Source organism: Variovorax sp. P4_B10 (assembly GCF_056402375.1).
Window position 1 is genome coordinate 1 of record NZ_JBFUHN010000014.1, and the last position, 105,386, is coordinate 105,386.

The following is a 105,386-nucleotide window of genomic DNA, read 5'->3' on the forward strand; positions in this document are numbered from 1 at the left end:
CGCCGATGGTGTGCTCTGCGCAGCGAAATAAAGGAGGAGGCCTGCGGCCCTAGGCCGCGCCGGGGGACATTCGCGGAGCAGAGCACACCGTCGGCGGGATCGCGCCCTGAACAACGCACGTCAAACACAACGCAACGACAAACAGAAAGAGCAAGGCGTCACTTCAGAAAAGTATCACCCATTCGCCACGCACGTACCGGTACTGGTAGCTGGGTCCCGAAAAGGTGGTGCTGCGACTGTAGCCAGCACCGAAACGAAATACCTGCGATCCCCTGACAGGACTTTGCACACTCAGGTCCAGCAATCTCGTCGGCTGGCTCAAATCGTGATTGATCGTCTCATTGCCAAGCCCCGCCGTTAAGGCGGCAGTCCATCCCTGGAAACGGTGCCGCCAGCTGACCGCCAGCATCGACTCGTTGTAGTTCTTCGGATTGAAATAGGCCCTGTCCACGTCCTCATGGGTGCTTCGGTACGTTCGATAGCGCGCTTGCAAGGTCAGGCCCAGATCGAGCGACGGTTGATAGATCAGCCGCAGGCGGCCATGGTCCCGCCGATTGCCGTCGGAAAAATACTGCTGCGCCAGCAGCCCCACCAGCGTCACATGGCTTCCGAGCCCTTGATCGACAGCAACCCCTACAAACGAAAAATCGATTCCGCGGTCCAGGGACTTTGGCGTTTCAACCCAGTCGCGCGTCACGAGAAACTCCACCGCCGTACTCTTGGTCGGCGACATGCGGTAGCTGCCGTCGAGTGTCAGCAGCGTATGCCCTCCCTGCTGAAAAAAACCGGCCTCCATGGCCCCGCCATCGCCGGTCCTGGTTTCGATGTCGCGGGCCAGAAATGAGATCTTCTGCCCAGCCCTTTGCCAGCTGTCTTGCTTGTATCGATAGTCACCGAGCCGGAATCCCAGAAAGCGATCGGCATTCTCGAAAGCAGGAAAAAACTCGACCGACACGCGCCGCGATTGAAAATGATCGCTGTCGTTGGTCAGGAAGAATTCCGTGCCGAAGGCCATGCCGGCTGTCTTTTCCTTGTCTTTCTCCTCTTCCCCTCTGCAGGGAGCGATCAGCGCCATGAATCCCGAAAGAGCGACGACAAGACATCTCCATGCGCCGGTCATTTCGTCCCCCAGGCCTTGGGCTTCCTGAACAATTCATCCAAATAGCCGAGAATGCTGGCGGGCTGCAGCAACAGGCTGTACAACAAAACGTAGACAAAGAATCCCTGGACATTTTTTCGCACGACCAGGCCTGTTTTCTTGAACATCCGGCGTTCGATCGAAAACATCAGAAAGCTCAATCCGAATGCAGCCGGTATCAGCGCAAGCGTCATTGGCCCCACGATCCAGTAATAACCGAAGATGGCAAGGATTATTCCCGGCATGAATCCGATGGTGTATGCCAGATCCAGCCATGGAAAAAACAGGTTCCAATAGACAAAAAATGTCGACAGCCGGGGTCTGAGGAGAATTCCCGGATGCTGGACAAAGGCTTCCGTCATGCCACGCGCCCATCGCTGGCGCTGCCTGACCAGTTGCTTGACGGTGGTGGGCACATTGGTAAACAGGCATGCATCTTCGCAATGGCCAATTCGATAGCCGGCGTTCAGCAAGGCCCAGGTCAGTACGATGTCTTCCCCCACGCACTCGGGCCATCCTCCGACTTCGATCAGCGCGGCCCGGTCGTAGACAGAAAATGCACCTTGCGCAACCAAGGTCCCCTGGAACAGCGATTGCACCCGCTTGATTGCAGAAATTCCATGGAAGTAATCCCATTCCTGGCAACGGGTGATCCAATTCTGTCGCGAATTCCGGACCAGAATTTTCCCGGCAACAGCCCGCGTATTGGGTGGATCGGCTCGATACCGCTCGACAATGCTGGTGAGCGCTCCCCGGTACAAGAAAGAGTCGGCATCCACCGTGACGACCAGATCGTGCACGACTTCTTTGAACCCGATGTTCAGCGCGCGGGCCTTGCCCCCGTTCTTTTTCAGATCGACGAAGGTGAGCCATGGATACTGCGCCCGAGCGCGCTGGACAACAAGAGAAGTGTTGTCCGTCGATCCGTCGTTGATCACGACGACCTGCAATTCGCCGGGGTAATTCTGCCGGCCAATGCTGACAAGCGTCTCCTCGATGGAAGCTTCCTCGTTGTACGCGGCAACCAGAATGGATATCGGGGGATAGACGGATAACGCGGGATGCGACGGCCTCTTGTCCAGCAGGAGGCTGATGGCCAGAAACGCATTCATGAAGCCCGGAATGATGGCGATGCCATACACCAGAAAAACCGCCAAAGCAGTACCGATGTAGTACTTCAAATCGGCCAGCCAGGGCCCCGCGGCCCATATTGAAAACCCCATCCAGGCGCTGGCGCCAATCAACGCGATAAGAAATTTACCTGACACCGGCAGGTAGATTATTGATTGCCGCGTTTTTTGGCTATCTTCGTTCATGTTGCCCTCGATAGTTCCATTGAATGTAACGTCCAAGGAACGCGCCGAACAGTCTGCTAACACCTGTAAGGTACGTTAAACAACAGTGAACCAAAGAGCCATGCCCAAAAGGGCCAGCCCTGCCGCCGGCAGATACGCTCTTGTGCCTCTTTTTTGCTTTTCAATGATGTCGGCGTGCGTGCCGATGATCCGCGGCAGGTGCTCCTGCGCAGCGCGCTAGATCAGCATGTCCTGCACGTCGTCGTCGAAGCCGGCCATCGGCTGAGCCTTGGCCAGCGCCAGCCAGACCGCGAACGGAATGCGGTCGAACGCGCGATGCACCGCCGCGCGGGCCACCACGAGACGCTCGCCTTCGAGCACCAGCACGCCGCACTCCGCCGGAATCTCGTCCGGCGTGGCAATGCAGCGGCCGCGCGCATCGTTGCCCAGCACGTACCAGCATTCGCCGCCCAGGTCGAGGTAGGCCGCGCGCTTGTCGGGCTTGCGCAGGTCGCCCAGCAGGTCGGCGCGGCTCACCTTCACCTCGTGCACGATCGGGTGCGCATAGGCCTCGACGCTGGTGTTCCGGATCGAGAACACATCGGGCCGCGCCATGCACCAGCGCGGCTTGCCGCCCTCTTCCAGCGGCGGCAGGCGCGCGCGCAGACCCAGGCCGCGCCATGCGATGCGGCCGCCGCGCGTCATCTCGCGCGCCACACGCTCGACCAATGCCTCGTGCGGCGTCAGCGCCGCGCGGTTGAGGGTGAGCGTGGTGGCGATGCGTGCAATGCCGGCGTCGGTCACGCGCAGCGTTTCGTGGCCATGCGCGGTGCGCATGCGTTCGAGGAACCCGCCGGCCAGCAACTCGACCTCGATGGTGTCGCAGCACGGCCAGCCTGCCGAGCGATAGATCTCGCGCAGGCGCCGCGCGTGCAGCTTTCCGAACGGCACCGCGCCGGCTCTCTGCATCGGCGGCGGGTCCACCACCGGTGGCGGAAAACCGGGTTCGGTGAATGGCGGCACGACCGGCGGCGGATCGCCCTCGGGCGGCGGCGGCGGTGGCGGAGCCACGGGGATCGGCACGTCGGGCGCGGGCGGCGGCGGACCGATCGGCATGTTGACGAGGGGGTCAAGGGCGAGTGCGGACATGAGACAAGCAGAGTAGCGAAAACTCGGGGGCGGCGCGAGGCATGGAACGATCGGTTGCATGGGTGCCAGGGCTGGCACTCAATGAAAGTCCCGGCTGGTGTTGCTCAGCGCGAGCCGCCCCATGAGCGGCGTCAGGTCCTTGAAGCCGGTGGCGATCAGGTGCTGCACCTTGCCGCCGCTGTCGTCGTCGCGCTGCCAGGTGCCCTGCACCGCGAGCAGGTGCGACTTCAGCAGCGGCTCGCGCCAGGCCTCGATGACATGGCTCCAGACGATCACATTGACGTTGCCGGTCTCGTCCTCGAGCGTGACGAAGATCGTGCCGTTGGCGGTCTGCGGACGCTGGCGCCCCTTGACGATGCCGCAGGCGCGCGCGGTCTGGCCGCTGGGCAGGGCGCGCAGCTGCTCCGCGCTCATGAGCTTCATGCGCGCGAGGCGCGGGCGCAGCAGCGCGAGCGGATGGCGGCGCAGCGTGAGGCCGAGCGCGGCGTAGTCGCCGACGATCTCCTCGCCCTCGGGTGCCGCGGGCAGCAGCAGGACCTGCTCGTTGATCGGCACGCCCTTGAGCAAGGCCGGCGAGCGGTGCTGCGCGGTGGCGTCCCACACCTGCTGCCGGCGGTGGCCCGAGAGCGACATCAGCGCATCGGCCGCGGCCAGCGCGGCCATGTCCTTGCCGTCGAGTTCGGCGCGCAGGGCGAGGTCTTCGGTGCTGGTGAAGGGAGCCTCGGCGCGGGCAGCCAGCAGGCGTTCGGCACCGGCCTTGCTGAGGCTGAGGATACGGCGCAAGCCCAGCCGCACGGCCGGCTGGTTCTCGTTGCCGAGGCGGCGCTCGACGTAGCGCGCGTCGGTGCCGGGTGGCGCGCGCGGCGCATCGGGCGCCCGGGCCTCGAGCGTCGTGTCCACGCCGCTCACCGTGACATCGACCGGCCGCACCTCGACACCATGGCGGCGCGCGTCCTGCACCAGTTGCGAGGGGCTGTAGAAGCCCATCGGCTGCGAATCGAGCAGCGCTGCGAGAAAGCAGGCGGGCTCGTAGTTCTTGAGCCAGCTGCTGATGGTGACCAGCAACGCGAAACTCGCGGCATGGCTTTCGGGAAAGCCGTAGTCGCCGAAGCCGAGGATCTGTTTGAAGATGGCTTCGGCGAACTCAGCCTTGTAGCCGTGGGCCTTCATGCCATCGACGAGCTTCTTGTGGAACTTTTCGAGCCCGCCCTTGCGCTTCCAGGCCGCCATGGCACGACGCAGTTGATCCGCTTCGTCGGCGGTGAAGTCGGCCGCGATCATGGCGATCTGCATCACCTGCTCCTGGAAGATCGGGATGCCCAGCGTGCGCTCCAGCGCGGGCCGGAGTTCTTCCTTCTCGTAGGTGATGGGCAACTTCTTGGCCACCCGCTCGCGCTGCTTGAGATAGGGATGCACCATGCCGCCCTGGATCGGCCCGGGCCGCACGATCGCGACCTCGATCACCAGGTCTTCGTAGGTGCGCGGCTTCAGGCGCGGCAGCATCGACATCTGCGCCCTGCTCTCGATCTGGAACACGCCGATGGTGTCGGCGTCGCAGATCATGTCGAACACCTTCTGGTCGTCGTTGGGGATGTGGTGCATCTCCACCATCGAGTTGCGCCAGTGGTTCATGTGGTCGAGCCCGCGCCGGATCGCGCTGAGCATGCCGAGCGCGAGCACGTCGACCTTGAGCATGCCCATGGCTTCGAGGTCGTCCTTCTCCCACTGGATGACGGAACGGTCTTTCATCGACGCCTTCTCGACCGGCACCAGCCGCGTGAGCTTGGTGTGCGTGAGCACGAAGCCGCCCACGTGCTGGCTCAGGTGGCGCGGGAAACCCTTGAGCTTTTGCGTGAACTCGATCCACTGGACCAGCTTGAGTTCGTCTTCCGCCACGCCGACGCGCGCCGCCGCTTGCCGCAGTTGCTCGCCCAGCACGGTGTCGTCGAACCAGTAGTGGTCCTTGGCGAATTCGTCGATCAGCCGCTCGTCGATGCCGAGCGCCTTGCCGACGTCGCGCAATGCGCTGCGTGCGCGATAGCAGATGACGACGGCGGCGATGGCGGCGCGTTCGCGGCCGTATTTCTCGTAGATGTACTGGATGACTTCTTCGCGGCGCTGGTGCTCGAAGTCGACGTCGATGTCGGGCGGCTCGCGGCGATGACGGCTCAGGAATCGCTCGAACAGCAGGTGGCCCTTTTCAGGATTGATTGCGGTGATGCCAAGGCAGTAGCAGACGGCGGAATTGGCCGAGGAGCCACGGCCTTGGCAGAGGATGTTCTGCGACTTGGCAAAGCGCACGATGTCTTCCACCGTGAGGAAGAACATCTCGTATTCAAGTTCGAGGATGAGGTTCAACTCCTTCTGTACCTGCCGACAAACGACTTCAGGAATGCCCGAGGCATACCGTTCGAGCGGATATTGTTTGAGTGCCCCCTCCCACGTCTTTCGCACCAATGTCTGCGCAGCCGTCTCGCTGCTGCCCACGGTTTCCAGCGGGTACTTGTAGTTCTCCCGAATCACCTCCGGATCGAACCTGCACCGCTCGGCCACCACCAGCGTGTTCGCCAGCATCCCGGGCAGATAGAGCTCGGCCAGCCGCACCCGCTGCCGCAGATGCCGCTCGGCATTGGACTGCAGCGCAAAGCCGCACTCGGCCACGGTCTTGCCTTCGCGCACCGCCGTCAGCACGTCGTGCAACGGTTTGCGGGCGCGCGCATGCATGTGCACATCGCCGGCCGCGACGAGCGGCACGCCGGTCTGCTCGCTCGCCTGCATCAGCGTGACAAACCACAGGTCGTCATCGAGCTCATTGAGCATTTCCACGGCCAGCCAGAGGTTGTCGCCATAGAGCGCCTTGGCGGCCAGCAGGTCTTCGTGCAGCGTGGCGGCATCCACCGCACCGCCGGGGCTACGCTGGGGCACGAAAAGAACCTGGCAGTCCTGCAGCGAGGCCACGTCGCTGCCCTCCCAGCTCACGCGGTACTCGCCCTTGGGCGCCTCGGTGTTGCGCGCGGCGGTGATGAACTCGCAGAGGTTGCCCCAACCTTCCGTGTCGTTCGCGATCACCACGAGCTTGAAGCGCTCGAACCGGAACTCGCTGCCGAACAGCAGCCGGAAATCGGGGTTGCGCGGAAGCGGCGGCTCGTCGGGGTGCTCGCGTTCGTGCTCGCTCAGCTTTGCAGGCAGATCGCGCAACGCGACATGCGCCCGCACGATGCCCGCCACCGAGCACTCGTCGGTGATCGCCAACGCCGCATACCCCAGCTGGTAGGCACGCTCCACCACTTCCTCGGGCATCGACGCGCCGCGCTGGAAGCTGAAGTTCGTGAGGCAATGCAGCTCCGCATAGCGCGGCAGCCCCGGTGCCGGCCGAGCCCGCTGCGGCAGCGCATGCACCTTGGCCGAATTGCGCCCTCGAAGCTGCTTGTCGCTCAGGTCAGGCATAGAACCCCTGCAGGTACCAGCGCACTTCACCCGAAGAAAACCGCGCCGAGGGCCGCTCGCGAAAGATCCACACCAGGCCGGCTTCGGGGCTTTCCGCGACGTAGTAGTCGCGCATCGCCGGCTGCCCGCCGTCTTCCTCGCCGCCCCACCAGCCCGCCTCGACGCGCTGCGGCCCGATCAGCCTGCTCAGCGGGCCGCGATAGCACGGGCGCTCGCCGTCCATCTCGAGCCGCAGGGGTTCGGGCAACAGCCATGGCGGGTAGATCGCATCGGGCTGCGAGGCCGCGGCCTTCGCCTCCTTGCGGACCTTGTCCGGCGGTGCCTTGTCTTTCTGCAGCGCGGGCCGCCATGCCTGCTTGCACTCGGGCCGGTGATCGGCCTGCGCCGACGGCACCAGCACCTGCTGCGGGCCGAGCCGCACGCTGAGCCGCTCGACCATCTCGTGCAGCTTGTCGCCCTTGCGGTTGTCCTCGGGCAGGAAGCTGGTGCTGGCGCCGGCCCACGGATCGGTTTCGAGCGTGCGCAGCCGGAGCCAGCTCACAGGCGCCGCGAGCGTGGTGAGGGCGAGCTTTTCCGACAGCAGGCGGCGCAGGTGCGCCATGTCCTGCGTGGGCTCGGCCGTGCGCACGGTGACCTGCTGGTGCGGCGGCAGGTTCACGCCGTTGAAGCGCCTGAGGTCGAGCGTCCACTGCAGCTCGAGCGCGCGGGCGCCGCGCTGGCGGGCACGCAGCCAGATCTGCAGCGCAGTGAGCAGGCGGTTGGCCGACCACATGAGTTCGGGCGCGGTCTCGGCCAGCGCGGGCAGCTCCAGCTTCTGTTCGAACACGTCGGGCAGCGTGAGCCAGCTGTGGCTTTCGGGGCGCAGGCCCCAGGCGGCGTCGAGCGCTTCGCGCAACCCCGCGCCGAAGCGCCGCGTGAGGCCGCCGCGCGGCAAGGCGGCCACCTCGCCCCAGGTGCGGCAACCGAGGCGCGCGAGCAGGTCGAGGTGTGGGCGTGCAGCGGTGAGCGTGTCCAGCGGCAGGCCGGCTGGCACGTCGTTGGGCCGGTTCTCGTTGCGCTCGAACAGGCGCAGCCGCGCCAGCGCGATCAGGCTCGTGGCGTCTTGCGCGCCCAGCATGCGCACATCGGGCGCGGGGTTCGCGGCGACCAGCTGGCGCATCAGTTGAAGCCGCCCGCCCCACAGGCGCTCGCAGGCCGAGACTTCGAGCATCAGCGCTTCGTCCTCCCAGGCGACGTGCGGCGTGTACTGCAGCGCCCACCAGCCCAGGGCTTCGGGCGTCGGCAGGAGCGGCGCGTCGGGGGCGTCGGATTCAAGCGACCACTGCAATGCGATCCAATGCATTGGGGCCTCCTCCTTTCCACGCGTCGATGCGCACCACCGTCGCCGACGATGCCGCTTCGCCGGCTGGCACCGTGCCCTGCTGCTGCAGGCGCAGCTTGCGACGCAGCCGCGCGGCCGCCAGCAATGCGGTCATGCGTTCGTTGCGCGCCGGCAACATCACCGGCGCGGCCAGCGGCGGGCCGCGGCGCTTGAGGATGCGGAGCTCGATCTGCGACGCATCGGCTTCGCAGCGTTCCATCTGAAGACGCAGGCGCGCAGGCGAAGCCCCCTGTGCGGCCGATCCGGGCCGGCACACGAAGAACAGCACGTCATGCTGGGCTGCGGCCAGCTGCAGCCGCCGCAATTCGCCCACCCGGGCCTGCGGCAGCCAGGCCAGCACGGCGGACACGTCCGCGCAGCGCAGCGCCTGCTCGCAGGCCCACAGCCGCACGGCCGACGCATCGCTCCTGACCCACATCAGCGCTTCCACCGGCAGGCCCTGCGCCGCCAACGACGGCCCGCAAGGCTCGTACGGCGGGCCGATCAGCACCACCGGCCCGCCGCGCGTCTCCACCGCCTGCGCCAGCGCGGGCAGCAGCAGCCGCCAGACATGGGCTTCGGGCGCGCCTTGCAGCAATTCCGTCATGGCGCCGACCGGCCAGCCGCCGCCCGGCAACTCCGCGTCGAGCGCGGCGTGGCCGGTGGCGACGACCTGCGCGTCGGCCATGCCAAGCTCATCGGCATGCCAGACGCCGCGGCCTGCGGCAGCGGAAAAGGAGTCGAGGAAAGGGAGGCCCATGATTGAACTGTTAACTGTATTTTTATACAGTATTCCGTGGGCCACAACAAGGAGGAAGGGTAAAGAGCGATTTACCCAGAGGGGGCTCGGCGCTTAAGATGATTCATTAACAATTTGTGACCATGAAACACACAAAGATTCATTTGCTGGCTTCGGCCCTGGCTGCCTTCGTACTGGGACTCTCGGCTACCGCACAGGCACAAACCAAGCCGCTCGTGATCGGGCAGACCTACGTGCAGACCGGGCCCCTGGCGTCCCTGTCGACCGAACCCCTGATCGGCATCCGTGCCATGTTCACCACGCTGAATGCGAACGGCGGCATCAACGGCAGGCCGGTCGAACTGCGCCAGCTCGACGATGCCTTCGACCCCGCCAAGGGCGCCGAGAACGTCAAGACCTTCGTGAAGGACGGCGCCGTCGGCGTGCTGATGCCCATCGGCACCTCGCCGGCGGTCGGTGCGCTGAAGGTGGCCAACGAACTCAGGATTCCCGTCGTCGGCCCGTACACCGGCGCGGGGCCGGTGGTGAAGTTTTCCGAATACAACTTCCCGGTGCGCATCAGCTACGACGAGGAGTACAGCCGGATCGTGAACCACCTCTTCACCATCGGCCTCTCGCGCATCGGCTTCGCGCACAACGACAACCCCGGCGCGCGCTCGGCGCTGGAAAGCACGCAGAAGTTCGTGGCCGAGCGCGGCGAGAAACTGGTCGGCAGCGTGGCGATCAAGAACGACGGCTCCGACGCCGCCGAGCGCGCCGTGGAGCTGGCCAAGCTCAAGCCCAAGGCGGTGGTGCTGTCGGTCACCAACGACGTGGCGRCAAAGTTCATCACGGCCTACCGCGCAGCCGGCGGCGAGACGGCCTTCTATTCGTTCTCGTTCCTGAACGGGCAGAAGCTGTTCCAGGACATCAAGAAGGACGCGGCCGGCGTGGTCATCTCGCAGGTCGTGCCCTACCCGTGGAACAGCGCGATGCCGGTGATTGCCGAGTACCAGGCGGCCATGAAGAAGATCGGCGCAACCGAGTTCAGCTACGCCAGCCTCGAGGGCTATGTGGCGGCCAAGGTCATGGTCGAAGGCCTGAAGCGTGCGGGGCCGAACCCGACGGCGGACTCGCTGCAGAAGGGTCTCGAGTCGTTCAAGACGCTCGACATCGGCGGGATCGCTGTGTCGTACCGGCCCGGCGAGCACCGCGGGCTGACGTTCTCCGAGCTGTCGATGCTCAAGGCTGACGGGCGCTATCTGCGTTAAGAGCCTGTCGTTCGGGGCGCGTGCACAGGACACCGGGTGCTCCCCTCCGCGAATGTCCCCCGCTTCGCTCCTCCTTTATTTCGCTGCGGGGAGCACCCGGTGCCCTGTGCACGAGAGGCGCGGCTGTTGTGCTGGCCGATCAACCACGGCGCTGACAGATCACGCCGATGGGGTGCCTTGCGCAGCGAAATAAAGGAGGAGGCCTGCGGCCATAGGCCGCGCCGGGGGACATTCGCGGAGCAAGGTACCCCATCGGCGTGAGCGCGCCCTGAATGGCGCAGAATTTCGTTCGTGACGCCCCCCACGAACGCACCGCAACAGCTCCCCGCTCTCACGCGCGCCCAGCTGCTCAGGCTCGGCGCAGCACTCTGCGCCGGTGCCGCGCTACCCTCCTTCGCACAGCAACAAGGCAGGCCTGCGATGACCATGAACACCCGCCCCATCCCCTCCACCCAGGAAGCCTTGCCGGTGATCGGCTGCGGCACCTGGATCGGCTTCGACCAGCGCCCCGGCAGCGAGGAATACAAACGCCTCCCCGGCGTGCTCGATGCCCTGTTCGCCGCAGGCGGCAAGGTGATCGACAGCTCGCCGATGTACGGCCGCTCCGAGGAAACCACCGGCGAACTGCTCGCCACGGCGAAGCAGCGCGGCAAGGCCTTTCTCGCCACCAAGGTCTGGACCTCGGGCCGCGACGCCGGCATCGCGCAGATGGAACAGTCTTTCGCGCGGCTGCGCACCGAGCGCATGGACCTGATGCAGGTGCACAACCTCGTCGACTGGCGCACGCACCTCTCCACCCTGCGCGGCTGGAAAGGCGAAGGCCGCGTGCGCTACATCGGCATCACGCACTACACCGCCTCGGCCTACGGCGAGGTCGAGGCCGTGCTGCGCGCCGAGAAGCTCGACTTTTTGCAGATCAACTACTCGCTCGATGCACGTGACGCCGAGCAGCGCCTGCTGCCGCTCGCGGCCGAGCGCGGCGTGGCGGTGATCGTCAACATGCCCTTCGGCGGCGGCGGCCTGCTGCGCCGCCTGCGCGACAAACCGCTGCCCGCGTGGGCGGGCGAGATCGGCTGCACGAGCTGGGCCCAGGTGCTGCTGAAATTCGTGCTGAGCCATCCGGCCGTGACCTGCACGATCCCGGGCACGGGCCGCGCCGAGCACATGGCGGACAACGCCGCGGCTGGCGCGGGCACATTCCCGGATGCGGCGTTCTGGCGCCGCGAAGCCGCCGCTATTCGAACTTGACGTTGTGCTCCCGCACGGTCGCGCCGAAGGCGTCGTACTGCGTGCGGAAGAACTCGCCGAACTTCGCGGGGCTCATGCCGTAGCCCTCGAAGCCCTGCTGCACCAGCTGCGCATGCACCTCGGGCCGCTTGAGCGTGTTCTGCAGCTCCAGCGAGAGCTTGTCGGTGATTTCCTTCGGCAGCCCCGGCGGCCCGAAGAAGCCGGCCCACGGCGTGATGGTGAGCTTGCCCAGCCCCAGTTCGCCGCCCGTCGGCACATCGGGCAGCAGCCCGCTGCGCTGCGGCAGCAGCGTCACCAGCGCGCGGATGCGCCCTTCCTTCACGAAACCCGGCGCCAGCGTGCCCGTGGTGAACATCATGTGGATCTGGCCGCCCAGCAGGTCGGTCATGGCCTGCATGTCGCCCTTGTAGCGCGCGTTGACCACCTTGCGGTCGCCCAGCAGCTGCAGCATCGCGAGCTCCGAGGCGCTGTTGCTCGACGCCGAGTTGTAGGCGCCCGGCTTGGCCGCCACCATCGCCAGCAGTTCGTTCACGCTCTTCGCCGGCAGGCTGGCCGGCACCACGAGGAACATCGAGAACTGCCCGGCCGAACTGATCGGCGTGAAGGCCTTGAACGGGTCGTAGGGCGGCGTCGGCCGCAGCGTGGGCGCAGCCACCATCGCGGTGTTGGTGCCCATCAGCAGCGTGTAGCCGTCCGGCTTTGCGGACGACGTGGCCTGCGCCGCCAGCACGCCGTCGGCGCCCGGGCGGTTCTCCACGATCACCTGCTGGCCGAGCTGCTTCGACAGCCCCTCCGCGATGATGCGGGTCAGCGCGTCGGCGCCGCCGCCGGGCGCGAAGCCGACGATCAGCCGCAGCGGCTTCTGCGGATACGCCTCGGCGCTCCATGCCGCCGCGCCGGGCAGCATCGTGGCCGCCAAAGCCGGGAGAGCCGCCAGAGTCAGGGTTCTGCGTTGCATGAAAGGCTCCTTGGTTCAGAAGGTCAGAAGAGATGCCGCACGCCGAACTCCCACCCCGACGAGCGCCGCCCGCCCGCCGGCGCGATGCCGCCGCTCACCACGTAGCGCGCCTGCCCGCTGTTCATCAGGCGCGCATAGGTGCCGTAGAGCGCAGTGCGCTTCGAGAGGTTGTGCACGTAGCCGATGCCGAACTGGCGCGCGTCGTCGCGGTTGCGCGGCATGCCGTTGGCGTTGCGCAGGCTCTCGTCGCTGCGGTCGTCGAGGTAGGCATAGCTCACGCGGATGCGGCCGACCTCGAAGGCCGGGATGTGCGCGCCGATCTCGGCGGTGTTCTTGCGCACCGTGCCGGCGGCGAGCTTCACCGTCACCTTGTTGTAGAGCGCGAAGAACTTCGCGAAGCCCGCGTCCCACGAACCGCCGATGTTGGCGTGCGTGTAGTTGCCGATGGTGGCGGTGGCGGTGGCGGTGGCGGTGGCATTGAAATGCGAACGCGTGACGGCCGCCGCGATGTCGAACGCGCCCGAGGCGAAGCCGAAGCGCGCACCGGCGAAGTTGCCGTCGTCGCGGTTCGGCGCGGTGGAGTCGTTTTCCCCGGTGCCGATCATCGCCATGCCGTAGAACCCGCCGAGCTTCGGCGGCAGCCAATAGCTCACCGTGTTGCTGCCGGTGATGGCCGTGGGCAGCGGCCCGGTGCCCGCGCCCGCGAACGTGAGGTTGCCCGCGCGCGCCACGCCGTTCGCGTTGAAGGGGTCGAAGTAGATGCTGTTGTAGTGCGTCGGAATGAAGTCGTGGCCGAGCCGCACTTCGCCCAGGCTGTCGGACGAAAGGCTCACGAAGGACATGCGGTCGAAGGTGATCGGCCCCGCGGTGCCCGCGCCGCTGGTCTGGTTGTTGCTGTTGCTCGGCCGGCCGGTGCCGAGGTCGGGGTTCAGGCTGCCCTCGAACCAGAAGCCCGCGCGCAGGCCGCCGCCCAGGTCTTCGGTGCCGCGGAATCCGAGCCGGCTGGTCGAGAGACCGCCGTTCGACAGCGCCTTGACTGACCCGCCGCCGACGCCGTTCGTGTACTGGATGCCGAGATCCATCACGCCGAACACCGTGACGCTGGACTGCGCCTGCGCTGCGCCGCCGCTGGCCAGCGCCAGTGCCGACCCCATCAAAAATCTCTTCATGGCTTCTTGTCTCCTGCTTCTTCTCTTGGGTTGAAAAACTCGGGAATCGCGCGCAGGGCTGCGCCACCGGTTGCGGACGGGGTCCGCGCCGGTTGGCGAAGGCCGGGGTGAAAAGGGGTCTAGCCCGAGGGCTCGGGGCGTTCGGTGCGCACGAGCACGGCGCCCTTCGAAAGCGGGCTCACGTTGCGCCGGTACTGCTGCAGCCAGCCGGTGTCGAAGGCCGGCGGTGGCGCCTGCCAGTCGGCGCGTCGTGCCTGGAGCTCGGCATCGCTCAGTGCGATGTCGAGGCGGCGCGCATCGAGGTCGATGGTGATCACGTCGCCGTCGCGCACCAGCCCGAGCGGCCCGCCGAGCGCCGCCTCGGGCGACACCTCGGCCACCACGAGCCCCTTGCAGACCAGGCCCGAGAGATGCCCGTCGGTCAGCAGCGCGACCTGGTCGCCCAGCCCCGCGCCATCGACCGCAAAGACCACCCGCGAGGCGCCACCGCCCATGGCCGGGCCGCCGCAGGCGCCAGCGCCGCGCATCACGACCACCTGGCCGGGAACGATCTCGCCGTTCTTCAGCGCCGCGATGGCGGCGTCCGAGGTCCAGAAGCACACGGCCGGGCCGGTGAAGCGGCGCACCTTGCGCTCGGCGATGCCGGTCTTGATGAGGCCCGACTCGGGCGCGAGGTTGCCGCGCAGGAGCACGATGGCCGGCAGCGGTGCGACCGGGCGGTCGATGGGACGGATCACCTCGGCGTCGGCCACCTCGGCGCCGCGCAGGTTGCAGTCCACGCTGCCGCCGGTCACGGTGAGTGCGCTCGTGTCGAGCAGGGGCGCGAGCTGCTTCATCAGCGCGCGACAGCCGCCCGCCGCCTCGAAGGCCTCGATCGAATGCTCGCCGATGGGCCGCACGCCGGCCAGCACCGGCGTGGTGGGGCCGAGGCTTTCGAACAGGCCGTACACGTCGACGCCGCACTCCCCCTCGGTCGACACGGCCTGCAGGTGCTTGGCCGTGTTGAGCGAACCGCCGACGGCCAGCACCGCGCGCACCGCGTTGGCGAAGGCGCCGGGCGAGAGGATATCGCGCGGCTTCAGGTCGTCCAGCACCATCTGCACGATGCGCGTGCCCGCGGCGCGCACGTCGTCCATCATCTTCGGGCTCAGTGCGGCCACCGGCGCGCTGCCGGGCAAGGCCATGCCGAGCGCTTCGCAGACGATGTGCATCGAGTTGGCCGTGCCCAGGCCCGAGCACACGCCCGGCCCGCGGATCGCCTCGCGGCTCATGCCCACGAGTTCTTCCACCGGCAGGTTGCCGGTGACCGCATGCATCGCGCCGATGAACACCTCCTCGATGTCCATGTGCCTGCCGTGGTACTCGCCGCTGGGCTGGTAGCCGCAGGGCACCAGCAGCGTCGGGATGTTGAGCCGCGCCGCCGCCATGAGCTGGCCCGGCACCGTCTTGTCGCAGGAAGTGAGGCACACCATGCCGTCGAGCTGCGCGCCTTCGACGGCCACCTCGATGTCGTTGGTCACGAGGTCGCGCGCACCCAGCATGTAGGCGCCGCGCGCGCCGGCGCCGGTGATGAAGTCGCTGGGCGCCGCGGTGCGGATCTCGAACGGCACGCCGCCGGCGGCGCGGATCGCGGCCTTCACCTCCACCGCCACGCGGTCGAGGTGGCTGAAGCAGGCGGCCAGCTCCGAGGAGCTGTTGACGATGGCGATCTTGGGCTTCTCGCAGTCCTCTTCCGGAATGCCGAGCGCGCGCCAGTGCGCATTGCGCACCGACCAGAGGTAGGAGCCGCGCGGGAAGTTGCTGCGCAGGGGGCGGGTCATGGGCGGTCTCCGGATGGCTTCCTGGTGATCTCGATCACGCCGCGGTCGGCGTCCACGCGCACCCAGTCGCCGGTTGCGATGCATTCGAGCGGATCGCGCTCGAAATCGGTCATCGAGGGCGAGTGCGTGACCACGGCGCCGAGCGCCATCTTGGTCGTCATCTCGTTGAACAGGAATGCCGCCGGCGCCGAGTTCATGAGCCGCGTCATGTGGAACATCGCCGACCAGCCCGAGGAGCCCTTGGCCCCCGGAAACACCAGCACCTTGCCCGCGAAGCTCTGGCCGCGCAGTTCGTGCCGCGTCTCGATGACGGTGCCGGTGCGCGGGTCGATGCCGCCCCAGCCCGAGATGCGGTCGCGCGTGACCAGGGCCTCGCCTTCGGCAATGCCGCCCACCACCTTGCGGCCGCGGATGACGATGGTCTGTGGTGTGATGGCGGCGGTGCTCATGCGTAGCCTCCGTTCCAGCGGCCGGTGCAAGCCGCGTCGACGCACTCGGCCGTGCTGCCGAACCACGCCTGCACGCCCAGGATGGCGGGCAGGTAATGCGCCTGCTTGGCCGAATCGAGCGCCACCGTCTTCGTGCCCTTGGGCACGGCGCGGCTCATGGCCGAGCAGCTGTCGGTCATGAGGATGCCGCCCGCGTCCTCGATGATCTTCGTGTAACCGTTGCGGTCGGCCAGCGACTTGATGGCGCGCGGCGTGAAGATCCACAGCTCGCAATCGGGGTGCACCTTGCGTCCCTCGATGAGCTGCGCGGCTTCCCAGATCTGCTCGATGGTGTAGTGCGGGCAGCCCAGCATCACGTACTGGACTTCGCTGTCCTTGCCCGTGACGTTGATCTTCTCGTAGGTGGCGCGGCGCTCGGCCTCGCCGTAGCGCAGCACCTCGACGGGCGCCCTTCCGCCGAGCGCCTGCTCCAGCGTCAGCGCCTCCGGCGTGATGCCGGCGATGTGGTACATCTCCACGCCGCCCGACGACGAAGCCGCGGCACCAAAGTGCTTGAGCCGTGGCAGGTTCGGCACGCGGCCGATGCCGCGCCGGCTGTGCACCACCGGCACGCGCTCCTGCACATGCTCGCCGATGTAGTAGCCGAGCAATCCCCAGTCCTGCACCGACTCGACCTCGATGTCGAGTTCGACCACGTGCGTGGCGCGGCGGTTCTCGTCGAGGTGGTAGCCCCAGTACGGAATGCGGCCCGTGAGCATGGCCGCGCCCGTGCTCTCGCGGCCCTCGGTGTTGGTCCGCGCGCCCAGCACCGAGTTGCAGTACACCACCGCCGACGATTCCATCCACGCGCAGTGCTCGCCGCGCGTCGGGATGTTGCCGACCTGGTAGGGCGTGCAGGTGTTCATGATCTGCGCGCCGAGGCTGGCCGCATGACGCTCGCTTTTGTTGTAGAACTGGACGATCTCCTCGCTCACGCCCATGCGCTCGGGCTGGCCGGGGTCGAAGCCCAGCTGCAGGTGGCTCGTGAAGACCTTGAACTTCGGGATCTCGACGGTCTCCTGGCTGTCGAGGCTGAATTCGGAGAACACCGCGTCCATGCCGCCGCCCTTGGCGAGCGCGAAGTCGCGCTGGAAGGGCGTGGTCGAGGTGATGGTGGCGCAGACGTTGCGCGTCTCGACCAAGCGCTCGGCGCCGAGGGCTTCGCCGTAGCGCATCAGGAGGTCCATCGCCTTCTGCACGGCCGGTCCATCGCGGCCGTCCATCATGGCTTTTTCATCGTTGCTCAGGTGCATGACCTGTGTCTCCGTTTTTCTGTTGTCGTGGGGATTGGCCCCGGCCGGGCCTGCTAGCCCGGCAGGGGTGTCGGCACATGGCCGCCGATGTCGCGCGCAATGGTCAGCGCGATGTCGTGCAGGCGTGGTGCGAGTTCGTTGCGCAGCCGGTCTTCCGTGAACACGAAGGCGGCGCCGCCGCCGTTGAGCGCCATCACCTCGCCGTCCGGGCCGATGAGCGGCACCGACACCGAGTTGATCTCGCGGTGGAATTCGCCGATCGAGAGGCAATAGCCGAGCTTCCTGGCTTCGCCGATGGCGCGCGTCATGGGCGGCGCGATGCTGTCCCACTCGGGGCCGCGCAAGAGGCGCATCGAGTCGATCAACTGGTTGCGCTGGGCCTCGGGCAAAGCCGAGAGGTAGGCGCGGCCCAGGGCCGAGTTCGGCAGCGGCGCACGCGAGCCCACATCGAGCCGCGCCGAAAGCATCGACGAGCGCGGGCGGCAGGCCTCGATCAGCACCATCTCCATGCCGTCGCGTATGGCGAGGTAGACCGAGGCACCCACCTCCTCGGCCATCGCCTGCATGCTGGGCCGCGCGGCGGCGCGCACGTCGAGGCTGCCGAGGAACACGCGCGACAGCGACACCACGCCCGGCCCGAGCATGAAGCGGTCGGCCGCCTGCGCGGCCTTGAGCATGCCCATGGAAAGCAGCGTCGCGACCAGCCGGTTGACGGTCGGGCGCGGAATGCCGGTCATGCGCGCCACGTCGGCGTGGCCCAGCACCGGCCGCTCTTCGCTGAAGCAGCGCAGCACCGAGATGCCGCGCTCCAGCGCACTCACGGTGTCGGAGCGTTCGCCGCGCGACTCGGCGGCTTCGGAGGCGGAAAGAGAGCTGTCGTTTTTGTCAGTGGACATGGAAGAACCCTTTGCAAGACTCTGCAATGTAGAGGCTGGCGAAAGCGCGTCGGTCGGGTTCATGGCGGCGCATTCAGACGCCGGCTTCGGCCGTGTCCGACACGCTGGCGTCCTGCCCGGCGCCGGTGCGCAGGTACACGCCCTGCGCCAGCAGCTCGGACTGCAGCGCGCCCACGTCGACGAAGCGCGGCGTGATGCCGCCTTGCGATGCCAGAGCCGCCGCCACACCCGCGGCTTGGCCGGTGATCCAGCACTGCGGAATCTCGCGCATGAAGCCGTGCGAGTTGCGGTCGCACGAGATGTGCCGGCCGCAGGCCAGCAAGCCGTCGAGCTGCTGCGGCACCAGCGCGCCGTAGGGAATGGAGATGTTGGGAAACTTCGGCGACACCGCGGGCGTCACGCCCACTTCGTCCGCCAGCGCCACGCCGTCGGGCCACTGGCTGCGCAGCACCGCGCCCACGCCGCTCAGGCGCCGCGCGTGGCGCACGCCGATCTGCGGCGCGCTCAGCATCAGGTAGGCATCCTCGAAGCCGGGCGCGTGCGCCTTGAAGTAGTCGAGGTGCGCGGCCATCGCGCGGTGCGAGCGCACCTCCACCGCGGTGAGGTCGTCCACGTCGAGCGCCGAATAACCCGACTGGCGCGGCCCCATGAAGAGCGCCACGTCGTTGCGCCACGAGACGAAGGGCCGTTCGAACAGGCCGAGCTGCTCGCGCCCGCGCGCCATGAAACCGGAGAAGGCTTCGGGCTGCCCGGCCTTGAATTCGATCCAGCGGTTCATGTCCACGCCGCCGAACAGCCACGAGGTGTTCATGCAGTGATGCACGTCCGCCTCCTCGATGTCGTTCACGTAGGCGGCACCGGCGCGGGCGAACAGGTCGCCGTCGCCGGTGGCGTCGACCACCACGTCGGCCATGATGGCCATGCGGCCTTCCTTGCTCTCGAACACCACGCCCTTCACGGCGCCGTCCTGCACGATCGGAATCGCGGCCCACGAGTGGTAGATGAGCTTGACCTTGCGCTCGAGCACGATCTCCTGCGAGAGCAGCTTGAGCCGCTCGGGGTCGATGGTGGGCGACCAGGTGACCACGCCGTGGTATGCGGCCGTGCGCTGCGACCAATGCGCGGCCTTGGCCGTGTCCTGCGAGCCCCAGTCTTCGCGCGCCGGGCCGGCGATGGCGTCGGCAGGCAGGCGGTCGAACAGCTCTTCGGCAAAGCCGCGGATCACCAGTTGGCCCTCCCAGTCGGTCATGCGGTCGATCCAGATCACGAGGCCGCCGGTCGAAAGGCCACCCAGGTGGTTGTAGCGCTCGAGCAGCGCCACGTCGGCGCCCGCGCGGGCCGCGGCGGCTGCGGCCGCCGTGCCCGAAGGACCGCCGCCGACCACCAGCACGCCGCAGCGGTGGTAGACCGGAATGTTCTTGCCGGGCTCGGCCCAACTGCCGTGGTCAGGGCGCTTGACGCGGCTGTCGCGGTCGAAGATGTCGGAGGACAGGATGCGCTCGTCGGTGCGGACGACAGTTTTCATGGATGGATGTCTTGGATGGGCTGTTTCGTCGTATTTTGATTTCAATGTTCATTTTGTCAAACATAAAAGCCAATAAATCCCATTTGTTCGGGGTATTCCCTAGTCAATGTGGATTTTTATGATTTTCTAAATCAATATAAGAAGAACATTCCAACGGAGACATCGATGAAAAAACTCGACGGCACCCGCCGTGCGTTCGGCGCGGCCCTCGGCGCCGCAGCCTTGCTGGGCCTGGCGCCGCTGGCCTTCGCGCAGGACTTTCCGGCGCGCAGCAAACCGATCCGCATCGTCGTGGGCTTCACGGCCGGCGGCGGCACCGATGCGCAGGCGCGCATCGTGGCGCAGAAGCTCGGCGAGGTGCTGGGCACCAGCGTCATCGTCGACAACAAGCCCGGCGCCAGCACCATGCTCGCGGCCAACGAGGTGTCGCGCGCGCTGCCCGACGGCTACACGCTGCTCTACGCGCCCTCCTCGACCATGGCGCAGAACCCGCATACCTTCGCGCAGGTGCCCTACGACCCGTTCAAAGACTTCACCGCCATCTCGATGGGCGGCCGCGGCCCGCTGGTGCTGTCGGTCAGCACCACCGTGCCCGCCAGCAACGTGAAGGAGCTCGTGGCCTACGTGAAGGCGAACCCCGGCAAGGTGAGCTACGCCTCGTTCGGCGCGGGCACCTCGTCGCACATCTACGGCGAGGCCTTCGTGAAGAAGACCGGCGTCGATGCGGTGCACATCCCCTACAAGGGCGGCTCGGACGCCGCCAAGGACCTGATCGGCGGTCGCGTGCAGTACATGTTCGACTCGGCCTCGTCGGCGGTCATCACCTCGGCCTCGGGCAAGGTGAAGATCCTCGCGATCGCGGCGAATGCGCGCATCTCCGCGCTGCCCGACGTTCCCACCTTCGCCGAGCAAGGCGTGAGCGGGCTCGACCTGCCGAGCTGGCTCGGCTTCTACGGGCCGGCGCACATGCCCGCACCGGTGGTCGCCAGGCTCAACGCGGCGCTGACGCAGGTGCTGGCGATGCCGCAGGTGCGCGAGTTCTACCGCACCGGCGGCTATGAAGCCGGTGCAACGACGCCTGAAGAGTTCGCCAGCATCACGCGCTCGACCTACGAGCGCTGGGGCGCGATGGTGCAGCAGGTGGGCCTGGCCAAGCAATGAGCCGTTCTTCCTTCGTCTCCAGACGCCGCGTCGCGGTCTGGCTCGCACTGGGCGCGGCCGCCGCGCCGCTGGCCGTGCGCGCGGCCCCGCCCGCCGACTTTCCGGAAAAGGGCCGCACGATCCGCATCGTGCTCGGCCTGGCAGCGGGCGGCGCCTCCGATGCGCAGGCGCGCTTCGTCGCCAACAAGCTCGGCGAGGTGCTGCAGACGCCGGTCATCGTCGAGAACCGGCCGGGCGCGAGCTTCATCCTGGCCACCGAGGAGGTGATCCGCGCGGCGCCCGACGGCTACACCTTCATGTACGCGCCCTCTTCCGTGGTGGCGCAGAACCCGCAGACGCTGGCGCAGGTCCGCTACGACCCGTTCAAGGACCTCACGCCCATCTCGCTCGGCGCGCGCGGGCCGCTGGTGCTGACGGTGCACACCAGCGTGCCGGCGCGCAATGTGCAGGAGCTGGTGGCCTACATCAAGGCCAACCCGGGAAAGATGAGCTACGCCTCGTTCGGCACCGGCACCTCGTCGCACATCTACGGCGAGGCCTTCGCGCGGCAGGCCGGGCTGGACGTGGTGCACGTGCCCTACAAGGGCGGCGCCGATGCCGCGAAGGACTTTCTCGCGGGCCGCGTGCAGTACTACTTCGACGCGGCGCCCAACGCGATCCAGAACACGGCCACCGGCAAGGTCCGCATGCTGGCCGTGGCGGCGCCGCGCCGCAGCCCGATGCTGCCGGACGTGCCGACGATGACGGAACAAGGCGTGAGCGGCGTCGACATGGCGAGCTGGCTCGGCTTCTACGGGCCGGCGCGCATGCCGGCGCCGGTGGTGGCGAAGCTCAACGCCGCACTGGCGCAGGTGCTGGCCATGCCGGCCACGCGCGATTTCTTCCGGCAAGGCGCCTACGAGGCGGAATCGTCGACCCCGCAGCAGCTGGCCGACCTGACGCGCACGACCTACGACCAGTGGGCCGAGACCATCCGCAAGCTGGGCCTCACGAAGCAGTAGCGTCCGCGGCCGGCCGAGCGAAATGAAAGCGGTCTTCGGGCTGATCGCCGGGATCTGGCCGCCTCTTGACCAGACAGGCTGCCACACAGATATTTCCAATGTTGGAAACAACAGGTGTGCCGCATGACGACGCTTGCTCTTCACTACCACCCACTTTCGTCCTACTGCCACAAGGTACTCATCGCGCTCGACGAGCTGGGTATCGAGGCAGAAAAGCGCCTGGTGAATCTGGGCGATCCGGCAGAGCGCTCGGCGTTCCTGGCTTTGTGGCCCACGGGCAAGATGCCCCTGCTGATCGACCAGGGGCGACCCATTCCCGAGACCAGCATCATCATCGAGCACTTGCAGCGCCACCACGCCAGCCCCGGCCGAGCGCTCATCCCGCGCGATCCGGACGCGGCGCTTCAAGTGCGCCTGTGGGACCGCCTCTTCGACCTGTACGTGATGACACCCATGCAGGCTTTCACCGCCAACCTGCTGCGACCGGAAGGTGAGCGCGACGCGCTCGGCGTGGCCCGGGCGCGAGAAGGCCTGTCGTCGGCCTGTGCGTGGATCGACCGCCACCTCGAAGGGCGAACCTGGGTGGCCGGCGACGCATTCACCATGGCCGATTGCGCCGCCGCACCGGCCTTGTTCTATGCCGTGACCTATGTGCCGATAGCGCCGCAACATGGCCGCCTGGCGGCCTACTTCGATCGCCTGATGGAACGCCCATCGGTCGCGCGCACCATCGACGAGGCGCGGCCCTACTTCAAGTTCTACCCGGGGCGCAACGGCTTGTCGCGCCGCTTCTTCGACCCGGAAGCCGTCTGACATGCGCGCGACTGCCGACTTCGCCCGGCTTGACCGCATGTTCTTCGCACTGGCCGATATGTATCGGTGTCCGAGCTGGCCGAGCCGCTGCACATCGCGTTGCCATCGGCCGTGATTCGGTATGGATCCTGAGAATCCCTGGGTCAGCCGAAGAACTTCAGCAAGCGCGCGTTGACCTCGCCGGCGCGCTCGTACTGCACCCAGTGCCCCGCGCCGTCGATCACCACGCCTTCGCGGCCGGGGCCTTCGCTCACGAGTTGCGCCACCAGCGGACGCGGATCGGCCGTGACGTCGTATTCGCCCCAGAGCAGCAGCGTCGGCACGCCCAGCGCGTCGATCGCCTTCTGGAGCCCGCCCGCCTGCGACACCTCCTTGCTGCGAAAGCGCGTGCCGTGGCACGAGATGTCGTGGATCTCGAAGGCCAGCGCGTCGATGGCCGACGCGTCATGCAGCATCAGCGCGCCCAGGTTGTGCAGCAGCGCGGCGCGCTCGGCCTCGCGGTCCGGCGCGGCGCGCCAGTTGATCATCTCGGCCGTCATGCGGCGCAGCGTGCCGTGGCCGCCGCTGCCCATGAGGGCGAGCTTCCGTACCGCACCGCGCTGCACGGCAAACCGCGCGGCGGTCAGGCCGCCGAAGGAAAAGCCGCCGAGGTCGACGGGCGTGCCCGCGCCGATCAGCGCATCGAGCGTGCCGGCCAGCGCTTTCAGCAAAGGCAGCAGCGAATCCTCGCCGGGCGCCACGCGCGGCAGCGCATCCGAATCGTGAAAGCCCGGCATGTCGGGCAAGAGGAGCGTGCGTTCGGCCGACAGCGCCTCGGCGTTGCGCAGCCAGTGCATCCAGCTGCCGTGGCCGCCGTGCAGCAGCACGATGGGCGGCTTCGTCGTGTCGGTGCCGAAGCGGCGCCAGCGCACGCGCACGCCGTCGTGCACCGTGTCGTGACGGGTGGCGAGCGCGTCGATGCGCGCGATCTCGCTGCGTGCCGCGGAGGCGGCTGGAGGACTGTCGGGGGTCAGGGGCATCGCCCGATTTTGCCGCGCGGCCTGCCGCGCTGCAGCACGAGGGTCAGACGCCGCCGAACCGGAAGCTCGACACCACGAGCCCGCCCATGAAGGCGTCCTCGTGGTAGACGCGCTCGCCGGCTTCCGCCTCGGCCGCGCCGACCGCGACCATCAACGGAATCAGGTGCTCCTCGCGCGGATGCGCCATGCGCGCGGCCGGTGCGGCTTCCCACCTCTGCAGGAGCGCGGCGCGTTCGGCGGGCGCCCCTTTCACCACCGCCGCATCGAGCCAGTCGTCGAAAGCCTTCGACACGCCATGCGCCTGCGGTCCGAAGTTGCGCAGATTGTGATAGCTCAGCCCGCTGCCGACGATCAGCACGTTCTCGTCGCGCAGCGGTGCCAGCGCACGGCCCAGCGCCAGGTGTTCGGCCGGGTCGAGCCCGCGCCGCAGCGACAGCTGCACCACCGGCACCTCGGCCTTCGGGTACATCGCGGCCATCGGCGAGAACATGCCGTGGTCGTAGCCGCGCTCCGGATCGATCTGCACCGGCAGGCCGACCGCTGCGATGAGCGACTGCACGCGCTGCGCGAGTTCGGGCGAGCCCGGCGAGTCGTAGCGCACTTCGTAGGTGTGGGCGGGGAAGCCGCCGTAGTCGTAGATCATCGGCGGCTTCGGATTGCCCTGCACCGTGAAAGCCGGGGCTTCCCAATGCGCCGACACCATGAGGATGGCCTTGGGCGTGCGGCCGATCTGGCGCGGCATGTCGGCCAGCGAGGCGGCCAGCTGGTCGTAGGTGGCGCCCATCTCCTTCTTCATCCAGGGCCAGGGGCCGCCGCCGTGGGAGATGAAGTAGGTGGGCAGGCGCGGGGTCGCGCCGGGGTTGTCGTGGGTCAAGTCGATGCTCCTTGAAAGCGTTGTCTCGACTGTAGACATTTCCCCAAAGGAAATCGACAGGCTACGATGCATCGAATCATTTCTCCATAGGAAATCATCGATGGACCGCATGACCAGCCTGCGCGTGTTCCGCGAGGTCGTCGAGGCCGGCAGTTTCGTGGCCGCGGCCGAGCGGCTGTCGATGTCGCCGCCGATGGCCAGCAAGCATGTGGCGCAGCTCGAGAAGTCGCTCGGCGCGCGGCTGCTGCACCGCTCGAGCCGCCACCTGAGCCTGACCGAAGCCGGCACCGCCTGGTACGAGCAGAGCCGCCGCGCGCTCGACCTGCTCGATGCGGCCGAGGCTGCGATCGGCCAGAAGAGCGAGGCGCCGCGCGGCCAGCTCAAGGTGAGCGCGCCGGTGTGGTGTGCCACGCCGCGCTTCGCGCGCGTGCTGGCCGACTACCGCGAGCGCTTTCCGGAAGTGCTGGTCGACATGCACCTGGAAAACCGCAAGGTCGACCTGGCGGCCGATGGCTACGATCTCGCGCTGCGCGCCACGCAGGAGCCCTCGCCCGCGCTGATCGCACGGCCGCTGTGCCGGGTGCCCTTTCATCTCGCGGGCACGCCGGACTATCTGCGCCGCATGGGCGGCAGCCCCGCGCTGCCCGCCGACCTGTCGCGGCTCGGCGCCATCGTGCCGAGCTACGTGAACCTGGACAACCTCTCGCTCAAGGGCCCGGGCGGCCGCATGCTCCCGCTGCGGCTCGCGCCGGCGATGCGCTCGGACGACACCACCCTTACCCTGCACGCGGTGCATGCGGGCATGGGCGTCGCCTTCATGCCCTTGTGGCTGATCGACGACGACCTGGCCCAGGGCCGGCTGGTGCGGCTGCTGCCGGACTACGAGGCCATGCCCGTGACCCTCTTCGCCGTGTACACCAGCCGCCAGTACATGGCGCCCAAGCTGCGTACTTTCATCGACTTCCTGAGCGAACGGCTCGGCGGCCTGGAACCCAAGGCAACGCGGCTCAGGAAATAGGAACGCACCTTTTCGGGGCAAGGTCATGCGAGCGCGGCTAAAGTCCGGAGCTCTCTGGGAGACCGTTTCCTTGTTCCGCTTCTTCGAAAAACTCCTTCACCCGTATCCCGCCGCCGAACCGCCGCTGCCGCCCCAGGGCTTCTTCGCCTTTCTGTGGGCCTGCATGCAGGGCGTGCGCGGCAAGATCGCCGCCATGGCGGTGCTCACGGCCATCATGTCGATCTTCGAGGCGGCGCTGTTCGCGATCCTCGGACGCATCGTCGACTGGCTCGGCGGGCAGGTGCCGTCGCGGCTGTGGGCCGAGCGCGGCGACACCTTGCTGTGGATGGCCGCGGTGCTGGTGGTCAGCATCGCGGTGGTGGCGCTGCAGACCATCGTCAAGCACCAGACGCTGGCGGTGAACCTGCCGATGCGGCTGCGCTGGAACTTCCACCGGCTGATGTTGGGCCAGAGCATGGCCTTCTACCAGGACGAGTTCGCGGGCCGCATCACGGCCAAGGTGATGCAGACCGCGCTCGCGGTGCGCGAAACCATCTTCGTGCTGGCCGACGTGCTGGTCGCCATGGGCGTGTACGTGGCGACGATGATCATCCTGGTGGGCGTGCTCGACGCGCAGCTGGTGTGGCCGTTCGTGATCTGGCTGGCGCTGTACATCGGCTCCCTCGTCTACTTCGTGCCGCGGCTGGGCAAGGTCGGCAAGGCGCAGGCCGATGCGCGCGCGCTGATGACCGGCCGCGTGACCGATGCCTACACCAACATCGCGACCGTCAAGCTGTTCTCGCACACCCAGCGCGAGGCCGGCTTCGCGCGCGATGCCATGCGCGAGTTCATGCACACGGGCTACGGGCAGATGCGGCTGGTGAGCGCCTTCGAGATCGTCAACCACACGCTGAGCATGGGCCTCACGGCCGGCATGGCGGGCACCGCGCTGTGGCTGTGGTCGCGCGGCACGGTGGGCGTGGGCGCGGTGGCCGCCGCCACCGCGATGGCGCTGCGGCTGCAGGGCATGTCGCACTGGATCATGTGGGAAATGACCAGCCTGTTCGAGAACATCGGCACGGTGCAGGACGGCATGAAGACGCTGTCGCGCCCGCGCACCGTGCTCGATGCGGCCGATGCCACCGGGCTCGACGTGCCGCGCGGCGAGGTGCGCTTCGAGCATGCGAGCTTCCGCTATGCCGACGCCGGCCGCCGCGTGATCGACGACCTGACGCTGACGGTGAAGCCCGGCGAGAAGATCGGCCTGGTCGGCCGCTCGGGCGCCGGCAAGTCGACGCTGGTGAACCTGCTGCTGCGCTTCCATGACCTGGAAAGCGGCCGCATCCTGATCGACGGGCAGGACATTGCACACGTCACGCAGGACTCGCTGCGCAGCCACATCGGCATGGTCACGCAGGACACCTCGCTGATGCACCGTTCGGTGGCCGACAACGTCGCCTATGGCCGGCCCGATGCGACGCCGGCGCAGATCGAGGCCGCCGCCCGACGTGCAGAAGCCCATGACTTCATCCAGACGCTGGGCGACGCGAGCGGCCGGCGCGGCTACGAGGCGCATGTGGGCGAGCGCGGCGTGAAGCTCTCGGGCGGCCAGCGCCAGCGCGTGGCCATCGCGCGGGTGATGCTCAAGGACGCGCCGATCCTGCTGCTCGACGAGGCCACCAGTGCGCTCGACTCCGAGGTCGAGGCCGCCATCCAGCAAAGCCTCTACACGCTGATGGAAGGCAAGACCGTGATCGCGATCGCGCACCGGCTGTCGACCATCGCGGCGATGGACCGGCTGATCGTGCTCGATGAAGGCCGCGTGGTGGAAGAAGGCGACCACCGCACGCTGATGGCGCACGGCGGCCTGTATGCGCGGCTGTGGGCGCACCAGAGCGGCGGGTTCCTCGGCGATGCGCTCGAGGAAGAAGAGGCGCTGCGAGCCTGACCGAAGAGTCTCTTTCGTGAAACACCGCGGAACCGGCTTTGCCGGGCCGCWGGTGTYGCCCCCGGAAGTCAACGGCCCCGCACCCGGCAGGCACCGCATTGCAAACAATGGTCACACGGGCAATGACAAACTGACAAAGCTGCCTGAACCGGGGGATTTGTCATGGACTCTCCGCTTCGCGAGTCCTACAGCACGGGCCGTCCCTCGCCGACATCGGCCGTGTTGCCGGCGCGCAATGCTGGGCTCGTCGCCAACAACGAGGAGTCCTCGCGTGAATTCAATCATCTACATCGTCGGCCTGGTCGTGGTCGTTGTGGCCGTGCTTTCGTTCTTCGGCTTGAGATAGAAACTCCCCCAGGCTTCGCGCACTTCGTGTCGCTACGCCACCCCCCTCGCCGGGGGCGACACCTGCGGCCCGGCGAAGCCGGTTCCGCGGTGTCCCGCGAACTGGCCGTGACGGGTTCAGGGGCTGTGGGTGGCGTGCAGCGCGGCGGAGCCGCCGAGACCGGACACACACGTTTTCAACGTTCGCACCATTCGGAAACGGGGTCGCTCGCGGCCCCGTTTCTCATGGGTCTTCGCAACGCGCCGGGCATAATTCGCGCGCCCCGGCACTCCGTGGGGCACCACTTGCGAAGGGACCCTGTTGACCAACGACACCGCGTTGCGCGAACCTGCCTTTCCGGATGCGGTGATCACCGAGGCAATCCGATGGACCGAGCAGAACGGTCCGCTCGACGATGCGCAGGCCCTTCGCACAGCGGCCTCGCGGGCGGCTGAGGGCCACGCCCGGATCACCGAACGTGCACGCCAGCTCGGCGAACGCATCGGGCTGCAGCCCGAACTGGCCCGCGCCCGGCAGTGGGCGCCCTGGGTGCTGTTCGCGCTGGTGGCGCTGATCGTCGTCGCGGGCCTGGGCCTCGCGGGCAGCGTGATCGGCGGCGGCGAGCGCCATATCAACGTGATCGTGGCGCTCGTGAGCCTGCTGGGCCTGCATGCGCTCACGCTGCTGCTCTGGCTGGCTGGCCTGTGGCTGCCGCTCGGTTCGTTCAACACGGCTTCGCTCGGCTGGATCTGGCTCTCGCTCACCGCACGCGTGGCGGGTGGCAAGCGGGGCCAGGCGCCGGTGCTGGTGCGCGCAACCACCGGGCTGCTGGGCCGCGCCAGATTGCTGCCCTGGGCCTTCGGGCTCGTGAGCCATGGCATCTGGGCGCTGTCGTTTGCCGTGGTGCTGGCCGCGATGCTGTTCGCACTGGCCTTTCGCAGCTACACGCTGAGCTGGGAGACGACGATCCTCGATCCGGCCTTCTTCGTGCGCGCGGTGCAGTTGCTGGGCTGGGCGCCCGCGCAGCTCGGCTTTCCGGTGCCTGACGCCGCAACCGTTCTCTCCCCCTCGCCCGGCGCCGCGGGCCAGCGCACCTGGGCGATGTGGCTGACCGGCTGCATCGTGGTGTACGGCCTGCTGCCGCGCCTCGCACTCGTGCTGCTGAGCGCGGCCATCTGGCGCAGCCGCCGCAAGGCGCTGCAGCCCGACTGGAGCGAGCCCTACTACCGCAAGCTGCTGGCCCGCTTTGCGGCGCTGGCGCCCGCCGCCATCGTCGATGCCGACCCGGGCCGCACACGCGGCATCGCCCCGGCCGGCCTGGCCCCTTCCGAGCTGCAGGACGCGTTCTTCGTCATCGGTTTCGAGCTGCCGCCCGACATGCCCTGGCCGCCCGCCGGTTTGCCCGCCGACGCCACGCAGGTGCTGCGCATCGACGGCAGCGCCCCCGCACGCCGCGCCCTGCTCGACCAGGTGGCGCAGGCTCGCCCGCGCGCCGTGCTGCTGGTGTGCCACGCCGCATCGAGCCCCGACCGCGGCACCGAGCGTTTCCTGCGCGAGGTGCTGGCGCATTGCGGCGAATGCCGCCTGTGGCTGTCCGATGCAGCCGGCGGCAGCGCAAGCGCATCCCGCCGCTGGATCGACTGGCTGCGCGACACCGGCCTGGAACGCATCGCGGCCAGCGACCGGCTGGACACCGCACTGCAGGGACTGGGCTCCACACCATGAGGCGAGAAGCCATCCGCATTGCCGTCGTCGGCCACACCAACGCGGGCAAGACCTCGCTGCTGCGCACGCTGACGCGCCGCGTGAATTTCGGCGAGGTGTCGCAGCGCCCCGGCACCACGCGCCATGTCGAATCGGTCGACCTCGACGTGAACGGTGCCGCCGCCGTGCGCTTCTTCGACACGCCGGGCCTCGAGGACGCGGTAGCGCTGCGCGAGCACCTGGCAGGCTTCGACCCGCAGGCCACGCCGCCTGAGCGCATCCGCCAGTTCCTGCAGGGGCCGGAAGCGCACGGCGTGTTCGAGCAGGAGGCCAAGGTGCTGCGCACCATGCTCGACATCGACGCGGCCTTCCTCGTCATCGACGTGCGCGAGCCGGTGCTGCCCAAATTCCGCGACGAGATCGAGCTACTCAACGCCTGTGCCCGGCCCGTGCTGCCGGTGCTGAACTTCGTTCGTGACACCACCAGCCGCGAGCCGGCGTGGAGGGAGCTGCTCTCGGCCTACGGCCTGCACGTGCAGGTGCGCTTCGATGCGGCGGCTCCTTTTGTCGGCGCCGAGCGCGACCTCTACACCGACCTCGCCACCCTGCTGCGCGACCGCCGCGAGCGGCTGCACGAGGTGGTCGATTTCCTCGACACCGAAGCCGTCGAACGCCGCCGGTCCGCCTGCACGCGCATCGCCGGCTTGCTGCTCGACGCGGCCTCGGTGCGCCGCACGGTCTCGGCCACCGAGTTCGCCGACACCGCGCGGCGGCAAGCGCTCGTCGCCGCACTCCGGAAAGCCGTGTTCGACAAGGCCCAGCGCTGCACCGACGACCTGCTCGCGCTCTACGGCTTTCGCCAGGGCGATGCCGACGAGGCGCCGCTGCCGATGATCGAGGGCCGCTGGACGCTCGACTTCTTCAGCCCCGAAGCCATGAAGGACGCGGGCCTGCGGCTCGGCAAGGGCGCCGTCATCGGCGCGGCCGTCGGCGTGGTGGCCGACCTCGCCGTGGCCGGCATCTCGCTCGGCGCAGGCGCGGCATTGGGCGGCGCCATCGGCGGCGCGGTGTCGCAGGGCTGGGGCCCGCTGGGCCGCAAGCTGGCCAACAAGCTGCGCGACGTGCATGAGGTCACCGTGGAAGACGGCGTGCTGTTCACGCTCGTTGCATGGCAGCTCAAGCTCGCGCAGGCGCTGGAGCAGCGCGGCCACGCGGCCACGCAGCGCATCGCCGCCGAGACGCCCGAGGACGGCGATGCAGCCACGCGCGCCGCCGCGGCCGCGGTGCGCGCCGCGCAGCCGGCGCGCAACCACCCCGAATGGGAATCGACCGGCGTCGCAGCGCGCAGTTTCTGGCGCCCCTCGCCCCAGCGCGAGGCGCTGGCCGCCGACCTGTCGCACGCCCTGCAACGCGCTTTCGAGGCCTGAGGCGCGCAGTTCAGTTCGCGCCCGAACTCAGCGCCTGCAGCTTCGCGTAGTCGCCCGGCCGCGCGCCGAACTGCTCGGGCGTGGCGCGCCTGGCGATACGCTCCAGGAACGGCAACCGGTTGACCGGCGAAACGGTCATGCCCTTGCTGCGCAGGAACTTCTCGTCCTCCAGCTCGCCGGCGATCACGCCGACGTTGGTCCATTTCGCGTTTTCCACGAGGGTCTTTTCCATCATCGCCTGCTGTTGCGGCGTCAGTTTGGCCCAGGCCGCCTTGCCGATCACGATGCCCAGCGTGTCGTAGATGTGCCCCGTCAGCTGCACGTACTTCTGCACCTCGTAGAGGCGCTTGTCCTTGACTGTGCCCAGCGGGTTCTCCTGCGCCTCCACTTCGCCCTTCTTGAGCGAGCCGTAGAGGCTCATGAAGGGGAGCGTGATGGGCTTGGCGTCCAGTGCGGTGGCGAACAGCTGGTAGGCCGAGGCATCGGGCACGTACAGGCGCAGGTCGCGGAAGTCTTCGGGGCGCAGCAGCGGCTTGCTCGACGTCACCTGCCGCGCGCCGTAGTAGACCGGGGCGACCATGCGGTTGCCGCTCTTCTCGTTGTAGCCCTTCATCAGCTCCGCGAGCAGCGGGCTGGCGAGGTACTTGCGCATGTGGTCCAGGTCCTTGAAGGCGAAGGGGTAGCTGCCCAGGCGCAGCGGCGGATAGCCCTCGGCCAGGGTGGCCTGCCCCACATAGGCGATCTGCATGGAATCGTTCGCGAGCATCAGGGCGAAGTCGCCTTCCTGCCCCAGCTTGGACGAGGGCACCACCTCGATCTTGATCTTGCCCTCGGACTGCTCGGCAATCTTGCGGGCCGCCAGCTCCGCCTGCTGATGGAAGATGCTGGCGGGCTCGAAGACATGGCCCCACTTGAACTGCAGCACCTGAGCCTGGGCGGCCGCGACGCCGCCCATGGCCATCAACAGGGCACCGAACCGGCGCCACGGCAAGAAGCTTTTCATGAACTCTCCCTCTGGTTGAGAAGGTCAACCCAGTGCAAATTGCGCGCCAGAGCAAGGGTTGACCACCGGAAGACGCCGGCAAAGGGATCGTAAAGATTTGAAACAAAGGTGGTAATCGGGTTTGCCCGACTGCGGACCGGCGTGGACGACTTGGCTGCCGGCGTCATGGTGGCAAGCCCGCGAATCGGCCGAGCAGCTCCAGGCCGAAGTGGCCCGCTGGAATAAAGTCATCGCCGAGTCCAACATCAAGTCCGACGAATAAGCAGCACAGGCACCCCATGTCCGAATCCCCCTTCGAACCCGACGACAGCACCGACAACCCCGGCGCAGGCATGCGCAAGGGCCTGACCAGCTACGGCGACCGCGGCTTCTCGCTCTTCTTGCGCAAGGCCTTCATCAAGGGCGCGGGCTACACCGACGCCGCGCTCGACCGCCCCGTGGTCGGCATCGCCAACACCGGCAGCGCCTACAACCCCTGCCATGGCAACGCGCCGCAGCTCATCGAGGCCGTGAAGCGCGGCGTGATGCTCGCGGGCGGCCTGCCGATGGACTTTCCCACGATCTCGGTGCATGAAAGCTTCGCGGCACCGACCAGCATGTACCTGCGCAACCTGATGTCGATGGACACCGAGGAAATGGTGCGCGCACAGCCCATGGATGCCGTGGTGCTGATCGGCGGCTGCGACAAGACCGTGCCCGCGCAGCTGATGGGCGCGGCCTCCGCCGGCCTGCCGTCGATCCAGCTCATCACGGGCTCGATGCTCACGGGCAGCCACCGCGGCGAGCGCGTGGGCGCCTGCACCGACTGCCGGCGCTACTGGGGCAGGTACCGCGCGGGCGAGATCGACGGCGAGGAAACCGCCGACGTCAACAACCAGCTCGTGGCGAGCGTGGGCACCTGCTCGGTGATGGGCACGGCCAGCACCATGGCCTGCATCGCAGAGGCGCTGGGCATGACGATGCCGGGGGGCGCATCGCCACCCGCCGTCACGGCCGACCGCATCCGCATCGCCGAGCAGACCGGCGCGCAGGCGGTGCAGATCGCACGCGAGCGGCTCACCATCGACAAGGTGCTGACACCGGCCGCTTTCGAGAATGCGATGCGCGTGCTGCTGGCCATCGGCGGCTCGACCAACGGCATCGTGCACCTCGCGGCCATCGCCGGGCGCATGGGCCTCGACATCGATCTCCACGCGCTGGACCGCATGGGCCGCGAGACACCGGTGCTGCTGGACCTGAAGCCCTCGGGCCAGCACTACATGGAAGACTTCCACGCGGCCGGCGGCATGGCCACGCTGCTGCGCGAACTCAAGCCGCTGCTGCACCTCGACGCGCTCACGGTCACGGGCCGGACGCTGGGCGAGGAAATCGAGCGCAGCGGACCGGGCTTCCGGCAGGACGTGGTGCGGCCCGCCAGCCGGCCGATCTACCCGCAAGGCGGCATCGCGGTGCTGTGGGGCAACCTGGCGCCCGGCGGCGCGATCATCAAGCAGTCGGCCGCCGACCCCGAGCTCATGGAACACGAAGGCCGCGCCGTGGTGTTCGAGAACGCCGAAGACCTGGTGACCCGCATCGACAGCGACGAACTCGACGTGACGGCCGACGACGTGCTGGTGCTCAAGAACATCGGCCCCAAGGGTGCGCCGGGCATGCCCGAAGCGGGCTACATCCCGATTCCGCGCAAGCTCGCGCGGGCCGGCGTGAAGGACATTGTGCGCATCTCCGACGGCCGCATGAGCGGCACGGCCTTCGGCACCATCGTGCTGCACGTCACGCCGGAGTCGGCCATCGGCGGGCCGCTGGCTTACGTGCGCAACGGCGACCGCATCCGGCTCAGCGTGGCGAACCGCGAGATCTCGCTGCGGGTGCCGGACGACGAACTGGCACGCCGCGCCAAGGAAACGGTGGTGGTCGAACCCACCGCCGACCGCGGCTACAAGAAACTGTTCCTGCAGACCGTGACGCAGGCCGACAAGGGCGTGGACTTCGACTTTCTGCGTGCGCCGAACACGATCGGCAAGGTGCCCCGTTGAACCGGGGGCGTATCCATCGGCGCGGCTGTGCAGCCGCGCGCTCTTTTCCTACTTCTGGATGTCGCCCAGGCAGAGGTACTTGATCTCGACGTAGTCGTCCATGCCGTGGTGCGAGCCCTCGCGCCCCAGGCCGGACTGCTTCACGCCGCCGAACGGCACATGCTCGGTGGCGATCACGCCGGCATTGATGCCGACCATGCCGTATTCGAGCGCTTCCGCCACGCGAAAGATGCGGCCCACGTCGCGGGTGTAGAAGTAGCTCGCCAGGCCGAACTCGGTGTTGTTCGCCGCGTCGATGCCGTCCTGCTCGGACTTGAAGCGGAACACCGGTGCGAAGGGGCCGAAGGTTTCCTCCCGCGCGCACAGCATGTCGGACGTGGCCTCGGCAATCACGGTCGGTTCGAAGAACTGGCCCTGGATCCGGTGGCCGCCCGCCAGCACCCTGCCGCCTTTGGCAACCGCGTCGTCGACATGGCGCTGCACCTTGTCGACGGCTGCGTCTTCGATCAGCGGCCCCTGCATCACGCCGTCTTCGAAACCGTTGCCGACCTTGAGCGCCTTGACCTTGGCCGAGAATTTCTCGACGAAGGCGTCATAGATGCCGTCCTGCACATACAGCCGGTTCGCGCACACGCAGGTCTGGCCGGCGTTGCGGTACTTGCTGGCCATGGCGCCTTCGACCGCCGAATCCACGTCCGCATCGTCGAACACCAGGAAAGGCGCATTGCCGCCGAGTTCGAGCGACAGCTTCTTGACCGTCGGCGCGCACTGGCTCATCAGGATGCGGCCGACTTCGGTGGAGCCGGTGAAGCTCAGGTGGCGCACGACGTCGCTCTCGCACAGTTCCTTGCCGATGGCGATGCTGTTGCCGCTGTCGGCCGTGAGCACGTTGAGCACGCCCGCGGGAATGCCGGCCCGCACAGCCAGCTCGGCCGCGGCCAGCGCGGTCAGCGGCGTGAGTTCGGCGGGCTTGATGATCACCGTGCAGCCGGCAGCCAGCGCCGGCGCCACCTTGCGGGTGATCATGGCCAGCGGAAAGTTCCACGGCGTGATCGCCGCGCACACGCCGATGGCCTGCTTCATCACCAGCAGGCGGCGGTTGTTGTCGAACTGCGGCAGGACCTCGCCGTTCACGCGCTTGGCTTCTTCGGCAAACCACTCGACGAAGCTCGCGCCGTACACGACCTCGCCCTTGGCCTCGGCAAAGGGCTTGCCTTGCTCGGCGGTCATCAGGCGGCCCAGGTCTTCGGTGTTGGCGATCAGCAGGTCGAACCACTTGCGCAGCACGATGCTGCGCTCCTTGCCGGTCTTGCCGCGCCAGGCGGCAAGCGCCTTGTTGGCGGCGGCAATGGCGAGCGCGGCGTCCGCGCGCGTGAGGTTGGCCACATCGACCAGCTTCTGGCCGGTCGCCGGGTCGTTCACGTCGAAGCGGCTCGCGCCCTTTGTCCATTCGCCGGCGATCAGCGCATCGGTCTTGAGCAGGGTCGGGTCGTTCAGCAGTGAGAGAGGGGAAGTCTTCGTGTCCATGTTGTCGTGTTGTCTCGGGAGAAGATGAATAGCCGGTGTCAGCGGAAAGGTACACCGGGGAGTACGCAGAGCATTTCGTAGAGCAGATTGGCCCCGAGCAGCGCAGTGTTTCCACTCGTGTCGTAGGGCGGGCTGACTTCCACCAGGTCGGCGCCCACCACGTTCAGCCCGCGGCAGCCGCGCACGATCTCCAGCGCCTGCGGCACGGTGAGCCCGCCGATCTCGGGCGTGCCGGTGCCGCCGGCGAACGACGGATCGATGCCGTCGATGTCGAAGCTGATGTAGACCGGATGCGTCGGCCCGATGCGCTCGCGCACCTGCGCCATCAGCGGCGCCAGCGACTGGTACCAGACCTCGTGCGCCTGCACCACGGTGAAGCCCTGTTCGCGCGGCCAGTCGAAATCGTCCGCTGCATAGCCGGTGCCGCGCAGGCCGATCTGCCAGACCTTGTCGCAGGCCAGCAGGCCCTCTTCGACGGCGCGCCGGAACGGTGTGCCGTGCGCGATGCGCTCGCCGAACATGTCGTCGTTCACGTCCGCATGCGCATCCACATGCACCAGCGCAACCGGGCCGTGCCTGCGCGCCACCGCGCGCAGGATCGGCAGCGCGATGGTGTGGTCGCCGCCGAGCGTCAGCGGCGCGCAGCCGGCGGCCAGCACCGTGTCGTAGAAGGCCGAGATGATGTCGACCGACTTGTCGAGCGAGTAGGTGTTGATCGGCACGTCGCCCAGGTCGGCCACGTTCAGCCGGTCGAAAGGCGCCGCGCCGGTGGCCATGTTGTAGGGCCGCAGCAGCGCCGACTCGGCGCGGATCTGGCGCGGCCCGAAGCGCGCACCCGGGCGGTTGGAAGTACCGATGTCCAGCGGCACGCCGATGAACGCCGCGTCCAGCCCCTCCGGGGAAGTTGCAGCCGGCAGCCGCATCATCGTGCCGGGGCCGGCGAAGCGCGGCATCGTGTTGCCGCCGAGCGGCTGGTTCGGTGTCGGGGTGGCGGGCATCGTGTGCTTGGGGGTTCAGCGCCGCCGGCCGCGCAGCCATTCGAGCGCGAGCAGCAGCGTGGTGGTGAAGATGATCAGCAGCGTCGCCACGGCGGCGATGGTGGGCGAGATGTTCTCGCGGATGCCGGTGAACATCTGGCGCGGCAGCGTGACCTGGTCCGGCCCCGCGAGGAACAGCGTGACCACCACTTCGTCGAACGAGGTGGCGAAGGCGAACAGCGCGCCCGAGATCACGCCCGGCGCAATCACCGGCAGCGTGATGCGCATGAAGGTCCTGAACGGTGTTTCGCCCAGGCTCAGCGATGCGCGCACCAGGTTCTGGTTGAAGCCGGCCAGCGTGGCGAGCACGGTGGTCAGCACAAAAGGCGCACCGAGTGCCGCATGCACCACGATCAGCCCGATGTAGGTGTCGGCCAGGCCGATGGGCGCGAAGTAGAGGTAGGTGGCGACGCCCACCACCACGATCGGCACCACCATCGGCGAGATCAGCACGCTCATCAGCAGGCCCTTGAAGGCAAAGCTCGTGCGAGACAGGCCCACCGCCGCCAGCGTGCCCAGCACGGTGGCCAGCACCGTGGCGGCCGGCGCGACGATGAAGCTGTTGCGCGCCGCGCGCGCCCATTCGGGCGAATCGAAGAGGTTGCGATACCACCGCAGCGACCAGCCCGGGATCGGGTAGGCCAGGAACGAGCTGTCGGAGAACGACAGCGGAATCACCACCAGGATCGGCGCCAGCAGAAAGGCCAGCACCGCGACGCAGCCGGCGCGCACCAGCCACCAGCCGAGCTTGTCGGCGAAGGTGGCGTAGGCCGGGAATTGAGGAAGCTTCAGCATGCTTTTTTGTCTTTCGTGCCGGTCAGCCCAGGCTCAGCTCGGCCTTGCCGATGCGGCGGTACACCGCATACAGCACCAGCGTGGCGGCCAGCAGCACGGCGCCCAGCGCGCAGGCCATGCCCCAGTTGATTTCCACGTTGGTGTAGCGCGCGATGTAGTAGCTCAGCATCTGGTCGTCCGCGCCGCCGAGCAGCGCCGGCGTCACGTAGTAGCCGATGGCCAGGATGAAGACCAGCAGCGCACCGGCGCCGATGCCCGGATAGGTCTGCGGCACGTACACCCGGAAAAAGGCCGCCAGCGGCGAGCTGCCCAGCGAGACGGCCGCACGCAGGTAGGTGGGCGGCACGCTCTTCATGACGCTGTAGAGCGGCAGGATCATGAACGGCAGCAGGATATGCACCATCGCGATGATCACGCCGGTGCGGTTGAACAGCAGCGCCAGCGGATGGTCGATCAGGCCGATGCCCATGAGGCCGCGGTTGACCAGGCCCTCGGACTGCAGCAGCACGATCCAGGCCGCCACGCGCACCAGGATGGAAGTCCAGAACGGCACCAGCACCAGGATCATCAGCACGTTGGCCTTGCGCGCCGGCAGTGTCGACAGCCACCAGGCCAGCGGATAGGCCAGCAGCAGGCAGAAGAAGGTGACCACGGCGCTGATCTGGAAGGTGCGCAGCAGGATGCCGGCAAAGGCGCGCTGGTCGGCAGGCATGCGCTCCACCTCGCCCGCCACATTGCGCCGCAGGTCGACCGAGGCGAGCAGGTAGTCGGGTGTCCAGCGCGATCCGTTCTTTGCAATGGCCTGCCAGAACGGCACCTCGCCCCAGCGCGGATCGATCTCCAGCATGCGGGCCTTGATTTCTTCCGGCGTGCCGGCAATCGGCAGCGCCCTGAAGGTGCCCATCACGAGCGAGCGGGCGCCCGCGATCTCGGTGTTGAGGCGGCGCGCGAGTGCGCCCGCATCGGAGCTGTCGGGCAGCTGGCCGAGGTCGGCCGCGATGGCGGCATAGGCCGCGGGCGCGGGCGCCTCCTTGCGGCTCCATCCGTCGAGTGCGCGCACGGTGCGCGGCAGCGCATTGGCCACCTCGGGGTTCTCGACCGCGCGCTGCAGCAGCGCCACGATGGGCACCAGCAGCGTCAGCAGCAGAAACACCAGCAGCGGCGCCGTGAGCGCGAAGGCGCGCCACTTGCGGCGCGACTCGGCGCGCGCCAGCGCACGCCGGAGCTCGCCGGGTGGCGCCTCTGCCGGGACCTGGGGGACAGACATTGCCGCGTGCATGGCCTCTTGCCTGCTTACTGCGTGGCCCAGGACGCGAAGCGCTTCTCGAGCGCCTCGCCCTGGTCAGCCCAGAAGCCGACGTTGAACTGCAGCGCGTCCTTGGCGTTGGTCGCCGAGGTCGGCAGGTCGGCCAGCACCTTGGGGCTGAGCGAAGCCAGTGCCTTGGTGTTGGCGGGACCGTAGGCGATGTTCTGGGCATAGACCGCCTGGTTGGCCGGCTGCATCACGAACTGGATGAACTTCAGCGAGGCTTCCTTGTTCGGTGCGCCCTTCGGAATCACCAGGTAGTCGAGGTCGTAGATGCCGCCCGGCCAGTAGATCTTGAGGTCGCGGCCTTCGCGGTTGGCCGCGTCGATGCGGCCGTTGTACACGGTGGTCAGCACCACGTCGCCGGCCACCAGGAACTGCGGCGGCTGTGCGCCGGCTTCCCACCACTGGATGTTCGGCTTGAGTTCGGTGAGCTTCTTGAACGCGCGGTCGGCGCCGTCCTTGGTGGCGAGCACCTTGTAGACATCGGCCGGCTTCACGCCGTCGGCCATGAGCGCGAACTCGAGGTTGTAGCGCGCGCCCTTGCGCATGCCGCGCTTGCCCGGGATCTTCTTCACGTCCCAGAAATCGGCCCAGCTGGTGGGCGCGGTCTTGAGCTTTTCGCCGTTGTAGGCCATCACGGTCGACCACACGAACAGGCCGACGCCGCAATCGGTGACCGCGGCCGGCAGGAAGTCGGCCTTGCTGCCGATCTTCGAATAGTCGAGCTTCTCGAACAGGCCCTCGTCGCAGCCGCGCGCCGCGTCGGGCGATTCGACCTCGACCACGTCCCAGGTGACCTTCTTGGTCTCGACCATGGCCTTGATCTTGGCCTGTTCGCCGTTGTATTCGACCGGAATGATCTTGGTGCCGGTCTTCTCGTAGGGCTCGTAGTAGGCCTTCTTCTGGGCGTTGGCGTTGGCGCCACCGAAATTGACCACGGTGAGCTGCTGCTGGGCAAAGGCAGGCAGCGCGAAGCTGGCGGCGACGGTGCAGGCGAGGAGAGTCTTTTTCATGGTGGGTATCTTCCTGGGTGATGAACGAGAACGGGAACGAGAAACGAGACTGGATTCAGAGCGCATAGATGCGCGCATGCGCAACCGGAAATTCGAGCACCACCGATTCGCCGGCCTGCGGCGCGGCGGTGCCGCCCGCGCCGGTCAGCGGCAGCTTCACGGTGGCTTCGGCCTGGCCGCCGCCCACGCTGCAGAGCAGCCGCAGGTGGTCGCCGAAGTAGATGACACGCGCCACCTCGGCGGCGAGCATGTTGGCGCCCTGCGCGTCCGGCCGGCGGTGCAGCACCACGCGCTCGGGGCGGATGCAGGCCTCGACGGCCGTGCCCGCGGCCGCACCGCTGACGTTGAGCCCGTGCARCACGCGGCCATCGGGGAGCGTCATTTCGGCGTGCTCGCCGCCACGGCTCAACTGGCCCTTGAGCACGGTGTTGTCGCCGACGAAGCCAGCCACGAAACGGTTGGACGGCGTCTCGTACAGCCGGCCGACCGTGTCCAGCTGCTGGATCACGCCTTCGTTGAACACCGCCACGCGGTCGCTCATGGTGAGCGCCTCGCCCTGGTCGTGCGTCACGTAGACGAAGGTCACGCCCAGCTGGCGGTGCAGGTCCTTGAGCTCGATCTGCATGTGTTCGCGCAGCTGCTTGTCGAGCGCGCCGAGCGGCTCGTCCATCAGCACCAGCTGGGGTTCGAACACCAGCGCGCGCGCCAGCGCCACGCGCTGCTGCTGGCCGCCCGAGAGCTGGCCGGGCAGCCGGTCGGTCATGCCGCGCAGCTGCACCATGTCGAGCGCGCGCTGCACGCGGCGCTGCTGCTCGTCCTTCGACACCTTGCGCACCGTCAGCGGATAGGCCACGTTCTGGCCCACGCTCAGGTGCGGAAACAGCGCGTAGTTCTGGAACACCATGCCGAAGTGCCGCTTGTGCGGCGGCGTGCCGGTGATCTGCTTGCCGTCGAGCAGGATCTCGCCGGAGGTCGGCGACTCGAAGCCCGCCAGCATCATCAGCGTGGTGGTCTTGCCCGACCCCGAGGGCCCGAGCAGGCTCAGGAACTCGCCACGGTGGATGTCCAGATCGAGCTGGCGCACCACCAGGTGTTCGCCGTCGTAGGTTTTCTGGACGCGCTGGAAGCGCACCAAGGGTTCGTCTGTCATGGAGGATTTCAGGATAGGGTCGATCAGCGCAGYGCGGCGAAGCTGTCCGCGAGAAGCGCCAGGCCTTCGTCCACAAGCAAGTCGGATGCCGTCAGCGGCACCAACACGCGAATTACATTGCCGTAGGTGCCGCATGACAGCAGGATTAACCCGCGCCGCGCCGCCTCCGCAACCACCTGGCGGGTCAGCACGGCATCGGGCCGGGCGGTGTCGCCCTGCTCGAACAGCTCGATGGCCACCATGGCGCCGAGCCCCCGCACATCGCCGATGGCCGGCACGCCGGCCGCGATGCGGCGCAGGCCGGCCGTGAGCCGCTCGCCCAGCGCCCTGCTGCGCGCCAGCAATTGCTCGTCGTCGAACACCTTGAGCACCGCGAGCGCCGCGGCGCAGCCGATGGGGCTGCCGGCATAGGTGCCGCCCAGGCCGCCGGGCGCGGGCGCGTCCATCACCTCGGCCCGGCCCACCACGCCGGAGATCGGGAAGCCGCCCGCCATCGACTTGGCGGTGGTGATCAGGTCGGGCGCCACGGGCCATTGCTCGCTGGCGAACCAGGTGCCGGTGCGGCCGGCGCCGGTCTGCACCTCGTCGGCAATGATCAGGATGCCGTAGCGGTCCGCCAGCGCCCGCAGGCCTTCGACGAAGTCGTTGGGCGCCACGTAGAAGCCGCCCTCCCCCTGCACCGGCTCCAGGATGAAGGCGGCCACGCGTTCGGGCTCGATGTCGTTCTTGAACAGCAGCTCGACCGAGTGCAGGGCATCGTCCACGCTCACGCCGTGCAGCGCATTCGGATACAGCGCATGGAACACCTCGCCCGGGAACGGGCCGAAGCCGACCTTGTAGGGCGCGACCTTGCCGGTCAGGCCGAGCGTCATCATCGTGCGGCCGTGGTAGCCGCCGTTGAAGGCGATGATGCCGGGCCGCCGGGTGTAGGCGCGGGCGATCTTGACCGCGTTCTCGACCGCCTCGGCGCCGGTGCTCAGGAAAATCGATTTCTTCGCGAACTGGCCCGGCGCCAGCGCGTTCAGGCGCTCGGCCAGCTCCACATAGGGCTCGTAGGCCAGCACCTGGAAGCAGGTGTGCGAGTAGAGATCGACCTGCACCTTCACCGCGGCGCTGATCTCCGGGTGGCAGTGGCCGGTGTTGAGCACCGCGATGCCGCCGGCGAAATCGATGTAGCGGCGCCCCTCGACGTCCCACAGCTCGGCGTTGGCGGCCCGGCTGACGAAGATTTCATGGGCCTGGCCGACGCCGCGGGCGACGGCCGCGCTGCGGCGGGCCATGAGGGCGGCATTGCTGAGATGGGGTTCACGCTGCATGGGTACGACCTGTGCTTTGAAGAAGGAATGCCGGCACTCTAGGTCGCGCGAATCGATCCAGCCATGTACACCGGAAGTGATCGCCCGGAAGACTGTACTGGTCTTGTATCCTGTACATACTTTCCTCAATATGGTGCAGGCCGGTCTGCCGGAGACACCCCAATGCTCATTCTTCGCCCCGAACAGCCGACGCCCCTGGTAAGCCAGATCGTGGAAGGGCTGCGCGGACTGATCGGCTCCCAGAAGCTCAAGGCCGACAGCAAGCTGCCGTCGATCCGCGCCTTTGCCGCGGCCCACGGCGTCAGTGTTTTCACGGTGGTCGAGGCCTACGACCGGCTGGTGGCCCAGGGCCTGCTGGTCTCGCGCGCCAACGCGGGCTTCTTCGTCAAGCGGCGCAGCGAGGACAGCGCCGCCGGCGCGGCCAGCGCCCCCCGCCCAGACCCGCGCTTCGACGCCCGCTGGTACCTGCAGCAGATCTTCGAGAACCGCAACCTCCCGCTCAAGCCCGGCTGCGGCTGGCTGCCGCACGACTGGCTGTTCGAGGACGGCATGCGCCGGAGCCTCCGCCACCTGGCCTCCGAAGGCACCGACATCGGCGGCTACGGCCTGCCCTTCGGCCACATGGCGCTGCGCATGGCGACGGCCGAAGCGCTGTCGGAGCAGCAGATCGTGGTCGAGGCCGCCCAGGTCCTGCTGACCCAGGGCTCCAGCCAGGCGCTGGACCTGGTGGCGCGCCGCCTGCTCAAGCCGGGCGACTCGGTGCTGGTGGACGACCCGGGCTATCCGAACCTGATGTACATGCTGCGCTTCCTGGGGGTGGAGCTCGTCGGCGTGCCGCGCATCCCCACCGGCTACGACATGCCCGCGCTCGAGGCGCTGCTCGCGGTGCACCGGCCCAAGGCGTTCTTCACCCAGCCCCGCTTGCAGAGCCCGACCTGCTCGATGGCATCGCTGCCGCAACTGGTGCAGCTGCTGCAGCTGGCCCAGACGCACGACTTCACGCTGGTCGAGAACGACATCTATGCCGAGATGGACGCATCGATGCGTCCCTCGCTCGCCAGCCTGGGGCAGCTGCGCCGCGTGGTCTACGTCAGCAGCTACTCGAAGACCATCTCGCCGAACATCCGCGTCGGCTACGTGGTCGCCCAGCCGGAGCTGCTCGAAGACCTGGCGCAGCTCAAGATGGTCTCGGGCCTCACCTCGTCCGACGTCACCGAGCGCCTGGCCTTCGGCACCGTGACCGACGGCCGCTGGCGCAAGCACCTCAAGTCCCTGCGCGAACGCCTCGCCCAGGCACAGGGCAGCGTGGCACGGCGGCTCGACGCGCTGGGCTTCGAGCTGTTCCATGAAGCGGCGGCCGGCATGTACCTGTGGGCCCGGCACCCGGACATTGCCGACAGCGCCGAACTCTCGCGGCGCGCCGCGGTGGAGGGAATCATGCTCGGCCCGGGCCAGCTGTTCCTCGTCAACCCGCATCCCACCGGATGGCTGCGCTTCAACGTGGCCTTCAGCGAAGACGAGCGGCTCTGGCGTTTCCTGGAGCGCAGCATCGCCCAGCAGAGCCACGAGCTGGCAGCGGAAGACGACGGCTGAAGAGGCGCTGCGCCGCCGCCACGGTCACTGTCCCGTCACGGGGCAACCCTAGCATCCGCCGGCCTCGACCTCTTCAACATCCAAGAACCACCTATGAAAACGAGCGTTCCCACGCCCGCGCCCCGTCCGCTGCGCACCGTCATCGCGGCCCTCGGCGGCAGCCTCGTCATGGCCGCCTGCGGCGGCGGCGGTGGCAGCGGGCCGGTGTTTCCGATCATTCCGCCGGCACCCGCACCAGCGCCCGCACCGGCCCCCCAACCCGCACCGCTGGGCACGCTCGACGGCTCCGTGCCGCTGGTCATCGGCCACCGCGGCCTGCCGGGGCTGTTCCCCGAAGAAACCCAGAAGGCCTACGAGGCCGCAGCCGATGCCGGCGCCGACTCGCTCGAAACCGACCTGCACCTCACCAAGGACTGCGTGCTCGTGGCGCGCCACAACCCCTGGCTCAGCGACAACACCAACATCGCCGACGTTGCCAAGACCAACAGCACCGTGGCGGCGCGCAAGCGCACCGTGCCCGGCGTGCTGGTCGACGTGAAGTACCCGCCCGTGCCCGAGAACGGCCCGCCGAAGTACCTGAGCGACCTGACCGACCCCAACGACCCGAAGTCGGTGCTCAAGTCGCTCGTCGTCGACGGCGAGGACCACACCAACGACTGGTCGATCACCGACTTCACGATGGCCGAGCTCAAGCAGTGGATTGCCGGCACCACTTACGACGCCCGCGACCTGCGCCCGACCGAGCTCAACGGCAAGCTGCCGATCCTGAGCTTCCAGGAGGTGATCGATATCGCCAAGGCGAAAGCCAAGGCCACCGGCCGCACGATCACCGTGTACCCCGAGACCAAGAACCCGATCTGGAACAACGCGCAGGCCATCGCCAACGGCTGCGGCCCGGCGGGCAGCCACCCGCTCGAGGACGCGCTGCTCAAGGTCATGAACTTCAACGACCTCAACCGCAAGGACGCGCCGATCTTCGTGCAGAGCTTCGAGCCCGACAGCCTGAAGTACCTGCGCGCTGCCGGCATGAAGGCCCGCGCGGTGCAGCTGGTCGACGGCAACGACGTCAACTACCAGACCGGCGCGATGATCTACGTCACCACCGACGTCTACACCTTCGTCGACGGCCGCCCCTACAGCTGGACGCTGGCCGGCAACCCGAAGTGGTTCGGCGAAATGCTCACGCCCGCGGGCCTCGCCGAGATCAAGACCTATGCCGACGGCGTGGGTCCCTGGAAGCCGCAGGTGATGGCGCACACCATCGTGCCTTTCGTCGCGGGCAAGGGCCTGGCCGACGTCAACACCATCAAGCCCACCAGCTTGATCGCCGATGCCCACAAGGCCGGCCTGTTCGTCCACAGCTACACCTTCCGCAACGAGGCCAAGTACCTCGCGGGCGTCTACAAGGGCGACCCGGCGGCCGAGTACCTGGCCTACTTCCGCGCCGGCATCGACGGCGTGTTCTCGGACTTCGCGAACACGGCCTTCGCGGCGCGCACGGCCTACCTGAAGGAAACCGGCCGCTGAGGCTCGGCAGGATGTACCCCGGCGAGCGGCTCAACGGCTACAGCCACCTGCTGGGCCTGGTGCTCGCACTGCTGGCCGCGGCCTTGCTGCTCGCCAAGACCGTGCCCACCGGCGACCCCGCGCGCATTGCGGGGGCGCTGGTGTTCTCGCTTTCCGCGGTGGCGTTGTACGCGGCCTCCACGCTGTTCCACAGCACGCGCGGCCGCCTGAAGCGGGTGTGGGAGCGGGTCGACCACTGCGCCATCTACCTGCTGATCGGCGGCACCTACACGCCCTTCGCGCTCGTCACGCTGCAGGGCCTCTGGGGCTGGCTGCTGCTCGCGACGATCTGGGGTGCGGCGTTCTATGGCATCTGGCGCGAGCTGCAGCCGGTGCAGGGCGATGCGCCGAGGAAGCCATCGCTGGGGCTGTACATCGGCATGGGCTGGCTCGGCGTGCTGGCCGCCGTACCGCTCGCGGCGAAGCTCGAAAGCGGCGGGCTGGCATGGCTGCTGATCGGCGGCGTGCTCTACACCGCGGGCACCGTGTTCTACCGCAACCGCCAGGGCTTCCGGCATGCGCACGGCGCGTGGCACCTGTTCGTGCTGGCGGGGACGGCGAGCCACTATGTGGCGGTCGGGTGGTTCGTGCTGTAGCGGTACAACTCGGTTTTCCATAGCGCCTGACGCCGCATCGCAATGCATGAAACCGGCACGAAGGTTGGGGATTGTTGTTCGGGGTGCGTGCACAGGCCACCGGGTGCTCCCCTCCGCGAATGTCCCCCGCTTCGCTCCTCCTTTATTTCGCTGCGGGGAGCACCCGGTGCCCTGTGCACGAGGGGCGCGGCTGTTGTGCTGGCCGATCAACCGCTGCTCTGAGCGATCACGCCGATGGGGTGCCTTGCGCAGCGAAATAAAGGAGGAGGCATGCGGCCCTAGGCCGCGCCGGGGGACATTCGCGGAGCAAGGTACCCCGTCGGCGTGAGCGCGCCCCGAATGCCCCCAACGCGACGAATCGAAAAGCAGGGTTTTATTTCAGTTCAACGCCCCCACTGCAATGCGCGTCGCGGACGCCACGACGTCGTTGCGCCCCTTTGCGCCCTTCTCCGGAAATGTCAGGTAGACCGCCAGTACCAGCGGTGCGCCGGCCGGTGGCCACAGCACGCCGACGTCGTTCGTGGTGCCGTACGAGCCCGCTCCGGTCTTGTCGCCCACCTTCCAGCCGGCCGGCACGCCGGCCAGGAAACGCTCCGTGCTGGTGGTGTTGCCCAACAGCCAGGTCTTGAGTTGCTCGCGCTGCGCCGTGCCGAGCGCGTTGCCCAGCACCAGCCGCTGCACGCTGGCCGCCATGGCCGCGGGCGTGGTGGTGTCGCGCAAATCGCCGGGGATGGCGGTGTTGAGTTCGGTCTCCCAGCGATCGAGCCTGAAGATGTCGTCGCCGGAAGAACGCGCGAAGGCCGTCACCGCGGGCGGGCCGCCCAGGATCTTCATCAGCAGGTTGGCCGCAGCGTTGTCGCTGTACTGGATGGTGGCGGCGCAAAGCTCGGCCACCGTCAGGCCGGCCGCGAGATTTTTCTCGGTGATGGGCGAGTTGGAGATCAGGTCGCCCTTGCTGTAGTTGACGCGCCGCGCGAGCAGACCGCCCTCCTTGGCGCTGCGTTCGAGGATGGCCGCGGCCAGCACGAGCTTGAAGGTGCTGCAGAACGGAAAGCGCTCGTCCGCACGGTGCTGCACGCGCGCGCCGGTTGCGGTGTTGAAGCCGGCGACGCCAAGCCGGCCGCCCGATGCGCTTTCGAGCGCGGCGAGCTGTGCCGCTGCGTCCTGCTGCAGCCCCTTGGCGGACCATGCGGTGCAGGCGCTCGCCAACGGCAGGACGGAAGCGGCGAGCAACAGGGTGCGGCGATGTACGGGAGGATTCATTGGTTTTTCTGGCGAGTGGATGGAACGAGCCCGGATCGTAGGAGCGCCGTCGCACAGGCCCAAGCGCCATGCCGTTCATTGGCGTCTCGCGTGTATCGGGTGTAACGGGAAATATTCATTCAACCTTATGGTTGAATGTTTTTGAAAGATGTCTATATTCAACTTCATGGTTGAACCTGATGACGATCGACTCGATGCCGTGTTCCGGGCCCTCGCCGACAGCACGCGCCGCACGATGCTGCAACTGCTGGCACAGGGAGATTGCAGCGTGGGCGAGCTCGGCGCACCGTTTCGCATGTCCTTCGCGGGCGCGTCCAAGCACGTGAAGACGCTGGAAAACGCAGGCCTGGTGTCGCGCACCGTGCAGGGCCGCGCGCATGTCTGCCGGCTGGAGCCCGCTGCACTGGCCACGGCCGATGCCTGGCTGCGCTGCTACGACGGCTTCTGGAACAACCGGCTCGACGCGCTGGCGCAGGAACTGCGGCGCGAAGAGAAATTGCGCAAGTGATCTTCCTTTCTTCCTCACTCACAAGGAGCACATCCCCATGACGAGCAAGCACAGCCTCGGCCGGCAGATCGAACCCGGCACCCTGCGCATGGAACGCACGCTGCCCGCGCCCATCGAGCGCGTGTGGGCCTACCTGACCGACCCCGACAAACGCGCCACCTGGCTGGCCGGCGGCACCATGGCGCAGAAACCGGGCGAGATGTTCGACCTGCGTTTCAACCACACCGAACTCACCGGCGAGGAAGCCCCCGACCGCTACGCCGAATGCCGCCAGCCGATCGTGCAGAAGTCGCGGCTGGTGCGCATGCAGGCGCCGACGCTGCTGACGATCAGCTGGGACGAAGGGCCGGCACCGTCGGAAGTCACCTTCGAGCTCACGCCGCAGGGCGACACCACGCAACTCGTGCTCACGCACAGGCGGCTGGCCAGCCGCAAGGACATGCTCAGCGTGGCCGGCGGGTGGCACGCGCATGTCAATGTGCTCATCGAAGTGCTGGCCGGGCGCAAGCCGCAGGACTTCTGGACGAACCTCCTCGCGGTCGAGAAGGACTACGAAGCGCACATCCGCTGAACCAGCGCGTTCCTCTCTCTTTCATTTCTCTCGCACGGGGCCTTCGGGCCCCGTTTTTCATGGGCCTTGACGTTTGCGGGTTTGTCAAACCGCTGTCACCCAGGACACGCAACATCCGAGGCATTGAGAGTATTTGTGTGATTTTTTGTAAATGCACTCGCATCCACAAGCACAGGCAAATGCTCATGTTCCGCCGGCGCAGCCGCGGGTACGCATCGCAAGAATTCGAGGGAAAACATGATCAGAGGAATGAACGCGCGCCGCGCATTGGCGGGGGGCCACATGTGCGTCCTGCTGCTTCTCGCCGCCTGCGGCGGCGGCGGGGGTGGCGGCACAGGCTTCTCGCCCATTGGCACGCCATCACCCGGCGGCGGAAACAACCCGGCCCCCACCGTCAACCAGGGCAGGAGCGGGCCCAAGGCACTCGTCGTCGAGATCGACGGCCTCACGCACGCGGCGCTTCGCGATGCCATGGCGCAGAACAAGGTGCCGGCGTTGCAAACCCTGCGCGTTGCACCGGCCTGGACCGGCGGCGCCAACGGCACACTGAGCGAACAGCGCACCACCGACGGCCCAGGCTGGGCCACGCTGCTGACCGGCACATGGGCACAGCGCCATGGCGTGCGCTGGGATACGAACGACCAGCGTATCGACGTCAAGCTCGCGCCCTCGGTCTTCGCGCTCGCCAGACAGAACAACAGGGCGGCCGGCTACAGGACGGCGTCCGTCACCGCCAGCGCGCTCTATCCGCTGCTGCTGGCGAACGAAGCCGGCTCGCTCGACAGCGCCATCGATTGCGCGGGCGCCGACGCCTGCGTCACCGACCGCACCGCGCAGCTCATCGACACCGGCTACGACCTGCTGGTGGCGCAGTACGGCGCACCGGCCACGGCGGCGGGCAGCGGCCTGAAGAGCGACGCCTACCAGCGCGCGATCGCCGACACCGCTGCCGGCGTGGGCCAGCTGCTGGTGCGCATCGCGCAGCGCACCGCCAACGACCCGAAGGAAGACTGGCTCGTGATCCTCACGAGCGGCCACGGCCTCGACGCCTTCGGCAGTGCCGCCGGCCTGCAGGACAACGACAGCAAGACCCTCTTCATCGCGAGCAACAAGACGCTCGCGGCGCAACCCGGCGTCGGCACGGCCGCGCCCACCGACACCACCCTGCTTGCGCTCGCGGCTGCGACCGACATTGCGCCGACCGTGCTGCGCCACCTCGGCGCGCTGCCCGCGGCCGCCGACTACCGCTTCAACGGCCAGGCCCTGCAGGCCGCCACGGCGCTGCGCGGCCTGTCGGCGAAGACCGGCGCGGACAAGGGCAGCGTCGAGCTGTCGTGGACGCTCGCCGGCACCACGACCGCCCCGGTGCAGGTGCTGCGCGACGGCAAGCAGGTGGCGACGCTGCCGGCCGGCTCGACCGCCTACACCGATCCCATCGCCGCCGCGAGCGACGGGCTCTACACCCACCAGTACACGGTCGTCGCCGGCGAGGCCAGCGTGGCGCTCGGCGCGCAGATCGCCTATGTCAAGCCGGCGGCACCGGAGCCGCCGGTGACGCTCGCGGCCACGCTGGCGAACGGGCTGGTCAACTACTACCCGCTCGACGCGCTGCCGGGCATCGATGCGAAGAACGCCTCCACGCTCGCACCGTGGGCGGCCGACGCCAACGGCGGCACCGTGGTCGACGACGGCTTCAAGGCGCCCTACAAGGCCAGGGCGATGCGCGTCGACAGCACCGTGAAGAACGCCAGCGGCATGGCCGGCTACCGCCTGGTGCAGAACAGCGACGTCACCACCAACCCCGCCGTCACGGCCTTCACCATCGGCTTCTGGATGCGCACCGACAACACCTGCAGCCAGGGCGTGAGCAACGGCGCAACGGTGATCGGCAACAAGAACTACACCACCGGCGGCAACGCGGGCCTGGCCATCGGCCTGTTCGGCAGTTGCGAGATCCGCTTCAACGTGGGCACGGGCAGTGCGCGCGCCGACAGCAACGGCTACAGCCTGAGCGCCGGCCAGTGGGCCTACGTGGCGGTGGTGATCGACAAAACCGCGCTCACGATGAAGGGCTACGTGATGGATCCCGTCAGGGGCATCCAGACCAACGGCACCGCCATCACGAGCGCGCTGGTCGGCAAGCTCGGCGGCCTGGGCAACGGCCTGGGCCTGAACGAGGACGGCACCGGCCTCTACTACCAACGCGAAACCTCCTCGCCGCGAGGCGCCATGGACTTCGACGACTTCGCGATCTGGAACCGCGCGCTCACGAACGACGAGCTGACCAGCATCTTCAAGTCGGGCACGCCGCTGTCGACGCTGCCCTGACCTCCTGATCACCCCCCGAGCCCCAGGACGACAACGATTCCAAAGGATCCAAATCATGCAAGTTCACCCCACTCTCTGCGCGCGCCTCGTGCCCGCGCTTGTTCTGGCCTGCGCCTTGTCCGCCTGTGGCGGCAGCGGCGGCGGCGGCGGCTTCGTCGGCGGCACGCCGACGCCCCCGACGACGCCCACCACGCCGACGCAACCCGACGCCGGCGTTGCCCCCGTGAAGAGCTGCGCACCCTGAGCCCCGCCGAACCATGTCCCACCCGAAAAACACGCCCATGACGAACTCACGCCGCAAATTCCTTACCGGCACGGCCACGACTGGCGCCGCCGCCCTTGCGCTCTCGGCCTTTCCGCCAGCCATTCGCCGCGCGCTCGCCATTCCGGCCAACAACAAGACCGGCACCATCCAGGACGTCGAGCACATCGTGGTCCTGATGCAGGAGAACCGCTCGTTCGACCACTACTTCGGCACGCTTATGGGCGTGCGCGGCTTCGGTGACCGCTTCACCATTCCGCTGCCCAAGGGGCTGGCTGTCTGGCAGCAAGGCGACGACACGGGCAAGCCCGTCCTGCCCTACCGCCTCGACAACCGGAAGGGGAATGCGCAACGCGTGAGCGGCACGCCGCATTCGTGGAACGACGGCCAGAACGCCTGGGACGGTGGGCGGATGTACCAGTGGGTGCGCTACAAGAAGACGGGCACGGCCCCCTTCACCCAGTCGATGGGCTACCTGACTGAAGCCGAGGTGCCCTTCCAGTTCGCGCTCGCCAACGCCTTCACGCTGTGCGACGACTACCACTGCAGCATGCACACGGGCACCAACTCGAACCGCATGTTCCACTGGACCGGCACCAACGGCCCGGGCGGCCAGCTCGGCGGCGGCGTCGCCGGCGTGGCATCGGTCAACAACGAGTGGGACGAGATCGGCCCCTCCACTCTCGGCTATGAATGGAAGACCTATCCAGAGCGCCTGCAGGAGGCCAAGGTCAGCTGGATCGTCTACCAGAACATGCCCGAGAACTTCGGCGACAACCCGATGGCGGGCTTCAAGCAGTACCGCCTGGCCAACGAGGCCTCGGGCAAGCCGGTGAGCAACGGCGCCGTCTCGCCGGCCTACGACCCGGCGAGCGACGATGCCGGCAATCCGCTCTACAAGGGCATCGCCAACACCATGCCCGACGGCGGCTTCCTCGAGCAGTTCCGCCAGGACATCAGGAACGGCAAGCTGCCGCAGGTGTCGTGGATCATCGCGCCCGCCACCTACTCCGAGCACCCCGGCCCGTCGAGCCCGGTGCAGGGCGGCTGGTACATCCAGGAAACGCTGGATGCACTCACCGCCGTGCCCGACGTCTGGAGCAAGACCGTGCTGCTCATCAACTTCGACGAGAACGACGGCTACTTCGACCACTACCCGTCGCCCGCCGCGCCCTCGCTGAACGCCGACGGCTCGATGGCCGGCAAGACCACGCTGCCCGAGGCCGACCTCGCCGTGGAACGCTTCACCCATCCCAAGCCGCCGGGCACCAGCAGCCAGCCCGCACCGGACGGCCGCGTCTACGGACCCGGCGTGCGCGTGCCGATGTACGTGGTCTCGCCGTGGAGCCGCGGCGGCTGGGTCAACTCGCAGGCCTTCGACCACACCTCGGTGATCCGCTTCATCGAGGCGCGCTTCGGCGTGAAGGAGCCGAACATCTCGCCGTTCCGCCGCGCGGTGTGCGGCGACCTCACGAGCGCCTTCAACTTCGTCACGCCCAACACCGAGGCGCTGCCCACGCTCGCGGGCCGAACGACCCGCACCGGCGCCGACAAGACGCGCAGCGACCAGGAAGCGCTGGCGCAGGTGCCGCTTCCGCTCGATCCGCAACTGCCGCGCCAAGCCACCGGCGCGCGCCCCTCGCGCGCGCTGCCCTACGAGCTGCACGTGAGTGCGCGCGCCGATTCGATCGGCGGCAAGGTGCGGCTGCTGTTCGCCAACAGCGGCAAGGCTGCGGCCGTGTTCCATGTGTACGACAAGCTCAACCTCGACCGCCTGCCGCGCYGCTACATGGTCGAGCCCGGCAAGCAGCTCGACGACACATGGAACCCCGCGACCGACAACAGCGGCTTCTACGACCTGTGGGTGCTGGGGCCCAACGGCTTTCACCGCCACTTCAAGGGCGACCTCAACCGGCTTCGCGCCGGCGGAGCCTCCAACCCCGAGGTGCGCGTGTGCTACGACATCGCGAACGGCAACGTGTACCTGGAGATGCTCAACGGCGGCAGCGGCGCCTGCAAGTTCACGGTGCGCGCCAAGGCCTACCGCGACGACGGCCCGTGGACTGCCACGGTGAACGGCGGCGCCAAGGCCGAACAGCTCTGGACGCTGGCCGGCAGCGGCCAGTGGTACGACTTCGCGGTCACCTGCGATGCCGATCCGGCCTTCTACCGCCGTTTTGCCGGCCGCGTGGAAACCGGCAAGCACTCGGTGAGCGATCCGGCCATGGGCCTCGCCGATCTCTGACGGCAGGCCGAGCCGCGCACCTGCATCGGGGGCGTTGGCCGGCACAATGGCACGGGTCCCCGTGCCTGCTCACATGCAACCGGGGGCGGCCGTCACACTGACGCCGCCCCTTTTCTTTTTTTCGCCGGCATTTCCATGCTCCAAGAAGAACGATTCCTGCGCATCCGCAGCCTGCTCGCCACCTTCTCGCGACTCAGCGTCGAACGCATCATGCAGGACCTCGCGGTGTCGCGCGAGACGGTGCGCCGCGACCTGCTCGAACTGGAAGGTCTGGGCGAGTTGCGCCGCGTGCACGGCGGCGCCATCGCCACCAAGGCGGAGCCCGAGCCACCTCTTGCGGTGCGGCTGGTGGTGCGCCAGCGCGAGAAGCGCGCCATCGCCAAGGCCGCCGTCGCGCTGCTGCAACCGGGGCAGACCCTCTTCATGGACGCGGGCAGCACCATGTCGATCTGCGCGGAAGAAATCGCCACGCTGAGCGGCATGACGGTCATCACCAACTCGCTGAGCATCGCGCTCAAGTTCGCGGGTGCGGGCGAGGGCCGGCTCACCGGCAACCAGACCATCCTGCTGGGCGGCCAGATCGATGTGAAGGCGCAGGCCACCTGCGGCGACACCACGGTCGAAGCCATCCGCCGCTACCGCGCCGATGTCGCGCTGCTGTCGCCGGTGGGCCTGCACGCGAAGCACGGCGCCATGAGCTTCGAGCACCACGAGGCCACCGTGGCGCGCGCCATGGCCGAGCAGGCGCAGCAGGTGGTGATCCTCGCCGACCACGCCAAGATCGGCCAGGCCAGCCGCGTGACCTACATCCGCACCGCGGACATCGATGTGGTCGTCACCGACGCCAAGGCCCGCGAACTGCCAGGCCTGTCCGCGCTGCGCAAGGCCTGCGAACGGCTGATCATCGCCTGACGCTGCGACGCCCCCCGGCTGCGGCATGATCGCGGACATGGACCACAACCGCCCGCACCCGCTCGTCATCGTCAAGCTCGGAGACACCCACGAGGCGCTGCGCGAGCGCCGCGGCGATTTCGAGAACTGGATCGCCGCCGGCCTCGACACGCAGACGCTGCCGATCCTCGTGGTCGACCCGCGCCGCGGCGACGCGCTGCCCGCGCCGGACACCCTGTCGGGTGTCGTGCTCACCGGCTCGCATGCGATGGTGTCGCACCGCGAGCCCTGGAGCGAGCGAACCGGCGAATGGCTGGCCAGGCTCGTGGCGCAGGACACGCCGGTGCTCGGCATCTGCTACGGCCACCAGCTGCTCGCGCATGCGCTCGGCGGCGAGGCAGGCGACCACCCGCAGGGCATGGAGGTCGGCACGGTGACCGTCACGCTCGACGAAGCCGCCGCCACCGACCCGCTGCTGCGCGGCCTGCCGGCGACGTTCCAGGCCCACGTGGTGCACCGCCAGAGCGCGCTGCGCCTGCCCGAGGGCGCGGTACGGCTGGCCGGCAACGCCCACGAGCCGGTCCAGGCCTTCCGCATCGGCGACAACGCCTGGGGCGTGCAGTTCCATCCCGAGTTCGACGCCGAGGCCATGCGCGGCTACATCGACCTGCTGGCCGACGACCTGAAGTCCAGCGGCGCCGACCCGGCAGCGCTGCGCGACGGCGTGGGCCGCACCGACGCGGCCGCAGGCCTGCTAGGCCGCTTCGCCCGGATCGTCGAGGCGCATCACCACCGCGCTTGAGCGGCAACAGGCTCCGTGCAGGGCGCCTGCACGGCGTCGGAGCGCGACTACAAAAGACAGCCCGCGCTTCGGTTAAGGTGCGGTCCATCCGTCGATTCCGAAGCATTTTCATGACCACTCCCTCCCCCGCGCCGGCCCGCAAGCATTTCTCGATGATCCGCGGCTTCCACCTGGCCGACGCGTTCACGCTCGGCAACGCGGCCTGCGGCGTCGGGGCGGTGTTTCTCGCCATGGCCTTCATGGCCAGCCAGTCGCTCGCGCAGTTCCTCTGGGCGGCAGCGCTCGCGCCGGCGGCCTTCATCTTCGACGTGTTCGACGGCCGCATCGCGCGCTGGCGCCAGACGCACTCGGCACTCGGGCGGGAGCTCGACTCGCTGGCCGACGTGATCTCGTTCGGCGTGGCTCCCGCCGCACTGGCCTTCGCGGCCGGCCTCGACGGCGGCTGGGACTGCGTGCTCCTGGTTTATTTCGTGTGCTGCGGCGTGAGCCGGCTCGCGCGCTACAACGTCACGGCCGAGGCGCTTTCGGCCGGCGCGGACAAGGTCAAGTATTTCGAAGGCACGCCCATCCCGACCAGCGTGGTGCTCGTGGGCGTGCTGGCCTATGCGGCCTGGCAGGGCCGCATCGGCGATGCCGTCTGGGGCGGCGCCTGGGCCATCGGCCCCTGGCTGCTGCACCCGCTCTCGCTGCTGTTCGCGCTCTCGGGCACGCTGATGATCAGCAAGACGCTGCGCATTCCCAAGTTCTGATTCCATCGAAGAAGGAGACAAATCCATGAAGTTGTATTTCGATCCGCAAAGCCGTTCGCAGGTCGCCAAGTGGATGCTCGACGAAGCGGGTGTAGCCTACGAAATCGTGCCCACCCTCATCAAGAACAAGGCACACAAGAGCCCCGAGTACCTGAAGATCAATCCGTCCGGCAAGCTGCCCGCGCTGGTCGACGGCCGCACGCGCATCTTCGAGAACGCGGCCATCTGCATGTACATCGCCGAGAAGTTCCCCGAGAAGCGGCTCGCGCCTTCCATCGGTACGCCCGAGCGCGGCCGCTACCTGTCGCTGATGGTCTATTCGACCTCGCAGCTCGAGCCCTCGATGGGCGACAGCCTGCTCCACATCCGCAGCAACAACAGCGCGCGCGGCTGGACCAATTTCGAGCAGGCCAAGGATGCGGTCGAGCGCGAGCTCGGCTACGGCCCCTACCTGTTCGGCGCGCAGTTCACCGCGGCCGACGTGATGATCGGTTCGATGCTCATCTGGCATCGCGCCTTCGGCGGCAAGCTGAACCGCCCGAAGCTCGACGCCTACATCGACCGCCTGCAGGCGCGCCCCAAGGGCATGAAGTTCGGCTGAATCCGCAAGATCGACCTCATGTCACAGGCCACGCCTTCCCCTCACACCGCCGCCGGCGGTCTCGACCAGCTGGTGYGGATCGCCGAGGCCCAACGGCTGTCGCCGGCCTGCGATCACTTCTACTTCCTGCGCCACGGCCAGACCGGCCGCAATGCGCTGCGCATCTTCCAGGCGGTCGACGAGCCGCTGAGCGCGCTCGGCCTGCAGCAGGCGGCGCATGCCGCCGAACTGCTGGCGGGCGAACCGATCCGCACCATCGTCTGCAGCGACGCACGGCGCGCCTTCGACACCGCCCACACGGTAGCGGCGGCGCTCCGGCTCGCGCCGACGGCGCAGGCCGAACTGCGCGAGCGCAACTTCGGCGCGCTGATCGGCACCTCGTCGGCCCACATCGACTGGGCCTGCGAACCCGAGGGCGGCGAGACGCTGACGCAGTTCGTCGGCCGCAAGCGCGCCGCGCTCGACGCGGCCCTCAGGCAGCCCGCGCCGGTGCTGGTGGTGGCGCACGGCGGCACGCTGTACGCATTGGCCGCCCTGCTCGGCGTGCCCATCGACACGAACGTGCTCGGCAACGCGCAGCCATTGCGTTTTGCGCGCAGCGGCCCCACATGGGCCATAACGCCGCTGTTGCGGCATGCCGACGGCGGAGCGGCGCTGGCATAGGCCGGATCCAGACGCCCCGTACGCCGTCCAACGAATCGACCCCCCCGCCATCATGGAATTCAAGGACTACTACAGCGCACTGGGCATCGAGCGCACCGCGTCCGACGACGAAGTGCGCAAGGCCTACCGCAAGCTCGCTCGCAAGTACCACCCCGACGTCAGCAAGGAACCCGACGCCGAGAAGCGCATGCGCGACATCAACGAGGCCAACGACGTGCTGCGCGACAAGGAAAAGCGCGCGGCCTACGACGCCCTGGCCGACCGCGTCGCGCGCGGCGGCAGCCCCGAGGGCGACTTCCAGCCTCCGCCGGGCTGGGACGCAGGCTTCGAGTTCCACCGCGGCCCCCGCCAGGGCCCGGCCGACCATGCGGACTTCAGCGAGTTCTTCTCGTCGCTGTTCGGCGAGGCCGAGCGGCGCGGGGCGGCACGGCAGAACTACCGCGCACGCGGCGAAGACCACCATGCGGCCATCGAGATCGCGCTCGAGGACGCGCTCAACGGCGCCGAGCGCGAGATCACGCTGCGCGCGCAAACCGTCGACACGCACGGCCGCCCGCAGTGGGAGAACCGCACGCTCAGCGTCAAGATCCCGCCGGGCGTGCACCCGGGCCAGTTCATCCGCCTCGCGGGGCAAGGCATGCCCGGCCACGGCGGCGAAGCGGCCGGCGACCTGTACCTCGAAGTGCGCATCGCACCGCACAAGCTGTACCGCGTGGAAGAACGCGACATCTACATGACGCTGCCCGTCACGCCCACCGAGGCCGCCCTCGGTGCGCAGGTGCACGTGCCGACACCGGCCGGCGGCGTGGTCGAGGTCACGGTGCCGCGCCATGCCCGCAACGGCATGAAGCTGCGGCTCAAGGGCCGCGGCCTCAAGGGCAAGACGCCCGGCGACCTGTACCTGCTGATCGAGGTCGCGCTGCCGCCCGCCGACAACGACGCGACACGCAAGGCCTACGAGCAACTGGCGCAGGCCGCCTCTTCGTTCAACCCGCGCCAGCATCTGGGAGTTTGAGCATGGCGACCGTTTCCGTCACAACCGCAACCGCCATCAGCGCCTCGCAACCGCTCGCGCTGAACGAACTGGCCCATGCTGTCGGCGCCGACACCGCCTGGGTGGTGCAACTGGTCGAGGTCGGCATCGTGCAGGTCACCACGGCCGAAGCGCCGCCCGAGCGCTGGCAGTTCTCGAGCACCGACCTGCAATGTGCGCTCGAGGCGCGCCGGCTCGAACGCGACTTCGGCGTGGGCCTCGATGCCGCCGCGCTGATCCTCGACCTGCAGCATGAGGTGCGGCGGCTGAAGGCCGTGCTGCAGGTGCACGGCCTGCGCTGACCGCAAGCCGCGCCGCGCTTACTGCATCTGCTGCAGGTTGCCGATGCGCACCAGCATCTCGGTGAACATCTGCAGATCGGCGTCGAGGTCGGGCACCTCCTTGTACTCCTTGGCGTTGTGCCCCGTGTACTTCTTGCCTGGCATGCCGGGGCCGAAGCTGATCGCGTTGGGCATCTGCTTGGCCGTGGTGGCGCCGGCCGCGGACACGGGCTTGGCTTCGAGCCCGGTGGTGTCGCCGTAGATGTCGAGCAGGGTCGCGAGCCAACGGCCCGAGGGGTCGCGCGCCATCCAGTTGCCCTGGTCGTACTTGATCTCGACCTGGGCCTTGTTCGCCGCCGCCCATTCGTTGATCTTCGCAGTCACCTGCGCCTTGAGTTCATCGGGCGTGCGGCCACGCGGCATGCGCGTGTTGACCGCCATGACCAGCCGGCCGTCGGCGCCCGTGCGAATCAGGTTGGGAGAGAAAGTCAGCGGGCCCATGAAGTCGTCCCTGTAGCCCACGCCCATCTTTTCGCCGAGGTAGCCGGTGCCGTAGAGCGTGTCGATGTACTTGATCGCTTTCAGGAACTGGTTGTCGGCCAGCGTGACGCCCGACTCCTGCAGGAACAGGCCGAGCCGCGGCAGCGGGTTCACGCCGTTCTGGGGTTCCGAGCCGTGGGCCGAGGTGCCGGTGACCTTGATGTCGATGCTGTCGGTGCCGCGCGAGATCGCGATCGCGAACTTGCCGCCCTGCGGCTCGTACTTCTGCAGGAAGGCCGGCTTCGCTGCTTCGAGTTTCGCGAGCGCCGCTGCGAGGTCGCCGCCCTTGAGCGTGGCGGTGGCGGTCTGCGATATCGCGTTGACCGCGGCGGCGGCGCCCATGTCGGTGATCGCGGTGACGGTGCCATCGGTCTTCTCCGCGGGGAAGAACACGCTCAGCGAGCCCGCGCCCTTCTCGGCCACGACCGCGGGGTAGCCGCTGTCGAGCACGATGTTGTACTCCGGCAGCTTCGTCTTGCCGCGGTAGTACTCCATCGCGTCGCCGCCGGTTTCCTCGGTGGTCTCGATCATCAGGCGCATGCTGCGCTCGATCGGCAGGCCGCTTTCCTTCACCGTCTTCATCGCATAGAGCACGGCCGCGATCGAGCCCTTGTCGTCGATGGTGCCGCGGCCGTAGAGGCGGTCGCCCACGCGGGCCAGCTTGTACGGATCGAGCCGCGTGCCGTCGTCGAGCACCCATTCGGAGAGCACCGCGGGCACCACGTCCGAATGCGTGAGGATGCCGAACTCTTCAGTGCCCTTGCCCTTGAGGCTGACTTCGAAGATGCGGTTGTCGACGTTGCGGTAGGCGAGCCCGAAATCCTTCGCCATCTTCTCGACCAGCTTGCCGAAGTCGATGATCGTCGGGTTCTCGTGCGGCGGCACCTGCACGTTGCGCGCCGTCGGCAGCGCCACCATGGCACCGAGGCTCGCGATCACCGCCTTCTGGTTGTGCAGGCGGTTGTAGAGGCCGAGCAGGCGCGCGATGTTGGTGAGGTCGTCGCCGGCCAGCGGCGCCTTCTTGCGGTAGGCGGCCACGGCGGGCTTCAGCGCGGGGTTGGCCTTCTCGGCCTGGGCCAGGAAAGCATTGAAGCTGGACGCGGGCTTGCCGCCTTGCCAGGCCGCGGCCAACTGGTCGAGCGCGGGTTTCTTGAGCGTCTCTGCAAAGGCCGGTGCGGTGAGGCCTGCTGCCATCAAGCCCAGGGTAAGGGCCGGCAAAGAGAAACGAAATTGCTGCATGAGCGTGACTCCCTGTTCACAAAAATGGAAGCCTTCGACGATACCCGAGGCGCGTCTTGCGACATGCCTCTTCGCGCTACGAAGAAACGTTGCAGAGGCATCGGGAGGTACGACTTTAGGGCCTATGTTGAGGCCGCGTTGGGATGCTGCTGCTGTTCAGGGCGCGCTCACGCCGACGGTGTGCTCTGCTCCGCGAATGTCCCCCGGCGCGGCCTAGGGCCGCATGCCTCCTCCTTTATTTCGCTGCGCAGAGCACACCATCGGCGTGAGCGCTCAGCGCAGCGGTTGATCGGCCAGCACAACGACCGCGCTCATCGTGCACAGGGCACCGGGTGCTCCCCGCAGCGAAATAAAGGAGGAGCGAAGCGGGGGACATTCGCGGAGGGGAGTACCCGGTGGCCTGTGCACGCGCCCCGAACGGCCCGAGCATCGCGCCCGTTACTGCATCTGCTGCAGATTCCCGATCCGCACCAGCATCTCGGTGAACATCTGCATGTCGGCATCGAGGTCCGGCACTTCCTTGTATTCCTTGGCGTTGTGCGCGGTGTATTTCTTGCCGGGCATCGCGGGCCCGAAGTTGATCGCGTTGGGCATCAGCTTGGCGGTGGTGCTACCGGCCGTGGGCACGGGCTTGGCTTCGAGGCCAGTGGTGTCACCGTAGATGTCGAGCAGGGTCGAGAGCCATGCACCCTTGGGGTCGCGGGCCATCCAGTTGCCCTGATCGTGGTTCACTTCGAGCTTCACCTGGTTGGCGGCGGCCCAGCCGTTGACCTTGGCGGCCACCTGCGACTTCAACTCATCGGGCGTGCGGCCGCGCGGCATGCGCACGTTGACCGTGACTTCGAGCTTGCCGTCCGCGCCCATGCGGATCAGGTTGGGCGAGAAAGTCAGCGGCCCCATGAAGTCGTCCTTGTAGCCCAGGCCCATCTTCTCGCCGAGGTAACCGGTGCCGTAGAGCGCGTCGATGTACTTGACGGCCTTCAGGTAGTGGTTGCTGGCCAGCGGTGCGCCGGACTCCTGCAGGAAGAGCGCAAGGCGCGGCAGCGGGTTCACGCCCTCTTCGGGCCGTGAGCCATGGGCCGAGACGCCCGTGACCTTGAGATCGATGCTGTCGGCGCCGCGTGCGATGTCGATGGCGAACTTGCCGCCCTGCCCTTCGTACTTCTGCAGGAAGGCGGGCCTGGCGGCTTCGAGCTTGGCGGCAACCGCTGCGAGATCGCCGCCCTTGAGCGTGGCGATGGCCGTCTGCGAAATCGCATTGGCCGAGGCGGCGCCGCTCATCGCGGTGATGGCGGTCGCGGCACCATCGACCGTTTCGGCGGGGAAGAACACCTTGAGTGCGCCCGAGCCCTTCTCGGCCACGACGGCAGGGTACTTGCTGTCGAGCACGATGTTGTAGGCCGGCAGGGGCGTCTTGCTGCGGTAGTACACCATCGCATCGCCGCCGGTTTCCTCGGTGGTCTCGATCATCAGGCGGATGCTGCGGTCGATGGGCAGCCCGCTGTCCTTCACGGCCTTCATGGCGTAGAGCACGGCGGCGATCGAGCCCTTGTCGTCGATGGTGCCGCGGCCGTAGAGGTAGTCGCCCACGCGGGTCATCTTGAACGGATCGAGGCGCGTGCCGTCGTCGAGCACCCATTCGGAGAGCACCGCGGGCACCACGTCGGCATGCGTGAGGATGCCGAACTCCTCGCTGCCCTTGCCCTTCAGGCTGACCTCGAAGATGCGGTTGTCGACATTGCGATAGGCCAGCCCGAAATCGCCGGCCATCTTCTCGACCAACTTGCCGAACTCGATGATGGGTGGGCTTTCGTGCGGAGGTACCTGCACGTTGCGAACCGTGGGAATCGCCACCATGGTGCCGATGCTCGCGATCACGGCCTGCTGGTTCTGCAGGCGGTTGTAGAGGCCGAGCAGGCGCGCGATGTTGACGAGATCGTCGCCGGCCAGCGGCGCCTTGCTGCGGTAGGCGGCAACAGCCGGCTGCAGCACGGGGTTGGCCTTGGCGGCTTGCGTCAGGAAGGCGTTGAAATCGGCAGGTGCCTTGCCGCCGCCCTGCCATGCCGCGGCCAGCTGGTCGAGCGCGGGCTTCTTGAGCGTTTCGGCGAAGGCCGGTGCACCAAGGCCGAGCGCGAGGCCCAATGAAAGGGCCGACAATGAAAATCGAAAATGCTGCATCAGGGTGACTCCCTCATTCTGAAAACATCTCCCGACGATAGCCGAGCGAAGAAGAACCGAACAATGAGCAACAGCACTGCCACGACAACCCGCTGCGCCTGGGCCCAGACCGATGCGCTGCTGGCCAACTACCACGACGCCGAATGGGGCGTGCCCGAGCGCGACAGCCGCGCGCTGTGGGAGAAGCTGATGCTCGACGGTTTCCAGGCCGGTCTGTCGTGGCTCACCATCCTGCGCAAGCGCGATGCGTTCCGCAAGGCCTTCAAAGATTTCGCGCCCGAGAAGATCGTCAAGTTCACCCCCGCCGACGTCGACCGGCTGATGGAGGACGCCGGCATCGTGCGCTCGCGTTCGAAGATCGAAGCCACCATCGGCAATGCGCGCGCCTATCTCGCGATGCAGGCGGCCGGCGAAGATTTCTCCGAATTCATCTGGGGCATGGCGGGCGGCAAACCCATCGTCAACAAGACCGGCCAGGTGCCGACCCAGACGCCGCTGTCGGAAGAGATTTCGAAGGCGCTCAAGAAGCGCGGCTTCAAGTTCGTCGGGCCGGTGATCGTCTACGCGTGGATGCAGGCCACGGGCATCGTGGACGACCACGCACCCGACTGCCACCGGCACGGATCGAAGCTGGAATGAAACCCTGCTTTTCGATTCGTCGCGTTGGGGGCATTCGGGGCGCGATCACGCCGACGGGGTACCTTGCTCCGCGAATGTCCCCCGGCGCGGCCTAGGGCCGCAGGCCTCCTCCTTTATTTCGCTGCGCAAGGCACCCCATCGGCGTGATCGCTCAGAGCACTGGTTGATCGGCCGMAAACCGGCAGCGTGCCCTCGTGCACAGGGCACCGGGTGCTCCCCGCAGCGAAAYAAAGGAGGAGCGAAGCGGGGGACATTCGCGGAGGGGAGTACCCGGTGGCCTGTGCACGCACCCTGAACAAGAGCACCCCGAAAAAAACCGGACCGCGCTTTCGCGCGGTCCGGTTCTTGTTTGGCTTGTGACCTGAAGCGGCTTGCGCCGCTGTCGGATTACAGGCCGGCCTGGCGCGTGAAGCTGCGTGCTTGTGCGGGCACGACGCTGTCGGCGAAGGCTTCGCGGCGCAGGTTCTGGCCCGGCGCGTGCGCAGCGGCAACGGCTTCGTTGCGGACGGCAGCGCGATCGGCCGAAGCGGTCAGCGTGGGAGCCACGGTGGACGAAACGGCATCGCCGTATTCGTTGCCGGCACGGGCGGCTGCAGCAGCCTGGGGCGCCACGTCGGCGCGGCTGTAGCCGGAAGTCAGGGGCTGCACGCCTTCATAGGTTTCTGCATGGGCGCCGGCAGCGGCGAGCAGGGACAGAGCGGCGGCGGCGAGGATGTTCGAGGTCTTCATTTCAATTTCCTTCTTGATTGGGCTTTGGATGCCCTGAAGTTTGCACCACGATTCCAAGGGAAAACCCTAGGCATTCGAATCGCAGTGTTCATGAAACTGAAACAATGACGCGGAACTTTTTGACGAGGCTAAGTCAAGTGCCGTTCTGTCGCGCAAAACCCGGTTAGTTTGCGTACTTTTTCTCTAGCTCATCAAGCAGTGGCTTGCCGACAAGCCGCTGCCGCTCGGCAAACGGAGCGACCAGCGCCGGGTCTTCGTCGAGGCGCCGGGTGTCGCGCAGCACAGTCAATGCACGTTGCATGCCAGCCACCGCGCCCTGCAATGCGGCGTTGGCGTACAGCACGAAGCCGTAGCCCAGCGTGCCGAGCTCCTCGGCCCCGAAAGTCGGCGTCTTGCCGCCGATCACCATGTTCGCGAGCTGCGGCTTGCCGAGCCGCCGGGGCATCGCACGCACCTCGTCGGCCAGCGTCACGGCCTCGACGAACAGGATGTCGGCGCCGGCCTCGCTGAACTTCTGCGCGCGCTCGATGGCGGCCTCGAAGCCATGCACGGCCGCGGCATCGGTGCGGGCCATGACAAGCAGGTCCGCGTCTTGCCGCGCATCGACGGCCGCCTTGATCTTGCCGAGCATCTCATCGGTATCGATCACCGCCTTGCCCGTGAAGTGGCCGCAGCGCTTGGGACTCACCTGGTCCTCGAGCTGGATGCAGTCGGCCCCTGCCCGCTCGAGCACGCGCACCGTGTGCCGCACGTTGAGCGCATTGCCGAAGCCGGTATCGGCATCGACCAGCAGCGGCAGGCTCACCGCATCGCGGATGCGCGCCGTGTGCTCGGCAATCTCGTGCAGGCCCATGAAGGCCTGGTCGGGCAGGCCGAGGTACATGTTGGTCACGCCGGCCCCGGTGATGTAGATCGCCTCGAAGCCGAGGTCTTCGATCACGCGGGCGGACATCGCGTTGAACGCGCCCGGCACCAGCACGCCGCGGCGCGCCTCGGCCAGCCGGCGCAGGGTCTTCTTCGGTGATTCGTTGTTCGCTGGCATGGTTCAGGCGGTGTACAGGTCGACGTACGCGTGCACCGGCATCGCTTCGAGCTTCTTCGCATCGAGCGACACGTCCAGAATCGCCTGCTGCTGCTTCGGTGCGAAGCGGCGCGCCAGGTTGGTCCGGAACTTGGCCTCGAGCAGCGGAATGCCGTCCGCGCGGCGGCGCCTGTGGCCGATCGGGTACTCGACCACCACCTCGGAAAAGCTCGTGCCGTCCTTGAACTGCACGGTCAGCGCATTGGCGATGCTGCGCTTCTCGGGGTCGTGGTAGTCGGCAGTGAACTGCGGGTCTTCCACGCAGACGATCTTGTCGCGCAACACGTCGATGCGCGGGTCGCTCGCCACGCTGTCCTCGTAGTCGCCAGCCGTGAGGCGGCCGAAGATCATCGGCACCGCCACCATGTACTGGATGCAGTGGTCGCGGTCGGCCGGGTTGTCGAGCGGCCCCTTCTTGTCGATGATGCGGATGCAGGCCTCGTGCGTGCGGATCGTCACCTGCTTGATGTCATCCACCGTCTTGCCCGACTTCTGCAGCTGCGCATGCAGCGCCATGCCCGCCTCCACCGCCGTCTGGCTGTGAAACTCGGCCGGGAAGCTGATCTTGAACAGCACGTTCTCCATCACGTAGCTGCCCCATTCGGATGCAGGGCGCTGGAACCTGAAGGGCTGGCCCTTGAACAGCACGTCGTAGAAGCCCCATGTCTTGGCGGTGAGCACGCTCGGGTAGCCCATCTCGCCGGTCTTCGCGATCAGCGCCAGGCGCACCGCGCGGCTGGTGGCATCGCCCGCGGCCCAGCTCTTGCGGCTGCCGGTGTTGGGCGCATGGCGGTAGGTGCGCAGGCTCTGCCCGTCGACCCAGGCGAGCGACACGGCATTGATGATCTCGTCGCGTGTCAGGCCCATCAGCCGCGCCACCACGGCGGTCGAGGCCACCTTGACCAGCACCACGTGATCGAGCCCGACCTTGTTGAACGAGTTCTCCAGCGCGAGGCAGCCCTGGATCTCGTGCGCCTGGATCAGCCCGGTGAGCACGTCGCGCATGGTCAGCGGCGCGCGGCCGGCGGCCACCGCGTTGCGGCTGAGCCAGTCGGCCGTGGCGAGGATGCCGCCGAGGTTGTCGCTCGGATGGCCCCACTCCGCCGCAAGCCAGGTGTCGTTGAAATCGAGCCACCGGATCATCGTGCCGATGTTGAAGGCCGCCTGGATCGGATCGAGCTGGTAAGGCGTGCCGGGCACCTTCGCGCCGTGCGGCACCACCGTGCCGGGCACGACCGGGCCGAGCAGCTTGGTGCAGGCCGGGTACTCGAGCGCTTCGAGGCCGCAGCCGAGCGTGTCGATCAGGCAGTGGCGGGCCGTTTCATAGGCGAGCGCGCTGCTGATCTTCCGGTGGGCGAGCACGTAGTCGACGATGTCGACCAGCACCTGGTCGGGTTCGGGGCGGACGTTGCTGATGTGAGCGGACATGGTTCTTCTCTGTTGCAGGTAAACGTGTGCGGAGGCCTTCAACGGCGGTCCGAGATCGGCACGAAGATCAGGTCTTCGGGACCGGTGTAGTTGGCACTCGGCCGGATGATCTTGTTGTCCTGCCGCTGCTCGATGATGTGCGCGGCCCAGCCGCTGGTGCGCGCGATCACGAAGAGCGGCGTGAACATCGCGGTCGGCACGCCGAGCATGTGGTAGCTCACGGCGCTGAACCAGTCGAGGTTCGGGAACATCTTCTTCGCGTCCCACATCACAGTTTCCAGCCGTTCGGCAATGTCGTACATGCGGGTGGACCCGGCCTCGTCGGAGAGCTGCCTGGCCACCCGCTTGATGACGATGTTGCGCGGGTCCGAGACGGTGTACACCGGGTGACCGAAGCCGATCACGACCTCCTTGGCTTCCACACGGCGGCGGATGTCGGCCTCGGCTTCGTCGGGCGTGTCGTAGCGCTTCTGGATCTCGAAGGCCACCTCGTTGGCACCGCCGTGCTTGGGTCCACGCAGCGCGCCGATGGCGCCGGTGATGGCCGAGTACACGTCGGAACCCGTGCCGGCCACCACGCGCGCGGTGAAGGTCGAGGCGTTGAACTCGTGCTCGGCGTAGAGGTTGAGCGAGGTGTGCATCGCGCGCTCCCAGCTTGCGGAAGGTGCACGGCCGTGCAGCAGGTGCAGGAAGTGCGCGCCGATCGAGTCGTCTTCCGTCTCGACCTCGATGCGCCGGCCTTGCGTGGACCAGTGGTACCAGTACAGCAGCATCGAGCCCAGCGAGGCCATCAGGCGGTCGGCGATGTCGCGTGCGCCGGGCAGCGAATGGTCGTCCTTCTCGGGCAGCACGCAGCCGAGCGCCGACACGCCGGTGCGCATCACATCCATCGGATGGGCACTGGCGGGCAGGCGCTCCAGCGCCTCCTTCACGCTCGCGGGCAGGCCGCGCATCGCCTTGAGGCGTCCCTTGTAGGCGCGCAGCTCGGAGGCGGTCGGCAGCTTGCCGTGCACCAGCAGGTGCGCGATTTCCTCGAACTCGCAGACATCGGCGATGTCGAGGATGTCGTAGCCGCGGTAGTGCAGGTCGTTGCCGGTGCGCCCCACGGTGCACAGCGCGGTGTTGCCCGCGGTCACGCCCGACAGCGCGACGGATTTCTTCGGCTTGAAGCCGGCGGCTTGTACGGTCTCGGTCATACGGTCTCCTCGAATGTCTGTTCATGAAGGCGCGGCGGATTCGCCAGCCGCACCGGCCGTCCGGCGGCATCCACCGCCACCATCTCGAATTCGCCGTCGAGCACGCGCGTCAACGCCTCGGTGGCCACGTCCTGCACGCTGCCGGCCACGCGCACGGTGAGCGAGCTGCGGCCGATGCGCGACACCTGCGCGTCCAGCACCAGCGTGCTGCCCAGCCGCACCGGCGCATGAAACAGCACCTCGCCGCAGCGCGCCATCACCACGTCGCCGCGCACGAAGCCGCGGCCGGAGAGGAACGCCGCCTTCGACAGCAGCTGCAGCGCCTGCCCGCCGAACAGCGTGCCGTAGTGGTTGGTATGTTCCGGGAACACCACCTCGATCAGTCGGACCGTGCCGCGTGCGTTTTGYATGATTCGCAATTTACGCAAGATCGTGCCCATAATGAAGACCTGAATTGGCGAATGATTGCGAAGACGGCACACCAGATTTGCGAATCTTGCGAATATCGAAGAACGGATCGAACGATGAAGAAGACCTTCATGGGTGTGCGCCTGCGGAGCCTGCGCGAAGAGCGCGGCCTGAGCCAGCTCGCGCTCGCGCAGCAGCTCGGCCTCTCGCCGAGCTACCTGAACCAGATCGAGCAGAACCAGCGGCCGCTCACCGTGCCGGTGCTGCTGCGCCTGCATGCCACGCTGGGCGTCGATATCCAGGCCTTCTCGGAAGACGAAGAGGCGCGGCTCGTTGCCAGCCTGCGCGAGGCGCTGGCCGACAACCCCGGCGGCGATGCCGTCGCGCTCGCCGAGCTGCGCGAAGTCGCCACGCAGATGCCGGCCGTGGGCCGCGCACTGGTGGCGCTGCACCAGCGGCACCGCGATGCGATGGAACGGCTCGAAGCGCTGGCCGGCGAACTCGGCGACGGCCGCGGCGACCTCGCGCGTATGCCGCAGGCGCGGCCCATGCCTTTCGAGGAGGTGCGCGACTTCTTCTTTGCGCACCAGAACCACATCGCCCCGCTCGACAACGCCGCCGAGGCTTTCTCCGCGCAATGGCGCCTGCGCGAAGGCAACCCGGGCGACCGGCTCGCGCATCGCCTGCTGGAAGCGCACGGCGTGCAGGTGGTCCCGGCCGAGGACGACGAAGGCGGCGCGCAACGCCGCTTCGACCCGGCAACGCGCGTGCTGCGGCTGTCGCGCTACCTGGAGCCCGGCCAGCATGCCTTCCAGCTCGCGACGCAACTCGCGTTCCTCGAAGTCGGCGACACGATCGACGAGCTGGTCGCCGAAGCGCCGCTGTCGAGCGACACCGCGCGCTCGCTCGCGCGCATCGGCCTGGCCAACTACTTCGCCGCCGCGCTGCTGCTCCCCTACGGCGTGTTCCTCGAAGCGGCCGAGCAGTTGCGCTACGACATCGACCAGCTGGCACGGCGCTTCGGCGTGGGCTTCGAAACCATCTGCCACCGCCTGAGCTCGCTGCAGCGGCCCGAGGCGCGCGGCGTGCCCTTCTTCCTCATTCGCGTCGACCGCGCGGGCAACATCTCGAAGCGGCAGTCGGCCACGCACTTCCATTTCTCGAAGACCGGCGGCACCTGCCCGTTATGGAACGTGTACGAGGCCTTCGCGCAGCCCGGCCGCGTGCTCACGCAGCTGGCGCGCATGCCCGACGGCCGCGCCTACCTCTGGATCGCGCGCACGGTGTCGCACGGCTTTCGCGGCTACGGCTCGCCCAACAAGACCTTCTCGATCGGGCTGGGCTGCGACATCAGCCATGCCACGCGGCTCGTCTACTCCAAGGGCATGGACCTGCGCGACCCCGAGGTGCCGACACCCATCGGCGCGGGCTGCAAGGTGTGCGAACGCGAGGCCTGCCCGCAGCGCGCCTTTCCGTTCGTGGGGCGGCCGCTCGACGTGGACGAGAACCAGAGCCGCTTCATGCCCTATGCCGTGGCGCCCGACAGGTACGGCGCCGCGCGCGCCGCCGTCAGGAGCGGGGCCAGCCGCGCACCAGCGTCCGGATCGCCACGGCGCCGCTCCCCTTGACCTCGGCGCGGTAGGTGCCCACCAGCGCCTCGCGTTCGGCCGCGGCCTGCGGGTCGTTGCGCCAGGCGAGCAAGGCCGCCACGTCCGCATCCGGCAGCGCAGCGAGCAGCGCCTGCGCGACCTGCTTCTCGAACTCGCGCGCCACCGTCAGCAGGTTGCGCGGGCGCGGCGAGGTGATGCCGCGCGACCACAACGTGTCGACGGCCATGTCGAGCGTGCGGTCCGGCAGCGATGTGAACTGGCCGGCGTTGCCGCGGGCCAGTTGCTTGACGATGGCGCTCAGCAGCAGCTGGCTGGAGAAATCGACTTCGCGCGTATCGGCCACGGCCATGCGCTCGAGCAGCTCGGTGCGTGCAGGGTCGGCCGGCTTCGCGCGCTCGCGGTTGAAGAATTCCACCTTGCCTGCATCGTCCATCGCGGCGTAGTCGGCGCGCAGCTTGGCGAACCGGGCCACGGCCTCCAGCACCTGGGGTCCCGGTGCGGCACCGCCCTTGCCCACAGCGGCCACCTCCTGCAGGATCGCAGCCACCGAGGCCTTGACATCGAACGACCGCGCGGCGGCGGTGTCCAGCGCCGCGAGCGCCTTGTCGGCGATGGCCTGGTCCGGCGGGTCCAGCAGCTGGCGCGCATCGCGCGACACGGCACCGGGCGCATACGCGGCCTGGTAGCGCGCCTGCACGCCTTCGAACTGCAACAGCGCCTGGGCGCGGTCCTGCGCCCAGGCCATGGCCGGGGCAAGCCACAGCGACAGCAGGAGAAAAGGCGCGAGGGAAAAACGTTTCGCAACGGGAGAGGAGACGGTCATGGCGCCATTATTGGCGCTCGCCATGACCGCCCCCCGCTTCAGGCTGCCGCCAATTCCTTGCGCAGCAGCTTCGCGGCCGTGACCATGTTGGCCAGCGCCGCCTCCGTCTCGGGCCAGCCGCGGGTCTTGAGGCCGCAGTCGGGGTTGATCCAGAGGTTCTCGTGCGGCACCACGTCCGCGGCCTTGCGCATCAGGCGCACGATCTCGTCGACTGAGGGCACGCGCGGCGAATGGATGTCGTACACGCCCGGGCCGATCTCGTTCGGGTAGCGGAAGCCGCCCGCATCGTTCTCGCCGCCCAATCCGCCGAACGCGCGCAGCAGCTCCATGTCGGAGCGGCTGGTCTCGATGGTGATCACGTCGGCATCCATGGCCGCGATCTCCGGCAGGATGTCGTTGAACTCCGAATAGCACATGTGGGTGTGGATCTGCGTCTCGTCGCGCACGCCCGAGGCGCTGATGCGGAAGGCGCGCGTGGCCGACCTCAGGTAGGCGGGCCAGCCGGCACGGCGCAGCGGCAGGCCTTCGCGAATGGCGGGCTCGTCGATCTGGATGATGCCGATGCCGGCGCCTTCGAGGTCCACCACCTCGTCGCGGATCGCCCAGGCGATCTGCTCGCAGGTGGTGCTGCGCGGCTGGTCGTCGCGCACGAAGGACCACTGCAGGATGGTGACCGGGCCGGTCAGCATGCCCTTCATCGGCAGCTTCGTCAGGCTCTGCGCATAGGCGGTCCACGCGACCGTCATCGGCGCGGGGCGCGCCACGTCGCCGAAGATCACCGGCGGCTTGACGCAGCGCGAGCCGTACGACTGCACCCAGCCGTTGGCGGTGAAGGCAAAGCCGTCGAGCTGTTCGCCGAAGTACTCGACCATGTCGTTGCGCTCGGCCTCGCCGTGCACCAGCACGTCGATGCCGAGCTCCTCCTGCTTGCGCACGGCCCCTGCGATTTCGGCGCGCATCTTCTCGCGGTAGCCCGCCGCGTCGAGTTCGCCGCGCTTGAAGGCGGCGCGCGCGGCGCGGATCTCAGGGGTCTGCGGGAACGAGCCGATGGTGGTGGTCGGCAACGCGGGCAAGGCGAAGCGCGTGCGCTGCACCGACTGGCGCCGCGTGAAGGCGGACGCGCGCTGGTCGTCACCGGCCACGCTGCGTGCAAGGCGCAGCGCCACGTCGACGCGGTGCACGCGCGGGCTGCTGCGGCGCGCCGCCACAGCGGTGCGTGCCGCCTTGAGTTCTTCCGCGACCGAAGCTTCGCGGCCGTCGAGGACGGCGCGCAGCACGCGCAATTCATCCAGTTTCTCGACGGCGAAGGCAAGCCACGACTTGAGCTCGGCGTCGAGCTTGTTCTCCGCAGCAAGGCTGAACGGCACATGCAGCAGCGAGCACGATGGGGCGATCCAGAGTTCGGCACGGTTCCTGTCGATCACCGGACGCAGCGTGGCGAGCGCCGCGTCGGGATCGGTGCGCCAGATGTTGCGGCCGTCGACGATGCCGACCGACAGCACCTTGTGCGCCGAGAGCCAGTCGGCCACGCCGATCAGTTCCTGCGGCGAGCGCACCGCGTCCACGTGCAGGCCGGCCACCGGCAGCTGGCAGGCCAGGCGCAGGTTGTCGGACAGCGGCGAGAAGTAGGTGGCGAGCAGCAGCTTGGGCGCGCTGCGGGCCAGCTGCCAGTAGGCACGCTCGAAGGCGTTGCGCCACGCATCGGGCAGGTCCAGGCCGAGGATGGGCTCATCGATCTGCACCCACTCCACGCCCTGCTGCTTGAGGCGGTTCAGCACCTGTTCGTACACCGGCAGCAGCGCATCGAGCAGCGAGAAGCGGTCGAAGCCGGCCTCTTTCCCCTTGCCCAGGTACAGGAAGCTCAGCGGCCCGAGCAGCACGGCCTTGACCGCGTGTCCGGCCTGCTGCGCCTGCGCCACCTCGTCGAACAGGCGCGTCGAGGCCAGCTTGAACTGCGTGGCCGCAGTGAACTCGGGCACCAGGTAGTGGTAGTTGGTGTCGAACCACTTGGTCATCTCCAGCGCGAAGGTGCCTTCGGTGCCGTGGTTGCAGCTGGCATCGTGCACATGGCCGGCTTCGTCTTCCACACCGCGCGCCATCTTGAAATAACGCGACAGTTCGGGTTCGTCGCCGCTGAAGCCGAAGCGTGCCGGCTCGCAGCCAAGCAGCTGGATGTGGTTGGCCACGTGGTCGTAGCAGGCGAAGTCGCCCACGGTCACGAAGTCGAGCCCCGCGTCGCGCTGGGCCTGCCAGTGGCGCGCGCGCAACGCCTCGCCGACCGCCTCGAGTGCGTCGCGGTCGATCTCGCCTCGCCAGTGCTTTTCGAGTGCGAACTTCAGTTCGCGGTGGGCGCCCATGCGCGGAAAGCCGAGGGTGTGGGTACGGGTGGTCATTGCAGGAAATCCGGTCGCTTGAATCTTGAGAGCCCGCAATGGTCACCCTTTGGGGTCTATGATTCAAACGAAACCTTTTGCCCATTCACTTGAATCGTATTCATGTTGCAATCGATCCTCGAGATACGCCACCTGCGCACGCTCATTGCGCTGCGCGACACCGGCAGCCTGGTGCGCGCGGCGCAGCTGCTCAACCTCACGCAGTCGGCGCTGTCGCACCAGGTCAAGCTGCTCGAAGACCGCTATGGCGCGCAGCTCTTCGAGCGCAAGTCGGTGCCGCCGCAGTTCAGCACCACGGGGCTTCGGCTGCTGCAGCTGGCCGATACGGCGCTGCCGCTGATCGAGGAAGCGGAGCGCGACGTGGCGCGGCTCGCGCTCGGCCGCAGCGGCCAGTTGCGCATCGTGGTCGAGTGCCACACCTGCTTCGACTGGCTGATGCCCGCGATGGACGCCTTCCGCCAGCGCTGGCCCGAGATCGAGCTCGACATCGTCTCGGGCTTCCACCCCGACCCGATCGCGCTGGTGATGCAGAACCGTGCCGAGGTGGCGATCGTTTCCGAGGAAGACCCGGACGAGACGGTCGACTACCACGCGCTGTTCCGCTTCGAGATCGTGGCGCTGCTCGCCAACGACCACGCGCTGACGGCCAAGACCCACCTCACGGCGCGGCACTTTGCTGACCAGACGCTGATCACCTACCCCGTGCCCGACGAGATGCTCGACATCGTGCGGCAGGTGCTGGCGCCGGCCGGCGTGGAACCCGCGCACCGGCGCACGACCGAGCTCACCGTCGCGATGCTGCAGCTCGTGGCCAGCGGCCGCGGCGTGGCGACGCTGCCGCTGTGGGCGGTGCAGAACTACCTCGATCGCGGCTACGTCACCGCAAGGCGCGTCGGCAGCAAGGGCCTGACGGGACGGCTCTACATGGCCTGCACGCAGGCCACCTCGGGCCAGCCGTGGCTCGCCGATTTTGTGCGCATCACGCGTGAGAGCTGCTTCAAGAGCCTGCCGGGGATTGAGTTGCTCTGAGAGCCTCTGTTCAGGGTGCGTGCACAGGACACCGGGTACTCCCCTCCGCGAATGTCCCCCGCTTCGCTCCTCCTTTATTTCGCTGCGGGGAGCACCCGGTGCCCTGTGCACGATGGGCGCGGCCGTTGTGCTGGCCGATCAACCGCTGCGCTGAGCGATCACGCTGGCGGTGTGCTCTGCGCAGCGAAATAAAGGAGGAGGCATGCGGCCCTAGGCCGCGCCGGGGGACATTCGCGGAGCAGAGCACACCGTCGGCGTGAGCGCGCCCTGAACAGCAACACCCTCCCATGTTCTGCGCCGTGAAGTTCACCTTCGGATCGCAGGCCACGCGACGAAGGAAGTCCATCGACGGTATGCCACGGCGCTCAAAACATGCTCGCGCCGATGTTGATGAGCAATGCGAGCACGGTCGTATTGAAGAGGTACGCCAGGAGGCAATGGACCGAGCCGATGCGGCGCATGGGCTTGGAGACGAAGGACACGTCCGCGGTCTGCCCCGAGGTGCCGATCACTGCGGAAAAGTAGAAGAAGTCGCCGTAGTCCGGCGACTCGTCGTCCGGAAATTGAATGCCGGCCTTCTTTCCGTGGCATGCCGCGGCGTAGTAGTCGTGCGCATAGTGGAGCGCGAACATGATCTGGATGAAGGCCCACGAGGACACCACCGTGAGGCCGGCCAGCGCGATGTGCGCGACCTTCTCGATGCCGTGCATGTCCTTCACCACCGCAAGCTCGCCCCCGATGGCTGCCAGGCTCGCGATCGCGGACACAACCACCAGCACGAGGATGACGGTCTGACCCTCGTCCTGCAATTGCGCGCGGTAGCGCATGCGCTGCTGCGACGACCGGCTCATCATGGTCGCCGCAAGCAGCACATAGAGGCATGCCCCGGTGTTCCAGGCGATCAGCAGGCGCGTGACGAGGTGGGCCTCGATGGTCGATGGCAGGAGAAAGCCCACGGCAATGGCGATGGCCGTGGCGATGAAAAGCCGCGGCCGTGCGGCCATCTGGCGGAGGAATCGGTGTCGTTTCAGTTTCATGGGGCCTTGGAAAGCCCCCCGCCATCAGGATCGCGGCAAAGAGGTCTTGCCTGCGAATGTCGGCGAAGCTCTCTTGCGGCCACCTGACGAAGGACGCTTTGCCGCAACAGGGCTGGACGCATTGCGCGCTGTCTCGAGGAGCCAATCGCGGAAAGCCGCGACCTTCGGCCGGTCATGGCTGCCTTCCGGGTACACGAGGTAGTAGGCGAAGTCTTCGAGCCATGTCACGGCCGAGAGCTGCACGAGCCGGCCTTCCGCGAGGTCGTCGGCCACCACCGCGGCCGGCAGCAAGGCTGCGCCCTGCCCCGTGAGCACCGCCTTCAGCAGCAGGCCCGAATCGTCGAAGGACGGACCGCGGGCCGGCCCCATGTCCTCGATGCCCTGCGCCTGGAACCACAGCTGCCAGCCCTTGCGCTCGGTATCGTTCACGCGCGGCCAGCGTGCGAGCTCGGCCGGTGTCGCCGGCATGCCACGGCTCTTGACCAATGCGGGCGCTGCGACGGGAACGATCTCCACCGTCAACACGCGCTGGCTGCTCAACCCCGGATAGCGGCCCAGGCCATGGCGGATGGCGACATCCACGCCGTCGCGCGAGAAGTCGGCCATTGCGCTGCTGCTCACCACCTGCAAGTCGATGTCGGGGTGCGCATCCTGGAAGCCCTTGAGGCGCGGCACCAGCCATGCGGAGGCGAAGAACGGCGTGGCGCTCACCGTGAGGATGCCGGTCTCGGCGGGCACGGCCGCGCGGCGCGTGGCGTCGCTGATCTGGCGGAAGGCGTTGCGCACCGGCGGCAGGTAGGCCTGGCCCGCATCGGTGAGGAAGATGCCGCGGTTCACGCGGCGGAAAAGCGCAATGCCGAGGTGCAGCTCCAGCGCCTTGATGAGCTGGCTCACGGCGCCTGGGGTCACGCACAGCTCGTCCGCCGCGTTCTTCACCGAGAGATGGCGGGCGGCGGCCTCGAAGGCGCGGAGCGCATTGAGCGGCGGGAGCCGGTATTCCATTATTTAGTTTATCTAAACCCAAACCATCAGAATATCTGGTTTGCGGGGTCGGCTCCGAAAGAAGAATATTGACACATAAAGACCCGACGAGAAACCATCTTGCTGCATTCATCCGATTTCCATGGCCTCAGATATTCTGATCCTTCGGACATGGAGACACACCCATGAGCCCGTCCTCGCCCCCCTCGCCACGCGCACAGCTCTTCCGCGGCTGGTTCGTGGTCGCGGGCGCCTTCGCCGTGACCCTCGTGGGCTTCGGCAGCGCCTACACCTTCAGCGCGTTTCTCGAATCGCTGCAACGGGACTTCGGCGCCTCGCGCGGCTCGGTGTCGCTGGTGTTCTCACTCGCGGGCTTTCTCTACTTCGGGCTGGGGGTGATCAGCGGCCCGCTGGCAGACCGCTGGGGCTCGCGGCGGCTGGCCGTCGCGGGCATGGTGCTGGTCGGGCTGGGCCTCGCCATCGCGGGGCAGGCGCAAAGCCTCACGCAGATCTACCTCGCCTACGGGCTGGGCGTCGGGCTCGGGGTCGGCGCGTCCTATGTGCCCGTGCTGGGTGCGGTGCAGCGCTGGTTCGTCAGGCGCCGCGGGTTCGCATCGGGGCTCGCGGTCAGCGGCATCGGCGTGGGCACGCTGGTGATGCCGCCGCTGGCGTCGCTCCTCATCGAAAGCCTGGGATGGCGCCATGCCTATCTCGCACTCGGCGTCCTCGCGGTGGTGGCGGGCGTGGGCATGGCGCTGCTGATCGAGAACGATCCGCGCGACCGCGGGCTCGGGCCCGATGGCGATCCGCCGCAGCCGCAGGCGCGGTCGTCCGTGCCTTCAGGCGCTTCGGTGCGGGAGGCGGTGACGTCGCGGCGCTTCGCCGGTCTTTACGCGGCATGCCTGATCAGCTCGTTCGGGCTGTTCGTGCCCTTCGTCCATCTCGTGCCCTACGCGCTCGACCACGGCGTGCCGTCGGCCTCCGCGGTGCTGCTGCTGGGCGCGATCGGCGTCGGCAGCACCGCGGGCCGCTTCTTCCTCGGCGGGCTGGCCGACCGCATCGGCCGCCAGCTCGCGCTGCCGCTCATGTCCGCGGGCATGGCGCTTTCGCTGGTCGTGTGGGCCGTGTCCGGCGGGTTCTGGGGGCTGGCCATGTTCGCGTTCGCCTACGGCGTGTTCTACGGCGGCTTCGTGGCGCTGCTGCCGGCCCTGGTGATGGACTATTTCGGCGGCCGCAACATCGGCGCGATCATCGGCGTGCTCTACACCAGCGTGGCCGTCGGCACCCTGGTCGGGCCGAGCGCGGCGGGCTTTGCCTTCGACCTCAGCCACAGCTACATGCTGCCGATCCTGGCCAGCATCGGCGGGAACCTCGTGGCGGCCGGCATCCTGCTGGGGATGGCCCGGCGCGATGGTTCGGTAAAACCGGCCGCGCCCGGTCCGGTGCGGGGTACAGTCGGGAATGAACCCACAACCGCCCGCCGCTCCTAGCCCACCACCCGTGGCCGCTCCCGAACCCATCACCGAGTCGCAGGCGTTCAACCGTGCCTGGATGCTTTTCGCTGCGCTGTTCGTGATCGTGATGGGCCTGCTCTGGGCCGTCAATAAGTACTTCGGCTGAACTGGCGACCCGCACGGAGAGCGACCGACGCCCCGCCGCCCGCCGGCGCCTGATCAGGGCGCCTTCTGCACCAGCTTCAGCACGCTGGAGAAGTCCAGCGCGCCGTTGCCCGCGAGGCTGTGCGCCGCATACAGGCTGCGTGCCAGACCGCCGAGCGGCGTGGCGGCCCGCACGGCCGTCGCGTTCTCCTGCGCCAGGCCCAGGTCCTTGAGCATCAGGTCGGTGCCGAAGCCGCCCGCATAGTTCTTCGAGGCCGGCGACGTTTCCATCACGCCCGGCATCGGGTTGTACTTCTCGAGCGCCCAATTGCCGCCCGAGCTGCGGCGCATGATTTCGGACAGCACCTTCGGATCGAGCCCATTGGCCACGCCGAGCGCCAGCGCCTCGGAGGTGCCGATCATCAGGATGCCGAGCAGCATGTTGTTGCAGATCTTCGCGGTCTGCCCCGCACCCGCGGCGCCAGCGTGGAAGATGTTGGCGCCCATCTTCTCCAGCACGGGGCGGGCACGTTCCAGGTCCGCCGTCTCGCCGCCGACCATGAAGGTCAGCGTGCCGGCGACTGCGCCGCCGGTGCCGCCCGACACGGGCGCATCGATCATCGCGATGCCCTTGGCCGCAGCCGCTTCGGCCACCTTGCGCGAGGTGGCCGCGGCGATGGTGCTGCTGTCGATCACCAGCGTGCCGGCCCTGATGCTGTCGAGCAGGCCGGGCTTGCCGGCGCCGCCGAGAAACAGGCCTTCGACATGCGCGCTGGCCGGCAGCATGCTGATCACGACCTCGGCGTCGGCCACGGTCTCGGCAGCCGACTTCGCGATGGGCAGGCCTTCTGCGCCGAACTTCTTGCACGCATCGGCCGAGAGGTCGAAGGCGCTGAGCGTGTGGCCGGCCTTGAGCAGGTTCATGGCCATCGGGCCGCCCATGTTGCCGAGGCCGATGAATGCGATCTTCATGTGTTGTCTCCGTTGTCTTTGATGAATGCGCTCAGGCCAGCGAGGCCAGCTCCGCCGGCATCTCGCCGCGCGGGCGCAGGTGGTCCTCGATGAAGGCGGGCGTGATCTCTTCGATGGTGGCGGGGTTCCAGCGCGGGTTGCGGTCCTTGTCGATCAGTACCGCGCGGATGCCCTCGGCAAAGTCCTTGTGTGCGCAGAAGCCCAGCGAGGCCCAGTATTCGAGCCGGAACACCTCGGCCAGCGACATGCGGTGCACGCGCTGCCAGAGCTCGAAGCTCAGTGCGGCCGAACTCGGCGCGCCCTTGGCGAAGGTCTTGGAAGCGCTCTGCAGCCAGGCATCGTCGCTCTGCAGCGTGCGCAGGCGATTCGCGATGTCGATCAGGTCGTCGCCGGCCATCAGTGCGTTGATGGCGTCGTAGTGCTCGCGCACCTTGGAAGGCGGCATTTCCGCACCCTCGCCGGCCTTCGCCAGGATGCGCGACAGCGTGGCGCGGTCGGCCTTGTTGTCGCCGGCCCATCGGGCGGCGCCGATGGCTTCGAGCACCTGGCCTTTGCGCTCATGCGGCACCAGCAGGTCGGCCAGTCCGCAGAAGATGGCGTCGGCGGCATTGAGGTTCGCGGCCGTGAGTGCCAGGAACAGGCCCGTGCGCCCCGGCGTACGGCGCAGGAACCAGCTGCCGCCCACATCGGGGTAGAGGCCGATGTTGATCTCAGGCATGGCGATGCGGCTTTGCGTCGTGACCACGCGGTGCGAGCAGCCCGCCATGAGGCCCACGCCGCCGCCCATCACGATGCCGTGGCCCCAGCAGAGGAAGGGCTTGGGAAAGGTGTGGATCAGGTAGTCGAGCTCGTACTCTTCGCGGAAGAAGTCTTCGGCGTAGGTGTTGCGCGCAGGGCCGCATTCGAGCAATGTCTGATAAAGCTGGCGCAGGTCGCCGCCCGCGCAGAAGGCCTTTTCGCCCGCGGCCTGCATCAGCACGCCGACGATGCCGTCGTCCTTTGCCCATTCGCGCAGCTTGGGTGTGAGCAGGCGCACCATGTCCACCGACAGTGCATTGAGCGAGGCCGGTGCGTTGAGCGTGGCAACGCCGAAGCGCTGGCCGCCGGCGGTCTTGATTTCGTCGAAGAGAACTACGGAGTCGGTCATGGATTGGGATTCTTGAATGCGGGGTTGCGTCGGAAGCTTCAGCGGATGTCGCTGTCGCCTTCGAGCAATTTTCGCGCAACGATCACGCGCATGATCTCGTTGGTGCCTTCGAGGATCTGGTGCACGCGGGTATCGCGCACCAGCCGCTCCAGCGGGAACTCGCTCAGGTAGCCGTAGCCGCCGTGCAGTTGCAGCGCGTCGTTGCAGATGTTGAAGCCCGCATCGGTCGCGAAACGCTTGGCCATCGCGCAGTAGGTGCTGGCATCGGCATGGCCTGCGTCGAGCTTCGCTGCAGCGAGCCGCACCATCTGCCGCGCAGCGACCAGCTCGGTCGCCATGTCGGCCAGCTTGAACTGCAGCGCCTGGAAACTCGCGATCGGCTTGCCGAACTGCTGGCGCTCGTGCAGGTAGCGGCGGGCCGCGTCGAGCGCGCCCTGCGCCGCGCCCACCGAGCAGGTCGCGATGTTGATGCGCCCGCCGTCGAGCCCCTTCATGGCGATGCGAAAGCCCTCGCCTTCCTTGCCCAGCAGGTGGTCGGCCGGGATGCGCACGTTGTCGAAATTGATGGTGCGCGTGGGCTGGCTGTTCCAGCCCATCTTGTGCTCCTTCTTGCCGTAGCTCACGCCGGACGCGTCGGCAGGCACCGCGAAGGCCGAGATGCCGCCGGCACCACCGCCGCCCGTGCGCGCCATCAGCACCAGCACGTCGGTCGCGCCCGCGCCGGAGATGAAGGCCTTGCCGCCGTTGATGACGTACTCGTGGCCTTGCAACTCGGCGCGCGTCTTGAGCGAGCCCGCATCCGATCCGGCGCCCGGCTCGGTGAGGCAGTACGACGCGAGCTTGCGCCCGCTCGTGAGGTCTTCGCCCCATTGCGCGGCCACCGCATCGGTGGCCCAGCTGCCGAGCATCCACGTCGCCATGTTGTGGATCGTGATGAAGGCCGTGGTCGACGGGTCGACCGCGGCCATCTCCTCGAACACCAGCGCCGCGTCGAGCCGCGGCAGGCCGAGGCCGCCGATGCGCTCGGGCGCATAGAGCCCGCAGAAGCCCAGCTCGCCGGCCTTGGCGATGGCCTCCTTCGGAAAGATGGCCTCGGCGTCCCATTGCGCCGCATGGGGCGCGAACTCGGCCTGTGCAAAGTCGCGCGCACTCTGCGCGAAGGCGCGTTGCTCTTCGGAAAGTTCGAAGTCCATTCGCCCGGTTTCTTACTTGAGGCTGATGGTCGTATTCACACCGTGCGAGACGGTGCTGTCGTCGAACCAGCGTGCCGTCACGGTCTTGGTCTGCGTGTAGAACATGATGACCTGCTTGCCGTAGGGGCCCAGGTCGCCGAGCTTCGAAGCACGCGAACCGGTGAACGAGAACATCGGAACCGGCACCGGGATCGGCACGTTGATGCCGACCTGGCCCACGTCGATGTCTTCCTGGAAACGGCGCGCCGCAGCGCCCGATTGCGTGAAGATCGCCGTGCCATTGCCGTTCGGGTTGCTGTTGATCAGCGCGATGGCTTCGTCGATGTCTTCTGCATCGGCCACGCACAGCACCGGGCCGAACACTTCCTGGTCATAGATCGTCATGCCGGGCTTCACGCCCGAGAAGATCGTCGGGCCGACGAAGTTGCCCTTCTCGTAGCCGGGCACCGTGGGCTTGCGGCCGTCGAGTTCGAGCTTGGCACCGTCGGCCACACCGCGTTCGATGAGGCCGTTGACGCGGTCGTACGCAGCGCACGAAACCAGCGGACCCACGTCCACGCCCTTCTCGGTGCCGGCGCCGATCTTCAGCGTCTTGGCCTTCTCGATGAGTTCAGGCACCCACTTGCGCGCATCGCCCACCAGCACGGCCACCGACACCGCCATGCAGCGCTGACCCGCAGCGCCGAAGCTGGCGCCTGCCAGCGCATTGAGCGTCTGCTCCTTGTTCGCGTCGGGCATCACGATGGCGTGGTTCTTCGCACCCATCATGCATTGCACGCGCTTGCCGGCCAGCGTGGCGCGGTTGTAGACGTGCGTGCCGACCTTGGTCGAGCCGACGAAGCTGATCGCCTTGATGTCCTTGTGGTCGCAGATGCCGTTGACCACCGCTTCGCCGCCATGCACCACGTTGAGCACGCCGGGCGGAATGCCGGCTTCGAGCGCCAGTTCGCACAGGCGCATGGTGACCATCGGGTCCTGCTCGGAAGGCTTCAGCACGAAGGTGTTGCCGGTGACGATGGCCATCGGGAACATCCACAGCGGGATCATGGCCGGGAAGTTGAACGGCGTGATGCCGGCGCACACGCCCAGCGGCTGCAGCAGCGTGTAGGTGTCGACGCCGTTGGCCACGTTGTTGGCCAGCTCGCCGAGCTGCAGGTTGCCGATGTTCGATGCGTGCTCGACCACTTCGAGGCCGCGGAATACGTCACCCTCGGCGTCCGGCAGCGTCTTGCCCTGCTCGGCGGTGAGGATGGCGGCCAGCTCGCCCATGTGCTCGCGGATGAGCTGCTGCAGCTTCAGGAAGATGCGGGCGCGCGTGCCGATGGGCGTCTTGCGCCAGGTCTTGAAGGCTTCCTTGGCGGAGGCCACGGCGGCATCGAGCTCGGCCGGGGTTGCGAAGGGCACGCGGGCCAGCACCTGCTGCGTGGCCGGATTGACGATGTCGCGCCATTCGGTGGTCTGGGATTCGACGAGCTTGCCGCCGATCAAGAGCTTGACGGTGGCGACCTGGGTCGAAGGGGTGGTGGTGGCGTCCATGGGGGGTTGTCTCCTGTGAATCCTGGGAAAGCGATGCCGGTTCGGGCCGGTGCAACTCGCATCCTAGCTTTGCAGATTTGCCATGACAATAGACAAATATGCGCCACGGCTTTGCAAAAATGCAGATTCCCACACCGCACCGACACGGAGACACGCACGCACATGGACTGGGACAACCTGCGCTACTTTCTGGAGCTGGCCCGCTCGGGCACGCTGATGAGCGCGGCACGCCGGCTCGAGGTGGACCACACCACAGTGGCGCGGCGCATCCAGGCGCTCGAAAAGGAAGTCGGCGCCCCGCTCTTCTCGCGCGAATCGGGCGGCCACCGGCTCACCGAGGCGGGCCGCCGGCTGCAGCCACAGGTCGAGGCGATGGAAAGCGCCTTCCAGGCGGTCGAGAGCACTGCGCCGGCCTCGCAGGAGGGCCTGTCGGGCCTGATCCGCATCGGCGCCACCGAAGGCTTCGGCACGGTGGTGCTGGCGCCGCGGCTCGCGCTCTTCGCGCAGCAGCATCCCAGGCTCACCATCGACCTGCTGGCAATGCCGCGGCTGGTGCACCTGTCGCGGCGCGAGGCCGACATCGTGATCTCGCTCGAACGGCCGGCGCGCGGGCCGGTGGTGGTCACCAAGCTCACGGACTACACGCTGCGGCTCTATGCGTCGAAGCAGTACCTGGCGGCGCACAAGCCGATCAAGACGCGCGAGGACCTGCGCGGCCACACCTTCATCAGCTACGTGGACGACCTGCTGTTCAGCAAGGAGTTGCAGTACCTCGACGAACTGCACCGGCCCGACGCGTTTGCGCTGCGCAGCACCAGCGTGCTCGCGCAGCACCAGGCCGTCGCGGCAGGCGCAGGCATCGCAGTACTGCCGGCCTTCGTGGCCGACCGCGACAAGACGCTGCGCCCGGTGCTCGCGGGGCAAGCGAACTTCACGCGCACCTTCTGGATGTCGATGCCGGTGGAAACCAAGCATCTGGCACGCATGCAGGCCGTGTGGGAGTTCCTGCGCGAAACTGCGGCGGCGCAGCGGGGGCTTCTCTTGCCTGACGGCGCCTCAGGTTGAGCGAGGGGGCGTTCGGGGTGCGTGCACAGGACACCGGGTACTTCCCTCCGCGAATGTCCCCCGCTTCGGCTTTCGCCCCTCCTCCTTTGTTTCGCTGCGGGGAGCACCCGGTGCCCTGTGCACGATGGGCGCTGCTGTCGTGCTGGCCGATCGACCGCTGCGCTGAGCGATCACGCTGGCGGTGTGCTCTGCGCAGCGAAATAAAGGAGGAGGCATGCGGCCTTAGGCCGCGCCGGGGGACATTCGCTTCGCTGCGCACACCGTCGGCGTGAGCGCGCCCCGAACAACAGCGCCACAAAACGCACAATGCGGGCGAACAGAAAAGCCAGGGTTTCATTCCAGAACCAAGGAGATCGCAATGCCACGTCATCGTCCCGCACGGCTCGAACACATCGCAGGCATCGGCGTCGACCGCATGGGCGCCATCGCCGACGATGCGGAGGGCCCGCCCTTTCTCCGTCTTGAAAACCTCGACGTCGATATTCCGCCGGACCCTGAAGCCGTTGCGCGAACCGTGCGTGCGGCTTCGGAGGATGCGGACAACAGCTATTTGCCTTTCGTCGGGCAGTCGCACTTGCGCGAAGTCGCTGCGCAGCATGTGTCGGCGCTCTCGGGCGTGGCATACAGCGGCGCGCGCAACTGCGTGATCTCCGCAGGCGGACTCTCGGGCATCCTCAACGCGCTGCTCGCGACGGTCGAAGTGGGCGACGAAGTGCTCGTGACCGATCCGACCTACGCGGGCCTGCTCAACCGCATTCGGCTCGCGGGAGGAACGCCGAAGTACGTGCCCTTCGCCTTCACGCCCGGCGGCGAATGGAAGCTCGATCGCGCGGCGCTGCAATCCGCCGTCGGGCCGCGCGTGCGCGCGATGCTGTTGATGTCGCCTTCGATGCCGACCGGCGGCTGCTTCGATGAAGACGACTGGCGCGCCATTGCCGCGCTGTGCGTGCAGCACGACCTGACGCTCATCCTCGACACCGCCATGGAACGTCTCTTGTACGACGGGCGCAAAGTGATTCATCCTGCAGGCCTCCCCGGCATGGCCGAACGCACGATCACGGTCGGCTCCTCGGCCAAGGAACTGCGCATGATCGGCTGGCGCGTCGGCTGGACCGTCGCGCCCGAGAGCTACATGCCCGATCTCATTGCCGTGTCGCTGGCCAACGTGGTGGTGCCGGTGGGTATCGCGCAGGACGCGGTGGCGACGGCACTGGCGCAATCCGTGCACACGCTCGCACCCTATGTGGCCGAGCTGGAACGCCGGCGCGACACGGTGCTCGACGAACTCACGGGCTTGCCGGTGGGCGTACCGGCCGGCGGCTGGTCGCTGCTGCTGCGGACGAGCGACTTCGGCATCGACGGCCAGACGCTGTCGGAGCGGCTGCTGAAAGCGCGCGTCTGCGCCACCGCGATGCAGGGCTGGGGCGAGACGCACGGCGCGCAGTACCTGCGCTTCGTGTTCTCCAACGAGCCGGTCGAGCGGCTGCGCGGGCTCGGCGACAAAGTGCGGGCCGCGCTCGGCGCCTGAGGCTTACGAGAAAAGACGCTTCCAGAGGCTCTTGCCGGCGGCAGGCTCGGCGACCGCCGCCTCGGACTTTTCGAGCAGCTCGACGAGCCCCGGCACGCGGGGCTTCTTGAGCCAGCGCGCATAGGCGAGGTAGGTGTCCGCCTTGTCCTTGATGTGCAACTCCGGTGGCATTGCAGGGCATGGCGCGGAGCCCAGCAGCATGCGCAAGGCCTCGAGCCGGTTCATGCGGATCGCGCTCGCAAGCGCCGTTTCGCCGAGCGATGGAACGATGTCGTTCGGGCCCGCGAGCCCGGCATCGAGCAAGCGCCGAATGGTGATTGCATCGCCGTCGACGGCAGCCGCACCCAATGCCTCGAGCGCCGCCAGCTTTTCCGGCGGGATGCCGGCCTTGTAGGCATCGTCGCGCTTCTCATCCTCGCTGCGCGCGTCGTCGCCTTCCATCGTCATGAAGTCGGTCACCAGGGCCACCGGTTCGCCCGCCGCGTCGAGCGCCCAGAAGCTCGGATAGCTGCCGTCGCCCCAGCCCGAACTGAAGATCAGCACGTTGTTCGGGGTGCCCGCCCCCAGCGGGTAGTGGTCCGCCATGTCGGCAGTGCCCAGTTCGGCATGAAGCACATCGTCGTAGTAGCTGACGTAGCCGGGCTTGCCGGCTTCGCTTGCCTCCCGCTCGGCCATGGCCTTTGCGCCATCGACGTCCATGAAGCAGCCGACGCCCGCATCGACCGGGTAACCGTAGAACTCGTCGTCGCCAAGCGCATCCTGCGACTGTCCTTCGAGCAGCGCCGGCGCCCAGCGCAGATCGGTGGCCTGCAGACCGCCGCGCTCGCGCAGCCACAACACTGCCAGCGCATGCCGGCCGTTGTCTTGCAACACCTCGACGGTGAACGCGCCGCGCCCGCTCACGCTGCGAACGAAGGGCTGGCGCTCCGGCTGCACCAGCGGATCGCAGGCCACGATGCGCCCGCTCGTGATGTTCAGCAGGCCGCAAGGCTGCCGCTGCAGGTGCCGTGCGCGCAGTGCCTCGTCGTCGAGAAGGATGGTCCGGAGGTTGTCGATGTCGAGATAGGCCATGCGCGCAGTTTCTCATTCAACGACAAGGGCCGCGAAAGCGGCCCTTGTGATTACCGTCGGCGCGAACGAACCTACTGGATCAGCTTGGCGCCCGTCTTCGCCTGCAGCGTATCGAAGCTCACGCCCGGCGCAAGCTCGATCACCTTCAGGCCCTCGGGCACCACGTCCATCACGGCCAGGTCGGTGATGATGCGGTCGACCACGCCCACGCCGGTCAGCGGCAGTGTGCACTTCTCGAGGATCTTGAGGTCTTCGGTGCCGTCCTTCTTCTTCGCGACGTGCTCCATCAGCACGATCACGCGCTTCACGCCGGCCACGAGGTCCATGGCGCCGCCCATGCCCTTGACCATCTTGCCGGGGATCATCCAGTTGGCGAGGTCGCCCTTCACGCTGACCTGCATCGCGCCGAGGATCGACAGGTTGATCTTGCCGCCGCGGATCATCGCGAAGCTGTCGTGGCTGCCGAAGATGGCCGAGCCGGGCAGCGTGGTGACGGTCTGCTTGCCCGCGTTGATCAGGTCGGCATCGACCTGGTCTTCGGTCGGGAACGGGCCGATGCCGAGCATGCCGTTCTCGCTTTGCAGCCAGACTTCCTTGTCGCCGACGAAATTGGCGACCAGCGTCGGGATGCCGATGCCCAGGTTCACGTAGAAGCCGTCTTCGAGTTCTTGCGCGGCACGGGCCGCCATCTGGTCTTGGGTCCAGGGCATCTCAGGCTCCTTCTTTCTTGTTGGTGGACACTGCCGGCACTTCGCTGCCGGCTGCCGCATGGGCAATGGCGGTCTGGGCCTCGGCCTTGGCGGCGGCGGCATCGACCGAGGCGCTCACCGTGCGCTTCTCGATGCGCTTCTCGGGGTTGGCGTTGAGCACGATGCGGTGCACGTAGATGCCCGGCAGGTGGATGTCGTCGGGGGCCAGTTCGCCCGCTTCGACGATCTTCTCGACCTCGACGATGCAGACCTTGCCGGCCATGGCAGCGGCCGGATTGAAGTTGCGCGCCGTGAGGCGGAAGCGCAGGTTGCCCGACTTGTCGGCCACGTCGGCCTTCACCAGCGCCACGTCGGGCACCAGCGAGCGTTCCATGACGTAGGCTTCGCCGTCGAACTCGCGCAGTTCCTTGCCCTCGGCCACCTGGGTGCCCACGCCGGTCTTGGTGAAGAAGGCCGGGATGCCCGCGCCGCCCGCACGCAGCTTCTCGGCCAGCGTGCCCTGGGGCGTGAATTCGAGCTGCAGCTCGCCCGCGAGGTACTGGCGCTCGAACTCCTTGTTCTCGCCCACGTACGACGCGATCATCTTCTTGATCTGGCGCGTCTCGAGCAGCTTGCCGAGGCCGAAGCCGTCGACGCCCGCGTTGTTCGAGATGACGGTGAGGTTCTGCACGCCGGAGTCCTTCAGCGCGTCGATCAGCGCTTCGGGAATGCCGCACAGGCCGAAGCCGCCGACCGCGAGCGTCTGCCCGTCGGCGACGACCCCCTTGAGTGCCGCATCTGCGGAGGGATAAATCTTGTTCACTCGGGCTCCTTGGTGGAATGGTGGAGAGTGGGTGGGAAAGCCCTGAACGATACTACGTACCCGCATACGTAGTATTTCGTAATGGTGACCCCCGATGCCCGAGATCGATTACCGGCTGGCTTTTGAGCACGCGCCCGTCGGCATGGTGGTGTCGAGCAACCGCACCATCGTGGCCTGCAACGAGCGCGTGTGCGAGATCTTCGGCGCAACGCCCTCCGCGTTGGTCGGGCATTCGTTCAGCATCCTGTACCCGAGCGTGGCCGAATTCGAGCGCATCGGCAAGCGCATGGAGCCTTTCCTGAACGCCAGCGGCCGCTATGCGGACAACCGCATGATGAAGCGGCTCGGCGGCCTGCACGGCGCCATGGCCGGCGAGACCTTCTGGTGCCACGTCACCGGCCACGCCATGAACCGCGCCGCGCCGCACGAGGCCGGCATCTGGACCTTCGAGGACCTGGGCTCGCGCCGCGCGGTGAAGGCCCAGCTCACGCCGCGCGAGCGCGAGGTGGCGGCGCAGGTGATGCAGGGTCTGACCTCGAAGGAAATCGGCAAGGCGCTGGGCATCAGCCACCGCACGGTGGAGCTGCACCGGGCGCGGCTGATGCGCAAGTACGCGGCGGCGACCACGGCGGAGCTGGTTCAGAAGCTCATCGCAGGCTAGGTCCGGGCCGCAGCCAGATTTCCATCCGGATCATGTCCCGCAATGGGATGCCGCCCTGCTTCGTCGCCTTGCCCCAGCGGCGCACGAAGAAGTCGAAATCGACACCGACGATGCGGAAGCCGAAGCGCTGATAGAAACCCAGCTCGCGCAGGCTGCTGTTGCCAGTGCCGACTTCGAGGCGGTGCGCGCCTCGCTGCGTGGCGAGCAACTTCGCCTTCCGAAGCAGCGCGGTGCCGATGCCCTGGCCCTTGCACTCCTCGGCCACGGCGATGTTCATGATTTCCCAGGTGTCGGCGCGGGTCTCCATCAGCACCATCTGGCCGACGACCTCGCCGGCCTGCTCGGCAAGCCACTGCTCGCCCCGGGCCAGGTACTTCTCGACCTCGGCGCGCGGACCGTCGGCATCGAACAGAAGCGGCCAAGGCACGGCGTCTTCGGCGGTGGCCTTGCGAATCTTCAATCCGGTCATTCGTTCTTTGCTTGTCATGTTTCGTCAGGCATCCGTGTCCGCTTCATTTTCTGCGGAGCCTTCGTCGTTGCAATCTGCGCGGAACGCGAGATGCCGAGAGTACGGGATATCGAGGCCCTCTCTTTACCTCGCGCACCCCTCGCCCGAACTGGAACGCCTCCTCGCCCAGCACATGAAGGCCAGGACGATGGAAGTCGAATCCGTCCGTCTTTCGCCGATCTCCCACCCGGACCGGATCGCCAACCCGATCCTGGAGGCAGCGGGAAGTTCCAGCCCGTGGCCATCGGATCGTTGCAAAAACGGAAACGCCGTGTCGACGAAAGCCCTGTGTCGCACCCCGTCTGGAGGTCTATCTTTGAACCCATGCGAACAAGCCGTTCGCAACCACTCAGGAGTACGCGATATGTCCACAGCCCTTCATTCCGAAAAGAACCTCCTTCAGCAAACGAAGCTGTCGGTGGCACAGGTCCATGCAATGGCCACGCACCGGCTGCCGGTGACGCTGACTCTTGCGGCAATCATCCTGTCGGTGCTCGGCGTCAAGCCCTGAGCGCAGCCGGGCTCACTCGGGCTTGATGTCCGCCGCCTTGATCACCTTCGACCAGCTCGCCAGTTCCTGGTCGACGAACTTGCCCAGGGCCGTCGGGTCCATGTAGATGGCGAAGGCACCCTGCTCGTCCACCTTCTTGCGGAACGATTCGCTCTCGACGATCTTCTTGATCTCGGCACTCAGCTTGTTGACGACCTCGGGCGGCGTCCTGGCCGGCGCGAACACCGCGAACCACGACTCGACCTCGTAGCCCGGCAGCCCCGCCTCGGCCGCGGTCGGCACATTGGGCATCGACGGGTGGCGCTTGCTGCCCGTGTAGGCCAGCGGCTTGATGCGTCCGCCCGCGAAGTGGCCGATGACCGAAGGCGGCGTGGTGATGAACATGTCGACGTTGCCCGCAATCAGGTCGTTGATCGCCGGGCCCGAGCCCTTGTAGGGCACATGCGTCATCGTCTGCCCGGCCTGCCGCGACAGCAGCTCCCCGGCGATGTGCTGGATCGAGCCGTTGCCCGACGAGGCGTAGAAGAGGCCGCCCTCCTTCTTCTTGCCGTACGCGAGCAGCTCCTTCATCGAATTGACCGGCAGCTTGCCACTCACTGCGACGACGTGCGGCGCGCGCATCACCATCGCCACCGGCACGAAGTCCTTGGTCGGACTCCACTTGATCTGCGGGAAGAGCGCGGGGTTGCCGACGTGGTAGCCCGAGTACTGCATCAGCAGCGTGTAGCCGTCGGGCGCGGCGCGGGCCACGATCTCGGCGCCGATGTTGCCGCTGGCACCGGGCTTGTTATCGACCACGATGGGCTGGCCCAGCGCGCGCTGCAGCGGGTCGGCGACCAGGCGCGCCATGATGTCGGTGGAGCCCGCGGGCGCGGTGGGCACGACGAGGGTGATCGGTTTCGAAGGCCAGGTGTCGGCATTCGAGGCGGTGGCGGCCAGCGCGAGGCAGAAGACCGCGAGGAGGCGGTGGGCGAGTTTCATGGTTTGTCTCCGGTTTTGTGTATTGGCTGTCTTCGAGGCTCGAGCCTTCAGGGCGCAAGCTCCGAAATCTCGATGAGATTCAGGTCAGGATCGCGCACGTAGACCGAGCGGATGCGTGAGGTCGCGCCCGTTCGCATGACGGGGCCTTCGACGATCGCGACGCCTTTCTCGCCGAGGCGCGCGATGACCTCTTCGAGCGGCACGCTGGCGATGAAGCACAGGTCCAGCGAGCCCGGCGTGGGCAGGTTCGCCTTGGGCTCGAACTCGTGCCCCTTCACATGCAGGTTGATCTTCTGGTTGCCGAAACGAAAGGCCTTGCGGCCTGCGCCGAAGGTTTCCAGCACCATGCCCATCGCATCGACGTAGAAGCGCACGCAGGCCTCTTCGTTCGCGGTGGTGAGCACGAGGTGATCCAGGTGGTCGATCATGTTTTCTCCTTTTGCGAGCGCGAATTTGCGCGCTCGACGATGTCGTTGAAATCAGCCGGTGGCGCATGCCGCGTCAGACGGTGCCCGGCGCGCGAGACCTGGCTGGACAGTTCGTGCTGCACGAGCGATTCGAGCTGCCCGGCGGCGGCGATCAGACCGTCCAGGTCCATGCCGGTGTCGTAGCCCATGCACTGCAGCATGTGCACCACGTCCTCGGTCGCGACGTTGCCGGTGGCGCCGGGCGCATAGGGGCAGCCGCCGATGCCGCCCAGCGACATGTCGAGCCGCCGGATGCCCGCCTCGACGGCGGCCACCGTGTTCGCGAGCCCCATGCCGCGCGTGTTGTGGAAGTGGGCCGTCCATTCCATGGCGGGATGCATGGCGAGCACGGCCTCGCAGACCGCCTGAACCTGCGTGGGATAGGCCATGCCCGTGGTGTCGCACAGCGTGATGCCCTGTACGCCCAGCGCAGCAAAACGGTCGATCCAGCCCTGCACGGCCACCAGAGGCACCTCGCCTTCCATCGGGCAGCCGAACACGCAGGAGAGCGACACGTTCACCGGCACGCCGGCCTGTTTCGCCAGCGCGATGACCTCGGCCAGCTGTGCGAACGACTGCTCGCGCGTCATTCGCAGGTTGCTCAGGTTGTGGGTCTCGCTCGCCGACATGACGATGTTGAACTCGTCGATGCGGTTTTCCAGCGCGCGCTCGGCCCCCCGCACGTTCGGCACCAGCGCGGTGTAGACCACGCCCGGCCGGCGGGCGATGCGGTGCATCACCTCCTCGCCATCGCGCAGCGCGGGAATCGCCTTGGCCGAAGTGAACGAGGTCACCTCGATCTTGGCGTAGCCGAGCGTGCTCAGGCGATCGACCAGTGCGATCTTGTCGTCGGTGGGGATGAAGCGGCTTTCCATCTGGAAGCCGTCGCGGGTCGCCACCTCGTTGACGAGGAGCCGTGTGCCTTGGCCCGATCTCATGCCGTCTCCCCTTCTGTGCGGCGCGCGGGCCAGCCCACGCCCTGCAGATCGCCGCTGTGCTCGCCAAGCCGCGGTGCCGCATGCGCGATGCGGCCCGGCGTGGCGCTGAGCTTGGGCACCACGCCCGGCACCTTGAGCATTTCGCCGTCGGAGCCGCGCGCCTCCACGATCATCTGGCGCGCCAGGTACTGCGGATCGGTGGCGATGTCGGCCACCGTGTAGATGCGCCCGACCGGCACCCCGGCCGCGTCGAGCACGGCCAGCACGTCGTCGCGGCTGCGCTGCAGCGTCCATGCCTCGATGGCGCCATCGATCTCTTCCACGCGCCGCACGCGGCCGTCGTTGTGCACGAGCTCGGGGTCGTTCTCCAGGTCTGCGCGTTCGATGGCCCGCATCAGGCGACGGAAGATGCTGTCGCCATTGCCCGCCACCAGCACGTAGTGCCCATCGTTGCAGCGGTAGGCGTTGGTGGGCGCAATGCCGGGCAACGCACTGCCGGCCCGTTCCCGCACGGCACCGAAGGCGTCGTATTCGGGCAGCAGGCTTTCCATCACGTTGAAGACCGACTCGTAGAGCGCCACGTCGATGAACTGGCCCTCGCCGCCGTGGGCCGTGCGGTGGTGCAGCGCGGTCAGCACGCCGATCACGCCGTGCAGCGCCGCCAGCGTGTCGCCGAGCGAAACGCCCACGCGCACCGGCACCCTGCCCGGCTCGCCGCTCAAGTAGCGCAGCCCACCCATCGACTCGCCGAGCACGCCGAAGCCGGGTTTGTCGCGGTAGGGCCCGGTCTGCCCGTAGCCCGAGATGCGCAGCATGATGAGCCGCGGGTTGAGCGCATGCAGCCGTTCCCACCCCAGCCCCCAGCCTTCGAGTGTGCCGGGCTTGAAGTTCTCGATCAGCACATCGGCTTCGAGGGCCAGCGCGCGCACCGCCTCCTGCCCCTCGGCGCTGCGCAGGTCGAGGCACACCGAGCGCTTGTTGCGCGACTGCACCTCCCACCAGACCGAGCTGCCGTCGCGCAGCATCCGCCACTTGCGCAGCGGATCGCCGACGCCGGCGGGCTCGACCTTGATCACGTCGGCGCCAAACTCCGCCAGCGTCTTGCCGGCGAACGGGCCGGCGATGAGCTGGCCGAGCTCCAGCACCTTCAGGCCTTCGAGTGCATTCATGTCTGCGTCTGTCTCCAGGTTGGGTTGCCCCAACTCTAGAAACAGATCGCGATGGACGGAATTGCTCTGACGGCAGGACGGCTTCGCAAAACGCGAAGGCCGGGGCCGCCTACTTCTTCTTCAGCGCCGACGCAGGCTTGGCTACAACCGGCGGCGCGACGGGCGCCTTGACCCAGCCCCGCAGCATCACGCCCATCCAGAGCCCGGCAGCGAAGACCACCCAGTACACCCACGTCGGCATGTTCTCCACGCCGCTGTGCAGGTTCATGCCGAAGGCCGCACCGATGGCCATCAGCGGAAAGGTCAGCGCCGCGATGGTGTTGAGCTTGTGCTGTGCGCGGCTGACTTCCATGCCCGCGCGCGCCTGCGCTTCGGCCGCATGCGCAAGCCGGTAGTCGAGCGACATGCGGGTGTCGGCGAGCAGCAGCTCCATGCCGCGCGTGATCTCGACTGCAAGGTCGCGCAGGTCGATCAGCATCAGGTCGTCCTTGACGGCCTCGCGTGCCGCCTGCAGGGTGGCCTGCATGTTCATTGCGGCGCGCGTCAACGGAATCAGCGGACCGAGTATCTGGAACAGTTCTTCCGAGGTCTCGGCCGCCTGATGCCGGATCTCGAAAGTGCCCAGCGCCGCGCGATAGCTGTCGAGCAGCTTGGCGAAGGCCCGCTCGCCGGGGCTGTTTCCCTTGTGGAACCAGGCGCCGTCGGGCTTGCGCAGGAACACCGCGGGCTTGCGCTCCGCGCCGCTGCCGGCAGGCGGCTCGTGCAGGATCACCATCAGGTGGCCCTGCTCGTGGATGACGCGCTGCGCGCCGTAGCTGGCGCCTCCCAGCCGCTGCTGTATCTCCGGGGGCAGCTCCCAGTCGTAGTCGATTCTTCTTGGCATCAGGCGGCCTGCAGTTCTTTCCACAAGGTATCGAATTCGTCGGCAAATCGGCGAACGAGCGAGGGGTCGTTGCTCAGCACCAGGTTCTCTTCGTTGTAGTCGCTGGCGCTGCGGGTCCAGTTGTAGCTGCCGTTGAGCAGCCGGGCGCCGTCGAAGATCGCGAACTTGTGGTGCATGTGGGCTTCGGTGCGGTCCACCGCGATCGGGATGCCGGCTGCGCGCAGCTGGCCGACGTCGCTGCCGCGGTCGAATTCCTTGTCGTTGTCGGTGATGAAGCGCAGCGCCACGCCGCGCCGGTGCGCGGCGAGCACCTCGGCGGTGATGCGGTCGTCCGAGAGCGTGAAGACGCAGAGGTCGACCGAGCGCTTCGCCGCCTTCAGCTGCTGGTTGATCGCCTGCAGGCAGGCCGTACCCGGGCTGAAGAAGGCCTGCGAGCGCACCGCGACCGAATCGGGCAAGCGGCCGGTGTCGATCGCGCGGACCACGCCTTCGAGCCACTTGAGCAGGGCCAGTTGCTCCGGGTCGGCGGTGCGGGCGCGCACCAGGTCGAACGCGCGGTTGCGCAGCTGGCGCAAGCCGTCTTCGGGCGGCGAGGCTTCGCGCAAGGTGTGCACCAGCACGCGGCGCTCGTCGTCGCTCAGGCGCGCATCGGCCATGGTGGCGTCGAGCTGGGCGAGCAGTTCGGGCAATGCGGCCTGCGGCTCGCCGGAAACGGATGCGGATGTGGCCTGCATGGCTCAGTGGTCCTTGTCGGGTTTGGGCGGGGGCGCGCGCTTGGGCGCAGCCCGCGTGGCCTGCACTTCGGCCGCCAGCCGCTCCATGTCTTGCTTGATCGAGCGGTCGAGTTCGAGCCGGCGTTCGGTGGCGGTCACCAGCGGCAGGATCAGTTCGCGGTAGGTCACTGCGATCTGGAGCATCGCGTCGGCCAGTCGCTGGCTCTCGTTCGCGCCCTCCGGGCGCGGTTCGGGCTTGAGCGCATCGACCGCGCGCGCCACGTCGAGCATGCTGCTGGCAATGCGCTGGCTGCCGTCCACGTCGGCGCCGCCGAGCTTGCGCTGCCGCACGAACTCGTCGCAGATGGCCGTCCAGCGCGCGCTTTCCTCCGGCGTCGGGCTGCCCAGCAGTTGCGCGAGGCGCAGCAGGTTTTCCTCGGCGCCGGTGGTCAGCGTCTGGGCTTCGCCGCGGTAGTGGTCGCGCAGCAGCGCATCGAGCTCGTCGTCGCGCATCAGCGCGGTGATCTTGCCCGCGAGCTTGGTCATGTTGCGGTAGCTGCCCTGCAGCTTGAACGGCGGTGCGGTGCGGTACGCCTCCTGCTGCGCAGCCGATTCGATGTACGCAAGGTTGACCTTGAGCAGCAGGTCGCGCGCCCGGAAGAGCCGCTGCAGCAGCGCCTTGATTTCCTCCAGCTCGACCGCGCTGTACGCATGCGAGAGCGCACTGCTCGGCACCTCGTGGCCCTGCGCCATCTTCACCAGCAGTTGCACGTCCTTGGGGTCGCGCGAGGCGAGCGGCATCAGCGTGGGGTTGGAGGTCAGGCTGTTCTCGATGTACGAGAGCGAGAAGGCGGCCTCGCGGCCCGAGAGCACGTCGCCGAGGTTGTAGATGTCGGCGCGGTTGGCCAGCATGTCCGGGATCTTGAACACGTCGCCCGACTCGGTGTACGGGTTGCCCGCCATCACGATCGCGAAGCGCTTGCCGCGCATGTCGTAGCCGCGCGGCTCGCCGTTCCACACGCCCTCGATGCGGCGCGTGCCGTCGGCCAGCGCGATGAACTTCTGCAGGAACTCGGGGCTGGTGTGCTGGATGTCGTCGAGGTACAGCATCACGTTGCTGCCCATCGCGAGGCCGAGATTCAGCTTCTCCAACTCCTGCCGCGCCGCGCTGTTGGGCGCGTTGGCCGGGTCGATGGCGGTCACGCCGTGGCCCAGCGCGGGGCAGTTGATGCGCACGAAGATCAGGCCGAGCCGGTCTGCCACGTACTCCATCAGCGTGGTCTTGCCGTAGCCGGGCGGCGAGATCAGCAGCAGCAGGCCCATGCGGTCGGTGCGGCTGCCCTCGCCCGCCGAGCCGATCTGCTTGGCAAGGTTGTCGCCGATGATGGGCAGGTAGAGCTCGTCGATCAGCTGGTTGCGCACGAAGGTCGAGAGCGGCTTGGCCTGGAACTGGCTCAGCTTGAGCCGCGCCTTCTCGCGTTCGAGCAGCTCGTGGCGCAGGCTGTGCAGCGCCTCGTAGCCCGGCACCGCGTGCGTGGCGTGGAACAGGAAGCGGCGCCAGAAGTCGTTGAGGTTCAGCGTCGTGCGGCCTGCGGCCACGCGTGGATGGTCGCCGCGCAGGCCCTCGACCGTGCGGTCGAGCGCCGCGTTGACGCGGGTGCGCTTGAGCGGCATGGCCAGCACGCTGGCCGCGTCGTCCACCCAGTCGACCGATTGCGGCGCCTGGTGGATGGCATAGGCGCGCACCCAGTCGCGCGCGAGGCGCCAGCGCTCGGCCGGCGGTGCGGCGTCGAGGTCGTGCTGCCAGGCGTCGCGCCGGCCGCCGCGCTCCAGTTCGCGCAGCAGCGCGGCCGCGAGGTCTTCGCCCGCGCCCGACACGGCCCAGGTTTCGCCGCCATGCTCGCCGGCCAGCTCGCGCACCAGGTACGCAGCCGCCTGGTCGCACAGGGTGGCCACGCGGCCCTGATGGGCGTCGCGCTCTTCATCGCTCGCGGTCTCCGCCAGCGGCAGCAGGTCGGGCACCACGTCGCGCGCGAAGTGGTTGAGTGCGCGCGCGGTGTCGGCTTCGAGCTGCTCCAGCGCATCGCGCCGTCCGAACAGGGCCTGCATCTGCAGGGCAGCCCGCGCGCGGCGCAGCAGCGATTCGCGGTGCGCGATCAGGTGGCCGTGCTGCCAGTAGAGCAAGGCCAGTGCACGCTCGGTCGGGCCCCAGGCCAACAGGCCCGCCTGATCCTGCATCCCGACGAGCGCACCGAGCAGGCGCATCGCGTCGTCGTCATGGATGCCCTTCTGGTAGCCCTCCTGATACCGTGCGGCGGCAAAGCGGCGGACCATGTCGAGCAGTTGCGGATGCAGCGGGTCTTCGGCCAGCAGCGTGAGCACCTCGGCCCAGTTGCGCTCGGCCTTGCCGTCGAGCAGCGCTTCCAGCAGGCGGCCGGCGAGGTACTCGGCGCGCGACAGCTCGACCGTTTCCGACACCAGCGCCTGGTTCCAGTAGCGCTGCAAGGGCAACAGCCGGGGTTCGTCCACAGGGCTCTGGTAATCGGTGCCCGTCACCTGGTAGGCCATGCCTTCGTCGCGGCCCACCAGCGTCAGGTCGACCGGCTGGCGGTGCACGGTGAAGGCATGGCGGCCGAGGCGCAGCGTGTCGCCGCCCTCGCTCACCAGCTCGCGCTTGTCGCGGATCGAGCGCAGCGCCTGGTCGCGCGCGGTCTTCAGGCGGGTGTCGAGCTCGTCGGCCGGCACCGCGGCGCCCAGCGTGCGCAGGTCGGCAATCAGCGTGTGCAGCTTGCCGATCATCGGGTCGGCCGCAAAGTAGCTGTGAACCTGGGTCAGCTCGCCGAACTGGGCAATGCGGCGCGGAATGCCATCGAGGATACGGCCGGCCGCATCGACCACGCCCTGCGCGCGGCGCTGGCGGGCTTCCACCAGGCTCTGCCGGCGCGCGGACAGCGCTTCGTAGACGGTCTCGCGCTTCTCCGCGATGTCGGCCAGGAAGTCTTCCTGCTCGGCGAAGCGGCCTTCGATTTCTTCCAGCTGGGCCAGGAGGCGCGTGAGCGCGTCGTCGCACTTCTCGGGCGTGTCGGCGAACTCCAGCGCGTTTTCCACCGCCTGGCTGAAAAGCTTGAACTGGGCGCCGAACTCGGCGCGCGCCTCGGTCGCCCCCAGCGACTTGCGCCGCATCCGCGCGTCGGCGCGCATACGGTTGATGTCGGCATAGATCAGCGAGATGCGGTCGAGGATCGAGGTCCGGATCACCGCGTCGCCGCCCGGCAGGCTCCCGAGCTGCTCGGTCAGCAGGTCGAGGCCGGCGGCCTGCTCGTCGAGCGTCGTGAGCATCCGCCCGAGCGCCGGCGAAGTCGCCAGGGTGGGCAGCTCCAGCGCCAGCTTGTCGAGCGCCTGCCGCTGGCCGTTGAAGGCAGTGTCGGCCGCCAGGAACTGCATCGCGCGCTCGCCGATGCGCTGCTGCTCGGCCTCGAGCGCGGCGTCCATGGCGGCGATGCGCGGCAGGTCGGCGTAGCGCAGCTCCTTGAGCATCTGCAGTCCGCCGCGCCGCTCGCGCAGGCGCCCCAGGGCCTTCACGAAATCGTCGGGTGCGCGCCAGAGGGTGCTGGCGATATCGACCAGCAGCGCATGCTGCTGATCCTCGGCCTGGGCCAGTGCGCGCGCGGTTTCGCGCCGGATGGTGTCGACTTTTTCGAACTCGGCCAGCGTGCTGCGCGCCACGTCGGCGATGCTGCGCAGTTCGGCCATGAGACCCGCGGCCTCGGGCGCATCGAGCCAGAAGTAGGCGTCGCTCACGCGGGTGCACTGGCGGATCAGGTCTTCGTAGGCGGCGCGCGTGGGCGCCTGCTCGCGCACCGCGCGGGCGATGCCCATCAGGTCGGACACGCCGCGCACCAGCTCGGCGTTGCCGATCTTGCCGAAGAAGCCGGTGGCGGGCGGCTGCGCGCTCACATGCTCCTCGCTGGCGAACGGTGTTTGCCAGAGCTGCATCGGATGCACGCGCGTCGGCTCGCCGTCATCGTTGAACACCAGGATGCGGCCGTCGGCGAAGCGCGCGTAGCCGTTGGCGATGATCGGCGTCGCGAGCTTCTTGTCGATCAGGTTGTAGTTGAAGAGCGCATAGCGCCCCGGCTTCGGGTCGTAGAACACATAGGCCACGTCCTCGCCGTTGGGCGAGCGCAGCATGCGCTTGAAGCGCAGGTTCTCCACCACCTCGGCCGGCAGGTCGAAGCGCTTGCGCTCGCCCGACTGCAGGTAGTAGCCACCCGGAAAAATGATGCCATGGTCTTCGGGCAGTTGCACGCAGGAGCCGCCGATGGCGTCGATGCGCTCGACCTGCTGCGTGCGGATGTTGAACACCAGGTAGCGCGTGACCTGCTCGCGGTAGGGCTTCACCCGCAGCAATATCAGCATGCCGAGCCTGGCCCAGGCGATCTCGGCGTCGGTGAGCGACTGGCTCTTGTCCTCCACCGGCTCGCTGTAGATGCCGAGCCCGGTCTCGGTGTTGTTCTCGATCTTGATCGTGAGGTCGCCGCCGAGGGTTTCGACGAACACCGTGTCGAGCACGTTCACATGCGGGTGCTTGCCGCCCACGTGGTCTTCGCGCGTGGCGACGGTCCACTCGAAATCGTGGCTCGCGGGCAAGGCAATGTCGCGCTCGCCGCGGTTGTCGATGTAGTGGATGCTGCCGTCGCGCTCGATGGCCCAGCGGAACACGCGCACGTCGTGCAGTTGCTGGCCGATCTGGAAGGAGGCCAGCAGCTTGTCCTGCGTGACGCGCAGCTGCAGCAGCGTGGCCTGCTTGTAGTAGGCGTAGAGCTCGCGGAAATCGGAGGCGAAGCGCGTGTCTTCGAGAAAGGTGCCCGCCAGGGGCACCGGCTGCAGCTCATCGTTCTCGGTGGCCGCCTCTCCCGGCAGCGCGAGCCGGTAGAGGCCAAACACGTCGCCCACGGCCGTTTCCTTGCGCAGGCCGATGAAGACGTTGTAGCCGAACAGCAGCAGGTCGCCGATGCGCACGATGTCGCGCGCCACGGCATTGTTCTCGGTGCGCGCGCGGGTGCGCAGCACCAGGGCCTGATCGGAGCGGCCGAACTCCGCGAGCCGCTGCTCGTTGAGCGCCTGCGTCTTCTTCAGCAGGCCCTCGCCCTGGGTTTCGAGCCGCTTCTTCAGCAGGTCGTAGCTGCCGCTGCCCGAAACCAATGCTTCGGTCTGGTCGGCTGCCGTTTGGGCGCCGGTCGGCGCCGCCGTTTCGTCGGTGAGTTGCATGGGTCGGCGCGGTCAGTCCGCGCGCAGCAGTGCGAGCAATTCGTCGCGGTGAGGCTGGGCGTCCAGCCAGGCGCGGATGCGGTCCAGCTCATCGATGCAGTCGTTGCCGTAGCGGCGGCGCAGCGCGGCGAGGCGGGCTTCGCGTACCTCCTCGGTCTGCAGCCGCCGCTGGTAGCCGTCGGACAGCAATTCGTCGAGCCGCCCGGCGAGGCCGCGGCTCACGATGGCCCGCCACTCGCCCGCATCGAACCACAGGTTCTGGCAGGCCACGCAGCGGTCGATGCGGAAATCGGGGCCGGCGCTGACGCGCAGGCGCTGCATCAGCCGGTCGCACTCGGGGCAGTGGCGCACRGCGGCGATGTCGAACACCTCGATGACTTCGTCGTCGACCGCATGCGGCACCCGACTGGGGTCCGCGGCCTTCCAGGCGCGCCAGTCGTCCATGGCCATCACCATGCCTTGGCAATCGCCGCATTGCACGCCCAACAGTGCTTCGGCCAGCGCCACGGGTTGCATCGCCGCGCGCCCGGCGCAGCTGCACTTCAGATTCGGATTCACTGCGCGTTTCCGTTCAAGGGGCGGAAGGTGGAGATCAGGTTCTGCAGGGCCGACTTCTGGACATCGGAGCCATCGGCAGCGATCTTGCTCATCAGCGAGGCCACGCTGAGGTTCTGGATCTCGCCCGAGGAATTGCCCAGCGCGCCGACGATGTCGCGCAGATCCTTCACCACGTCGCGTTCACCCGAGAGCTGGTCCTTGAAGGCGACCTGCACTGCCTGGCTCTTGGAGATGACGCCGTCGATGCCCTTGCCCACGGAGAGCGAGCGCACGAAGCTGTCGAAGTAGTCGCCCGAGCCGCCCACGATGTCGATCTTGGCGTTGGCGAGCGCGGTGCCCAGCACATCGGCCTGCTCCTTGGCGATAGAGGTTTGCGCGTCGATGCCCTTCATGGTTTCGATGTGCGACTTTTCCAGGCGCATGCGGAACTCTTCGTGGTCGCGGGTTTCGGGGCTCATCGACTTCATGGCCTCGAACTTCTCGTGCAGGCCCTTGGCCTCGGCGTTGAAGCGGGCTTCGATCACCTGCGCATCGGCCTGGCCGGATTTGAGGGTGGCCTCGGCATCGGCCGTGCGCACGTTCACTTCGGCGAGGCCGAGCTTTTCCTTGCCCGAGGCTTCGGCATCGAACTTGGCGCGCATGCCGGCGGCTTCGGCCTGCGAGCGTGCCTCGATCACCTGCGCGTCGGCCTGGCCGGCCTTGAGGATGGCGTCGGCATCGGCCTGGCGCACATGCACGTCGGCGAGGCCCAGCTTCTCCTTGCCCGTCGCTTCGGCTTCGAAGGTGGCGAGCCTGGCTTGCGCGGTGGCGATCTCGACCTTGGCGGCGGCCAGGCCCGGTGCGGCGGAGATGGCCTCGACGCCTTCGGCCTCGCGCTTCTTCGATTCGGCGTCGCGCTCGGCCACCTTCAGCTTGGCATCGGCCAGCGTGAGTTCTTCGGCCGCCTTGTGGCGCGCACGCTTTTCCTGCGTTTCGGCCGCCTTCACGTCGATCACCATCTTTTCGTCGGCCTGGCCCTCGGCCATGATGACGACGGACTTCTTGGTGCGCTCGGCCTCGGCCACCACGCGCAGTTCCTTGATCGCCTCTTCCTGCTCGGCCACGGTGCGCTCGACCACGATGCGCTCGCGGATCACGTCGGCAATCGCCTTCTTCTGCACTTCGACGGCCTTGTCCTTCTCGATGCGCTGCAGCGTCACTTCCTTCTCGCGGTCGACGATCTCGAGGTCGCGGGCACGCGTGACCTTTTCTTCCTCGATGGCCACCGCACGCTTGCGGTTGTTCTCGGCCACTTCCTTCTCGCGCTGCACGTTCTCCTGCTGCACCGAGACCGATTGCTCGGCCATCAGCCGGGCGGTTTCGGACTTGGTGCGCTCTTCGGACTGGATCTTGGAGGTCTCGGCTTCTTCGCGGGCGCGCACGCTGGCAATTTCGCGCTGCTGGCGCGCGGTGGCATCGGCCTGCTGGCGTTCGAGTTCGAGCATCGCTTCCTGCGTCTCGACGTTCTTCTTCTTGATCTGCATTTCCTCGTTGCGGCGCAGCTCGTTGGTGCGCACGTGCTCGACCGCCGTGAGTTCGGTGATCTTCTTGATGCCCTGCGCATCGAGGATGTTGTTGGCGTCGAGCTCCGAGAGCGGCGTCTGCTCGAGGTAATCGATGGCGGCGTCTTCGAGCACGTAGCCCGAGAGGTCGTTGCCGATCTGGCTGATGATCTGGTCGCGGAAGCCGTCGCGCGCCTGGTACAGGTCGACGAAGTCCATCGACTTGCCGACCGTCTTGAGCGCCTCGGAGAACTTGGCGGAGAACAGCTCCTCGAGCGTCTCGTGGTTGGAAGCGCGCGCGCAGCCGATGCCCTGCGCCACCTTCAGCACGTCGTCGGCGGTCTTGTTGACGCGCACGAAGAACTTCACCTTGATGTCGGCGCGGATGTTGTCGCGGCAGATGAGGCCCTCGTTGCCGGAGCGGTCGATCTCGATGGTCTTGACCGAGATGTCCATCAGTTCGGCCTTGTGGATGATCGGGTAGACCATCCGCCCGGTGAAGGTCACCTCGGGCTCGGCGCGCAGCGTGTTCACGATGAGTGCATGGCCCTGTTCGATCTTTCGATAGAACTTGGCGAACATCGCGAACAGGCCAAGGATGACCACGGCCAGTATGACCACGGCAAAGATGATGGGCTCCATTTTTTCTCCAGATGCTTTAAGAGCGAACGAACAGTGAGGGGGTGCGCGCGGTCAGACGATGTCGTCGTGCGCCGCGATGAGGTAGCGGCCTGCCACCTCGTCGTATTCGAGGATCAGCGCGTGCGATCCGCGCTTGAGCGTGTTGGGCGTGGGTGCCCAGACGCGGATGTTCAGGCTGGCGCCGCGGCGCGCCACTTCGGCGCGGCCGTCCTTCTCGTTCACCACGCCGGTGACGACGCGGCAGGCTTGGCCGACCAGCGCCGCGTTGCTCACCGCCGTGTGGCTCACGAACAGCCCCCGCAGCGGCCGGATGGCGACGGCAGTGACGGGAATGGCAATGGCCGCGCTGGCCACCAGCAGCACGGTGCCGGCCAGCAGCTTGAGCGGCATCGTCGGCACCAGCGGCAGCAGCCACTCGCCGCCGAGGCACGACACCGTCCACGACACCAGCACCAGCAGGCTCACCGCCACCGAGAACGGCACGCCGTTCAGGCCCAGGGCCACGACGTAGCTCGCGAGCTGGCCGATGTCGCTGGTGTCGCCGTCGGCGTGGGTCTGCAGGTCGACGTCGACGCCGCTGTGCTCGATGTCGACCATGCCGAGCACCGCCAGCACCCAATAGATCACCACGACGCCCAGCAGCACCGTGTAGATCGCGGTGGGGTACCCCGTCACCGCAGCCATGAAATTGCCCATTGATCCTCCCGCGTGCGGGTTGTGTTTGTTGTTCTACTTGCGGCCCGGCTTCCCTGCGCCGGCGCCCTTTTTTCCACTGGCAAATGCAATCAGGTCGCGCGTGGCCCTCTCCTTGATGGCCAGGCGGTCGTCGGCGGCGAGCCCGTAGCGCTTCGCCAGAAACTCGTAGTCTGCCGCACTCAGCGAGACCGTGAGGCGCGGGCGCTTCGGTTTCGACGTCGTGGCCAGGCCCAGCACCTGCCGGATCTGGTCGGAGGTCGACACATGCTGCTCGAAGGCCGCCGTGCGCACCGCTTCCAGCACGGCCTCCTCCACATCGAACGCCACCTGGACGGCGCGTATCGCTTCGTCCGAGCCTTGCCAGCGAACCGGCTTGACCCGCATGGTCATTCCGAGGCCGGCCCAGCCGGGTTGGCCTGGCGGGCGCGGATGCGCGCCATCACCTTGCCGGTGCGGTCGGCATCGTTGCCGATGCCCGCGGCGGCCAGCTTCTTCTCGAGCGCGCTGTGGCCCAGCTCGTTTTCGAGCGCCTGGCTGGCGGTCATGCGGTCGGCCAGGTCCTCGTGGCGCTGGCGGATGCGCTCGAGCGACTCGCGCGCATTGGCGAGGCGCGAGCCGCCGCTGCCGATGTTCTCGGAGATCGACTGCGTGGCGCGGTAGACGCTCTCGGTGGTCTTGGCGATGCCGATCTCGCGCTCGTGCTCGCGGATGCGCGCCTCGGCCGACTTGATCAGGTCCTTGAGCCTGGAGACCTGCAGCGAATAGGACGCATGGGCCTTGGCCTGCTCCTCGAGCTCCTGCTCGAGCGTGCCGATCTTGGCGGCGACGTCGAGCGCCAGGCCCTCCTGCGTCTTGTCGAGCGCCTCGAGCGCCAGCCCTTCGTAGCGCGCGACCTCGTTCTTCAGGCGTTCGATCTCGCGGGCCGACTGCATCTCCTTGGCCATCACGCCGGTGAGGTCGCCCTTGGCCTTATCGATGCTGTGCTTGGCGTCGATGATTTCCTGTTCGTAGATGCGCGTGGCATTGCTGTCGACCACGCTCTCGCCGATTTCGCGTGCGCTGCCGCGCAGCAAGGTGACCAGCTTCTTGATGACTGTCATGATGATCTCCGCTTAATTCAGGAATTCGGACAGGGCGTCGAGTGCATCGAGCGCGTTGTCGCTGAGCACGGCCACCTCGCGTGCGATGTCTTCCACGCTCGCATCGCGCCCCAGCGCACCGGTGAGCACGTAGCGGCCGTCGACCCGCCCGAAGGACGACAGCGGCACCGAGGGATTGAGGTCGAGCAGCGATTCGAGCAGCTCGGTGCGCCGCTCGGGCTTCACTTCTTCCTCGGTCCAGAGGTAGCAGATGCAGATGATCTGCATGTCCGAACTCGTGACGAAGATCGGCAGCTCGTCGCGCCCCTCGATGCTCACCTGGACCACGGGCGTGCTGCCCGGGATCGGCTGCAGCTGCACGGGCAGCCCGCCCATCGCCGCGCCGGCCAGCGCATCGAGGCCCTTGAGTTGATCGAGCAGTGATTGCATACCTCTCCTTGTGGTTGGGTACCGTTGGAAGCGAGCGGTGCTTCGATGAGTTCACTATAGATGTGCCGACATAACATGTCAAAGAGATTCTTTTTTGCGCGACCCATGACTTTCGGCACTGGTGCGCTCCCTAGAATCCGCCGATGGCCAGCCCCATCAACCCTGCGCGTGTCGATTTCGTGACGCTGCGGCTCTTCTGTGCCGTGGCCCAGTCCGGCAGCATCACCAAGGGCGCAGAGGCGTGCCATCTCGCGCTGTCGGCGGCGAGCCGGCGGTTGTCGGACTTCGAGGCGGCAACCGGATCGAAGCTGCTCGAACGCAGTTCGCAAGGCATCGCACTTACGCCCGCCGGCCACGTGGCGATGCAGCATGCGATGCGGCTGTTCCAGGGTTTCGAGCAGTTCAGCAACGAGCTCAACGACTATTCGAGCGGCGTGCGCGGCCACGTCAGGCTGTGGGCCAACATGTCGGCGCTGACAGAGTTCTTGCCCACGGCGCTTGCGACCTTCCTCGGGCAGCATCCCGACATCCGCATCGAGGTCGAGGAGCAATTGAGCGGCGACATCGTGCGTGCGCTGGTCGACGGGCTGGCCGACGTCGGCGTGTTCGCGGAGAACACGCCCGCCTACGGGCTCGACGTAGCGCCCTTCCAGACCGACGAACTCGTGGTCTTGTGCGCCCGGCAGCATCCGCTCGCGCGCACCCGCCGCACCGACTTCAAGACCTGCCTCGCGCACGAGTTCGTCGGCCTGAACCGCAGCAGCTCGCTGCTCGAACTGACATCGCGCGCCGCCGAACAGGCCGGCATCCCGATGCGCCTGCGTGTGCAGGTGCGCAGCTTCGATGCGATGTGCCACATGATCGCAGCCAACCTCGGCATCGGCGTGGTGCCGCTCGCGGCCTGCAAGGCGCAGGTCGCCGCACTCGGCCTGAAGGTGGTTCGGCTCAAGGATGCGTGGGCCACGCGCCGCCTGCTGATGGCGACCAAGACGGACACGGCCCTTTCACCTGCAGCACGGCTGTTGGTTCAGCATCTCCTCGGCGGCCGCTGAGAGCCTGCCTACGATCTGTTTGGGGCCACGTTTGGGGGTGCTGTTCAGGGCGCGATCACGCCGACGGGGTACCTTGCTCCGCGAATGTCCCCCGGCGCGGCCTAGGGCCGCAGGCCTCCTCCTTTATTTCGCTGCGCAAGGCACCCCATCGGCGTGATCGCTCAGAGCACTGG

General features: G+C 67.7%; 90 protein-coding genes. 34 read left to right on the forward strand and 56 right to left on the reverse strand.

Going from position 1 to position 105,386, the window contains the following annotated elements; all coding sequences use genetic code 11:
- Positions 1-163: 163 nt before the first annotated feature.
- From AC1DXX_RS09270 to imuA, 6 genes are all read right to left on the reverse strand, one after another.
- Entirely contained in the window at positions 164-1,120 is a 957-nt protein-coding gene (locus AC1DXX_RS09270) for a hypothetical protein (RefSeq protein ID WP_478133883.1), read from the reverse strand.
- Positions 1,117-2,454 (reverse strand): glycosyltransferase family 2 protein, encoded by a 1,338-nt coding sequence (locus tag AC1DXX_RS09275; RefSeq protein ID WP_478133884.1) that lies wholly within the window; start codon positions 2,452-2,454, stop codon positions 1,117-1,119. Before AC1DXX_RS09275 ends, AC1DXX_RS09270 begins: the two co-directional genes overlap by 4 nt.
- Positions 2,455-2,670: 216 nt before the next feature.
- The gene (locus AC1DXX_RS09280) at positions 2,671-3,582 is read right to left on the reverse strand and encodes a hypothetical protein (RefSeq protein WP_478133885.1); all 912 of its coding nucleotides are present in this window, start codon (positions 3,580-3,582) and stop codon (positions 2,671-2,673) included.
- Positions 3,583-3,660: 78 nt separating this feature from the next.
- Positions 3,661-7,029, reverse strand: a complete 3,369-nt coding sequence (locus tag AC1DXX_RS09285) for an error-prone DNA polymerase (RefSeq protein WP_478133886.1) — start codon at positions 7,027-7,029, stop codon at positions 3,661-3,663.
- Positions 7,022-8,371, reverse strand: coding sequence for a Y-family DNA polymerase (locus AC1DXX_RS09290; protein WP_478133887.1), 1,350 nt, complete (start codon positions 8,369-8,371; stop codon positions 7,022-7,024). Before AC1DXX_RS09290 ends, AC1DXX_RS09285 begins: the two co-directional genes overlap by 8 nt.
- Positions 8,340-9,149, reverse strand: coding sequence for a translesion DNA synthesis-associated protein ImuA (imuA, locus tag AC1DXX_RS09295; RefSeq protein WP_478133888.1), 810 nt, complete (start codon positions 9,147-9,149; stop codon positions 8,340-8,342). The genes AC1DXX_RS09290 and imuA overlap by 32 nt, the downstream gene beginning before the upstream one ends.
- A gap of 122 nt (positions 9,150-9,271) precedes the next feature.
- Here imuA and AC1DXX_RS09300 point away from each other — a divergent pair, with 122 nt between their 5' ends.
- On the forward strand, positions 9,272-10,399 hold the full coding sequence (locus AC1DXX_RS09300; protein ID WP_478133889.1) for an ABC transporter substrate-binding protein: 1,128 nt from the start codon (positions 9,272-9,274) through the stop codon (positions 10,397-10,399).
- A gap of 420 nt (positions 10,400-10,819) precedes the next feature.
- Positions 10,820-11,647 (forward strand): aldo/keto reductase, encoded by an 828-nt coding sequence (locus tag AC1DXX_RS09305; protein WP_478133890.1) that lies wholly within the window; start codon positions 10,820-10,822, stop codon positions 11,645-11,647.
- On the opposite strand, the gene AC1DXX_RS09310 is transcribed toward AC1DXX_RS09305, so the two are convergent.
- The 7 genes from AC1DXX_RS09310 to AC1DXX_RS09340 all read right to left on the reverse strand — a co-directional run bounded on the left by AC1DXX_RS09310 (position 11,634) and on the right by AC1DXX_RS09340 (position 19,756).
- Entirely contained in the window at positions 11,634-12,605 is a 972-nt protein-coding gene (locus AC1DXX_RS09310; protein WP_478133891.1) for a Bug family tripartite tricarboxylate transporter substrate binding protein, read from the reverse strand. The genes AC1DXX_RS09305 and AC1DXX_RS09310 overlap by 14 nt on opposite strands.
- Before the next feature lie 23 nt (positions 12,606-12,628).
- The gene (locus AC1DXX_RS09315; protein ID WP_478133892.1) at positions 12,629-13,774 is read right to left on the reverse strand and encodes a porin; all 1,146 of its coding nucleotides are present in this window, start codon (positions 13,772-13,774) and stop codon (positions 12,629-12,631) included.
- A gap of 119 nt (positions 13,775-13,893) precedes the next feature.
- Entirely contained in the window at positions 13,894-15,594 is a 1,701-nt protein-coding gene (ilvD, locus tag AC1DXX_RS09320) for a dihydroxy-acid dehydratase (RefSeq protein WP_478133893.1), read from the reverse strand.
- Entirely contained in the window at positions 15,591-16,043 is a 453-nt protein-coding gene (locus AC1DXX_RS09325; protein ID WP_478133894.1) for an aconitase X swivel domain-containing protein, read from the reverse strand. Before AC1DXX_RS09325 ends, ilvD begins: the two co-directional genes overlap by 4 nt.
- A complete protein-coding gene (locus AC1DXX_RS09330) occupies positions 16,040-17,335 on the reverse strand; it encodes an aconitase X (RefSeq protein WP_478133895.1) in 1,296 nt (431 codons plus the stop codon). Before AC1DXX_RS09330 ends, AC1DXX_RS09325 begins: the two co-directional genes overlap by 4 nt.
- Positions 17,336-17,388: 53 nt before the next feature.
- On the reverse strand, positions 17,389-18,231 hold the full coding sequence (locus tag AC1DXX_RS09335; RefSeq protein ID WP_478133896.1) for an IclR family transcriptional regulator: 843 nt from the start codon (positions 18,229-18,231) through the stop codon (positions 17,389-17,391).
- A 73-nt stretch (positions 18,232-18,304) separates the two neighbouring features.
- Positions 18,305-19,756, reverse strand: a complete 1,452-nt coding sequence (locus AC1DXX_RS09340; protein WP_478133897.1) for an FAD-dependent oxidoreductase — start codon at positions 19,754-19,756, stop codon at positions 18,305-18,307.
- 165 nt (positions 19,757-19,921) lie between these two features.
- Between AC1DXX_RS09340 and AC1DXX_RS09345 the strand changes: the two genes are divergently transcribed.
- The 3 genes from AC1DXX_RS09345 to AC1DXX_RS09355 all read left to right on the forward strand — a co-directional run bounded on the left by AC1DXX_RS09345 (position 19,922) and on the right by AC1DXX_RS09355 (position 22,731).
- Positions 19,922-20,917: a Bug family tripartite tricarboxylate transporter substrate binding protein gene (locus tag AC1DXX_RS09345; RefSeq protein WP_478133898.1), complete on the forward strand. Its 996-nt coding sequence runs from the start codon at positions 19,922-19,924 to the stop codon at positions 20,915-20,917.
- Entirely contained in the window at positions 20,914-21,918 is a 1,005-nt protein-coding gene (locus tag AC1DXX_RS09350; RefSeq protein ID WP_478133899.1) for a Bug family tripartite tricarboxylate transporter substrate binding protein, read from the forward strand. Before AC1DXX_RS09345 ends, AC1DXX_RS09350 begins: the two co-directional genes overlap by 4 nt.
- A 123-nt stretch (positions 21,919-22,041) precedes the next feature.
- Positions 22,042-22,731 (forward strand): glutathione S-transferase family protein, encoded by a 690-nt coding sequence (locus AC1DXX_RS09355; RefSeq protein WP_478133900.1) that lies wholly within the window; start codon positions 22,042-22,044, stop codon positions 22,729-22,731.
- Positions 22,732-22,874: 143 nt separating this feature from the next.
- Here AC1DXX_RS09355 and AC1DXX_RS09360 read toward each other — a convergent pair whose 3' ends face one another.
- Complete coding sequence (locus AC1DXX_RS09360; RefSeq protein ID WP_478133901.1) at positions 22,875-23,750, reverse strand: alpha/beta fold hydrolase; 876 nt, start codon at positions 23,748-23,750, stop codon at positions 22,875-22,877.
- 43 nt (positions 23,751-23,793) lie between these two features.
- The gene (locus AC1DXX_RS09365) at positions 23,794-24,624 is read right to left on the reverse strand and encodes a DODA-type extradiol aromatic ring-opening family dioxygenase (RefSeq protein ID WP_478133902.1); all 831 of its coding nucleotides are present in this window, start codon (positions 24,622-24,624) and stop codon (positions 23,794-23,796) included.
- Between the two features lie 100 nt (positions 24,625-24,724).
- Between AC1DXX_RS09365 and AC1DXX_RS09370 the strand changes: the two genes are divergently transcribed.
- From AC1DXX_RS09370 to AC1DXX_RS09385, 4 genes are all read left to right on the forward strand, one after another.
- The gene (locus AC1DXX_RS09370; RefSeq protein ID WP_478133903.1) at positions 24,725-25,642 is read left to right on the forward strand and encodes a LysR family transcriptional regulator; all 918 of its coding nucleotides are present in this window, start codon (positions 24,725-24,727) and stop codon (positions 25,640-25,642) included.
- 25 nt (positions 25,643-25,667) lie between these two features.
- Positions 25,668-27,569, forward strand: a complete 1,902-nt coding sequence (locus AC1DXX_RS09375) for an ABC transporter ATP-binding protein (RefSeq protein WP_478133904.1) — start codon at positions 25,668-25,670, stop codon at positions 27,567-27,569.
- A gap of 646 nt (positions 27,570-28,215) precedes the next feature.
- Positions 28,216-29,619, forward strand: coding sequence for a DUF2868 domain-containing protein (locus AC1DXX_RS09380; RefSeq protein ID WP_478133905.1), 1,404 nt, complete (start codon positions 28,216-28,218; stop codon positions 29,617-29,619).
- Positions 29,616-31,025, forward strand: coding sequence for a GTPase/DUF3482 domain-containing protein (locus AC1DXX_RS09385; protein WP_478133906.1), 1,410 nt, complete (start codon positions 29,616-29,618; stop codon positions 31,023-31,025). Before AC1DXX_RS09380 ends, AC1DXX_RS09385 begins: the two co-directional genes overlap by 4 nt.
- 10 nt (positions 31,026-31,035) lie before the next feature.
- Here AC1DXX_RS09385 and AC1DXX_RS09390 read toward each other — a convergent pair whose 3' ends face one another.
- A complete protein-coding gene (locus tag AC1DXX_RS09390; protein ID WP_478133907.1) occupies positions 31,036-32,028 on the reverse strand; it encodes a sialic acid TRAP transporter substrate-binding protein SiaP in 993 nt (330 codons plus the stop codon).
- Positions 32,029-32,306: 278 nt separating this feature from the next.
- Here AC1DXX_RS09390 and AC1DXX_RS09395 point away from each other — a divergent pair, with 278 nt between their 5' ends.
- Positions 32,307-34,061 (forward strand): IlvD/Edd family dehydratase, encoded by a 1,755-nt coding sequence (locus AC1DXX_RS09395; RefSeq protein ID WP_478133908.1) that lies wholly within the window; start codon positions 32,307-32,309, stop codon positions 34,059-34,061.
- A 48-nt stretch (positions 34,062-34,109) separates the two neighbouring features.
- Here AC1DXX_RS09395 and AC1DXX_RS09400 read toward each other — a convergent pair whose 3' ends face one another.
- From AC1DXX_RS09400 to gabT, 7 genes are read right to left on the reverse strand one after another with little or no spacing between them, the layout of a single operon-like run.
- A complete protein-coding gene (locus tag AC1DXX_RS09400) occupies positions 34,110-35,588 on the reverse strand; it encodes an NAD-dependent succinate-semialdehyde dehydrogenase (RefSeq protein ID WP_478133909.1) in 1,479 nt (492 codons plus the stop codon).
- A gap of 38 nt (positions 35,589-35,626) precedes the next feature.
- Entirely contained in the window at positions 35,627-36,586 is a 960-nt protein-coding gene (speB, locus tag AC1DXX_RS09405; RefSeq protein ID WP_478133910.1) for an agmatinase, read from the reverse strand.
- Between the two features lie 15 nt (positions 36,587-36,601).
- The gene (locus tag AC1DXX_RS09410) at positions 36,602-37,420 is read right to left on the reverse strand and encodes an ABC transporter permease (RefSeq protein ID WP_478133911.1); all 819 of its coding nucleotides are present in this window, start codon (positions 37,418-37,420) and stop codon (positions 36,602-36,604) included.
- A gap of 22 nt (positions 37,421-37,442) precedes the next feature.
- Positions 37,443-38,699, reverse strand: a complete 1,257-nt coding sequence (locus AC1DXX_RS09415; protein ID WP_478133912.1) for an ABC transporter permease — start codon at positions 38,697-38,699, stop codon at positions 37,443-37,445.
- 14 nt (positions 38,700-38,713) lie between these two features.
- Entirely contained in the window at positions 38,714-39,742 is a 1,029-nt protein-coding gene (locus AC1DXX_RS09420; protein ID WP_478133913.1) for an ABC transporter substrate-binding protein, read from the reverse strand.
- Positions 39,743-39,797: 55 nt separating this feature from the next.
- Entirely contained in the window at positions 39,798-40,892 is a 1,095-nt protein-coding gene (locus AC1DXX_RS09425) for an ABC transporter ATP-binding protein (RefSeq protein WP_478133914.1), read from the reverse strand.
- A 23-nt stretch (positions 40,893-40,915) separates the two neighbouring features.
- Positions 40,916-42,208 carry a 4-aminobutyrate--2-oxoglutarate transaminase gene (gene gabT, locus AC1DXX_RS09430; RefSeq protein WP_478133915.1) on the reverse strand — a complete coding sequence of 431 codons (1,293 nt, stop codon included), beginning with the start codon at positions 42,206-42,208 and terminating at the stop codon, positions 40,916-40,918.
- Positions 42,209-42,370: 162 nt separating this feature from the next.
- Between gabT and AC1DXX_RS09435 the strand changes: the two genes are divergently transcribed.
- From AC1DXX_RS09435 to trhA, 3 genes are all read left to right on the forward strand, one after another.
- Entirely contained in the window at positions 42,371-43,801 is a 1,431-nt protein-coding gene (locus tag AC1DXX_RS09435) for an aminotransferase-like domain-containing protein (protein ID WP_478133916.1), read from the forward strand.
- 93 nt (positions 43,802-43,894) lie between these two features.
- On the forward strand, positions 43,895-45,328 hold the full coding sequence (locus AC1DXX_RS09440) for a glycerophosphodiester phosphodiesterase family protein (RefSeq protein ID WP_478133917.1): 1,434 nt from the start codon (positions 43,895-43,897) through the stop codon (positions 45,326-45,328).
- Positions 45,329-45,339: 11 nt separating this feature from the next.
- Entirely contained in the window at positions 45,340-45,963 is a 624-nt protein-coding gene (trhA, locus tag AC1DXX_RS09445; RefSeq protein ID WP_478133918.1) for a PAQR family membrane homeostasis protein TrhA, read from the forward strand.
- A gap of 378 nt (positions 45,964-46,341) precedes the next feature.
- Here trhA and bla read toward each other — a convergent pair whose 3' ends face one another.
- Positions 46,342-47,226, reverse strand: a complete 885-nt coding sequence (gene bla / locus AC1DXX_RS09450; protein ID WP_478133919.1) for a class A beta-lactamase — start codon at positions 47,224-47,226, stop codon at positions 46,342-46,344.
- Between the two features lie 166 nt (positions 47,227-47,392).
- Here bla and AC1DXX_RS09455 point away from each other — a divergent pair, with 166 nt between their 5' ends.
- From AC1DXX_RS09455 to AC1DXX_RS09510, 12 genes are all read left to right on the forward strand, one after another.
- Positions 47,393-47,734, forward strand: a complete 342-nt coding sequence (locus AC1DXX_RS09455) for an ArsR/SmtB family transcription factor (protein WP_478133920.1) — start codon at positions 47,393-47,395, stop codon at positions 47,732-47,734.
- Between the two features lie 37 nt (positions 47,735-47,771).
- The gene (locus AC1DXX_RS09460) at positions 47,772-48,305 is read left to right on the forward strand and encodes an SRPBCC family protein (protein ID WP_478133921.1); all 534 of its coding nucleotides are present in this window, start codon (positions 47,772-47,774) and stop codon (positions 48,303-48,305) included.
- Between the two features lie 249 nt (positions 48,306-48,554).
- Positions 48,555-50,633 (forward strand): LamG-like jellyroll fold domain-containing protein, encoded by a 2,079-nt coding sequence (locus tag AC1DXX_RS09465; protein WP_478133922.1) that lies wholly within the window; start codon positions 48,555-48,557, stop codon positions 50,631-50,633.
- Between the two features lie 55 nt (positions 50,634-50,688).
- Entirely contained in the window at positions 50,689-50,877 is a 189-nt protein-coding gene (locus tag AC1DXX_RS09470; RefSeq protein WP_478133923.1) for a hypothetical protein, read from the forward strand.
- Positions 50,878-50,914: 37 nt separating this feature from the next.
- Positions 50,915-53,140: a phosphocholine-specific phospholipase C gene (locus tag AC1DXX_RS09475; protein ID WP_478133924.1), complete on the forward strand. Its 2,226-nt coding sequence runs from the start codon at positions 50,915-50,917 to the stop codon at positions 53,138-53,140.
- Positions 53,141-53,275: 135 nt separating this feature from the next.
- Complete coding sequence (locus AC1DXX_RS09480) at positions 53,276-54,052, forward strand: DeoR/GlpR family DNA-binding transcription regulator (RefSeq protein ID WP_478133925.1); 777 nt, start codon at positions 53,276-53,278, stop codon at positions 54,050-54,052.
- Positions 54,053-54,089: 37 nt separating this feature from the next.
- Positions 54,090-54,833: a glutamine amidotransferase gene (locus AC1DXX_RS09485; RefSeq protein ID WP_478133926.1), complete on the forward strand. Its 744-nt coding sequence runs from the start codon at positions 54,090-54,092 to the stop codon at positions 54,831-54,833.
- A gap of 110 nt (positions 54,834-54,943) precedes the next feature.
- Positions 54,944-55,582, forward strand: coding sequence for a CDP-alcohol phosphatidyltransferase family protein (locus AC1DXX_RS09490; protein ID WP_478133927.1), 639 nt, complete (start codon positions 54,944-54,946; stop codon positions 55,580-55,582).
- Between the two features lie 25 nt (positions 55,583-55,607).
- Positions 55,608-56,183, forward strand: a complete 576-nt coding sequence (locus tag AC1DXX_RS09495) for a glutathione S-transferase family protein (protein ID WP_478133928.1) — start codon at positions 55,608-55,610, stop codon at positions 56,181-56,183.
- Between the two features lie 18 nt (positions 56,184-56,201).
- Positions 56,202-56,846 carry a histidine phosphatase family protein gene (locus tag AC1DXX_RS09500; RefSeq protein WP_478133929.1) on the forward strand — a complete coding sequence of 215 codons (645 nt, stop codon included), beginning with the start codon at positions 56,202-56,204 and terminating at the stop codon, positions 56,844-56,846.
- Between the two features lie 52 nt (positions 56,847-56,898).
- Positions 56,899-57,861, forward strand: coding sequence for a DnaJ C-terminal domain-containing protein (locus AC1DXX_RS09505; protein WP_478133930.1), 963 nt, complete (start codon positions 56,899-56,901; stop codon positions 57,859-57,861).
- 2 nt (positions 57,862-57,863) lie between these two features.
- Entirely contained in the window at positions 57,864-58,181 is a 318-nt protein-coding gene (locus AC1DXX_RS09510; RefSeq protein ID WP_478133931.1) for a chaperone modulator CbpM, read from the forward strand.
- Between the two features lie 18 nt (positions 58,182-58,199).
- On the opposite strand, the gene AC1DXX_RS09515 is transcribed toward AC1DXX_RS09510, so the two are convergent.
- Both AC1DXX_RS09515 and AC1DXX_RS09520 read right to left on the reverse strand, forming a co-directional pair.
- Complete coding sequence (locus tag AC1DXX_RS09515; protein ID WP_478133932.1) at positions 58,200-59,939, reverse strand: dipeptidase; 1,740 nt, start codon at positions 59,937-59,939, stop codon at positions 58,200-58,202.
- A gap of 438 nt (positions 59,940-60,377) precedes the next feature.
- Positions 60,378-62,117 (reverse strand): dipeptidase, encoded by a 1,740-nt coding sequence (locus tag AC1DXX_RS09520; protein ID WP_478133933.1) that lies wholly within the window; start codon positions 62,115-62,117, stop codon positions 60,378-60,380.
- A gap of 63 nt (positions 62,118-62,180) precedes the next feature.
- Between AC1DXX_RS09520 and AC1DXX_RS09525 the strand changes: the two genes are divergently transcribed.
- Positions 62,181-62,756, forward strand: coding sequence for a DNA-3-methyladenine glycosylase I (locus tag AC1DXX_RS09525; RefSeq protein ID WP_478133934.1), 576 nt, complete (start codon positions 62,181-62,183; stop codon positions 62,754-62,756).
- Between the two features lie 387 nt (positions 62,757-63,143).
- Here AC1DXX_RS09525 and AC1DXX_RS09530 read toward each other — a convergent pair whose 3' ends face one another.
- The 5 genes from AC1DXX_RS09530 to AC1DXX_RS09550 form a co-directional block, all read right to left on the reverse strand.
- Complete coding sequence (locus AC1DXX_RS09530) at positions 63,144-63,485, reverse strand: alpha/beta hydrolase (RefSeq protein ID WP_478133935.1); 342 nt, start codon at positions 63,483-63,485, stop codon at positions 63,144-63,146.
- 163 nt (positions 63,486-63,648) lie between these two features.
- Positions 63,649-64,527 carry an isocitrate lyase/PEP mutase family protein gene (locus AC1DXX_RS09535; RefSeq protein WP_478133936.1) on the reverse strand — a complete coding sequence of 293 codons (879 nt, stop codon included), beginning with the start codon at positions 64,525-64,527 and terminating at the stop codon, positions 63,649-63,651.
- A 3-nt stretch (positions 64,528-64,530) separates the two neighbouring features.
- Positions 64,531-65,994, reverse strand: coding sequence for a bifunctional 2-methylcitrate dehydratase/aconitate hydratase (locus AC1DXX_RS09540; RefSeq protein ID WP_478133937.1), 1,464 nt, complete (start codon positions 65,992-65,994; stop codon positions 64,531-64,533).
- 38 nt (positions 65,995-66,032) lie between these two features.
- The gene (prpC, locus tag AC1DXX_RS09545) at positions 66,033-67,190 is read right to left on the reverse strand and encodes a bifunctional 2-methylcitrate synthase/citrate synthase (RefSeq protein ID WP_478133938.1); all 1,158 of its coding nucleotides are present in this window, start codon (positions 67,188-67,190) and stop codon (positions 66,033-66,035) included.
- Positions 67,187-67,609, reverse strand: a complete 423-nt coding sequence (locus tag AC1DXX_RS09550; RefSeq protein ID WP_478133939.1) for an acyl-CoA thioesterase — start codon at positions 67,607-67,609, stop codon at positions 67,187-67,189. The genes prpC and AC1DXX_RS09550 overlap by 4 nt, the downstream gene beginning before the upstream one ends.
- Before the next feature lie 105 nt (positions 67,610-67,714).
- On the opposite strand from AC1DXX_RS09550, the gene AC1DXX_RS09555 reads away from it, so the two are divergent.
- Positions 67,715-69,226: a short-chain fatty acyl-CoA regulator family protein gene (locus AC1DXX_RS09555; RefSeq protein WP_478133940.1), complete on the forward strand. Its 1,512-nt coding sequence runs from the start codon at positions 67,715-67,717 to the stop codon at positions 69,224-69,226.
- On the opposite strand, the gene AC1DXX_RS09560 is transcribed toward AC1DXX_RS09555, so the two are convergent.
- Complete coding sequence (locus AC1DXX_RS09560) at positions 69,168-70,031, reverse strand: hypothetical protein (protein ID WP_478133941.1); 864 nt, start codon at positions 70,029-70,031, stop codon at positions 69,168-69,170. The genes AC1DXX_RS09555 and AC1DXX_RS09560 overlap by 59 nt on opposite strands.
- Before the next feature lie 38 nt (positions 70,032-70,069).
- On the reverse strand, positions 70,070-72,424 hold the full coding sequence (gene metE / locus AC1DXX_RS09565; protein ID WP_478133942.1) for a 5-methyltetrahydropteroyltriglutamate--homocysteine S-methyltransferase: 2,355 nt from the start codon (positions 72,422-72,424) through the stop codon (positions 70,070-70,072).
- 102 nt (positions 72,425-72,526) lie between these two features.
- Here metE and AC1DXX_RS09570 point away from each other — a divergent pair, with 102 nt between their 5' ends.
- Positions 72,527-73,453, forward strand: coding sequence for a LysR family transcriptional regulator (locus AC1DXX_RS09570; RefSeq protein ID WP_478133943.1), 927 nt, complete (start codon positions 72,527-72,529; stop codon positions 73,451-73,453).
- A gap of 365 nt (positions 73,454-73,818) precedes the next feature.
- Here the strand turns inward: AC1DXX_RS09570 and AC1DXX_RS09575 are convergent, their stop codons facing one another.
- Both AC1DXX_RS09575 and gcvA read right to left on the reverse strand, forming a co-directional pair.
- Entirely contained in the window at positions 73,819-74,490 is a 672-nt protein-coding gene (locus AC1DXX_RS09575; RefSeq protein ID WP_478133944.1) for a DUF1345 domain-containing protein, read from the reverse strand.
- A gap of 24 nt (positions 74,491-74,514) precedes the next feature.
- A complete protein-coding gene (gene gcvA / locus AC1DXX_RS09580; RefSeq protein ID WP_478133945.1) occupies positions 74,515-75,492 on the reverse strand; it encodes a transcriptional regulator GcvA in 978 nt (325 codons plus the stop codon).
- A gap of 164 nt (positions 75,493-75,656) precedes the next feature.
- Between gcvA and AC1DXX_RS09585 the strand changes: the two genes are divergently transcribed.
- Positions 75,657-76,961: an MFS transporter gene (locus AC1DXX_RS09585; RefSeq protein WP_478133946.1), complete on the forward strand. Its 1,305-nt coding sequence runs from the start codon at positions 75,657-75,659 to the stop codon at positions 76,959-76,961.
- 183 nt (positions 76,962-77,144) lie between these two features.
- On the opposite strand, the gene mmsB is transcribed toward AC1DXX_RS09585, so the two are convergent.
- The 4 genes from mmsB to AC1DXX_RS09605 are packed head-to-tail and all read right to left on the reverse strand — an operon-like array spanning position 77,145 to position 81,917.
- Positions 77,145-78,041, reverse strand: a complete 897-nt coding sequence (gene mmsB, locus AC1DXX_RS09590; RefSeq protein ID WP_478133947.1) for a 3-hydroxyisobutyrate dehydrogenase — start codon at positions 78,039-78,041, stop codon at positions 77,145-77,147.
- A 31-nt stretch (positions 78,042-78,072) separates the two neighbouring features.
- Positions 78,073-79,188, reverse strand: coding sequence for an enoyl-CoA hydratase/isomerase family protein (locus AC1DXX_RS09595; protein WP_478133948.1), 1,116 nt, complete (start codon positions 79,186-79,188; stop codon positions 78,073-78,075).
- Between the two features lie 38 nt (positions 79,189-79,226).
- Entirely contained in the window at positions 79,227-80,381 is a 1,155-nt protein-coding gene (locus tag AC1DXX_RS09600; RefSeq protein ID WP_478133949.1) for an acyl-CoA dehydrogenase family protein, read from the reverse strand.
- Between the two features lie 12 nt (positions 80,382-80,393).
- Positions 80,394-81,917 (reverse strand): CoA-acylating methylmalonate-semialdehyde dehydrogenase, encoded by a 1,524-nt coding sequence (locus AC1DXX_RS09605; protein WP_478133950.1) that lies wholly within the window; start codon positions 81,915-81,917, stop codon positions 80,394-80,396.
- A 162-nt stretch (positions 81,918-82,079) separates the two neighbouring features.
- Between AC1DXX_RS09605 and AC1DXX_RS09610 the strand changes: the two genes are divergently transcribed.
- Positions 82,080-82,982, forward strand: coding sequence for a LysR family transcriptional regulator (locus tag AC1DXX_RS09610; protein ID WP_478133951.1), 903 nt, complete (start codon positions 82,080-82,082; stop codon positions 82,980-82,982).
- Positions 82,983-83,340: 358 nt separating this feature from the next.
- Entirely contained in the window at positions 83,341-84,510 is a 1,170-nt protein-coding gene (locus tag AC1DXX_RS09615) for a pyridoxal phosphate-dependent aminotransferase (protein ID WP_478133952.1), read from the forward strand.
- 3 nt (positions 84,511-84,513) lie between these two features.
- Here AC1DXX_RS09615 and AC1DXX_RS09620 read toward each other — a convergent pair whose 3' ends face one another.
- The 3 genes from AC1DXX_RS09620 to AC1DXX_RS09630 all read right to left on the reverse strand — a co-directional run bounded on the left by AC1DXX_RS09620 (position 84,514) and on the right by AC1DXX_RS09630 (position 87,093).
- On the reverse strand, positions 84,514-85,581 hold the full coding sequence (locus tag AC1DXX_RS09620) for a DUF4241 domain-containing protein (RefSeq protein ID WP_478133953.1): 1,068 nt from the start codon (positions 85,579-85,581) through the stop codon (positions 84,514-84,516).
- Between the two features lie 71 nt (positions 85,582-85,652).
- Positions 85,653-86,291 carry a 3-oxoacid CoA-transferase subunit B gene (locus tag AC1DXX_RS09625; protein ID WP_478133954.1) on the reverse strand — a complete coding sequence of 213 codons (639 nt, stop codon included), beginning with the start codon at positions 86,289-86,291 and terminating at the stop codon, positions 85,653-85,655.
- A gap of 1 nt (position 86,292) precedes the next feature.
- Positions 86,293-87,093 (reverse strand): CoA transferase subunit A, encoded by an 801-nt coding sequence (locus AC1DXX_RS09630; RefSeq protein ID WP_478133955.1) that lies wholly within the window; start codon positions 87,091-87,093, stop codon positions 86,293-86,295.
- 94 nt (positions 87,094-87,187) lie between these two features.
- Here AC1DXX_RS09630 and AC1DXX_RS09635 point away from each other — a divergent pair, with 94 nt between their 5' ends.
- Positions 87,188-87,754 (forward strand): LuxR C-terminal-related transcriptional regulator, encoded by a 567-nt coding sequence (locus AC1DXX_RS09635; protein WP_478133956.1) that lies wholly within the window; start codon positions 87,188-87,190, stop codon positions 87,752-87,754.
- Here the strand turns inward: AC1DXX_RS09635 and AC1DXX_RS09640 are convergent.
- Positions 87,741-88,223, reverse strand: a complete 483-nt coding sequence (locus tag AC1DXX_RS09640) for a GNAT family N-acetyltransferase (protein WP_478133957.1) — start codon at positions 88,221-88,223, stop codon at positions 87,741-87,743. The two genes, AC1DXX_RS09635 and AC1DXX_RS09640, sit on opposite strands and share 14 nt — an antisense overlap.
- 403 nt (positions 88,224-88,626) lie before the next feature.
- Here AC1DXX_RS09640 and AC1DXX_RS09645 point away from each other — a divergent pair, with 403 nt between their 5' ends.
- On the forward strand, positions 88,627-88,773 hold the full coding sequence (locus AC1DXX_RS09645; protein WP_478133958.1) for a hypothetical protein: 147 nt from the start codon (positions 88,627-88,629) through the stop codon (positions 88,771-88,773).
- 12 nt (positions 88,774-88,785) lie between these two features.
- Here the strand turns inward: AC1DXX_RS09645 and AC1DXX_RS09650 are convergent, their stop codons facing one another.
- The 13 genes from AC1DXX_RS09650 to AC1DXX_RS09710 all read right to left on the reverse strand — a co-directional run bounded on the left by AC1DXX_RS09650 (position 88,786) and on the right by AC1DXX_RS09710 (position 104,161).
- Positions 88,786-89,754, reverse strand: coding sequence for a Bug family tripartite tricarboxylate transporter substrate binding protein (locus AC1DXX_RS09650; RefSeq protein ID WP_478133959.1), 969 nt, complete (start codon positions 89,752-89,754; stop codon positions 88,786-88,788).
- Positions 89,755-89,801: 47 nt separating this feature from the next.
- Positions 89,802-90,182 carry a VOC family protein gene (locus AC1DXX_RS09655; protein ID WP_478133960.1) on the reverse strand — a complete coding sequence of 127 codons (381 nt, stop codon included), beginning with the start codon at positions 90,180-90,182 and terminating at the stop codon, positions 89,802-89,804.
- Entirely contained in the window at positions 90,179-91,159 is a 981-nt protein-coding gene (locus AC1DXX_RS09660) for a hydroxymethylglutaryl-CoA lyase (RefSeq protein ID WP_478133961.1), read from the reverse strand. Before AC1DXX_RS09660 ends, AC1DXX_RS09655 begins: the two co-directional genes overlap by 4 nt.
- The gene (locus tag AC1DXX_RS09665; RefSeq protein ID WP_478133962.1) at positions 91,156-92,328 is read right to left on the reverse strand and encodes a CaiB/BaiF CoA transferase family protein; all 1,173 of its coding nucleotides are present in this window, start codon (positions 92,326-92,328) and stop codon (positions 91,156-91,158) included. The genes AC1DXX_RS09660 and AC1DXX_RS09665 overlap by 4 nt, the downstream gene beginning before the upstream one ends.
- Positions 92,329-92,437: 109 nt before the next feature.
- Positions 92,438-93,211 carry a magnesium transporter CorA family protein gene (locus AC1DXX_RS09670; RefSeq protein WP_478133963.1) on the reverse strand — a complete coding sequence of 258 codons (774 nt, stop codon included), beginning with the start codon at positions 93,209-93,211 and terminating at the stop codon, positions 92,438-92,440.
- On the reverse strand, positions 93,211-93,945 hold the full coding sequence (locus tag AC1DXX_RS09675) for a phospholipase D-like domain-containing protein (RefSeq protein ID WP_478133964.1): 735 nt from the start codon (positions 93,943-93,945) through the stop codon (positions 93,211-93,213). The genes AC1DXX_RS09670 and AC1DXX_RS09675 overlap by 1 nt, the downstream gene beginning before the upstream one ends.
- A gap of 3 nt (positions 93,946-93,948) precedes the next feature.
- A complete protein-coding gene (locus tag AC1DXX_RS09680) occupies positions 93,949-99,195 on the reverse strand; it encodes a DNA repair ATPase (RefSeq protein WP_478133965.1) in 5,247 nt (1,748 codons plus the stop codon).
- 12 nt (positions 99,196-99,207) lie between these two features.
- On the reverse strand, positions 99,208-99,753 hold the full coding sequence (locus tag AC1DXX_RS09685) for a TFIIB-type zinc ribbon-containing protein (protein WP_478133966.1): 546 nt from the start codon (positions 99,751-99,753) through the stop codon (positions 99,208-99,210).
- A complete protein-coding gene (locus AC1DXX_RS09690; RefSeq protein ID WP_478133967.1) occupies positions 99,750-101,936 on the reverse strand; it encodes a flotillin family protein in 2,187 nt (728 codons plus the stop codon). Before AC1DXX_RS09690 ends, AC1DXX_RS09685 begins: the two co-directional genes overlap by 4 nt.
- A 51-nt stretch (positions 101,937-101,987) precedes the next feature.
- Positions 101,988-102,632 (reverse strand): ubiquinone biosynthesis protein, encoded by a 645-nt coding sequence (locus AC1DXX_RS09695; protein WP_478133968.1) that lies wholly within the window; start codon positions 102,630-102,632, stop codon positions 101,988-101,990.
- Positions 102,633-102,665: 33 nt separating this feature from the next.
- Positions 102,666-103,016, reverse strand: coding sequence for a hypothetical protein (locus AC1DXX_RS09700; RefSeq protein WP_478133969.1), 351 nt, complete (start codon positions 103,014-103,016; stop codon positions 102,666-102,668).
- A gap of 2 nt (positions 103,017-103,018) precedes the next feature.
- Positions 103,019-103,732 carry a PspA/IM30 family protein gene (locus AC1DXX_RS09705; protein WP_478133970.1) on the reverse strand — a complete coding sequence of 238 codons (714 nt, stop codon included), beginning with the start codon at positions 103,730-103,732 and terminating at the stop codon, positions 103,019-103,021.
- A 12-nt stretch (positions 103,733-103,744) separates the two neighbouring features.
- Positions 103,745-104,161, reverse strand: a complete 417-nt coding sequence (locus AC1DXX_RS09710; protein WP_478133971.1) for a YjfI family protein — start codon at positions 104,159-104,161, stop codon at positions 103,745-103,747.
- Positions 104,162-104,304: 143 nt separating this feature from the next.
- Between AC1DXX_RS09710 and AC1DXX_RS09715 the strand changes: the two genes are divergently transcribed.
- Complete coding sequence (locus AC1DXX_RS09715) at positions 104,305-105,213, forward strand: LysR family transcriptional regulator (RefSeq protein ID WP_478133972.1); 909 nt, start codon at positions 104,305-104,307, stop codon at positions 105,211-105,213.
- Positions 105,214-105,386 lie beyond the last annotated feature (173 nt).

Bases quoted from the DNA above. Each gene is read 5' to 3' on its own strand.
- AC1DXX_RS09270 (WP_478133883.1), bottom strand. From the start codon at position 1,120: ATGACCGGCGCATGGAGATGTCTTGTCGTCGCTCTTTCGGGATTCATG.
- AC1DXX_RS09275 (WP_478133884.1), bottom strand. From the start codon at position 2,454: ATGAACGAAGATAGCCAAAAAACGCGGCAATCAATAATCTACCTGCCG.
- AC1DXX_RS09280 (WP_478133885.1), bottom strand. From the start codon at position 3,582: ATGTCCGCACTCGCCCTTGACCCCCTCGTCAACATGCCGATCGGTCCG.
- AC1DXX_RS09285 (WP_478133886.1), bottom strand. From the start codon at position 7,029: ATGCCTGACCTGAGCGACAAGCAGCTTCGAGGGCGCAATTCGGCCAAG.
- AC1DXX_RS09290 (WP_478133887.1), bottom strand. From the start codon at position 8,371: ATGCATTGGATCGCATTGCAGTGGTCGCTTGAATCCGACGCCCCCGAC.
- imuA (WP_478133888.1), bottom strand. From the start codon at position 9,149: ATGGGCCTCCCTTTCCTCGACTCCTTTTCCGCTGCCGCAGGCCGCGGC.
- AC1DXX_RS09305 (WP_478133890.1), top strand. From the start codon at position 10,820: ATGACCATGAACACCCGCCCCATCCCCTCCACCCAGGAAGCCTTGCCG.
- AC1DXX_RS09310 (WP_478133891.1), bottom strand. From the start codon at position 12,605: ATGCAACGCAGAACCCTGACTCTGGCGGCTCTCCCGGCTTTGGCGGCC.
- AC1DXX_RS09315 (WP_478133892.1), bottom strand. From the start codon at position 13,774: ATGAAGAGATTTTTGATGGGGTCGGCACTGGCGCTGGCCAGCGGCGGC.
- ilvD (WP_478133893.1), bottom strand. From the start codon at position 15,594: ATGACCCGCCCCCTGCGCAGCAACTTCCCGCGCGGCTCCTACCTCTGG.
- AC1DXX_RS09325 (WP_478133894.1), bottom strand. From the start codon at position 16,043: ATGAGCACCGCCGCCATCACACCACAGACCATCGTCATCCGCGGCCGC.
- AC1DXX_RS09330 (WP_478133895.1), bottom strand. From the start codon at position 17,335: ATGCACCTGAGCAACGATGAAAAAGCCATGATGGACGGCCGCGATGGA.
- AC1DXX_RS09335 (WP_478133896.1), bottom strand. From the start codon at position 18,231: ATGTCCACTGACAAAAACGACAGCTCTCTTTCCGCCTCCGAAGCCGCC.
- AC1DXX_RS09340 (WP_478133897.1), bottom strand. From the start codon at position 19,756: ATGAAAACTGTCGTCCGCACCGACGAGCGCATCCTGTCCTCCGACATC.
- AC1DXX_RS09345 (WP_478133898.1), top strand. From the start codon at position 19,922: ATGAAAAAACTCGACGGCACCCGCCGTGCGTTCGGCGCGGCCCTCGGC.
- AC1DXX_RS09350 (WP_478133899.1), top strand. From the start codon at position 20,914: ATGAGCCGTTCTTCCTTCGTCTCCAGACGCCGCGTCGCGGTCTGGCTC.
- AC1DXX_RS09355 (WP_478133900.1), top strand. From the start codon at position 22,042: ATGACGACGCTTGCTCTTCACTACCACCCACTTTCGTCCTACTGCCAC.
- AC1DXX_RS09360 (WP_478133901.1), bottom strand. From the start codon at position 23,750: ATGCCCCTGACCCCCGACAGTCCTCCAGCCGCCTCCGCGGCACGCAGC.
- AC1DXX_RS09370 (WP_478133903.1), top strand. From the start codon at position 24,725: ATGGACCGCATGACCAGCCTGCGCGTGTTCCGCGAGGTCGTCGAGGCC.
- AC1DXX_RS09375 (WP_478133904.1), top strand. From the start codon at position 25,668: ATGCGAGCGCGGCTAAAGTCCGGAGCTCTCTGGGAGACCGTTTCCTTG.
- AC1DXX_RS09385 (WP_478133906.1), top strand. From the start codon at position 29,616: ATGAGGCGAGAAGCCATCCGCATTGCCGTCGTCGGCCACACCAACGCG.
- AC1DXX_RS09390 (WP_478133907.1), bottom strand. From the start codon at position 32,028: ATGAAAAGCTTCTTGCCGTGGCGCCGGTTCGGTGCCCTGTTGATGGCC.
- AC1DXX_RS09395 (WP_478133908.1), top strand. From the start codon at position 32,307: ATGTCCGAATCCCCCTTCGAACCCGACGACAGCACCGACAACCCCGGC.
- AC1DXX_RS09400 (WP_478133909.1), bottom strand. From the start codon at position 35,588: ATGGACACGAAGACTTCCCCTCTCTCACTGCTGAACGACCCGACCCTG.
- speB (WP_478133910.1), bottom strand. From the start codon at position 36,586: ATGCCCGCCACCCCGACACCGAACCAGCCGCTCGGCGGCAACACGATG.
- AC1DXX_RS09410 (WP_478133911.1), bottom strand. From the start codon at position 37,420: ATGCTGAAGCTTCCTCAATTCCCGGCCTACGCCACCTTCGCCGACAAG.
- AC1DXX_RS09415 (WP_478133912.1), bottom strand. From the start codon at position 38,699: ATGCACGCGGCAATGTCTGTCCCCCAGGTCCCGGCAGAGGCGCCACCC.
- AC1DXX_RS09420 (WP_478133913.1), bottom strand. From the start codon at position 39,742: ATGAAAAAGACTCTCCTCGCCTGCACCGTCGCCGCCAGCTTCGCGCTG.
- AC1DXX_RS09435 (WP_478133916.1), top strand. From the start codon at position 42,371: ATGCTCATTCTTCGCCCCGAACAGCCGACGCCCCTGGTAAGCCAGATC.
- AC1DXX_RS09440 (WP_478133917.1), top strand. From the start codon at position 43,895: ATGAAAACGAGCGTTCCCACGCCCGCGCCCCGTCCGCTGCGCACCGTC.
- trhA (WP_478133918.1), top strand. From the start codon at position 45,340: ATGTACCCCGGCGAGCGGCTCAACGGCTACAGCCACCTGCTGGGCCTG.
- bla (WP_478133919.1), bottom strand. From the start codon at position 47,226: ATGAATCCTCCCGTACATCGCCGCACCCTGTTGCTCGCCGCTTCCGTC.
- AC1DXX_RS09455 (WP_478133920.1), top strand. From the start codon at position 47,393: ATGGTTGAACCTGATGACGATCGACTCGATGCCGTGTTCCGGGCCCTC.
- AC1DXX_RS09460 (WP_478133921.1), top strand. From the start codon at position 47,772: ATGACGAGCAAGCACAGCCTCGGCCGGCAGATCGAACCCGGCACCCTG.
- AC1DXX_RS09465 (WP_478133922.1), top strand. From the start codon at position 48,555: ATGAACGCGCGCCGCGCATTGGCGGGGGGCCACATGTGCGTCCTGCTG.
- AC1DXX_RS09470 (WP_478133923.1), top strand. From the start codon at position 50,689: ATGCAAGTTCACCCCACTCTCTGCGCGCGCCTCGTGCCCGCGCTTGTT.
- AC1DXX_RS09480 (WP_478133925.1), top strand. From the start codon at position 53,276: ATGCTCCAAGAAGAACGATTCCTGCGCATCCGCAGCCTGCTCGCCACC.
- AC1DXX_RS09485 (WP_478133926.1), top strand. From the start codon at position 54,090: ATGGACCACAACCGCCCGCACCCGCTCGTCATCGTCAAGCTCGGAGAC.
- AC1DXX_RS09490 (WP_478133927.1), top strand. From the start codon at position 54,944: ATGACCACTCCCTCCCCCGCGCCGGCCCGCAAGCATTTCTCGATGATC.
- AC1DXX_RS09495 (WP_478133928.1), top strand. From the start codon at position 55,608: ATGAAGTTGTATTTCGATCCGCAAAGCCGTTCGCAGGTCGCCAAGTGG.
- AC1DXX_RS09505 (WP_478133930.1), top strand. From the start codon at position 56,899: ATGGAATTCAAGGACTACTACAGCGCACTGGGCATCGAGCGCACCGCG.
- AC1DXX_RS09510 (WP_478133931.1), top strand. From the start codon at position 57,864: ATGGCGACCGTTTCCGTCACAACCGCAACCGCCATCAGCGCCTCGCAA.
- AC1DXX_RS09515 (WP_478133932.1), bottom strand. From the start codon at position 59,939: ATGCAGCAATTTCGTTTCTCTTTGCCGGCCCTTACCCTGGGCTTGATG.
- AC1DXX_RS09520 (WP_478133933.1), bottom strand. From the start codon at position 62,117: ATGCAGCATTTTCGATTTTCATTGTCGGCCCTTTCATTGGGCCTCGCG.
- AC1DXX_RS09525 (WP_478133934.1), top strand. From the start codon at position 62,181: ATGAGCAACAGCACTGCCACGACAACCCGCTGCGCCTGGGCCCAGACC.
- AC1DXX_RS09530 (WP_478133935.1), bottom strand. From the start codon at position 63,485: ATGAAGACCTCGAACATCCTCGCCGCCGCCGCTCTGTCCCTGCTCGCC.
- AC1DXX_RS09535 (WP_478133936.1), bottom strand. From the start codon at position 64,527: ATGCCAGCGAACAACGAATCACCGAAGAAGACCCTGCGCCGGCTGGCC.
- AC1DXX_RS09540 (WP_478133937.1), bottom strand. From the start codon at position 65,994: ATGTCCGCTCACATCAGCAACGTCCGCCCCGAACCCGACCAGGTGCTG.
- prpC (WP_478133938.1), bottom strand. From the start codon at position 67,190: ATGACCGAGACCGTACAAGCCGCCGGCTTCAAGCCGAAGAAATCCGTC.
- AC1DXX_RS09555 (WP_478133940.1), top strand. From the start codon at position 67,715: ATGAAGAAGACCTTCATGGGTGTGCGCCTGCGGAGCCTGCGCGAAGAG.
- AC1DXX_RS09560 (WP_478133941.1), bottom strand. From the start codon at position 70,031: ATGACCGTCTCCTCTCCCGTTGCGAAACGTTTTTCCCTCGCGCCTTTT.
- metE (WP_478133942.1), bottom strand. From the start codon at position 72,424: ATGACCACCCGTACCCACACCCTCGGCTTTCCGCGCATGGGCGCCCAC.
- AC1DXX_RS09570 (WP_478133943.1), top strand. From the start codon at position 72,527: ATGTTGCAATCGATCCTCGAGATACGCCACCTGCGCACGCTCATTGCG.
- AC1DXX_RS09575 (WP_478133944.1), bottom strand. From the start codon at position 74,490: ATGAAACTGAAACGACACCGATTCCTCCGCCAGATGGCCGCACGGCCG.
- gcvA (WP_478133945.1), bottom strand. From the start codon at position 75,492: ATGGAATACCGGCTCCCGCCGCTCAATGCGCTCCGCGCCTTCGAGGCC.
- AC1DXX_RS09585 (WP_478133946.1), top strand. From the start codon at position 75,657: ATGAGCCCGTCCTCGCCCCCCTCGCCACGCGCACAGCTCTTCCGCGGC.
- mmsB (WP_478133947.1), bottom strand. From the start codon at position 78,041: ATGAAGATCGCATTCATCGGCCTCGGCAACATGGGCGGCCCGATGGCC.
- AC1DXX_RS09595 (WP_478133948.1), bottom strand. From the start codon at position 79,188: ATGACCGACTCCGTAGTTCTCTTCGACGAAATCAAGACCGCCGGCGGC.
- AC1DXX_RS09600 (WP_478133949.1), bottom strand. From the start codon at position 80,381: ATGGACTTCGAACTTTCCGAAGAGCAACGCGCCTTCGCGCAGAGTGCG.
- AC1DXX_RS09605 (WP_478133950.1), bottom strand. From the start codon at position 81,917: ATGGACGCCACCACCACCCCTTCGACCCAGGTCGCCACCGTCAAGCTC.
- AC1DXX_RS09610 (WP_478133951.1), top strand. From the start codon at position 82,080: ATGGACTGGGACAACCTGCGCTACTTTCTGGAGCTGGCCCGCTCGGGC.
- AC1DXX_RS09615 (WP_478133952.1), top strand. From the start codon at position 83,341: ATGCCACGTCATCGTCCCGCACGGCTCGAACACATCGCAGGCATCGGC.
- AC1DXX_RS09620 (WP_478133953.1), bottom strand. From the start codon at position 85,581: ATGGCCTATCTCGACATCGACAACCTCCGGACCATCCTTCTCGACGAC.
- AC1DXX_RS09625 (WP_478133954.1), bottom strand. From the start codon at position 86,291: ATGCCCTGGACCCAAGACCAGATGGCGGCCCGTGCCGCGCAAGAACTC.
- AC1DXX_RS09635 (WP_478133956.1), top strand. From the start codon at position 87,188: ATGCCCGAGATCGATTACCGGCTGGCTTTTGAGCACGCGCCCGTCGGC.
- AC1DXX_RS09640 (WP_478133957.1), bottom strand. From the start codon at position 88,223: ATGACCGGATTGAAGATTCGCAAGGCCACCGCCGAAGACGCCGTGCCT.
- AC1DXX_RS09645 (WP_478133958.1), top strand. From the start codon at position 88,627: ATGTCCACAGCCCTTCATTCCGAAAAGAACCTCCTTCAGCAAACGAAG.
- AC1DXX_RS09650 (WP_478133959.1), bottom strand. From the start codon at position 89,754: ATGAAACTCGCCCACCGCCTCCTCGCGGTCTTCTGCCTCGCGCTGGCC.
- AC1DXX_RS09655 (WP_478133960.1), bottom strand. From the start codon at position 90,182: ATGATCGACCACCTGGATCACCTCGTGCTCACCACCGCGAACGAAGAG.
- AC1DXX_RS09660 (WP_478133961.1), bottom strand. From the start codon at position 91,159: ATGAGATCGGGCCAAGGCACACGGCTCCTCGTCAACGAGGTGGCGACC.
- AC1DXX_RS09665 (WP_478133962.1), bottom strand. From the start codon at position 92,328: ATGAATGCACTCGAAGGCCTGAAGGTGCTGGAGCTCGGCCAGCTCATC.
- AC1DXX_RS09670 (WP_478133963.1), bottom strand. From the start codon at position 93,211: ATGCCAAGAAGAATCGACTACGACTGGGAGCTGCCCCCGGAGATACAG.
- AC1DXX_RS09675 (WP_478133964.1), bottom strand. From the start codon at position 93,945: ATGCAGGCCACATCCGCATCCGTTTCCGGCGAGCCGCAGGCCGCATTG.
- AC1DXX_RS09680 (WP_478133965.1), bottom strand. From the start codon at position 99,195: ATGCAACTCACCGACGAAACGGCGGCGCCGACCGGCGCCCAAACGGCA.
- AC1DXX_RS09690 (WP_478133967.1), bottom strand. From the start codon at position 101,936: ATGGAGCCCATCATCTTTGCCGTGGTCATACTGGCCGTGGTCATCCTT.
- AC1DXX_RS09695 (WP_478133968.1), bottom strand. From the start codon at position 102,632: ATGGGCAATTTCATGGCTGCGGTGACGGGGTACCCCACCGCGATCTAC.
- AC1DXX_RS09700 (WP_478133969.1), bottom strand. From the start codon at position 103,016: ATGCGGGTCAAGCCGGTTCGCTGGCAAGGCTCGGACGAAGCGATACGC.
- AC1DXX_RS09705 (WP_478133970.1), bottom strand. From the start codon at position 103,732: ATGACAGTCATCAAGAAGCTGGTCACCTTGCTGCGCGGCAGCGCACGC.
- AC1DXX_RS09710 (WP_478133971.1), bottom strand. From the start codon at position 104,161: ATGCAATCACTGCTCGATCAACTCAAGGGCCTCGATGCGCTGGCCGGC.
- AC1DXX_RS09715 (WP_478133972.1), top strand. From the start codon at position 104,305: ATGGCCAGCCCCATCAACCCTGCGCGTGTCGATTTCGTGACGCTGCGG.